At 30.9% G+C, this 115343-nt stretch carries 95 protein-coding genes and 2 tRNA genes (2 of these 97 only partly in view); 40 read left to right on the forward strand and 57 right to left on the reverse strand.

Annotated elements, in window-relative coordinates; all coding sequences use genetic code 11:
- The 6 genes from ACYU7A_RS13775 to ACYU7A_RS13800 form a co-directional block, all read right to left on the reverse strand.
- Window positions 1–705, reverse strand: the beginning of a protein-coding gene (locus ACYU7A_RS13775; RefSeq protein ID WP_460577443.1) for an alpha/beta fold hydrolase. 870 nt of this gene lie to the left of the window's left edge; the window shows 705 of its 1575 coding nt (coding positions 1–705); it begins with the start codon at window positions 703–705; its stop codon lies beyond the left edge, outside the window.
- A gap of 235 nt (window positions 706–940) precedes the next feature.
- A complete protein-coding gene (locus ACYU7A_RS13780) occupies window positions 941–1618 on the reverse strand; it encodes a hypothetical protein (protein ID WP_460577445.1) in 678 nt (225 codons plus the stop codon).
- Window positions 1619–1786: 168 nt separating this feature from the next.
- Window positions 1787–4084 (reverse strand): N-6 DNA methylase, encoded by a 2298-nt coding sequence (locus ACYU7A_RS13785; protein WP_460577447.1) that lies wholly within the window; start codon window positions 4082–4084, stop codon window positions 1787–1789.
- Window positions 4085–4341: 257 nt separating this feature from the next.
- Window positions 4342–5202, reverse strand: a complete 861-nt coding sequence (locus ACYU7A_RS13790; RefSeq protein WP_460577449.1) for a hypothetical protein — start codon at window positions 5200–5202, stop codon at window positions 4342–4344.
- The gene (locus ACYU7A_RS13795; protein ID WP_460577451.1) at window positions 5202–6593 is read right to left on the reverse strand and encodes a DUF3696 domain-containing protein; all 1392 of its coding nucleotides are present in this window, start codon (window positions 6591–6593) and stop codon (window positions 5202–5204) included. Before ACYU7A_RS13795 ends, ACYU7A_RS13790 begins: the two co-directional genes overlap by 1 nt.
- A gap of 138 nt (window positions 6594–6731) precedes the next feature.
- Window positions 6732–7775: a tyrosine-type recombinase/integrase gene (locus tag ACYU7A_RS13800; protein WP_460577453.1), complete on the reverse strand. Its 1044-nt coding sequence runs from the start codon at window positions 7773–7775 to the stop codon at window positions 6732–6734.
- 204 nt (window positions 7776–7979) lie between these two features.
- Here ACYU7A_RS13800 and ACYU7A_RS13805 point away from each other — a divergent pair, with 204 nt between their 5' ends.
- Window positions 7980–9170 (forward strand): C40 family peptidase, encoded by a 1191-nt coding sequence (locus ACYU7A_RS13805; RefSeq protein ID WP_460577455.1) that lies wholly within the window; start codon window positions 7980–7982, stop codon window positions 9168–9170.
- Here the strand turns inward: ACYU7A_RS13805 and ACYU7A_RS13810 are convergent, their stop codons facing one another.
- Window positions 9171–9854 carry a response regulator transcription factor gene (locus ACYU7A_RS13810; RefSeq protein WP_298303197.1) on the reverse strand — a complete coding sequence of 228 codons (684 nt, stop codon included), beginning with the start codon at window positions 9852–9854 and terminating at the stop codon, window positions 9171–9173.
- Between the two features lie 23 nt (window positions 9855–9877).
- Window positions 9878–11131, reverse strand: coding sequence for a sensor histidine kinase (locus ACYU7A_RS13815; RefSeq protein ID WP_460577458.1), 1254 nt, complete (start codon window positions 11129–11131; stop codon window positions 9878–9880).
- Between the two features lie 176 nt (window positions 11132–11307).
- Here ACYU7A_RS13815 and ACYU7A_RS13820 point away from each other — a divergent pair, with 176 nt between their 5' ends.
- Window positions 11308–11721, forward strand: a complete 414-nt coding sequence (locus ACYU7A_RS13820) for a DUF1573 domain-containing protein (protein WP_460577460.1) — start codon at window positions 11308–11310, stop codon at window positions 11719–11721.
- Between the two features lie 83 nt (window positions 11722–11804).
- On the opposite strand, the gene ACYU7A_RS13825 is transcribed toward ACYU7A_RS13820, so the two are convergent.
- From ACYU7A_RS13825 to ACYU7A_RS13840, 4 genes are all read right to left on the reverse strand, one after another.
- Window positions 11805–12293, reverse strand: coding sequence for a hypothetical protein (locus tag ACYU7A_RS13825; RefSeq protein WP_460577462.1), 489 nt, complete (start codon window positions 12291–12293; stop codon window positions 11805–11807).
- Between the two features lie 44 nt (window positions 12294–12337).
- A complete protein-coding gene (gene rimO / locus ACYU7A_RS13830) occupies window positions 12338–13639 on the reverse strand; it encodes a 30S ribosomal protein S12 methylthiotransferase RimO (protein ID WP_344816178.1) in 1302 nt (433 codons plus the stop codon).
- Window positions 13640–13776: 137 nt separating this feature from the next.
- On the reverse strand, window positions 13777–15294 hold the full coding sequence (locus ACYU7A_RS13835) for an OmpP1/FadL family transporter (RefSeq protein ID WP_460577464.1): 1518 nt from the start codon (window positions 15292–15294) through the stop codon (window positions 13777–13779).
- Window positions 15295–15317: 23 nt separating this feature from the next.
- The gene (locus ACYU7A_RS13840; RefSeq protein ID WP_460577465.1) at window positions 15318–16340 is read right to left on the reverse strand and encodes a hypothetical protein; all 1023 of its coding nucleotides are present in this window, start codon (window positions 16338–16340) and stop codon (window positions 15318–15320) included.
- Window positions 16341–16440: 100 nt separating this feature from the next.
- On the opposite strand from ACYU7A_RS13840, the gene proS reads away from it, so the two are divergent.
- The 4 genes from proS (at window position 16441) to rpsT (ending at window position 18599) form a co-directional block, all read left to right on the forward strand.
- Window positions 16441–17919: a proline--tRNA ligase gene (proS, locus tag ACYU7A_RS13845; RefSeq protein ID WP_460577467.1), complete on the forward strand. Its 1479-nt coding sequence runs from the start codon at window positions 16441–16443 to the stop codon at window positions 17917–17919.
- Window positions 17920–18003: 84 nt separating this feature from the next.
- Window positions 18004–18075 (forward strand) — tRNA-Glu (locus ACYU7A_RS13850).
- Window positions 18076–18119: 44 nt separating this feature from the next.
- Window positions 18120–18191 (forward strand) — tRNA-Glu (locus tag ACYU7A_RS13855).
- A 156-nt stretch (window positions 18192–18347) separates the two neighbouring features.
- Window positions 18348–18599 (forward strand): 30S ribosomal protein S20, encoded by a 252-nt coding sequence (rpsT, locus tag ACYU7A_RS13860; RefSeq protein ID WP_298303183.1) that lies wholly within the window; start codon window positions 18348–18350, stop codon window positions 18597–18599.
- Between the two features lie 49 nt (window positions 18600–18648).
- Here rpsT and ACYU7A_RS13865 read toward each other — a convergent pair whose 3' ends face one another.
- Together ACYU7A_RS13865 and ACYU7A_RS13870 are read right to left on the reverse strand one after the other, a co-directional pair.
- Entirely contained in the window at window positions 18649–19062 is a 414-nt protein-coding gene (locus tag ACYU7A_RS13865; RefSeq protein WP_460577469.1) for a response regulator, read from the reverse strand.
- Entirely contained in the window at window positions 19055–20614 is a 1560-nt protein-coding gene (locus tag ACYU7A_RS13870; RefSeq protein ID WP_460577471.1) for a PAS domain-containing protein, read from the reverse strand. Before ACYU7A_RS13870 ends, ACYU7A_RS13865 begins: the two co-directional genes overlap by 8 nt.
- A 324-nt stretch (window positions 20615–20938) precedes the next feature.
- Here ACYU7A_RS13870 and typA point away from each other — a divergent pair, with 324 nt between their 5' ends.
- The gene (typA, locus tag ACYU7A_RS13875) at window positions 20939–22735 is read left to right on the forward strand and encodes a translational GTPase TypA (protein ID WP_344816172.1); all 1797 of its coding nucleotides are present in this window, start codon (window positions 20939–20941) and stop codon (window positions 22733–22735) included.
- 71 nt (window positions 22736–22806) lie between these two features.
- Here typA and ACYU7A_RS13880 read toward each other — a convergent pair whose 3' ends face one another.
- From ACYU7A_RS13880 to ACYU7A_RS13910, 7 genes are all read right to left on the reverse strand, one after another.
- Complete coding sequence (locus ACYU7A_RS13880) at window positions 22807–27909, reverse strand: T9SS type B sorting domain-containing protein (RefSeq protein ID WP_460577473.1); 5103 nt, start codon at window positions 27907–27909, stop codon at window positions 22807–22809.
- A gap of 68 nt (window positions 27910–27977) precedes the next feature.
- Window positions 27978–28817: an ABC transporter permease gene (locus ACYU7A_RS13885; RefSeq protein ID WP_460577475.1), complete on the reverse strand. Its 840-nt coding sequence runs from the start codon at window positions 28815–28817 to the stop codon at window positions 27978–27980.
- Between the two features lie 11 nt (window positions 28818–28828).
- Window positions 28829–29722 carry an ABC transporter ATP-binding protein gene (locus ACYU7A_RS13890; RefSeq protein ID WP_460577477.1) on the reverse strand — a complete coding sequence of 298 codons (894 nt, stop codon included), beginning with the start codon at window positions 29720–29722 and terminating at the stop codon, window positions 28829–28831.
- 120 nt (window positions 29723–29842) lie between these two features.
- Window positions 29843–30598, reverse strand: a complete 756-nt coding sequence (gene tpiA, locus ACYU7A_RS13895) for a triose-phosphate isomerase (protein WP_460577479.1) — start codon at window positions 30596–30598, stop codon at window positions 29843–29845.
- Entirely contained in the window at window positions 30598–31101 is a 504-nt protein-coding gene (locus ACYU7A_RS13900) for a TlpA family protein disulfide reductase (protein ID WP_460577481.1), read from the reverse strand. The genes tpiA and ACYU7A_RS13900 overlap by 1 nt, the downstream gene beginning before the upstream one ends.
- An 18-nt stretch (window positions 31102–31119) precedes the next feature.
- Window positions 31120–32244 (reverse strand): MauE/DoxX family redox-associated membrane protein, encoded by a 1125-nt coding sequence (locus tag ACYU7A_RS13905; RefSeq protein WP_460577483.1) that lies wholly within the window; start codon window positions 32242–32244, stop codon window positions 31120–31122.
- A gap of 56 nt (window positions 32245–32300) precedes the next feature.
- Window positions 32301–32843 carry a DUF1599 domain-containing protein gene (locus ACYU7A_RS13910; protein WP_345095565.1) on the reverse strand — a complete coding sequence of 181 codons (543 nt, stop codon included), beginning with the start codon at window positions 32841–32843 and terminating at the stop codon, window positions 32301–32303.
- A gap of 97 nt (window positions 32844–32940) precedes the next feature.
- Between ACYU7A_RS13910 and folP the strand changes: the two genes are divergently transcribed.
- Both folP and ACYU7A_RS13920 read left to right on the forward strand, forming a co-directional pair.
- Window positions 32941–33765 (forward strand): dihydropteroate synthase, encoded by an 825-nt coding sequence (folP, locus tag ACYU7A_RS13915; protein WP_460577485.1) that lies wholly within the window; start codon window positions 32941–32943, stop codon window positions 33763–33765.
- A gap of 1 nt (window position 33766) precedes the next feature.
- On the forward strand, window positions 33767–34387 hold the full coding sequence (locus tag ACYU7A_RS13920; protein ID WP_460577487.1) for a hypothetical protein: 621 nt from the start codon (window positions 33767–33769) through the stop codon (window positions 34385–34387).
- A gap of 24 nt (window positions 34388–34411) precedes the next feature.
- Here ACYU7A_RS13920 and rlmH read toward each other — a convergent pair whose 3' ends face one another.
- Entirely contained in the window at window positions 34412–34885 is a 474-nt protein-coding gene (gene rlmH, locus ACYU7A_RS13925) for a 23S rRNA (pseudouridine(1915)-N(3))-methyltransferase RlmH (RefSeq protein ID WP_460577489.1), read from the reverse strand.
- Window positions 34886–34995: 110 nt separating this feature from the next.
- Between rlmH and ACYU7A_RS13930 the strand changes: the two genes are divergently transcribed.
- A complete protein-coding gene (locus tag ACYU7A_RS13930; protein WP_460577491.1) occupies window positions 34996–36018 on the forward strand; it encodes a quinone-dependent dihydroorotate dehydrogenase in 1023 nt (340 codons plus the stop codon).
- Here the strand turns inward: ACYU7A_RS13930 and ACYU7A_RS13935 are convergent.
- Both ACYU7A_RS13935 and ACYU7A_RS13940 read right to left on the reverse strand, forming a co-directional pair.
- Window positions 36001–36711, reverse strand: a complete 711-nt coding sequence (locus ACYU7A_RS13935; protein ID WP_460577493.1) for a DUF3307 domain-containing protein — start codon at window positions 36709–36711, stop codon at window positions 36001–36003. The two genes, ACYU7A_RS13930 and ACYU7A_RS13935, sit on opposite strands and share 18 nt — an antisense overlap.
- A complete protein-coding gene (locus ACYU7A_RS13940; protein WP_460577495.1) occupies window positions 36708–37319 on the reverse strand; it encodes a SatD family protein in 612 nt (203 codons plus the stop codon). The genes ACYU7A_RS13935 and ACYU7A_RS13940 overlap by 4 nt, the downstream gene beginning before the upstream one ends.
- A gap of 209 nt (window positions 37320–37528) precedes the next feature.
- Here ACYU7A_RS13940 and ACYU7A_RS13945 point away from each other — a divergent pair, with 209 nt between their 5' ends.
- Window positions 37529–38392 carry a hydroxymethylglutaryl-CoA lyase gene (locus ACYU7A_RS13945; protein WP_460577497.1) on the forward strand — a complete coding sequence of 288 codons (864 nt, stop codon included), beginning with the start codon at window positions 37529–37531 and terminating at the stop codon, window positions 38390–38392.
- Between the two features lie 102 nt (window positions 38393–38494).
- Here ACYU7A_RS13945 and ACYU7A_RS13950 read toward each other — a convergent pair whose 3' ends face one another.
- Window positions 38495–40987 carry a cation-translocating P-type ATPase gene (locus ACYU7A_RS13950; protein ID WP_460577499.1) on the reverse strand — a complete coding sequence of 831 codons (2493 nt, stop codon included), beginning with the start codon at window positions 40985–40987 and terminating at the stop codon, window positions 38495–38497.
- Window positions 40988–41143: 156 nt separating this feature from the next.
- On the opposite strand from ACYU7A_RS13950, the gene guaB reads away from it, so the two are divergent.
- Window positions 41144–42616 carry an IMP dehydrogenase gene (gene guaB / locus ACYU7A_RS13955; RefSeq protein WP_460577501.1) on the forward strand — a complete coding sequence of 491 codons (1473 nt, stop codon included), beginning with the start codon at window positions 41144–41146 and terminating at the stop codon, window positions 42614–42616.
- A gap of 125 nt (window positions 42617–42741) precedes the next feature.
- Here the strand turns inward: guaB and ACYU7A_RS13960 are convergent, their stop codons facing one another.
- The 3 genes from ACYU7A_RS13960 to ACYU7A_RS13970 all read right to left on the reverse strand — a co-directional run bounded on the left by ACYU7A_RS13960 (window position 42742) and on the right by ACYU7A_RS13970 (window position 45549).
- Window positions 42742–43359, reverse strand: a complete 618-nt coding sequence (locus ACYU7A_RS13960) for a hypothetical protein (RefSeq protein WP_460577503.1) — start codon at window positions 43357–43359, stop codon at window positions 42742–42744.
- Window positions 43360–43375: 16 nt separating this feature from the next.
- Window positions 43376–44719 (reverse strand): adenylosuccinate lyase, encoded by a 1344-nt coding sequence (gene purB / locus ACYU7A_RS13965; RefSeq protein ID WP_460577505.1) that lies wholly within the window; start codon window positions 44717–44719, stop codon window positions 43376–43378.
- Between the two features lie 140 nt (window positions 44720–44859).
- Complete coding sequence (locus tag ACYU7A_RS13970) at window positions 44860–45549, reverse strand: SIR2 family NAD-dependent protein deacylase (RefSeq protein ID WP_460577507.1); 690 nt, start codon at window positions 45547–45549, stop codon at window positions 44860–44862.
- A 62-nt stretch (window positions 45550–45611) separates the two neighbouring features.
- Here ACYU7A_RS13970 and ACYU7A_RS13975 point away from each other — a divergent pair, with 62 nt between their 5' ends.
- On the forward strand, window positions 45612–46274 hold the full coding sequence (locus ACYU7A_RS13975) for a TrmH family RNA methyltransferase (RefSeq protein WP_460577509.1): 663 nt from the start codon (window positions 45612–45614) through the stop codon (window positions 46272–46274).
- Window positions 46275–46372: 98 nt separating this feature from the next.
- On the opposite strand, the gene ACYU7A_RS13980 is transcribed toward ACYU7A_RS13975, so the two are convergent.
- From ACYU7A_RS13980 to ACYU7A_RS14010, 7 genes are all read right to left on the reverse strand, one after another.
- Window positions 46373–46816, reverse strand: coding sequence for a hypothetical protein (locus ACYU7A_RS13980; RefSeq protein ID WP_460577511.1), 444 nt, complete (start codon window positions 46814–46816; stop codon window positions 46373–46375).
- A 336-nt stretch (window positions 46817–47152) separates the two neighbouring features.
- On the reverse strand, window positions 47153–47560 hold the full coding sequence (locus tag ACYU7A_RS13985) for a hypothetical protein (RefSeq protein WP_344816151.1): 408 nt from the start codon (window positions 47558–47560) through the stop codon (window positions 47153–47155).
- A 151-nt stretch (window positions 47561–47711) separates the two neighbouring features.
- Complete coding sequence (locus tag ACYU7A_RS13990) at window positions 47712–49397, reverse strand: SBBP repeat-containing protein (RefSeq protein ID WP_460577514.1); 1686 nt, start codon at window positions 49395–49397, stop codon at window positions 47712–47714.
- 181 nt (window positions 49398–49578) lie between these two features.
- Window positions 49579–50343 carry a carboxypeptidase-like regulatory domain-containing protein gene (locus ACYU7A_RS13995; RefSeq protein ID WP_396146130.1) on the reverse strand — a complete coding sequence of 255 codons (765 nt, stop codon included), beginning with the start codon at window positions 50341–50343 and terminating at the stop codon, window positions 49579–49581.
- 164 nt (window positions 50344–50507) lie between these two features.
- Window positions 50508–52481: a DEAD/DEAH box helicase gene (locus ACYU7A_RS14000; protein ID WP_460577517.1), complete on the reverse strand. Its 1974-nt coding sequence runs from the start codon at window positions 52479–52481 to the stop codon at window positions 50508–50510.
- Between the two features lie 156 nt (window positions 52482–52637).
- Window positions 52638–54446, reverse strand: a complete 1809-nt coding sequence (locus tag ACYU7A_RS14005; RefSeq protein ID WP_460577519.1) for a tetratricopeptide repeat protein — start codon at window positions 54444–54446, stop codon at window positions 52638–52640.
- Window positions 54447–54498: 52 nt separating this feature from the next.
- Window positions 54499–55071 (reverse strand): non-canonical purine NTP diphosphatase, encoded by a 573-nt coding sequence (locus ACYU7A_RS14010; protein WP_460577521.1) that lies wholly within the window; start codon window positions 55069–55071, stop codon window positions 54499–54501.
- 407 nt (window positions 55072–55478) lie between these two features.
- On the opposite strand from ACYU7A_RS14010, the gene ACYU7A_RS14015 reads away from it, so the two are divergent.
- Window positions 55479–56738: an aminotransferase class I/II-fold pyridoxal phosphate-dependent enzyme gene (locus ACYU7A_RS14015; protein WP_344816146.1), complete on the forward strand. Its 1260-nt coding sequence runs from the start codon at window positions 55479–55481 to the stop codon at window positions 56736–56738.
- Between the two features lie 53 nt (window positions 56739–56791).
- Here ACYU7A_RS14015 and ACYU7A_RS14020 read toward each other — a convergent pair whose 3' ends face one another.
- On the reverse strand, window positions 56792–57910 hold the full coding sequence (locus ACYU7A_RS14020; protein ID WP_460577523.1) for a GTP cyclohydrolase: 1119 nt from the start codon (window positions 57908–57910) through the stop codon (window positions 56792–56794).
- A gap of 6 nt (window positions 57911–57916) precedes the next feature.
- Window positions 57917–58888 (reverse strand): transporter, encoded by a 972-nt coding sequence (locus tag ACYU7A_RS14025; RefSeq protein ID WP_460577525.1) that lies wholly within the window; start codon window positions 58886–58888, stop codon window positions 57917–57919.
- A gap of 121 nt (window positions 58889–59009) precedes the next feature.
- Here ACYU7A_RS14025 and ACYU7A_RS14030 point away from each other — a divergent pair, with 121 nt between their 5' ends.
- The 6 genes from ACYU7A_RS14030 (at window position 59010) to ACYU7A_RS14055 (ending at window position 65234) form a co-directional block, all read left to right on the forward strand.
- On the forward strand, window positions 59010–59270 hold the full coding sequence (locus ACYU7A_RS14030) for a DUF4834 domain-containing protein (RefSeq protein WP_460577527.1): 261 nt from the start codon (window positions 59010–59012) through the stop codon (window positions 59268–59270).
- Window positions 59271–59335: 65 nt separating this feature from the next.
- On the forward strand, window positions 59336–61795 hold the full coding sequence (locus tag ACYU7A_RS14035; protein WP_460577529.1) for a YfhO family protein: 2460 nt from the start codon (window positions 59336–59338) through the stop codon (window positions 61793–61795).
- 39 nt (window positions 61796–61834) lie between these two features.
- A complete protein-coding gene (locus ACYU7A_RS14040) occupies window positions 61835–61993 on the forward strand; it encodes a hypothetical protein (RefSeq protein ID WP_460577531.1) in 159 nt (52 codons plus the stop codon).
- Window positions 61994–61997: 4 nt separating this feature from the next.
- A complete protein-coding gene (locus tag ACYU7A_RS14045) occupies window positions 61998–62465 on the forward strand; it encodes a nucleotidyltransferase (RefSeq protein ID WP_460577533.1) in 468 nt (155 codons plus the stop codon).
- Window positions 62466–62467: 2 nt separating this feature from the next.
- Window positions 62468–63766 carry a glycosyltransferase family 4 protein gene (locus ACYU7A_RS14050; protein WP_460577535.1) on the forward strand — a complete coding sequence of 433 codons (1299 nt, stop codon included), beginning with the start codon at window positions 62468–62470 and terminating at the stop codon, window positions 63764–63766.
- A gap of 7 nt (window positions 63767–63773) precedes the next feature.
- The gene (locus ACYU7A_RS14055; RefSeq protein WP_460577537.1) at window positions 63774–65234 is read left to right on the forward strand and encodes a lipopolysaccharide biosynthesis protein; all 1461 of its coding nucleotides are present in this window, start codon (window positions 63774–63776) and stop codon (window positions 65232–65234) included.
- 89 nt (window positions 65235–65323) lie between these two features.
- Here ACYU7A_RS14055 and ACYU7A_RS14060 read toward each other — a convergent pair whose 3' ends face one another.
- Window positions 65324–65944: a hypothetical protein gene (locus ACYU7A_RS14060; RefSeq protein ID WP_460577539.1), complete on the reverse strand. Its 621-nt coding sequence runs from the start codon at window positions 65942–65944 to the stop codon at window positions 65324–65326.
- A 255-nt stretch (window positions 65945–66199) separates the two neighbouring features.
- Here ACYU7A_RS14060 and ACYU7A_RS14065 point away from each other — a divergent pair, with 255 nt between their 5' ends.
- Window positions 66200–67396, forward strand: a complete 1197-nt coding sequence (locus tag ACYU7A_RS14065; RefSeq protein ID WP_460577541.1) for a M28 family peptidase — start codon at window positions 66200–66202, stop codon at window positions 67394–67396.
- Between the two features lie 56 nt (window positions 67397–67452).
- Here ACYU7A_RS14065 and ACYU7A_RS14070 read toward each other — a convergent pair whose 3' ends face one another.
- Window positions 67453–68388, reverse strand: coding sequence for a T9SS type A sorting domain-containing protein (locus ACYU7A_RS14070; protein WP_460577543.1), 936 nt, complete (start codon window positions 68386–68388; stop codon window positions 67453–67455).
- 20 nt (window positions 68389–68408) lie between these two features.
- Complete coding sequence (gene uvrA, locus ACYU7A_RS14075; RefSeq protein WP_460577545.1) at window positions 68409–71198, reverse strand: excinuclease ABC subunit UvrA; 2790 nt, start codon at window positions 71196–71198, stop codon at window positions 68409–68411.
- A gap of 411 nt (window positions 71199–71609) precedes the next feature.
- Between uvrA and ACYU7A_RS14080 the strand changes: the two genes are divergently transcribed.
- The 14 genes from ACYU7A_RS14080 (at window position 71610) to ACYU7A_RS14145 (ending at window position 94847) form a co-directional block, all read left to right on the forward strand.
- Entirely contained in the window at window positions 71610–73358 is a 1749-nt protein-coding gene (locus ACYU7A_RS14080) for a T9SS type A sorting domain-containing protein (RefSeq protein ID WP_460577547.1), read from the forward strand.
- 91 nt (window positions 73359–73449) lie between these two features.
- Window positions 73450–76260, forward strand: a complete 2811-nt coding sequence (locus tag ACYU7A_RS14085) for a helix-turn-helix and ligand-binding sensor domain-containing protein (RefSeq protein ID WP_460577550.1) — start codon at window positions 73450–73452, stop codon at window positions 76258–76260.
- 269 nt (window positions 76261–76529) lie between these two features.
- Window positions 76530–79652, forward strand: coding sequence for a glycoside hydrolase 5 family protein (locus ACYU7A_RS14090; RefSeq protein WP_460577552.1), 3123 nt, complete (start codon window positions 76530–76532; stop codon window positions 79650–79652).
- Window positions 79653–79670: 18 nt separating this feature from the next.
- Window positions 79671–81086 carry an Ig-like domain-containing protein gene (locus ACYU7A_RS14095; RefSeq protein WP_460577554.1) on the forward strand — a complete coding sequence of 472 codons (1416 nt, stop codon included), beginning with the start codon at window positions 79671–79673 and terminating at the stop codon, window positions 81084–81086.
- An 11-nt stretch (window positions 81087–81097) separates the two neighbouring features.
- Window positions 81098–81910 carry a glycoside hydrolase family 16 protein gene (locus ACYU7A_RS14100; RefSeq protein WP_460577556.1) on the forward strand — a complete coding sequence of 271 codons (813 nt, stop codon included), beginning with the start codon at window positions 81098–81100 and terminating at the stop codon, window positions 81908–81910.
- A gap of 90 nt (window positions 81911–82000) precedes the next feature.
- Window positions 82001–85474, forward strand: coding sequence for a hypothetical protein (locus ACYU7A_RS14105; protein WP_460577558.1), 3474 nt, complete (start codon window positions 82001–82003; stop codon window positions 85472–85474).
- Window positions 85474–86724 carry a glycoside hydrolase family 17 protein gene (locus ACYU7A_RS14110; protein ID WP_460577560.1) on the forward strand — a complete coding sequence of 417 codons (1251 nt, stop codon included), beginning with the start codon at window positions 85474–85476 and terminating at the stop codon, window positions 86722–86724. Before ACYU7A_RS14105 ends, ACYU7A_RS14110 begins: the two co-directional genes overlap by 1 nt.
- Before the next feature lie 62 nt (window positions 86725–86786).
- Window positions 86787–88244 carry a glycoside hydrolase family 30 protein gene (locus ACYU7A_RS14115; protein WP_460577782.1) on the forward strand — a complete coding sequence of 486 codons (1458 nt, stop codon included), beginning with the start codon at window positions 86787–86789 and terminating at the stop codon, window positions 88242–88244.
- Window positions 88245–88267: 23 nt separating this feature from the next.
- Complete coding sequence (locus ACYU7A_RS14120; protein ID WP_460577562.1) at window positions 88268–90613, forward strand: MFS transporter; 2346 nt, start codon at window positions 88268–88270, stop codon at window positions 90611–90613.
- A 12-nt stretch (window positions 90614–90625) separates the two neighbouring features.
- Window positions 90626–91561: a glycoside hydrolase family 17 protein gene (locus ACYU7A_RS14125; protein ID WP_460577564.1), complete on the forward strand. Its 936-nt coding sequence runs from the start codon at window positions 90626–90628 to the stop codon at window positions 91559–91561.
- An 11-nt stretch (window positions 91562–91572) separates the two neighbouring features.
- A complete protein-coding gene (locus tag ACYU7A_RS14130; RefSeq protein WP_460577566.1) occupies window positions 91573–93261 on the forward strand; it encodes a family 16 glycosylhydrolase in 1689 nt (562 codons plus the stop codon).
- A gap of 266 nt (window positions 93262–93527) precedes the next feature.
- Window positions 93528–94112 (forward strand): RNA polymerase sigma factor, encoded by a 585-nt coding sequence (locus ACYU7A_RS14135; RefSeq protein ID WP_345092587.1) that lies wholly within the window; start codon window positions 93528–93530, stop codon window positions 94110–94112.
- 50 nt (window positions 94113–94162) lie between these two features.
- Window positions 94163–94306 (forward strand): hypothetical protein, encoded by a 144-nt coding sequence (locus tag ACYU7A_RS14140; RefSeq protein ID WP_345092584.1) that lies wholly within the window; start codon window positions 94163–94165, stop codon window positions 94304–94306.
- Window positions 94307–94364: 58 nt separating this feature from the next.
- Window positions 94365–94847, forward strand: coding sequence for a hypothetical protein (locus ACYU7A_RS14145; RefSeq protein ID WP_460577569.1), 483 nt, complete (start codon window positions 94365–94367; stop codon window positions 94845–94847).
- Between the two features lie 2 nt (window positions 94848–94849).
- Here the strand turns inward: ACYU7A_RS14145 and ACYU7A_RS14150 are convergent, their stop codons facing one another.
- Complete coding sequence (locus ACYU7A_RS14150; RefSeq protein ID WP_460577571.1) at window positions 94850–95494, reverse strand: endonuclease III domain-containing protein; 645 nt, start codon at window positions 95492–95494, stop codon at window positions 94850–94852.
- A 104-nt stretch (window positions 95495–95598) separates the two neighbouring features.
- Between ACYU7A_RS14150 and bcp the strand changes: the two genes are divergently transcribed.
- The gene (bcp, locus tag ACYU7A_RS14155) at window positions 95599–96051 is read left to right on the forward strand and encodes a thioredoxin-dependent thiol peroxidase (protein ID WP_460577573.1); all 453 of its coding nucleotides are present in this window, start codon (window positions 95599–95601) and stop codon (window positions 96049–96051) included.
- Between the two features lie 37 nt (window positions 96052–96088).
- On the opposite strand, the gene ACYU7A_RS14160 is transcribed toward bcp, so the two are convergent.
- From ACYU7A_RS14160 to ACYU7A_RS14175, 4 genes are all read right to left on the reverse strand, one after another.
- On the reverse strand, window positions 96089–96292 hold the full coding sequence (locus ACYU7A_RS14160) for a helix-turn-helix domain-containing protein (RefSeq protein WP_460577575.1): 204 nt from the start codon (window positions 96290–96292) through the stop codon (window positions 96089–96091).
- Between the two features lie 3 nt (window positions 96293–96295).
- Entirely contained in the window at window positions 96296–96850 is a 555-nt protein-coding gene (locus ACYU7A_RS14165; RefSeq protein ID WP_460577577.1) for a hypothetical protein, read from the reverse strand.
- A gap of 158 nt (window positions 96851–97008) precedes the next feature.
- Window positions 97009–98469 carry an NHL repeat-containing protein gene (locus ACYU7A_RS14170; protein ID WP_460577579.1) on the reverse strand — a complete coding sequence of 487 codons (1461 nt, stop codon included), beginning with the start codon at window positions 98467–98469 and terminating at the stop codon, window positions 97009–97011.
- Window positions 98470–98545: 76 nt separating this feature from the next.
- Entirely contained in the window at window positions 98546–100009 is a 1464-nt protein-coding gene (locus ACYU7A_RS14175) for a TonB-dependent receptor (protein ID WP_460577581.1), read from the reverse strand.
- A gap of 124 nt (window positions 100010–100133) precedes the next feature.
- Here ACYU7A_RS14175 and ACYU7A_RS14180 point away from each other — a divergent pair, with 124 nt between their 5' ends.
- Genes ACYU7A_RS14180 through ACYU7A_RS14190 form a run of 3 tightly spaced genes read left to right on the forward strand, consistent with a single transcriptional unit; the run spans window position 100134 to window position 101890 of the window.
- The gene (locus tag ACYU7A_RS14180) at window positions 100134–100898 is read left to right on the forward strand and encodes an MBL fold metallo-hydrolase (RefSeq protein ID WP_460577583.1); all 765 of its coding nucleotides are present in this window, start codon (window positions 100134–100136) and stop codon (window positions 100896–100898) included.
- Window position 100899: 1 nt separating this feature from the next.
- Window positions 100900–101391, forward strand: a complete 492-nt coding sequence (locus tag ACYU7A_RS14185) for a hypothetical protein (protein ID WP_298302252.1) — start codon at window positions 100900–100902, stop codon at window positions 101389–101391.
- A 10-nt stretch (window positions 101392–101401) separates the two neighbouring features.
- A complete protein-coding gene (locus ACYU7A_RS14190) occupies window positions 101402–101890 on the forward strand; it encodes a hypothetical protein (protein WP_460577585.1) in 489 nt (162 codons plus the stop codon).
- A gap of 53 nt (window positions 101891–101943) precedes the next feature.
- On the opposite strand, the gene ACYU7A_RS14195 is transcribed toward ACYU7A_RS14190, so the two are convergent.
- The 10 genes from ACYU7A_RS14195 to gloA2 form a co-directional block, all read right to left on the reverse strand.
- Window positions 101944–102585, reverse strand: a complete 642-nt coding sequence (locus ACYU7A_RS14195; RefSeq protein WP_460577587.1) for an alpha/beta hydrolase — start codon at window positions 102583–102585, stop codon at window positions 101944–101946.
- A 9-nt stretch (window positions 102586–102594) separates the two neighbouring features.
- Entirely contained in the window at window positions 102595–102921 is a 327-nt protein-coding gene (locus ACYU7A_RS14200) for a hypothetical protein (RefSeq protein ID WP_396143984.1), read from the reverse strand.
- The gene (locus ACYU7A_RS14205; RefSeq protein ID WP_460577590.1) at window positions 102921–104174 is read right to left on the reverse strand and encodes a dihydroorotase; all 1254 of its coding nucleotides are present in this window, start codon (window positions 104172–104174) and stop codon (window positions 102921–102923) included. The genes ACYU7A_RS14200 and ACYU7A_RS14205 overlap by 1 nt, the downstream gene beginning before the upstream one ends.
- Window positions 104171–106099 (reverse strand): BatA domain-containing protein, encoded by a 1929-nt coding sequence (locus ACYU7A_RS14210; RefSeq protein WP_460577592.1) that lies wholly within the window; start codon window positions 106097–106099, stop codon window positions 104171–104173. Before ACYU7A_RS14210 ends, ACYU7A_RS14205 begins: the two co-directional genes overlap by 4 nt.
- Before the next feature lie 149 nt (window positions 106100–106248).
- Window positions 106249–107592 carry a DEAD/DEAH box helicase gene (locus ACYU7A_RS14215; protein WP_460577594.1) on the reverse strand — a complete coding sequence of 448 codons (1344 nt, stop codon included), beginning with the start codon at window positions 107590–107592 and terminating at the stop codon, window positions 106249–106251.
- 67 nt (window positions 107593–107659) lie between these two features.
- On the reverse strand, window positions 107660–109417 hold the full coding sequence (locus ACYU7A_RS14220) for a WG repeat-containing protein (protein WP_460577596.1): 1758 nt from the start codon (window positions 109415–109417) through the stop codon (window positions 107660–107662).
- A 76-nt stretch (window positions 109418–109493) separates the two neighbouring features.
- Entirely contained in the window at window positions 109494–111275 is a 1782-nt protein-coding gene (locus ACYU7A_RS14225; protein WP_460577598.1) for a BamA/TamA family outer membrane protein, read from the reverse strand.
- A gap of 185 nt (window positions 111276–111460) precedes the next feature.
- A complete protein-coding gene (locus ACYU7A_RS14230; RefSeq protein WP_344816113.1) occupies window positions 111461–112519 on the reverse strand; it encodes a nucleoid-associated protein in 1059 nt (352 codons plus the stop codon).
- A 57-nt stretch (window positions 112520–112576) separates the two neighbouring features.
- The gene (locus ACYU7A_RS14235; protein ID WP_396143978.1) at window positions 112577–113122 is read right to left on the reverse strand and encodes an IS1096 element passenger TnpR family protein; all 546 of its coding nucleotides are present in this window, start codon (window positions 113120–113122) and stop codon (window positions 112577–112579) included.
- Window positions 113123–113205: 83 nt separating this feature from the next.
- Window positions 113206–113595 carry an SMU1112c/YaeR family gloxylase I-like metalloprotein gene (gene gloA2, locus ACYU7A_RS14240; protein WP_460577601.1) on the reverse strand — a complete coding sequence of 130 codons (390 nt, stop codon included), beginning with the start codon at window positions 113593–113595 and terminating at the stop codon, window positions 113206–113208.
- Between the two features lie 151 nt (window positions 113596–113746).
- Here gloA2 and yaaA point away from each other — a divergent pair, with 151 nt between their 5' ends.
- Window positions 113747–114508 carry a peroxide stress protein YaaA gene (yaaA, locus tag ACYU7A_RS14245; RefSeq protein WP_460577603.1) on the forward strand — a complete coding sequence of 254 codons (762 nt, stop codon included), beginning with the start codon at window positions 113747–113749 and terminating at the stop codon, window positions 114506–114508.
- On the opposite strand, the gene ACYU7A_RS14250 is transcribed toward yaaA, so the two are convergent.
- Together ACYU7A_RS14250 and ACYU7A_RS14255 are read right to left on the reverse strand one after the other, a co-directional pair.
- Window positions 114509–114856, reverse strand: coding sequence for a hypothetical protein (locus ACYU7A_RS14250; protein WP_298302209.1), 348 nt, complete (start codon window positions 114854–114856; stop codon window positions 114509–114511).
- A 248-nt stretch (window positions 114857–115104) separates the two neighbouring features.
- Window positions 115105–115343, reverse strand: partial view of an anthranilate synthase component II gene (locus ACYU7A_RS14255; protein WP_460577605.1) — the final stretch only. 331 nt of this gene lie beyond the right edge of the window; only the last 239 of its 570 coding nucleotides appear in the window; its start codon lies beyond the right edge, outside the window; its stop codon occupies window positions 115105–115107.

Raw genomic sequence — 115343 nt, forward strand, 5'->3', positions numbered from 1 at the left:
ATTGTTTGAACCATCATCCATAACACTATTTAATTCATTACCACCAAATAAAAAAACACCATTAAGTTGACTATCGTCATAAGTATTTTTTAAATCTCTCATTGCTTCGGAACGCAAGTCAACTCCGACTATTTGACCTCCAATAGCATTACTTCCTAAATGAGGTGTTCCTGTAGTAATTAATTTTGCTACGTGATGCATTCCATCTGGTTGCCAATTTGAAGGATTTTGAAGATATTCTCTTGCACAAAGTCCACCCATACTATGACCAAATAAAATCACTTTATCTCTATTTGTTTGATTTAATACCAATTGAATTGCAGTTTTTAATGCAAAACCCTGTTTAGTTATTGCTGCTTGATTACTTAAAACATCATTTGTTCCTGTCGGATACAATACTCCAAGATTATTTATGTCAAAATTGATTACATAAAAATCGCCTGTTGTAAATGTAGGACTTGTGTATAATTGAATATCAGCGCCCAAATTTGAAGTACTATTTAATCCATCTTGATTTAAACAAAAATTTATTCTGCCTCCATAAGTTAAATTGTAGTTGTTAGTTAATGAATTTTTCATGTTGTTCCAAATAGTGTCATCTGAAATTAATCCATGAATGAAAATTATTGGATAAGGAAGTTTTTGTGCATTGATTTTTGAAAAACTGATTGCAAGTAGTAACGTAATGAGTAATTTTTGTTTCATTTTTTTCTTTTTTTTAGTTGATTATTTACATAAATGTTCTATGGCTACGAATAGAATATCACATAACGTTTTGCTGCTTCTGGCAGTGGCGTAATTTGGTCACTGACAACAACAAATATACCGAATATTTGAAAACGAAAGTTGTATTGTAAGAAAAAAGATTTTCACAGAAGTTTTATAAATAAATCCCATGCCTAGCCATTGCTAGAAACAGCTGTTGTGTGACGTAATTGTATTAGTAACTAATTGTTTTTGTGATTGCGTATTCTTCAACAATTTTGTTTTCTTGCCAATCAATTTCTATAACAATATATTTTGTCTTAGATTTATTTGTTGGAAATTTAAAAACCCAGCATAAGGCATTGTGTTTTTCATTAAAGTGAAAATCAATTTCATAAAGTTCTGAAGTTGGAAAAGAATTTTGCTCAGACCATTTTAGAGCAGTTTTTTCGATTTCAATTCTATCTATAAAACGATTCGGTTCTCTGAACCATTCTCTAGGCCAATTGCACTTTAATATTTGACCATATTCATCCATATCAATTTTTATTAAATAAGATTTGATTCCAATTTCTGGCATTGAAATTCTATAAACAAATTGATATTTATAAACAATCCAACCTCTATCATAAGTTTTAGAGTTTTCTTTAAAATAATCTTCTAAATTAGAAACACATCCATCTTTAAATTCTGCTTTTGAATCTATGTTTTCTAAAATAATGTTTAAGTAGTTTTCTAAATTATATTTAATATTATTAGGTATTTGTTTTAAATCTGTAAAGTATTTATTGTAATCTTTATTGCCAGTTACTGTGTAAAATTCGCTATTCTGTTTATCGACAATCAACTTTTCTTGAGCAGATAAATTAAAATTATAGAATAAGAAAATGAGAATTGTAATTCGTTTATTCATAGCGTTTTTATATTATGTCACACAACGTTTCGCGGCTTCATGAAGTGGCGATGAACCAAGACCAAGCCTTCACAAATATAAACAAAACTTTTAATTAAAACCTTTCCAATTTCTGATAAATCCCGAGCCTCGCCATTTCTTGAAACCGCTGTTATGCCTCGTTGTTTTTTAGAATTCGCTTAATTCAAATAGTTTATTTCTAAACTCATCGATTCTTTCAAAAACTGAATTTCCAGAATCATTAATTGCTTTTTTTGGACAATCAATTTCTAATCTTTCCAATCTTGATTTAATAGCCATTCTGCCGTAAAAAAAGCGCCATTTTTGAATGTTTATTTGTGTAGCAAACCATAATAATTCATTAAATGACATTTTAAATTTTGGTAACAAAACTCTAACAGAACTACCACCATTACCACGAGCCATAAATCTCCAAGGCTGAACATATGCTTGACCAAAAGCAGTAACAGTTATCGCACCATCTTCAAAAATTTCAGGTTCATCGTCAGAAACTAATCTTATAATACTATTTGTTGAATCACCACTTGAAATATAAGGACAATTCCCTTCAGAATAATTTTTCTCTCCTGAAGATTTTCCATTTGCAACTACAAAAAAATCGGTCAAAACTCCTTTCTTTCCGTATGGAAGAATTTCAGAATCATTTATGTTTTCAGGAAAATCTTCTAAAACTTCATCTGCTAGTTCAGGTATTGAAGAAACTGCTTGAAACAATGATAAAATCAAAGTTTGCTCCTGTTTTTTTAGTTCTAATTCAGTAATTTTTGGTTGTGGTAACCATTGTTGAGGACTGAATTCTTGACCATCTATGATTTTTAACGCACTTATAGTCGTAGCTAAATCTGATTTAAATTTATTATTGTTTTTAAAACTTTCAAAAGAATTTAAAATTTCTTCAAGTTGCGAACCCTCACATTCAACTCTTTTTCCTTTAAGTTTTACGTATCCATCATTCCAAATTCTGCCCATAAATACTTTTTCACTTTCAGATTGAGGAATATGAGCTTTAGCGATAAAAATTGATGTCGGTGCAGCTGTAGGATAGAATAAATCTTCGGGTAAACTTATAACACCTAAAATTGAATGGTTTTTTACAAGCTTTTGTCTCCAAACTTTATTATCATCATCAGCAAAAATTCCTGCTTTGACAACAACTGCGATTAAGCCACCTGGTTCAAGTGCATCTAATGCAACATCTATAAAATCTCTTTCTGGCTCTTCTTCTTGTGAAAAAGGAGGATTTAAAAATGCTCTAGTAAATTTTCCTTCAATTTCTGTTTTGTTGTCAAAACAATTACTATTTTCGATATGACTTTTTCCATCGCCACGGAAAAACATATTTAGAGTTGCTAAAGCCCAAACAGTTGGGTTTGTATCAAATCCATAAAGTGATTGCTTTATTTTAGAGATTGCTTTTGGTCCTTTTGCTTTTGACATCATTTCATCAAATGCTGCAACTAAAAAGCCTCCAGTTCCACTTGCAATGTCTATAACTCTATCTCCTAATCTTGCTCCAATTAAATCAACACAAAACCTAGTCATATGTCTAGGAGTAAATACTATACCTAAAGCATTGTTATCATAACCGTATCTTAAAAATGCTTCGTAGAAAAGACCAAGAAAATCAGTATCAGTTTGTAAAACTGACCTAATATTTAATCGCTTTAAAATAGAAATTATTCTTTGAATTTTAGAACTTAATCTCGAGAAATCTCCACCGCTTAACTTTAAAGCTTCTTCAAGTCTTACTTTTGTATCTGGTCTTAAATCAACACTTTCTTCAATTGCATCCTTAATTAATTTGTTTAAAGAATCTAATTCTTTTCCACTTGTAGTATCAATTTCTCCTTGATACATACCAAGTGCAATCGCTCCTATAACTTTGGGTCTTAATGGAGCTTCAATTTTTGCATATCTTAAAATTTTAGATAACTCGATTGCGGCATCAATAAATTCTGCACTACTAGGAACAGAAACATTTGTTGTTCCATCATCAGCAGAAATTGCTAGTTCGATTTCTTTTTTTGATGGAATTGTTGAAATTTCATAACCATTAGATTTTAATTCTTTCCAAGTATTTCCTTGTAGATATTTTACTTTTACAAAAAAACCATTGTCTTCTTCACCAGCAACCCCAACAGCAATTTTGATATTAAATTTTTTTGTTGAATTTATTGTTTCGCAATAACCAATTGCTTGATTTATAGCGTCATCAATTTTTTTAGCTTCGTTTTTAGCTTCAATTACCATTACTGGTTCTCCTTTAAAACAAACTAAAAAGTCTGGTTTATCTAATCCTAGACCAATAGTCGGAAATGAGTTAATTATTTCTTGTTCTTCAACAAAATCGCCTCCTTTAGAAATATGTGAAACATTCCATCTTCTTTTTTCACTTTGAGTTCGGATAAAATATCTTGTTCTACTTTCGGCTCTTTTTTTTGACATTATTATTTGTAATTATTTTATTTTGTAAAAGTACATTTTTCAAATTTATTAGGAAAAAAATTGTTTGTTTTTAATTCTATGATTTCTTTTTTCCGCTCACTCATACAATGAGGCATAACGTTCCCGCGCTTTGCGTCTGTTGCGAGCTTCGGAACTGATTATTTTCTGTTAAAGATAATATTTCTTGCGAAAGAAAAACGTCCGGCTACCACAATTTTCGCAATAGCGCAAAACGCGTGTTGGCAGTAGCTTAAATTTTAGTTCAATCTTCTAAATTGTACGTTTTTTTTAATCCATTCATTAAGACATTTTTTTTTGTCAGATTCAATTGTTATAATCCAATTTGGTTCATTTTTTATTGTGTAATTAAATGAATTGTCCATTGTTAGTATTATATGATTAAAAAATAATTTTCTTTCATGAATTAAATTTGGATTATGTGTTGAAAATAAATTAACATTTCTGCCCAATTCATCTTTTAAGGCTTGTAAATTAGCGATGTATTCATTTATTCTCTGTCTATTATTTCCAGTTGATAGATTATAATAAAATATAGATTTATTTTTTAGAAATTGAAAATAATTTGTTTCAATATATCTGTTATAAATATTTATTCGACTAAGTCTATGTGGCAAATTAAATATTTTTTTAAATAAATTTTGAATATCATTATCATTGTTGAAATCATAATATTTAAAAATAATTTTATTGCATCTTAATAGTTCAAATAATAAAAATTCTTTGTTCTTACTATTTTCATCTATTGAGTCGTATTTGTAATGAAGAACATTTAAATTTTCTGTTTTACTAATTAGAAAAAGAGATTCAATATTATCAATATTTGCTACATATAATTTTTCACAAATATTTTGACTCGTAGCTTGTCCATCTGCTTCTATCGTATTGATTGCAATCCTATTATTATCACTTAATTCAACAAGTAAAGCACTAAAAACATCAATATCAACAATTTCATTTTCGAGCAATTCAATGTATTTACGTGTCAATAAAACGTCAACTTGATTATTAAAAAAAATACTATTAATATCACTAAAAGATTTATCTCTAGTATTTGATGAATATTTATTAAAAATATCAATTGATGGTAATACAGTCATTATAATAATTCTTTTACTAAGTTATAAGTATTGTCATAAAAGCCTGTCGGGAAATTCGGAGATAAACGACCATATTCATCAATATTGTGTTTAGTTATTTCAAACTTTGTTTCTGTTCGTTTAAAATAATGAATTGTAATATCAGATGGTTTTAAATCATATTTCTTCATTTTTATTAGAATCTGTAGTTTTCTAATAATGTGTTCGCTATGTGTTTCGATGAAATATTGGTTTTTTTTACCAATACTTAATAATGTTTCAATGAATCGTGCTTGCAATGAAGGATGTAAATGAACTTCTGGTTGTTCAATTAATAGAGTTTCTTTATTCTTTGTAAATTGTTCAGAAATAAGAGCTTGAAATAATATAGGTAACTGTAATGAAACACCATAACCAACATCAGTAATATTAGCCCAAAAATCTTTTGTTTTAACGTTTAATGCTAAAACAGGTAAATCTTTATTTTTAACAATGTCAATTTCTTCAGCAATACCTGAGCTTTTAATTATTTTATTAAGTTCTGTAATTCTATGTTTAAATTCTCTTTCTGTTAATGATGGATCTCCTAAAATATTTATAAATTTTTCAATATCAATTAATTTATAATTTGATTTTTTATCCTCCTGAAAGTATAATCTTTTTGGTGAATTACCTATTGGATTTACAAAACGGATTCCATCAATAAACTCCATGCAATAATTTTGATAAATTAAAAGGAAAATTACTTTATAATATATTTCTTCATGATTTTCAATTTCTTTAATTGCTAAAATTTTTTTTCTAATATCAGAATCAAATAAAGTAAAAAATCCTTCTTTATAGGTTAAACAATTTTTAAGTTCATATTCAAAATTTTTAAATTTTATAAATAGTGAAGTAGATAATTCTCTTTGAGAATCGTAAGTCTCTAATTTTTTGCTCTTTATAATAATTCTGCCAAATGATTCATTTTTTACAACTGTAGTTATGTTTTTATGATTATTAAGAATTGAAGTAATTGAGAAATTTACGCTAGTTTTAGAATTGTTTTTTGTAATATCATTTAATAAAGATACAATAATTGAGTTTTCTAATTTTTCATTTTCTTTTTCAAATCTATTAATGAAATCTAAAAAATATTTCAAATATTCTTCACCATTTGAAAAACCAAATTGAATTTTTTTTGATTTAATTTTATCTTTTACAACTTCTTGATAGTTTCCTAAATCTGTTAAATCACCTCTTAATTTTAAATTACTTTCTAAAGGAGAATCAATTGTTTGTTTTAGAGATAATAAAAACTTGAGTAATGAACTTTTACCACCACTATTTTCTCCGATTAAAATGTTTATTCGAGAAAAATCAAAATTCTGATTTTCAAAGCTTCTAAAGTTATTTATATTTATATCCATAATTTTTAAGTTCAGTTTTTCATAAGTTACTGCCAACTTGTATATAAGTCTGACGTTATCATCCTAATACACCCAAAAAGGGTTGTATTAGTCTGACAAAGTACAGACTAATCATATTGTAAAAATATGAAAAAAATATTACAAATCATCAAATGGACTTTTTATTTGCTGAATGTTTTTTGTGCTAACATGTGTGTATATTTCTGTTGTTTTACTACTACTGTGGCCTAATAATTCTTGAATATATCTTAAATCGGTTCCGCTTTCTAGTAAATGAGTTGCATAACTATGACGCAACCAATGTAGTGTAACTGGTTTTTTTATAGAAGCTTTTTTTATTGATTGTTTTATTATGCTTTGTAAGCTTTTTTCTGAATATTGTTCTCCAATAATATTTCCTTCAAATAAATATTTAACAGGTTTATACATTAGATAGTAGGATCTCAATAATTCTAATATTTTTGGACTCAATGGTGCGATTCGATCTTTCTTTCCTTTTGAATTTTTAAGTAAAACAATGTTTCGTTTTGAGTCAATATGTTTAGGTTCAAGTGCTAATAATTCTCCGCTGCGCAAACCACAGCTATATATTAAACTCAACATCATCTTGTGTTTTATATTGGTTGGCGCTTCAAGAATGGCTTTGACTTCTTCTTTACTTAAAACATTTGGAAGTGTTTTTGCTCTCTTTGGTCTATGTATTTTTTCAATATCAATTTTGGTCTCTCTAATTATTTTGAAATATAACTTTATTGCATTAACAATTTGATTTTGATATGATTCTGATAATTTATTTTTAATTATATATTCATTATTAAAAATTATAACATCTTCATTTGTAATTGATTGTATAGGCTTTTTATTGTAGAAAACTAAAAAGGATTTCAATCCGTCACAATAGGTTATTATAGTTTTTTCGCTATAACGTTTGGAGCGTAACCAAAGCGTAAACTTAGCAATTGCTTCAATTCCTTCTTCATTAATAAGTTTAGTTTCAGGAAATATAATTTGAAATTGATTTCTATATTTTTCAGTATCTGGCAAATGCCAAACCCTCAAACTTTGACTCCATCGTGAACCTTCAAGTTTTTTTATTCGTTCAATTAAATCTTTATTCTTTTCAAAATAAACAGCAATTCGTTTTTCGCCGTTATGGCTTATAATTTTTGCACTCCAATTCATGGCATATAATTTTATGATGTAAAAATAATTAAAATTTACTTAGGAGTTTATTAAGTTTCAATTATTGAAAAGTATTTAATTTTTGGTCGATAAATAGGTTGTTTTTTAAATTTAAGTTAAAAAACATCGATGAAATGCACATTTATTTGTAAATTGCAAAACTTTTTAATGGCACATTTTAGTGCTGAGAATTATACTTAACTCATGAAATTTTTCAAACTATTTATACTGTTCTTTCTGTTTTTATCTGCCCAAACTTTTGCTCAAAAAGTAATTAAACACAAGGTGAAATCAGGTGAATCTATTTATTCTATCGCCAAAAAATACGACGTAACCCAATCGGAAATCTTTGATTTGAATCCCAAATTGAAAGGCGCTGTTTTGGGTTTGAATGCTGAGGTTAAAATTCCGAATAAGAAGTTTAAAGAAAAAGAAAAAGCAACTAAGAAAGAAACGATTGTTGCTAAAAAAGAAGCTATAGAAAGTGAAGAGAATCTGAAACAAGTTCAGATTAAAGAAGTTCAAGGTGCTTCGAAAGCTACGCATAGTGTAAAATCAAAAGAAACTTTGTACAGTATTTCTAAAAAATATGGTGTTTCTATGGAAACGTTGTGCGAATTAAATCCGGTTTTAAAAACAAGTAATCTAAAAGCTGGAATGAAATTGCAATTACCTAATATGGAAGAAGCAACGCTTCCTGAAAAGGTGGTTCAAGAACAAAATCCAATAAAAGAAGTAGTTACAGAAACTAAAGTAGAACATCTTGTTTCTAATGTGGATGTGGTGCACAAAGTATTGCCTAAAGAAACCTTATACGGAATTTCTAAACAAACTGGAGTTTCTATAGAAGAATTGACAAAACTAAATCCAAGTGTAGCCAATGGCTTAAAAGTAGATCAGTTTTTAATCATCAGAAAAGGAACTGGCGAACCAGCGGTAAATAAATCGGAAGTGGTTGAGGTGCAAAAGGAAATTGAAACTGCTAAACCTTTATCGGCAGCCAACTTAACTAAGGCCGAATTTTTAATAGAAAAAGCTTCAGAACATATTGGAACTCGTTATAGAAGAGGAGGAACAACCAGTGCAGGATTTGATTGCTCAGGTTTAATGTTTCATACTTTTAAAAGCATAGATATGACTTTGCCACGTTCGTCTCATGAAATGGCAGGTGTTGGTGAGCGAATAAATAAATCGCAAGCCCAAAAAGGTGATTTAATCTTCTTTGCCACTTTTGGAGGTTCAAGAATAAGCCATGTTGGAATGATTACTGAAGTTTTGGAAGACGAAATTAAGTTCATTCACTCGTCAACTAGCGCTGGAGTAATGATTTCATCCACCAAAGAAGGCTACTATTCAAGAAGCTTTGTTCAAATCAATAGAGTGTTGAAAGAGTAATTATTCAACATTAAATTTGAAACCAATTCCGTGTAAATTTTCAATGGTAATTCCTTTTTCGTTTGCAAGAATTTTACGCAATCTAGAGATGAAAACATCCAAACTTCTTCCCATAAAATAATCGTCGTTGCCCCAAAGTGATTTGAGAATTTCTTCTCGTTTCATCACCACATTTTTGTTGTCTAGAAATAGTTTTAATAATTCGGCTTCACGTTGCGTCAAACTAATTTTTTCGGAATCGGTAAATACCAAATAGTTTTTGTGATCGAATTGGTATTTTCCAACAGTATAAATCACGTTTTCTACCGTAGTATTTTTCTGAGAACGCTTTAAGAAAATTTCGATTTTAAGCAACAATTCTTCGATGCTAAAGGGTTTTACTAAATAGTCATCTGCTCCAAGACGCAATCCTTTAATTCGGTCTTCTTTCAAGGTTTTTGCCGACAAAAAGATGATAGGCACATCAGCATTCAACTGACGAATTTTTTCAGCTAGTTCAAAACCATCCATTTTGGGCATCATAATATCAAAAATACAAATATCAAAAGCTTCACTTTTAAAAGCTTTAAGACACATTTCGCCATCAGTGCAATGGGTTACATCGTAGTGCATTTCTAAATTGTCTTTGGTTAGAAAGGCAAGCGTTTCGTCGTCTTCGGCGTAAAGAATTTTATATTTTGTCATTTTATGCTGAATTATTTACTTAGTTATTTAGGTATTTCAATTGAAATTGTGATTCCTTTATCGTCATTATTACTGGCGAAAATTTTCCAATTATGTTGGGTACAGATTTTCTTTACGTAGTACAAACCAAGTCCGAAACCATTCACTTCGTTGCTTTTTGTACTCGGAATTCTGTAAAATTTATCAAAGATAAAATTTAAATTTTTATTAGAAACGCCAATTCCATTATCTGAAAAATCCAATTTGATTTTGTTTTTATCTTCTAAAATATCAATCAAAATCGTTGGGTTTTCATCACAATATTTTATAGAATTATCTAAAAGATTGTAAACGATGTTGGTAAAATGAAATTCATCTGCATTGATTTTTGTAGTTTCATCTGCATTAATTTTTACGGATAAATTAGGATGTTTTAATTGCATGTTTTCAATTACATCTTTTATTATCGGTACCACTAGAATTTCTTTTTTATTCATCGTCATAGGAGCATTATCCGACTTGGCAATGTTTAAAATTTGCTCAATATGACTGTTTAGCTTTTTACTTTGATTGATGATAATCTCGGTGTATTTTTCGAGTTTAGTATCTTTTTGAATGACTTCTTGTTTATTCAAATAGGTTGAAGCGAGTAGGATGGAGGATAGCGGAGTCTTAAACTCGTGCGTCATATTATTGATAAAATCGCGTTGCAATTCAGAGTATTTCTTTTGTTGGATAATGGTGTAAATGGAATATACGTAAACCAATAAAATGATAATTAATGCAATGGAAAGCACAAACCAAAAACGCAAAGAGCTCAACAAATAACTAGTTTCGTCAGGAAAACGAATGGCGAAATAATAGACCAAGTTTTCGTGTTTAGGAAAATAAACCGATTTTTGAATCGCTTTTTTATCTCCAAAAGAAACGTAATTGCCATAAACCATTTCGTCACTTTGACAATTGTACATGGCATATTCAAAATCGGTGTTGATATTGAATTTAGTGAATTCCGATTTTAAATAATGTTCTAAAATATCGGGTTGAAAATCGTTTTCTACATTAACAATATAATAATCATTAGCAATTTTCTTAATCGGATTTTGTATTGGAAGCTCACTATTTGTTCCTTGGTAAAGTTTTTTAACTACTTCTAAAAGAGCAATATGAGTGCGTTGAGAGAATTTTTTTTCTTCTAAGTTGAAGGCTTCTTTTGTCCATAGTAATTGTGCTATCAATATTCCAATTGTAGCAACTAATCCGAGAACGATTATTATGTTGAGGTTTTTAGTTTTCAATATTGATGTGTTTCAAAAGGTAATATTACTAAAAAAAAGCACCAACTTTTTTCAGTTAACAAGTCATTAACAAACATTTGAAATCGATTAACAGAAGTAAAATAGTTGTTGACTTATCTTTGTATTGTTCATTTATAGTGGACTTTAAAACAAAACAAATTTAAACAAATAAAAATATGAAAATTTTAAAAATTTCAATGTTAGCTTTGACTTTAGGATTAATGTCATTTACAGTAATTTCTAAAGAAGAAACTCCAACAGTAAAAACTTCGGAAGCAGGTTCTATTGCTTGGAAAAGCGAAACTATCGACGTAGGACAAATTCCTCAAGGAACACCAAAATTGATTGAATTTCAATTTAAAAATACAAGTACTAAAGCAGTTATTATTACAAATGTAAAACCTGCATGTGGTTGTACTGCTGCAGATTATACTAAAGAATCTATTGCGCCAGGAAAAACAGGATATGTAAAAGCTACCTATAATGCTGCAGCTGCTGGTTCATTTACAAAAACTGTTACCGTTACAACAAGTGCTGATGTTAATCCGAAAGTTTTAACTTTTAAAGGTACTGTTGTAGCAAAATCATAATTGATTATAAGGTTGGTTAATAACGCGAAAAACTCCTAAACTTGATTGTTTAGGAGTTTTTTATTTGTTTTTTATTTGAGTTTTTATCTCAATCGTTTGTCTTTCAGTTTGTCTAATTTATCTCTTCGGTTTTCGATAAACTTTTTGTACTTTTCTTTTTGCTCAGCATTCAAAAAAGTATTTATTGTGGTATCTGTTTTTTCGGAGATTGCTTCAATTTCTTTGGCTTTATCTTCGTCAGATAGTTCTTCGTTTTTTACAACAGCAAATATTTTTTTTGTACTTGTTTCAATTTCTTTGCGGATGACTATAATTTGAAGTTCATCTAATTTTAACTCTGTTTTTAAAGCTTCAACAGATTTTTCAATGTTTTCTGCTCTTTCTTTTTCTATTTCTTCAGGACTTTTTTCATAGCGACCAAAATTATTGGTGTTTTGGATACTTTGTTGGTTTCTTGTACCCATTCCATTATTCATTCCGTTATTCATTCCATTCCCACCAAATTGAGCTGATGCTAATGTTATAGAACCTAATAGTAAACTTGTTGTAAAAACTGATTTTAATGTTTTCATTATCAAATTGTTTAGAAAATCAAATTTAGAAAAAATATTTCAAATTATACAGGTTCACCATATAAATCATATTCTGTCGCTTCAATGATTTTTACATTTACAAATTCTCCAGTTTTAACATAGAATTTTGCTGCATCAATAAGAACTTCATTATCTACATCTGGACTATCAAATTCGGTTCTGCCAACAAAATGTTCACCTTCTTTTCTGTCGATAATACATTTAAATGTTTGACCTACTTTTTCTTGATTCAAATCCCATGAAATTTGTGATTGTAAATCCATTATTTCTTGTGCACGAGCTTTTTTTACTTCTTCAGGAACATCATCTTCGAGAACAAACGCACCAGTATTTTCTTCGTGAGAGTAGGTAAAGCAACCCAAGCGTTCAAATTTCATTTCTTGAACCCAATCTCTCATGATTTCAAAATCCTCTTGAGTTTCTCCAGGATAACCAACAATTAAAGTAGTTCTAATCGTCATTCCAGGAACGGCTTCACGAAAATCTTTTAATAATTTGGTAGTCTTTTCTTTTGTTGTACCACGTTTCATAGATTTTAAAATCTTATCAGAAATATGCTGCAACGGAATATCAATATAATTACAGATTTTTGGTTCGCGTTTCATCAATTCCAATACATCCATCGGAAAACCAGTAGGGAAGGCATAATGCAAACGAATCCATTCAATTCCTTCTACTTTCACAAGGTTTTCAAGTAATTCGGCAAGATTACGTTTTTTGTATAAATCCAAACCATAATAGGTTAAATCTTGTGCAATTAGAATCAATTCTTTTACGCCATTTTTTGCTAAACCTTCAGCTTCTTTAACCAATTTTTCAATAGATTGTGAAACGTGTTTGCCTCGCATAATTGGAATGGCACAAAAACTACAAGGTCTATCACAACCTTCAGCAATTTTTAAATAGGCATAGTTTTTTGGTGTTGTTGTAAGTCGTTCACCAAGTAATTCGTGCTTGTAATCAGCACCAAGCGCTTTCAATAAAAGAGGTAATTCTGTAGTGCCAAAATATTGATCAACATTCGGGATTTCCTTTTCTAAATCAGGACGGTAGCGTTCAGACAAACATCCGGTAACGAATACTTTATCTACAATTCCGCGTTCTTTTTTATCGGCATATTCTAAGATGGTATTTACAGATTCTGCCTTAGCATTATCAATAAATCCACAGGTGTTTATTACTACAATATTTCCTTCTTGTTCATGCACAACATCTTTGCCACTAGCTTTCAATTGTCCCATTAAAACCTCACTATCGTAAGTGTTTTTAGAACATCCTAGTGTAATGACATTGATTTTATTTTTCTTTAACGATTTGGTTCTCATACCTTAATTTAATTGGAGTGCAAAATTACAATAATTAATTTGAAGTTGTTTCAGAAACTATGAATTTCCTTCTAAGCTTAATGCATAAAAAAAAACCATCCGAAAACGAATGGTTTCTTTAAATGTTTTTGATGAGATTACAACTCAAATATTAAAGTAAGAGTTACATTATCTGTTATATTTTCAATTCTTGCTGGATCAACAAGTCCTTGCGAGAAGAATTGTAAATTGTAATTTCTTTTAGTATGAGCGTAAGCTAAGTCTACTTTGGTTGAACCAAAATTATATCCTAATCCACCAGAGTAACCTGTTAAATCGCCAATGGCATTACCATTTTTGTAAGGACTTTGTTCCCAACGGTAACCACCTCTTAAACTCCATTTTTTGATTTTGTATTCTGTACCCAATCTAACTTCACTTGAGGTAGTTAACAAGTTTCTCATTGATCTGTTTTCATTAGGAAAATCGTTTTGAGGTCTATATTCCATGTTGCTATAATCTTTCATAGAATAATCAAGACTAATCAACCCTTTTTTTCCAAAGATATAAGCAAAACTTCCTGTCCATTTTCCTGGAGTTTGTAATTTATAAGGTTGAAAAATCATAGTAACGTTTGGATCTGTAACTTGAGTTGAATACAAAGTATTATCTTGAGCTGGATTCAATCCATAACCCGAAGTTACAACTTGTTGAGATAATTCATCGTTAAGTTTGTACCATGTTGGAGATTCATAAGCTAAACCTAATCTTACTTCTTTAGTTGGTTTGAAAATAGTTCCAATATTGAAAGAGAAACCAGTTCCGTAAGTATAAAGTTGGTTGTTAAAACGAACTCTATCTACTGTAGAACCAATAGTGTATTTTGGATTGTCATTGGCTTCAAAAAAACTTGTTGATTGTTTGTAATCAATAAAGTGGGAGTTTAAATTAATTCCAAATGAGAATTTATCTTTATACTGAGTAGAAGCATTGAAAGTAAGTTTTCCATTATATCCAGTACTTTCTATTGCGTTTTCTTGGTAATAGTTGCCACCTCCAGCGATGTTAGTATAATAGTCTACATTGTTTGGATCTGCACTATTGTTTGGATCAATTATGTATGAATTATAACCAAGGTAAGCTTGTTGTTCGTTAAAATACAATTCGTCAAAATAGAAGTTGTTTAAGTTTCCAAAAGGAACTCCGTTAGCGTAACTCAAAAAGTATTTATCAATAGAATTTACTCTATTTGTTCCAGAAGAAAATAAAGAATTATCTAAATTTCTAGCATTTTCATAATTTACAGCTACTGCAAATTTCTTCCAATCGCTTTTGGCACTTCCATTTTCAAATATAAAAACGGCTCCAGCTTGATTTAAATCGAACGAGTTGTTGTTTTCTGATGTTTTATTTCCAAAATAGTTTGAGTTATTTTTTATATTAAAATTACTTAATGTCAAACTCACTTGATTGTTAGCAAATATCACAGAACCTGCTGGGTTTACATTGAGTGATGAAAAATCACCACCTAGAGCTCCAAAAGCTCCACCCATTGCCCTAAAACGAGCTGTTCCGTTCAAATCAGTTTGACCATAACGCAAAGCATCATTAATATCTTGTGCTTGAATTGATGAGATAGCTAATGTTGCTATCGCAATTGCAAATATCTTTTTCATAAAATTTTTGTTTTGATTGATGATTATCTTCTACCTCCGCCAGACGATCTACCTCCACCGCCTCCACCACCGAAGCTACCACCTCCGCTGCTACTTGGACTTGGAGAATAAGATCTAGGACTATCATAACTTCTAGTGTTCGTGTTCGTTCTTACAGGAGTAGTCGTTGTAGGTCTAACGGTGTTGTTATCAGTTCTTGTAGGGCTACTAGTTGGTCTTACACCACCTGTTTGATAATCATTTCTAGTCGTATTTGGATTTCTAACAGTAGTATTAGTAGGTCTTATACCGCCAGTTTGATAATCACTTCTTGTAGTATTTGGATTTCTTACAGAAGAATTAGTAGGTCTAACTCCTCCAAAATTTGAATTTCTTGTATTTCCTAAATTAGAAACTCTTCTGTTTCCTAAAGGACTGTTCATATTGTTATTGTAATTTGAATTTCTTCTTCCGTTAGAATAGGCATAGTTATTTCCATTCCAACCATTGTTCCAACCCCAACCATTGCCATACCAACCGTTGCCATACCAACCATTATTCCATCCCCATCCTGGGCCATACCAATTGTTCCATCCCCAACCCCAGTTAGGTCCGTACCATGAGTTCCAACCCCAACCCCATCCATTTCCATACCATCCATTGTTCCATCCCCATCCGGTGTTCCATCCCCAATTATTCCATCCCCAACCATTGTCATAAACATTGATGGTGATATTTTCAGGATTGTTTGAACCCCAACTAGCATAGTTTACATTGGTTTGAGTATCATTTTTAGCAACTGTATCGTTGTAAGACGAATAAGTTTCTACATCCGTAAAAACTTCTTGACTTTCTTGATTTAATGAACTGAAGTACTCTTTATAATAAGCACTATTAGCTTTTGATTCCTCAGTTTGTTTAGGTTTGTTGTCTGTTGAACCATAAATACCATCATTATCGTAATAAGAGGTGTTTTGGTATGAGCCACAAGAAGTTGCAATCAATGCAAAAAGCCCAAATACAGAATAAATGGAGATTTTTTTGGTAAAAAAATAATTTGTTTTCATATCTATAGCATTTTTATTGTTGGACAATACAAAAATAGTTAGTTTTGCCGAACTATTTAGTTAAAATAAGTTAAACAATTTTTATGCCAAACTATTCATTATGAGTAAGAACTTAACAAAAAGAGAAGAGGATTATTCCAAATGGTATAACGAACTTGTGGTTAAAGCAGATTTAGCGGAGAACTCAGGTGTAAGAGGTTGTATGGTAATTAAGCCATACGGTTATGCAATATGGGAAAAAATGCAAGCAGAATTAGACAGAATGTTTAAAGAAACAGGACATAGTAATGCCTATTTTCCTTTATTTGTTCCCAAGAGTATGTTTGAAGCTGAAGAAAAAAATGCTGAAGGTTTTGCTAAAGAATGTGCCATTGTGACGCATTATCGTTTAAAAAATGATGAAACACGTCCAGGTAAATTAATGGTAGACCCAAATGCTAAATTGGAAGAAGAATTAATTGTTCGTCCCACAAGTGAAGCTATCATTTGGTCTACTTATAAAGGATGGGTTCAATCCTATAGAGATTTACCTTTGCTAATTAATCAATGGGCAAATGTGGTTCGTTGGGAGATGAGAACGCGTTTGTTTTTAAGAACTGCTGAGTTTTTGTGGCAAGAAGGTCACACAGCTCATGCTACCAAGGCAGAAGCTATTGAAGAGTCTGAAAAAATGATGAATGTTTATGCAGATTTTGCAGAAAATTTCATGGCTATTCCTGTAATTAAAGGATTAAAAACTGAGACAGAACGTTTTGCCGGTGCTGAAGAGACTTATTGTATTGAAGCACTTATGCAAGATGGTAAGGCACTTCAAGCAGGAACTTCACATTTCTTAGGGCAAAATTTCGCAAAAGCTTTTGATGTTAAATATGCTAATCAAGAAGGAAAGCAAGAATATGTTTGGGGAACATCTTGGGGTGTATCAACACGTTTAATGGGAGCATTAGTTATGACTCATTCTGACGATAATGGATTGGTTTTGCCTCCAAATTTAGCTCCTATACAAGTTGTTATTGTTCCAATCTTTAAAACTGATGAAGAGTTTGAAAAAATATCTGAAGTTGTAAATGGTTTGATGGCTCAATTCAAAAAATTGAATATTTCTATCAAATATGATAATAGAACTACTCAAAAACCAGGATTCAAATTTGCAGAATGGGAATTAAAAGGAGTTCCAGTAAGGATAGCGGTTGGACCGAAAGATCTTGAAAACGGAACTTTTGAGGTGGCAAGAAGAGATACACTAACTAAAGAAGTAGTTTCTAAAGAAGAAATTGTTGCTTATGTAAGTGATTTGTTAGATACAATTCAAAAAGATTTATTCCAAAAAGCAATAGATTACAGAACTGCTCATATAACAGAGGTGAATTCTTTCGAAGAATTTAAAGAAGTATTAGAAAATAAAGGAGGTTTTATTTCGGCTCATTGGGATGGAACACAAGAAACAGAAGAAAAAATTAAAGATTTGACTAAAGCTACCATCAGATGTATCCCATTAGATAGAGTAGAAGAGGATGGAAAATGTATTTTTTCTGGAGCTAAATCTACTGGTAGAGTGTTGTTTGCAAAAGCATATTAAAAAATAATTAAAAAAAGTGCTTACTACTATTGCGTGAATTAAAAATAGTTGTATTTTTGCACTCGCATTACAAAATAATGTAATGGCCCGTTCGTCTATCGGTTAGGACGCATGGTTTTCATCCATGTAAGAGGGGTTCGATTCCCCTACGGGCTACAAGTTCAGTTTACTGAAAATAAAGATTAACGAAGGATGATATTGGCCCGTTCGTCTATCGGTTAGGACGCATGGTTTTCATCCATGTAAGAGGGGTTCGATTCCCCTACGGGCTACAAAATTAGTTGTAAATAAGTTTTGTAAAATAATAATTGGTGTCTCTGTTATTATTTTATTAGTTAAAACCAAAGTGACTTTAAATTAAGTTGTGGGAGGTTTTTCTTTTTTAACTAGTAGTTTATAACAATTATTACAATTAAAAAAAGGAAAAAATGGCAAATCATAAGTCAGCTTTAAAAAGAATCAGAAGTAACGAAAAGAAAAGAGTGTTAAATAGATATCAGCACAAAACTACTCGTAATGCAATAAAAGCATTAAGATTAGCTACTGATAAATCTGACGCATCTTCAAAATTATCTAGTGTAATCTCTATGATTGATAGACTAGCTAAGAAAAACATTATTCATGACAACAAAGCGTCAAACTTAAAATCTAAGTTAACTAAACATGTTGCAAAACTGTAATGTTTTAATTACGATAAAATAAAAAAGCTTCCAATTTGGAAGCTTTTTTTTATTGTTTATTGTTACTAAAATAGTATAGCATTTCTTTGGTAATAGGTTTGGATAGAAAATCGATGACCATTGAGTAAGATTTTGATTTTTCTATATCTCTAGGGTCAATAGTAGAGGATAATACAATTACTTTTAGTTCAGGGAAAAAGTCGTGATACTTGTTTTCGGAGAATATATCAAGAAATTCCCATCCTCCCATAATAGGCATATTTAAATCTAAAAACATTAGTTGAGGTAAGATAATGTTGTTATCTTCTTCTAAATTGTTTTTTAAGTTGTCAAAATATCTAAGTGCATCTTCACCATTGTGTGCTGTATCTATTTGTTTAGAAAAATCAGATTTTTCAATTACTTTTTTACACAGCATAAGTGTTATGGGATCGTCATCAACACATAATATTTTATTATACATCTTTATTGTTTTTAAAAATTATTGTGAAAGTAGTTCCAACTCCAACTGTGCTATCAATACTAATAGTGCCTCCCATTGATTCTACTTGAGATTTTACTAAGTACAAGCCTAATCCTTTGCTATCTGGATAGTCATGAAATCTTTGGTATAATCCAAATACTTTATCTTTATTTCTTTCTAAATCAATTCCAATTCCGTTATCTTTGAATGTGATAATTGTTTCATTTCCCACTTTTTTTGAAGCGATTGAAATTTTTAATTGTCTAATTGGATCGCAATAACGTAACGAATTTGACATCAAATTTAATAAAATACTTTCAATGTAAGATTTGTTTAAGTAAACTATTTGATCCTTATTTAAATCCATTTTGATAATTGGTTTTTTCACTCCAATTAAAAAACTTAATTGATTAAAAACATTTTCAAATACATCCTTAATGACAATACCTTCTTTTTGAATTGATGGACTATCTTTGATGATAATCACATTTACTAAATCATTTATGGTTTCATTAAGTTGGTGTGTAGATTTAGAAAAACCACTAATGATTTCTTTTAATTCTTGATTTTCTATAGGAATATCCTCAACTAGATTTAATAGTCCAGTTAGATTAGATAGTGGAGCTCTAAGATTATGCGAAGTTATATATGAAAACTGTTTCAGATCTTTGTTGTTTTGTGTAAGTTCGCTAATAAGATGTTCACGTTCTTTTTCACGTTCTTTTTCGACTGAAATATCTCTTTGTATTGAAATCCAATGAGAATGTTGGTTGTCTTTGTTAGTAATAGGAATCATTGTAAGATTAACCCAATATTGCTCGCCGTTTTTTCTTTTATTTAATGCTTCAAAAGTAAATTCTTCTTTCTTTTTGATGACTTCGGCTAATTTTTTTATATCATTCCTAACACTAAATTTATTCATCAAAATAGTAGCATTTTTTCCAATTACTTCTTTTGATTTATATCCTGTCATTTTTGAAAATGCAGGATTGACAAAAACAATTTTTGGTAGTTCTTTTTCTGTATTGCTCGTTTCAGTAATAATTACGGTGTCTTTTGTTTGAGTAATAACAGTTTCTAATAGTTTTAATCTTTGTTCCTCTTCTTTTTGCTTGGTGATATCTTGAATAGCACCTATCATACGAATAACATTTCTGTCATCATCCATTACTAAAAAGCCTCTATCGAAAACGTATTTATAAGTTCCATCGGCACACATGAATCTATAATAATCTTGCCATTTTTCAGTTTTCTGTTCAATGAATGAATAAAGCTTTACCGACATTTTTAAGCTATCTTCGGGATGAATTTTCTCAAACCACCATTGAAGGTTTTCTCCTACGTCTTCTTTTTTGTATCCAAAAACGCCTTGTATTCCTTTGTTCCAAATAAATCCACCCGTTTTAATATCCCAATCCCAAATAGTATCACTAGTTGCTTTTGCAACTATATCATATCTTTCATTTGATTCATAAAGGTCTTTGTTGATTCTTTTTAAGTTGGTAATAGAATCATTAATTTTTTTATCATTTGTCTTAAAAATTATTATCAAAGCTATTGGTGAGCAAATAATAATAAATATAAAAATATAAAGACTGTAAAATAATTGATCATTAACAGAAATGAAGTTTACAATATAGTAGTGGCTTATTAAAGCCAAGATGAGGATGATTAGGAAATAAATTACTATACTTTTGTAAAAAAAACTTTTCATTACTCAAAAATAAAAAAAAAATAATGAAACCATCTTTTTTATTAAAAAAATAATCATTTTTTTAATGATTCAAGTAATAATAGTTATTAAAATGTAAACTCTTGTAAGCAAGGTTTTTTATATCAAAATAAAGTGTACCTTTGCACATTCTAAAAAAATCAGATGGAATCTATCAGAAACATTGCAATTATTGCCCACGTTGACCACGGTAAGACTACTTTGGTTGACAAAATTATGTATCATTGTCAACTTTTTCGCGAAAATGAAAACACAGGTGACTTAATTCTTGATAACAACGATTTAGAGCGTGAAAGAGGTATCACTATTACTTCTAAAAACGTTTCTGTTTCGTATAAAGGAACAAAAATCAACATTATTGATACTCCAGGTCACGCCGATTTTGGTGGTGAAGTAGAACGTGTATTGAATATGGCTGACGGAGTTTGTCTTTTAGTAGACGCATTTGAAGGTCCTATGCCTCAAACTCGTTTCGTGTTGCAAAAAGCTATTGACTTAGGATTAAAACCATGTGTGGTTATTAATAAAGTTGATAAAGAAAATTGTACACCTGAAGAAGTGCATGAAAAAGTTTTTGATTTAATGTTTGAATTGGGTGCAGAAGAATGGCAGTTGGATTTTCCTACGGTTTATGGTTCAGCTAAAAACAATTGGATGTCTGATCATTGGGAAAATATGACAGATAATATTGAGCCTTTATTAGATATGGTTGTAGAACATGTTCCTGCGCCAAAGGTTTCTGAAGGTACACCACAAATGTTAATTACTTCTTTAGATTTCTCTTCATTTACAGGTCGTATTGCGATTGGTAGATTAGAAAGAGGTGTATTGAAAGAAGGTATGCCAATTTCTTTAGTAAAAAGAGATGGTTCTGTAATGAAATCGAGAATTAAAGAACTACATACTTTTGAAGGTTTAGGTCGTAAAAAAGTACAAGAAGTTATAGCTGGTGATATTTGTGCAATTGTTGGTGTTGAAGGTTTTGAAATTGGTGATACTATTGCAGATTTTGAAAATCCAGAGGCTTTACAAACTATTGCCATTGATGAGCCAACAATGAGTATGTTGTTTACCATTAACGATTCGCCTTTCTTTGGTAAAGAAGGGAAGTTTGTTACTTCAAGACACATTAGAGATAGATTGACAAAAGAGTTAGAGAAAAACCTTGCAATGCGTATGGGTGAAACTGATTCTGCTGATAAATTTATGGTTTTTGGTCGTGGAGTTCTTCACTTATCGGTTCTTATTGAAACAATGAGAAGAGAAGGTTACGAATTACAAATAGGTCAACCACAAGTTATTATCAAAGAAATTGATGGTAAAAAATGTGAGCCTATTGAAGAATTAACAATCGATTTACCTGAAAATCTTTCAGGAAGAGCTGTTGAATTTGTTTCTATCCGTAAAGGTGAAATGCTTTCGATGGAAGGTAAAGGTGAGCGTATGATTGTTAAATTTAATATTCCATCACGTGGAATTATTGGTTTGAGAAATCAATTACTTACTGCAACTGCTGGTGAAGCAATTATGTCACATCGTTACATAGGTTATGAGCCATTCAAAGGAGAGATTCCAGGAAGAAACAATGGTTCGTTAATCTCTATGGAAAACGGAAAAGCAATTCCTTATTCTATCGATAAATTGCAAGATCGTGGTAAATTTTTCGTTAATCCAAATGATGAAATTTACGAAGGTCAAGTTATTGGAGAAAATTCTCGTAGTGATGATATGTGTATTAACGTAACAAAAGCTAAGAAACAATCTAACGTTCGTTCTTCTGGAAATGATGAAAAAGCTAGAATTATTCCACCAATTATTTTCTCATTAGAGGAAGCTTTAGAATACATTCAAAAAGATGAATATGTTGAGGTTACACCAAAAACTATTCGTTTGAGAAAAATTTATTTAACTGAAAATGATAGAAAAAGATTTAAAATCTAATTCGTCAAACTAAAATAAATGAAAAACCATCAGTGAAAGCTGATGGTTTTTTTATGGAGTTAATTTTATGATTATCTTTTAAGAGCGAAGTGTCCTTTTGTATTTCTACCATCATCAAAAGTAATATTATACCAATAATCATCAGATGGTGCTAAATTACCATTATAAGTTCCGTCCCAACCTTGACCAATTGCCGATATTTGTTTTACTAGTTTGCCATATCGATCATAAATGTGGATTATAGAGTTAGCATAGAATTGCTCATTTGCTCCTTTAATATTCCAGGTGTCGTTAAAACCATCTCCATTTGGAGTAAAATATTGAGGAACTCCTAAAACAGAAATTAATTGTTCTGAAATACCACAACCATTCAAATCTTTTACATAAATCGTATGGAATCCCATTGGTACATTGTTAAAAATATTTGAATCTTGATAAGGTCCATAAGGTTCTTGAATACTATATACATAATCCCCATTTCCAGAAACAATAACTTCTACAGAGTTGTTTTCTGCTAAATCAATAATATTAATATTGTCGATTGTTGCAATTACAGAAGTGGTAACTTCAATTGTTCTCGTTTTTGGACAACCTAATGAATTAGTAACAACAACTGAATAGGTACCACCAGTATTAACAGTTATTGAATAATTTGTCTCACCTGCAAGTAAATTCCCTTCTAAATACCATTGATATGTATAAGCGCTAATTGGTGTTGCATCTGTAATTCCAGCATCTAATGTTACTGTGAAAGTTGGAAGATTTGTACAGACAAGTTGGTTTGCCCAACCATTTTGATTGATATCAATATTTGGAGTTGGATTTACAATAAAATTTAAAATTGTTGAAACAGGACAACTAGGATTTAATGGATTTGTTAATGTTAAGGTTACATTTTGAGTTCCAGTTGTAAAAGTTGGCGGTAAATTATTCAGAATTACTGTACCATCTTGAAGTGTAAAAGATATATCAAAACCAGTTTGTCCTTGCAAAATTGTTGGAAGTATGTTTGTTGTGTCAAAATTTAATAACCCATCTTGGTCGGCAGGATCAGTTTCGTCATCACAAGAAGTTAATTGATTAGGTGATAGTGAAAATATTTGTGGTAAATCATCAACTATAAACTGAATTGTTTTTTCGTAATAACATGGACCATCTGTTGCTAATGAAGGATTATTAGTTAATCTTACTGTAATAGTTTGAGAAGTATTTACAGAAAAAGGATTTGTCATAGCAAATGGAACTCCTAAATTATCATAGTAGGTTACATCAATATTTGTCTGCCCTTGAAGAATATCGTTTTCAAGATTGGTGGTATCGAATCCGTAAATTCCATCATGGTCATCATCACAATGACGAATAACATTGTTTACCCCAACTGTATTGAAAACAGGAGTTGGTTCAACGATAACATTAAAAGTTTTGAAACCATAACATCCATTATTGATATTGCTGTCAACACGAACCCAAATGGTTTGTGAATTTGGATAGCCAATATTTCTATAATTTGAAATATTTGTTATAGCTAATGAATTACCATTACTATCATTTTCAGCATTAAAATCGGCTTGATTTTTATAAAATTTAATAGTGAAATCTGAAGTTGGAGTAGGTAGTTGAGCTAAAGTGTTATTGTAAATTTGCGTAAAGTCAAATGTTGCAATTCCATCGTATTCGTTATTTGTAGCATTAATATAATCATCACATTTTACTTGATTAGGAATAATAAAACTAGCTGGTAATTGTGGTGTAGACACTATCAAATCTAATCTTGCAACACTGAAACAGTTATTTGCATTTTGAACTCTTACCCACACGGATGTATTAGCTGTTGTAAATGCTGTAGGGCTTGAAATTAAAAATGCAGTATCATTGGTTTGACCAGCAGTTTGATTTGTGAAAAAAGTAAAAGTTTCAATGCCTGAATTAGTAGAAATAAACGTATTTTTTTCGGTTAAATTGAAGGTAGAAATACCGTCAGTATTATCATCACATTGAATTAATGATAATGGAGAAACCACAACAGGTAATGCATAAATTGATAACGAAGCGTCACCAGAAATCAGTCCGCAAGAGTTTCCTATTCTGTTTAGTATTACTCTATACTTGTATCCGGCCATTGACATTGTGATGTTATTTACAGCTAAAATATCAGTAGTAGCTCCAGCATAATTTGTATTGTTTGTAATATTTGTCCAAGTCAAACCATTATCTGATGATACTTGCCATTGATAAGTGGTTATTGACGTTGAAGTTGTTAACGTAAATGTTGTTCCTTGTAATTCACAAGAAAATTGATTGGCTGGTTGTGTTGTTATTACAATTGGGGCAGGTATGAAAAAATTAGAATTTGGGTTAACATAACCGGTTCCACTAGTTACAACACCATTGTTTGGATTTACAGTTGGAGGAGTTGTAGTTCCTAAAATTCCATCATTGTTTCCATCTAAATATCCAGCTTCAATTACATCATCACAACCATCTCCATCACTATCTAAATCTAAGTAATTGTTTAATAAATCAGTGTCAGTATTAGCGATACTATTTGCTATAATTCCACTATCTGGAGTGGTTTCTAAAGAGTTTAACCAACCGTTGATACCAAAATTTGCACCATCAATCATTCCATTAGAATTGGCATCGGTTAAAGTATATCCAGATTCATTTAAATCATAAATTCCATCATTGTCAGAATCTAGGTCAAGATAATCTACTATGCCATCATTATCAAAATCAACTGGTGTTAATCCGGTGTTGTAAGCATCATCAATTCCGTCATTATTAGCATCAATATTTGATACAGCAACAAAAGAAGCGCCTTGTACTTCTATATAATCAGGAATTCCATCATTATCACTATCATAATCAAATTGGTCATAAATGCCATCACCATCATAGTCTTTTGGTACGCAAGTTGCAATTATTTTGAATGTTGATTTATTAGGTAAAGCATCAGATAAATTTCTATGAGAAAAACTTATTGAAGTTACTTGACTGGCCATGAATTTAAATGTTCCAGTTCCTGCAGCTAATGGTGTTGTACTGTTTACTCTAAATCTAATTTCGAATGAAGAATACTCTGTAACACCGCTTTCAAAAATTCCATCATAGTTGGTATCAATTAATAATTGATTCGTTGGATTTAAAACGGTTATTGTTTTATTTATTGGCGAATTAATAATAAACTCAGCATTAGCATCTAATAAATCAGTTGAATTTGCTGTTGCAACATATTCTATGGCTAATGATATAGGTTGAGGAAATGTAAGTTGGTATTTAATGGTATTAGTTTTTCCTGGTGGAATATCTGTTACAAAACTTCCATCTGCATTTCCAACAAAAGGAGTTGGACTTGCTGTTGTTGAAGTTGAAATTGCTCCTGTAAATGAATTTGAATAAGTTCCTACCGCTACTGATCCTGCTATTGGATTTACTAACGAAACATTTTGATTTCCAAATGATTCGTTACAATTTGTAATTCCATCACCATCATAATCTTGATCAATGTTATCGTTAGAGCTATCACTATCTGAGTTAGTTGCGCATGTACTTACAGGTATTTCGTCTGAAAATAAATCGATTCCACATTCTGTTAATGTTGCTTTTACTTTATAATATCCAGGTTGAAGAGGAGTATATGAACTCGAAGTTGCACCAGTAATTGCAACACCATTGAAATACCATTGAAATACATCAAAACCACTTAATGAACTTATTTCTAAATTCACATTAGGAATACAATTGGAATTACTTCCTGCAACTGGTTGAAAAACCACTTCGGGTTTGAAAGTAAAGCCTGAGTAAAATCCACCATAGGTTGCAGCACCACTCGAACCATAATAAGATAAATAAACTTGTTCAGAGGAGAATACGGATACATTGCCATTTAATCCCTCAAAAGTATAAGTTACATAATTTGCATTTCCTGTTACTACAAATGGTCCATTAACATTAATACTTCCTGGTAAACTTGTTAGTGTATAACTTGTTCCATTAATTATAAAGTTTAATGTAGCGCCAGTTTTAGTTACCAAACAAACCGTTCCTGCAAAATTGGAAAGATTTCCAACTTCATTGATGAAAGGAATATTATTGATAGTTTTTGGAGTTTGACAACTCAATGGAGGTAAAAAGTGCATGTTTTGATTGGCTTGACTATTAGATCCACCAATCCCTTGATAGGCAAAAACATTCTTTGAAGTATTAACATATAAATTTCCATTAGCAGAAAACTGAGAACCATCTAGAGCTAAATATTCTCCAGCATTTAAGTTAGCAATTGGTAAATTTATTCCGTTTGTAAATACTTCTGTGTTGTCTTCATGAGCAACAATTAAAGGTCTTTCGGTTACATCAACACCAGAACCTTTGATGAAAATATATTCTTGTCCAGTTCTTTCAGCAGATACAATTTGGTCAAAACCTAAATCTAAATTACTTGTAGAACCATTACTTCCTGCAAAAGAACCACAATTTACCGCAATTGGTTTATTGGAATTTATCAGCATTCCAATTAAGCCATCTCTATTTGGATCAGATGGACCTTTTACTGCAATAACATAACTATCACCGGCATTAAGAGTAACATTTGCAGGTGTATTTCCTGCCGCAGCATTATTTAATAATGTTACACCAGTTTTAATATCATCAAATGTGATAATTGTATTATTTTCTGTTGCTAATATAGAAGCAAAAGTGAAGTAGTTTTCGGTTGAAGTTGGCGCTCCGGTATTTATGAAACCACCAATTCTAAAGTTAGTACCTAAAGCAGCACTTCCTTTGGCAACAAGTCCACCAGCATGAAGATTACTCTGTGCTGTTAACCTTACAGTCACATAGATTAAATCTTGTGCTTGAACGATAAAACCTTTATTGTTTTTAACAACACTTACATCAATTTCATTTGTTAGAAGTTGAGTATCTGTTCCAAATCCAATTGAATATACATATGGAGTGTCTCTACTTACAGTTCCATTTATTGTAGTACCACCAATTTCTTGAATTTGAAAGTTGATTGGAACTAAACTTGGACTAGAAATATATAGATATTGGTTCAATGGCTCTACAGAATCTGTATGAGACAATGGTGGAATGTAATGCGTTTTGCTAAACTGCGCAAAACAATTAGCTGATAATAAAATAGTTAGTAAGTATAGTAAAACTCTCTTTTTCATTTGATAAAAATAGCAAATAAATTAGAGTTATTCTAAAGAACTTATATTTTTTAACATTCGTCGATAGGCTATAAATCTCTTCTTTTTAAAAGGTAATATGAGGATGAAATAAAAATTGCAGTCCAAGCTAATACTATAAGAATGGAATACCAATGTACATCATAATCTTTTAAGTTTGCTGCACCACCAATAGTTGTCTCAATATTTTTGATAACGGATAGTTTTGTAAATGGTTCGACTATAAGATTACTCATTGATTCTAAAGGTAAAAATTGAGTAATGTTTTTATCAAAATCACTATCTGGGAAAATTTTGAAATTCAAAATTCCAATAATTATTCCTTCAATTATATTCCATACGAATAAGAATCCTAATGCAAAAGCAGAGCGTTTTATTAAAATTCCAATAAATAAACAAAAAGAGAAAAATCCTGTTAGTTTTACAAAATAAGCTATAAGATATTCCATTTCAGAAAAAATTATTCCAACCTCATTGTAAGAAGAAAATGATAATCCAAGAATAAGTGAAAGAATAAATATGAATAATGTTGATACTCCAGCAAATACCACAACAGTTAAGAATTTTGATGTTACAAATTCTTTTTTACTCATTCCATCGATTAAGTTTTGTTTTAAAGTACCATAACTATATTCGTTTGCCATCATCGATACAATGACAACAGCAAGGAAGAATTTTAAAATAGCTGCAATGTAGGTGTTAAAGTGCCAAATGTATGGAAAATTGAAGATTCCTTGTTCGGCAATATGAAGTTGAAAATTACCAATATTAATTTTTATAGAGGCAATTAAAGCTATAAAAGTTAGCAAAATAAAATAACTTAAAGTTAAAATTTTACTTGCTTTATTTTTCCAGATTTTTTGTAATTCTATTAAGAGTAATCGTTTCATTTTTGTGTAGATTATTTGGCTGTTAATTGTAAAAATTGTGCTTCTAAACTGTTTTTGCGTTTAGCCAAGTGGTTTAAGTAAATTGATTTTTCAACCAAAAATTTATTTAATTCTGAAGAATCAATATTGGTGTTAGAATAAATCAAAACTTTACCTTCTTCTTCCTCAATTTTAGTAATATTTGGATGATTTTGAAGCGCAGTAATCAATGCTTTATTGTCATTGGCTTGAAGTTCGATAAAACCATTATTAGTAGACATTCCTTCTACAGTTCCAGAGTAAAGAATTTCTCCTTTTCTCAAAACCAATACATGCGAACAAACTTTTTCTACTTCATCCAAGAGGTGAGAAGCCAATAAAATTGTAGTTCCTTGTGAAGCAATTAATCTTATAATATCTCTAATTTGATGAATACCTTGAGGATCTAAACCATTGGTTGGTTCATCTAAAATAAGAATTTCTGGATCGTTTAGTAAAGCTGAAGCAATAGCCAAACGCTGTTTCATTCCAAGTGAGAAAGTGTTGAACTTACTGTCTTTTCTATCATACAAACCTACAACTTCAAGTTTTTCTTGTACTTTGTTGTAACTGATTCCTTTTATTTTGCAAACCAATTCTAGGTTTTCTTTAGCCGTCATGTATGGGTAAAAATTTGGACGTTCAATGATGGCACCAACTTTTTTCAAAGCTTCGTGTGTTTGCATTGTGCCTCCAAACCAAGAATACTCTCCTGAGGTTTTATTGACAACATTCAATACTATACCAAGAGTGGTAGATTTTCCACTTCCGTTTGGACCTAGAATGCCATAGACATTTCCTTTTTGAATTTCTAATGAAACGTTTTTAACAGCTTGTAATTTGCCATAACGTTTGTGAAGATTTTTGATGCTTAGAATCGTTTCCACAATAATTTGTTGTTTGGTTTAAGAGTAAGACGATGAATGTAAGAATTTGTTACTAAGTAATAAAAAAAATCCTCAACTGATTGAATTACAGTTGAGGATTTAAATTATTTTGATAAATTATTATCTTAATCCATTTACAATTCCAACGAAATCGTCTGCTTTTAGTGCAGCACCACCAATTAATCCTCCATCAACATCTGGTTTACCAAAAATTTCTTTTGCATTATCAGGTTTTACACTTCCTCCATAAAGGATTGAAACGTCTTCAGCGATATCGCTTCCAAAACGTTTGCGGATTGTTTCTCTGATGAATTCGTGCATTTCTTGAGCTTGTTCAGGTGAAGCAGTTTCACCAGTTCCTATTGCCCAAACTGGTTCGTAAGCTAAGATGATATTTTCCCAAGATTCATTGCTAATATGAAATAAACCATCACGTAATTGATTCTCAACAATATTAAAATGTTGATTGTCTTGACGGTCTTTTAATTCTTCTCCAAAGCAAAAAATTACTGTCATATTGTGTTTTAATGCTGTATCGACTTTGTAAGCCAATTGAGAATCGGTTTCATTGAAGTAAGCTCTTCTTTCAGAATGACCTAGAATAACAGTGTTTACTCCAATGCTCTGTAGCATATCTGCAGAAATTTCTCCAGTATATGCTCCATTTTCTGCTTGATGCATATTTTGTGCAGCTACCACAATATTTGTAAATTCTAAATGATCAGAAGCAGATGCCAAATTTACAAATGTTGGAGCAACAATAATTTGTGCTTCAATATCGTTTGGTAATTTATCAATAAGTTCATTTAATAAATCTTCAGTTTCTTCGGCATTTTTGTTCATTTTCCAATTGCCAGCAACGATTTTCTTTCTCATTATTCTAGTGTTTTTAAAGTAGCGTTAATTTTTTCAAAGTCGGTTTCAATAGCACGATACAATTCAATTTGACCTTTTTTATTGATAATCATGTATCTCGGAATCCAATCTAAATCTACTGATTTTCCAAAAGTACCTTTCATACCTTTTTCGTCATTAACCCAATAGTGTTCTCCTGCTAATTCGTGTTTTTCTATTCCAGCTTTCCATTTATCAAAAGTTTTATCTAAAGAAATGAAAATGTAAACTACGTTTGGATTACTAGCTTGCATCTCTTTTACTTTAGGCATTGCTTTTACACAATCACTGCACCAAGAAGCCCAAAATTCAATCACAATGGTTTTGCCTTTATGTTTTTTCAAAATTTCTTTGAAAGTAACTTCTTTAGATTCTGTATCTGTTAGTTTTCCTTTAAGAGCATCTTTAGAAAATTCTTTTTTTTGTGCATTACCACATGATACTGAAGTCATTACTATTGCTAATATTAATATTACTTTTTTCATTTTCAATTAATTATAAGTTTATAATTTTGGATGCGTTTTCTTAAGTTCTTCATATGATTGGTTCAAATATTTTTTCAAATCTTCGCCAACAAACTTATCGTCAGTTATTCCCCAATAGTATTTTATTTCGTTTCCATTCCAAAGATATTTTACACCTGGTGTATCTTTACCACTTCCTAGAGTATTCCAAAACGGAATGATTTCAATAATTTTATAAGGATAAGTTGCACCTGCTTCTTTGAAAAAAGCAGGAATTAAATCGGCTTCTTCATTCATAAAAATAATAGAAAGTGGCGGTAAACTTGCATCTTTCTTTCTCATTTCTGTCAGCTCTTTGGCCGCATCTCTACAATGGTCACAACCAGGAACAAAATAGCAAAGTAATTTTTTACCTTTATCTATACTTGGAAAAAGAGCAGCATTTCCTGATTTTACCTTTTTAGGTTCATTCAAGTTTTGAACTTCTACTTTTTTAGCGGTATCTTTTTTAACTTCATTAGTTAATTTTTCATTTTCCAAAGGATTTTGAAGCGTCATAGTTGTTGAATCTATGGTAGGTATTGAATTGTCAAAACCTTCTGTAGGTTCTTCAGTTTCAGAAACAGGAAGAGCAGTTGCAACAGGTTGAATAGGAGCTACCATATATATTCCTAAAATAGTAGCAAAAAGAACTGTTGTTAAAATCCAAAAGTTATGATTTGAAGTTTCTTTCGGAAGAATATAATACAAGTATCCAAGTAATCCAATAGCTACAATATTTTTGATAATGGCTTCAATTGGTGTCATCGGAATTAACTCACCAAAACAACCACAATTACCAGAATCTCCACCGCTCAAAAAAGTTACATAAGTTAAATGTCCAACAAAAACGGCTAAAAGTAAAATTGTCATTGGTACAATGAAACGTTTCAGCCAATGGTTTTGCAACAATAAAAATCCCATTGCCAATTCGATTCCAATAAGAGTTCTTGAAAAATAAGGTGCAACATGCTCAGAAAAACCTAAGGTATAAAGCTGTTTAACTTCAAATGTTGATATTGCAAAATAAGGTGAAGGATACATTTTGGCAACAGCTGAAACAATAAATAGTAACGAAACTATAATTCTAATTGACCAAGCTATGTATGATTTTTTTGTTTCCATAAAATATGTTTTTACAAAGGTAAAAAGGCTTTTAATTGTAAGTTGTTAACGATATGTTATTGTCCAAATTTCATTAAAATCAATGCAAATACCGAATAATTAATCATGTCTTGATAATTAGCATCAATACCTTCAGAAACCAACGTTTTTCCTTTGTTGTCTTCAATTTGTTTTACACGAAGTAATTTTTGTAAAATTAAATCAGTAAGTGAACTTACGCGCATTTCTCTCCAAGCTTCACCATAATCGTGGTTTTTGTCTTCCATCAATTGTTTGGTTAAAGCAATCTTTTCGTTGTATAATTTTACTGCTTGCTCGGTATTCAAATCTGGTTGGTCAACAACACCTAATTCTAATTGAATCAAAGCCATAATGCAATAATTGATGATGCCAATGAATTCACCAGTTTCATCTTCGTCTACTTTTCTAACTTCGTTTTCTTGAAGACTTCTTATGCGTTGTGCTTTTATAAAAATTTGATCGGTTAATGATGGCAAACGTAAAATGCGCCACGCACTTCCATAATCAGTCATTTTTTTACTAAACAAATCTCGGCAAATGCCAATTACTTTGTCGTATTCTTGTGAAGTATTCTTCATTAATGGTATCTTTGTATAATAATTTTTACTACTTACGATTCGAACCAAAGTGGTCTCGGGTCAAAAGTAAAGAATTCAAATTGAAGTACAAAGTACAATGACGATTAACTGTAAAGGAAAACTTATCGATTTATCTACTCCCAAAGTGATGGGAATTCTCAATGTTACTCCCAATTCTTTTTATGATGGTGGAAAACATATAGATGAAAAATCAATTTTACTACAAGTCGAAAAAATGCTTTTAGAAGGTGCAACTTTTATCGATATTGGTGGATATTCAAGTAAACCAAATGCTGAGTTTGTTTCAGAAGAAGAGGAATTGCAAAGAATACTTCCTGTTGTACAAAAGGTACTTAATGAATTTCCAGAAACCATTATTTCAATTGATACTTTCAGAAGTAAAGTTGCAAAAGAGACTGTAGAAAGTGGCGCAGCGATTATAAATGATATTTCTGCTGGAAACTTGGATGATGCCATGCTTCAAACTATTGCAAACCTTCAAGTGCCTTACATTATGATGCACATGAGAGGAACACCTCAAACGATGCAAAAAATGACTCGTTATGAAAATATTATCAAAGAAATGATATTTTATTTTTCTGAAAGAGTGGCTAAGGCGAGAAGTATAGGAATCAATGATTTGATTATCGATCCAGGCTTTGGATTTGCAAAAACATTGGAACAAAATTTTGAAGTTTTAAATAAATTAGAATTGTTTCAAATGTTAGAATTGCCTCTACTTGCAGGAGTTTCAAGAAAGTCTATGATATATAAAACGTTGGATACAACTGCTGAATTTGCTTTAAATGGAACTACGTCATTGAATACGATATCTTTGATGAAAGGAGCAAAAATATTACGTGTTCATGATGTAAAAGAAGCCGTGGAATGTGTCAAATTATACAATCAATTAAATCATTAAAATGAAAAAATACTTAGTATTATTAATAGTTTTTGGAATAGTATCTTGCGAAGGAAAGAAAGAAATTCAATTACCAAAAGCAGATAGAACAATAATTGGAGATGTCAAAGAACATTCACCAATTTATATATTTTTTAAAGTTGAAGGAAAAGATACTATTGCCGATGTAAACAGAAAAAATGCCATAGTTTCAACCAATTGGATTTTTAATATCGACAAACGTTTACCTTTAAAATTAGTGATGCCAGAACTAATAAAATTGCAAGCTAAAAAAGATAAAAGCATTCATAAAAATGAAGCTGCCGAGAATTATTTTTCATATGCTAATGATAAGAAAAAAACATTAGCCTTCTTACCTTTTGCAAGTCTAAAATTTAAACTTGAAAGGCCAAAATCTGGAGTTGAGATTTATTTCACCAAAGACGATAAAGTTTTAGTTAATAAAACCATTGTTGAAAAATCTAATTTGATAAATTATTTAGATAGTTTAGAAAGTGATAAACCTTTGAAATACAACTTTTGTTTTGACAAAGAAGCTAACTACGATACTTTTATTAAAAATACAGTTTTTATCAATACATTAGAAATAGAAATGATTATTAGTGAAATCTATATTTTCTAAATCTATCGATAAACTTCTCACTTTCTATTGATGGTGATAAGGTTCGTTTCTTAAGATTGTAAACCCACGATAAATTTGCTCAATTACAAATAAACGAACCATTTGATGAGAAAAAGTCATTTCTGAAAGCGATACTTTTCCTTGTGCTTTTTTGTAAATCTCTTCACTAAATCCATACGGTCCGCCAATTACAAATACTAGGGTTTTTATTCCGGCATTCATTTTCTTTTGTAAATAATCAGAAAATCCTACACTTGAGAAAGTAGTTCCGTTTTCATCTAACAGTATTAATTGGTCAGTTGCGGAAAGTTTAGATAAAACTAGCTCGCCTTCTTTCTCTTTTTGTTGTGCTTCCGATAAGTTTTTTACATTTTTTATATCAGGAATCACTTCCAAATCAAATTTCACATAAAAAGACAACCTTTTTGTATAATCGTCAATTAAAGTTTGAAGAGATTTATTATCGGTTTTGCCAATGGCTAGAAGACGAATATTCATTGTTGAATTATTATAAGTCGCAAATTTACAAATAGATTTTTATTTTCTTTCAACTTCCAACTTTCAACTCCAAACAATTTTCTATTTTTGCAAAACACAACTACAACAAAATGTACAAACTACTAATTCGCCCAATTCTTTTTCAATTTGATCCTGAGAAAGTACACTATTTTACCTTTTCATTAATTCGTTTTTTGTCAAAAATTCCAGGTTTTTCGTCACTTTTTAAATCATTATATTTAGTAAATGATAAGCGATTAGAAACGGAAGTTTTCGGTTTGAAATTTCCAAATCCTGTTGGATTAGCAGCTGGTTTTGATAAAAATGCAGTTTTATATAAAGAACTTTCCAACTTTGGTTTTGGTTTCATAGAAATCGGAACATTAACACCAGTTGGTCAAGAAGGAAATCCTAAAAAAAGATTATTTCGATTGAAAGAAGATTCCGCAATCATTAACAGAATGGGCTTCAACAATGAAGGAGTTCAAATGGCTGTTGAACGTTTAAAGAAAAATAAAAACGTTTTAATAGGCGGAAACATTGGTAAAAATAAGCTTACGCCAAATGAAAATGCCACGCAAGATTATGAAATTTGCTTCGAAGCGCTTTTTGATTATGTAGATTATTTTGTAGTTAATGTTAGTTCGCCAAACACACCAAATCTTCGTGAATTGCAAGATAAAAAGCCGTTGACAGAATTGTTGCAAACGCTTCAAAATAAAAATTTAGCTAAGCCAAAACAAAAGCCAATTCTTCTAAAAATCGCACCAGATTTAACTGATTCTCAACTTTTAGATATTATTGATATAGTAAACGAAACCAAAATTGCTGGTGTAATTGCAACTAATACAACGCTTTCTAGAGAAGGTTTACATTCTGAAAATAAATCAGAAACAGGCGGATTATCTGGAAAACCATTGACAAAACGCTCAACTGAGGTGATTCGATTTTTATCTGAGAAAAGTAATAAATCGTTTCCAATTATTGGTGTTGGTGGAATCCATTCGGCTCAAGATGCTATCGAAAAATTAGATGCAGGAGCAAGTTTAATTCAACTTTACACAGGTTTTATTTATGAAGGTCCACAATTAGTTAAGGAAATAAATAAGGAGATTTTAAAGAGAAAATCCTAAACTTATTTGTACTAAAAGTCCAATTAATAAAGCAATTCCGAAACTTAATAACGTTCCAATTAGAACATATTCTGTAAGTTTTCTGTCTTTTGCCTCTTTCAAATCTCCAAATCGGAAGATTGATTTTGCGGCTAATAAAAATCCAATAGCTTCAAAATGACCTGTTAGAATAAAGCAGAACACAAAAAGACGCTCCAAAATTCCAATATAATTTCCGGCATTTTGTAGCGAATCGTCATTGGTTTTATTTTCGGGTGTCCAAATAGAAATGATATTTTTGATTATGAGTGAAGTTGGTTTTGTCAATAAGATAAAACCTGTAATTGTAATCCAAAATTGATTTCCAAAACTTGTAAAATCTATTGTAGTATTGTTGTAAATTAATGTAACTGCAATAATAACAAGTAAATGCAAAATTTGGTCTACAGAAAACCAAATGCGTTTCGTTTTTGATTTTTGATAATGTAACTTCAAAAAATCAATAAAACCGTGTAATGCTGCTAAAGCGAAGGCATACCAACCAAAATCAGTAGTTCCAACTAAAATCCAAGCCAAAGCAAAGTGAAGTAAGGTGTGTAAATACAAGTAGATGCTCTTGTGTTTTTTCTGCTCTTTATCTTTTACCCACGAAGTTGGTTGTAGTAAAAAATCGCCTAATAAGTGAGCCAAAAGTAATTTTATAAACACTATCATAGTTCAAGAGATTTTATTTTTTTTCTAAAATAACGATCAACTTGCATCATCAGTTCATAATTAGAACGCTTTTGTCTTCGACTCACTGCTGCTTGATTGATTCCTAATTTTACTCCAATTTCCTCTTGAGAAAGTGTTGGGTTTTGAATAGCAACTAACACAAATTCAGCCGATTGTTGTAGCCAATTATCCATAAAGGACAGACTTAAATTAAGCATTAAATTCAATTCTTCATCAAATTCAGCAGTTCCAGAATTGATGGCTAAATTTATTTTTTGCTTTTTTAAGGTTTCAAATGTTTCACCAGAACGGATAAAAGCACTGCCATTACTTTCTGTAATTTTTCTTGCTTTATGTGTTTTATCTCCAAATCCTAAACTCATTCTAACATCTAAATCTATAGATTTAAAAAATGCTTTAATTTGAAAAGCAATGGTCAAAGCGTCTTCTATGTTCTTAATTTCCAATTGAAATTCATCGCCACGATATATTTCCCAATCGTTTGGAGATTTCCCAATCGTTTGAAATAGTGCTTTTAAGTCATCCATCCATTTCTTGGAAGGAACCTTTCTTGAGTTGATAATATCGCCTGTAAGTATCACAATCATAAGTCAAAAGTACTAAATATTTTTAATAAAACAACAATTATTACCAAAATACGTAATAATTCAATTTATTACCGATTTACGTAATATTTGCAATTATTACCAAAATACGTAATATTTTAAGTTATTACCAAAAAGTGTAATAATTAAATTTTACTTCTTTATAAAAAACGATTTCGTAAAAACGATTTCTTTAGTATCTTTGACAACAAATGGAGAAAATCAAAATCATAGAATGTCCTCGTGATGCCATGCAAGGCATAAAACCTTTCATTCCTACCGAACGAAAAGTAGATTATATTCAAGCGCTACTTCGTGTAGGCTTTGATACTATTGATTTTGGAAGTTTTGTTTCGCCAAAAGCCATTCCACAAATGGTTGATACTGCTGAGGTTTTAGCTCAACTTGATTTGTCGCAAACCCAAAGTAAATTACTTGCAATTATTGCTAATACACAAGGTGCAGAATTGGCTTCGGTTCATAAAGAAATACAGTATTTAGGTTTTCCATTTTCGATTTCAGAGAATTTTCAAATGCGTAATACGCATAAAACTATCGCTGAAAGCCTTGTTACTTTACAAGAGATTTTAAACATTGCCGATAAGTCCAATAAAGAAGTTGTAACCTACATTTCTATGGGTTTTGGAAATCCTTACGGCGATCCGTGGAATGTAGAAATAGTAGGAGAGTGGACAGAGAAATTGGCCAATATGGGCGTGAAAATTTTATCACTTTCAGATACTATTGGAAGTTCTACTCCAGAAGTTATTGATTATTTGTTTTCCAATTTAATTCCAAAATATCCAAACATCGAATTTGGAGCGCATTTACACACAACTCCAGACAAATGGCACGAAAAAATTGATGCAGCATACAAAGCAGGTTGTCGTCGTTATGATGGCGCCATTCAAGGTTTTGGTGGTTGTCCAATGGCAAAAGACGATTTAACAGGTAACATGCCAACCGAAAAAATGTTATCTTATTTCACCCAACAAAAAGCAGATACCAATACTAGTCCAATGAGTTTTGAAAGTGCTTATAATGTTGCTTCACGTTTATTTGGAGAGTTTCATTAAAATTTTTAGTTGTCGGTTTTTAGTTGTCAGTTTCTAGTAATTCGTGTAATTTCAAAGCAAATTAATTCGTGCAAATTCGTGCAATTCGTGTTTGAAAATAACTTAACGTCTTTTAAAAATCTTATAAATTTCCATCCACATCACAGACACAAAAGCAATTACAATACTCAATCCTATTTGTTTGTAATCAACCATTTCAAACAGAAAGAATTTAGAGAAAACTGGTACAAAAAGTAGGAGCGAAGTGAGTGCTATTGTCAATCCAATAATTATCAAAACCAAATTATTTTTATATCGAATCGTAGTAAAAATGGAATAATAAAACGAACGATTTTCCAAAGTCAGAAAAATATTTGAAGCAATCAAGGTTAGAAAAATTGAAGTTCTCGTATAGGTTTCTGAAAACCCTTCTTGGATGCAATATTGATACATAAATAATAATCCCAAAGTAATAACCAATCCTTGAATAATACTAATAGTAATCTCTTTCAAGTTAAAAAAAGTTGTTGTTAAAGGTCTCGGTTTTTCTAGCATTAAATTGCGTTCCATGGGTTCGTTTTCATAAATTATAGAACAAGTTGGTCCCATAATTATTTCCAAGAAAATGATATGAACTGGTGTGAAAATATTCGGGTATATCCAACCTAATGCTAATGGTATAAACACAACCAAAATTATTGGAATATGGATTGAAATTATATATTGAATAGCTTTTTTTAAATTCAAATAAATCTTTCTTCCCATCGCAATAGCATCAGTCATTTTTGCGAAATCATCGTCAATCAAAATCAAATTGGCTGCTTGTTTAGCAATTTCAGTTCCTTTTTTACCCATAGCAATTCCAATATGTGCCGATTTCAACGCTGGACCATCGTTTACACCATCGCCAGTCATTGCTACAATTTGATTATTGTCTTTTAGGGCTTGAATAATTTTCAATTTTGCTTCAGGAAACATTCGTGTAAAAATGGCTGTTTCCATCACTTTTACTTTCAATGTAGCTTCGTCCATTTTCATTAATTCGTCGCCGTTTAGAACTTTATCGGCATCTTTAAAACCGACTTGTTTGGCTATGGTTGATGTAGTTTGAGCATTATCACCAGTAACTATTTTTAATTGAATTCCGGCTTTGTAAAACGTCTCAAAAACCGCTTGAATATTTGCTTTTGGTGGATCGTAAAAAGCAACTAATCCTTTAAAATTAAATTTAAATTCTTGTTGCGTTTTAGGATAATCAGTTCCGGAAAATTCGGCAACACCAACGCCAAGAACACGATAACCTTCGTTAGCCATTTTTTCAATAGCAACTAAAATTTGTTTTTTTTCACTTTCAGATAATTGACTAACAGCGATAATTGCTTCTGGCGCTCCTTTGGCTGCTATGACTTTTTTACCTTTTGAATCTTCAAAAATATGCGTCATCATTGGTGGTTTTCCGCCCAAGGGATATTCGTGAACTAATTTAAAATTTGGTCGTTCATCTACCGATTCTAATTTAGTGTACGCTTCATGAATGGCTATTTCCATAGCATCAAACGGAATTGGTTCGCTTGCCCACATCGAGTAGCTTAAAACTTCTTCAGCTTCAGGATTTAGTTTTTCATTAGTTTCAACAATAGCATCCGATTTGAAAACATACAATTGAGCCAAACTCATTTTATTCTCAGTAATTGTTCCTGTTTTATCGGTACATATTACTGTAGCACTTCCTAAAGTTTCAACGGTTTTTGTTTGTTTGGTTATGATTCCCATTTTCATCAATCGCCAAGCTCCGAGTGCCATAAATGAAGCAAAAGCAACTGGAATTTCTTCTGGAATAACACTCATTGCAATAGTCAATGCTTTGAGTAAGCTATCTAAAATACTTTTGGAATGATAATAATTTAAAGCCCAAACAATCCCAAAAATAAGTAATCCAATGATTGACATTTTCTTTACAAAATTGTTAATCTGAATTTGTAATGGTGTTTTTTCCTCTTGAATTTCTTCTAAACTTTTTCCAATTTTCCCCAAACTTGTTTGGTTTCCTATAGCAGTTACTTCGCAAATCGCCATGCCTGTTGCAACGATTGTTCCTTGAAAAACTTGTTTAATTTCTGATGCTTCATTTTTAAAAACCGATAAAGATTCACCAGTTAAAATTGCTTCATTAACCGAAAAATCATTTGATTGAATGATAATGGCATCGGCAGGAATAAAAGTTCCTTCTTCAATTTGAATAAAATCGCCAAGCACAATTTCTTCACTTGGAATTTCTATAACTTCACTATTTCTGATGACTTTACTTTTGGGTTGCGATAATTTTTTTAAAGCATCAATTGCATTTCTACTTCGAGCTTCTTGAAATAAAGAAATAGCCGCAACTAAAAATATAGCAACTGTCATAAAAATTCCATCACCATAATCGCCAGAAATGTAGTAAATACTTGCTGCTGCAACCAATAACAAAAACATAGGTTCTTTTACCATTTCTAACAATGACATCAAAAAATGATTTTTTTCTTGATGTTCTAAAGAATTGGTGCCATTTTTAGTTCTTGAGGAAGTAACTTCTTCATTTGAAAGCCCTGAAATTTTATCTTTGGAATCTATCATAAAACTGAATTAAGAAGTTACATTAAAGTTAATCATTTTTATTGGATTTTTAATCATTTTAATTTACTAAATGATAAAACTAATCACTATTCACTAATTACTATTTACTTTTTCACTATATTTGCACGCAATTTAACTACAACTACAAATTGCAACATGAAAGCACACACAACTAAAATCGTTGGAGAAGGTTTAACCTATGACGATGTACTGCTAATTCCAAATTATTCTGAAGTTTTACCGCGCGAAGTTAATATTCAATCGAAAATATCTAGAAATATTTCGTTGAATGTTCCTGTTGTTTCTGCAGCTATGGATACCGTTACTGAAAGTTCTATGGCAATTGCTATGGCTCAAGAAGGTGGAATTGGTGTTTTACACAAAAACATGACTATCGAACAACAAGCAGCTAAAGTTAGAAAAGTAAAACGTGCCGAAGCCGGAATGATTATTGATCCTGTGACTTTGCCTTTAAATTCAACGGTTGGTGATGCTAAAATGTTAATGAAAGAACATGGTATTGGAGGAATTCCTGTAGTTGATGAAAACGGAACTTTAAAAGGAATTGTTACTAATAGAGATTTGCGTTTTGAGAAAATCAATTCGCGTTCCATTCTAGAAGTTATGACTTCGGAACATCTAGTTACTGCAGCTGAAGGAACTACTTTACAAGAAGCAGAAGGAATTTTACAACAAAATAAAATTGAAAAACTACCAGTAGTTGATACCAATAACAAATTAGTTGGATTAATTACGTTTAGAGATATCACTAAATTGGCTCAAAAACCAGTTGCAAATAAAGACAAATTTGGACGTCTTCGTGTTGCAGCAGCATTAGGAGTTACTGCCGATGCTGTAGAAAGAGCTACCGCTTTAGTAAACGCAGGAGTTGATGCTGTAATTATTGATACGGCTCACGGACACACAAAAGGTGTGGTTGATGTATTGAAATTAGTTAAAGCTAAATTTCCAAATCTTGATGTCATTGTTGGAAATATTGCAACAGCAGAAGCTGCTTTGTATTTAGTAGAAAGTGGTGCTGATGGTGTAAAAGTCGGAATTGGTCCTGGTTCTATTTGTACTACAAGAGTTGTTGCTGGTGTTGGATTTCCTCAATTTTCTGCAGTTTTAGAAGTGTCAGCGGCTTTGAGAGGAACAGGAGTTCCAGTTATTGCTGATGGTGGAATTCGTTACACAGGAGATATTCCAAAAGCGATTGCTGCTGGAGCTGATTGCGTAATGCTTGGTTCTCTTTTAGCAGGAACAAAAGAATCACCTGGAGAAACTATCATTTTTGAAGGAAGAAAATTCAAATCATATCGCGGAATGGGTTCTGTGGAAGCCATGCAAGAAGGTTCAAAAGACAGATATTTCCAAGATGTTGAAGACGATATCAAAAAACTAGTTCCAGAAGGAATTGTAGGACGTGTTCCATACAAAGGTGAATTGAACGAAAGTATGCAACAATTTGTTGGAGGTTTAAGAGCCGGAATGGGTTATTGTGGTGCTAAAGATATTCCAACACTACAAGAAACAGGAAGATTTGTAAGAATCACAACTAGCGGAATTGGCGAAAGTCATCCTCATAATGTTACGATTACTAAGGAAGCTCCGAATTATTCTAGGTAAGTTTCTTAACCACGAAGTTCACTAAGAAAGCACAAAGCTCACAAAGTATTTAAAATCTTTGTGAGCTTTTTTTCTAAAATGTCTTTGAGGTTTGGTATCTATTTATGCCTTCTTTGTTTTAAAAATTAATTGCAGTTAAAAGGTTTGTCTTGATGCATAAAACCAGCAATGTATTCTTCAGTATAACCGTTTCCATTGGCAGTTGGTATTTTCTTTTCAAATTCAGCTAAGCTGTCCATCATTTCTTTACACTTTGAGAAATGTTTTTTGATAGTTGCAATTGCTGTATTTTGATCAACTAATTTTTTAGGCATTTTACTTTCGTTAAACCAACCAGAATCAATAATTGTATTTGTAGCTTTATCAACTATTTTATAGTTGTAATCAAGATAATATCCATCAGCAGAGAAAGGAGGAGTAAAGCTCAATAAAAGCATTTTGTCACTTGTTTCAGCAATGATTTTACTCAATACCATATACTTTTTCTTTTTCTCACTGTATTTAAAAGGTATGTAAGTAATATCACCAGCTACTAATTTATCTACTTTATCAATATCGATTCCTTTGATTGCTTCGAAACCTTCTTTGCTAGGAAGAGAATATCTAACTTTTTCAAAGGTTGAATAATAAAAATCTCTTTCGTCAATTTCCATTTTATTTCCATCTTTCAATAAAATGTAATTCTTTTGAGCAACTGAAAATAGTGAACTTAGTAGTACAATTGTAAATAATAATTTTTTCATTTTTTTTGTTTAGTTATTAGATTCCTAAATAATTACTTGGACTTATCTGCATCAATTCCACTTTAATTTCGTCTGAAACATTCAGTGTTTGAATGAAATTATGAATCGCTTCTTTATTGATAATAGTATTAGTTCTAGTTAAATCCTTCAAAGCTTCGTAAGGATTTGGATAACCTTCACGACGTAAAATCGTTTGAATTGCTTCAGCTACAACTGCCCAGTTTTTCTCCAAATCTTCTTCAAATTTAACTTCGTTTAAAACCAATTTATTCAACCCTTTCAAAGTAGCTTCAAATGCGATTAAAGTATGTCCCATTGGAACTCCTATGTTTCTTAAAACCGTACTATCAGTTAAATCACGCTGTAATCTTGAAATTGGTAATTTAGCAGAAAGATGTTCGAAAATAGCATTTGCAATTCCTAAATTTCCTTCTGAGTTTTCAAAATCAATTGGATTTACTTTATGTGGCATTGCTGACGAACCAATTTCTCCAGCTTTGATTTTTTGCTTGAAATAATCCATCGAAACATACGTCCAAATATCTCTATCTAAATCAATTAGAATAGTGTTAATTCGTTTTAAAGCATCGAAAAATGCTGCAAAATGATCGTAATGTTCTATTTGTGTAGTTGGAAATGAATGTTGCAATCCTAAAGTAGATTCCACGAAATCAGTTCCGAACTTTTTCCAATCGGTATTTGGATAAGCTACATGATGTGCGTTGTAATTACCTGTTGCTCCACCAAATTTTGCAGCAAATGGAACATTAAATAACAATCGCATTTGCTCTTCCAATCGTTCTACGAAAACCAAAATCTCTTTTCCCAATCGAGTAGGAGAAGCTGGTTGTCCATGCGTTCTTGCTAACATTGGAATGTCTTTCCATTCCATTGCTAATTCTTTTAATTTTGCAATTACAGCAATCAAACTTGGTAAATATACTTTTTCAAAAGCTTCTTTTGTTGATAAAGGAATCGCAGTATTATTGATGTCTTGTGAAGTCAATCCGAAGTGAATGAATTCTTTGAAAGGTTCTAATCCTAATGCATCAAATTTACTTTTGATAAAGTATTCAACAGCTTTTACATCGTGATTTGTCGTTTTTTCGGTTTCTTTTATCCAAAGTGCGTCTTCGGTTGAAAAGTTGGTATAAATTTTACGTAAGGCATCAAAAACAGATTTGTTTACACCTGAAAGTTGTGGCAAATCGGCTTCGCATAAAGCAATAAAATATTCCACTTCAATTAAAACTCGGTATTTTATTAGAGCTTCTTCCGAAAAAAATGGTGATAAGGAAACGGTTTTGCTTCTATATCTTCCGTCAATTGGTGAAATAGCGTTTAATTCTGATAGTTGCATTGTGTTGTGTTGTTTATTCTGAACTTGATTCAGAATCTAGTTATTTTTAAAGCGCAAATTTAGTTAAACGATTTTAGAATATAGAATATAGAACAAAGAAAATAGACTATCCATAGAATCTATTTTCTATTCTCTATTTTCTATTCTCTTCTTCGCAATTTTTCTCTCAAAAACGGAACACCTTCGGTTGCATTCATAGGAATTACTTCTAGCGGATTGGCTAATTCATAAATCGTCGCGGGTTTTGGGTCAATATAATAAATTGGTGTGTTTGGTTTTCCGTAATGAATCAATCCTGCTGCTGGATATACTTGTAATGAAGTACCAATAACGGCAATAATATCTGCAGTTTGAACAATTTGCAAAGCTTCTTCAAGCGCTGGAACATCTTCGCCAAACCAAACGATATGTGGTCGTAATTGATGTCCGTTTTTATCAACATCACCAGTTTTTAAATCGTGTGACCAATCTAAAATGTAGTTACGGTCTTTTACACTTCGCACTTTTAATAGTTCGCCATGAAGATGTAAAACTCTCGAGCTTCCGGCTTGTTCGTGTAAATTATCTACGTTTTGTGTGATGATATGAACGTCAAAATCGTTCTCTAAATCTGCTAAAGTTTGATGTCCTAAATTAGGTTTTACTTGATGTAATTGTCTTCGTCTTTGATTGTAAAAATCTAAAACCAATTCTTGATTATTGCGCCAGCCTTCAGGAGAAGCGACTTCCATAACATCGTGTCCTTCCCATAATCCATCGGCATCGCGAAAGGTTTTGATACCACTTTCTGCAGAAATTCCTGCACCTGTTAAAACTACTAATTTTTTCATCTTTTTCATTTGGACTTAAAACTAAGCATTTTTACTATTTTTGCCAAAATTAATTTTTTAAAATGGTCGATTTAGATTACTTAGCATATTTAGAAGATATCCTTACTGAAAACAGAAAAGAACGCTTTTTAGAGGTTTTAAAGAATAGAACCAATCATTTTACGATTGCAATGGAAGACGTTTTTCAGTTGCACAATACTAGCGCGGTGATGCGTAGTTGTGAAGTTTTTGGAATTCAACAATTGAATGTTATTGAAGAAAAATTTGGTAAAAGAATCGATGCCGAAATTGCCATGGGCGCACAAAAATGGGTTGATGTAAACCGATTTAACTCGGTGCAAAGTTGCATGGATGCTATGCGTGAAAAAGGTTATCAAATTATCGCCACAACGCCACACAATGATTCGTGCTTGATTCACGAATTTGATATTACAAAACGAAGCGCCATTTTCTTTGGAACAGAACGCGACGGACTTTCGCCAGAAGTTATAGAACAAGCCGATGGTTATATCAAAATACCAATGGTAGGTTTTACAGAAAGTTTAAATATCTCTGTTTCTGCGGCGATTATCATTCAAGATATTACTAACAGATTGCGTCAATCGAACTTAAATTGGCAACTAACCGAAGATGAAATTCTTGAAAAGAGATTGGATTGGGCTAGAAATTCTATTAAAGATATTAAAAGGATAGAGGAAAGGTATTATTCAAATCTTAGTAAATAACTTACTGCTATTTGTCTTTGTTGAATAAAAAAACTGCGCAAAGTCATGAGAGATTTGCGCAGTTTTTTATGAGAACTCTTTATCGATGGTTCTTATCTTTAGCAACCATTATTTTTACTAAGGTCACGTTTGTAAAGTACCTTATTGTCTTTTGCAATATAATCGCTCGATATAATCAAATAGGGATGATTAGGTGAACATCCTGCACTGCGGCTTTTTACAATTATTTTGTCGTTGACTTTTAGGCTTTTTAACTTTTCAAATTCTTCAGGAACAAATTGCATCATGTAATCTTCGTCACCAATCTTTACGATAAGCCATTTTGGACCTGTTGGTGACGCGTTTTCGCGCTGAAAAGTAACAGAGGTTACCACAGCTTCCATATCACTGAAAGCTTCTATATTCTTGCTTATTTTATCATAACTGGAACTCACTTTTTTGCCTTCAGGAGAATCTTCCCATTTTTTGTACATTATACCATCTGGTGAAGCTTCCCATTTTTTCTTTTCCGCTATTGGGTCTTTCTTTTTAACAACGGCCAACTGCTTTTGGGATGGCTTTGTTTTACTTTTTATTTCACAATTAGTAAATACTAGTCCGATTACCACAGCCAGCGGTAAGATCAGGAAAAAGTGGCTTTTTTTCATAGGTTCATTTTCTTTTAAAATTGATTAAGCGAATATAGTTTGATATTTTCCGGACGGAGTAATTTGGATTGTAAATAAAAATGTAAATTTTGTAAAATAAATAGTAAATATAGGTGTTGAGAGGATTCTTATGATTTTATTGTTGGTATTAGATTATCGATTACGTTTTATCAAATATAAAATGCTGCGCAAATTCAGGAGAGATTTGCGCAGCATTTTATGGGAAGTCTTTTATTTTAATTCGTTAAATTCTTCAATAAACTTGTTTAATTTTTCTATATTAAATTCAAAATTCTTTTCAATAACATTATTGTTTACAAGTCCAAAAATAATTCCATTTCGACCTATCATTTTTTTGTTACTAAATTGTTTGTTTATTCCAACAAAGGTTACAACACATTCAAATTCATCATTCGAATTTTTTTCAACCTTTCCAATTATCAATTCTTTTTGATTTAAGTCTAATATTTTAAATTCGTTTCCTTCCCTTATATAATTGTAACAATTTACATTGTTTAAAATAATTTTTTCTTTTTCAAAACTTACTGATGTTATTATTCTATTGTTTTCAGAATTTTGAGCGTTAATTTTAAATATTCCAATTGTAAATATTAATATGCAGATTATTATCTTTTTCATTTAGTATTAATTTTAATTGATTTCTTCATTTTTAGGCAAAATTACCTCTATCGTTTTGTTTTAGTTTGGATTATCAAATATAAAAAAAAATGGGCAAAGTCAGGAGAGATTTGCGCAGCATTTTATGGGAACACTTTTCGAATCTTGGTTACTAATCAATAACTAATTTTTTAATTTCTTTTTCATTTAGACTATTCGTTATTATGATAAAATATATTCCACTTTTCAATCCTGATTTTTCAATATTCATTCTTCTCCCACTAAAATTAATTTTTTTTATTTCTTTTCCAATCATATCAGTTATCTGAATTATAGTATTAATCTGTTCTTCTTCAAAATCTAAAAATGAATTTGAAATCATTGGATTTGGATATAATGTTATCTTATCTCTATTTAATTGTTCATTATTGGATAAACTATTAAATTGTAGTTTTGAAATGAAGATGTCTGATTTGTTGTAAATGGAATTGTTTGTAAGTGAATGACTACCGAAAGTTAATGTTGGACTATAATAACGACCAGTTAAAAATGCATCACCATTATTATTTACTCTAATTTTGTTTGTTTCTTCAATATAATTTCCACCTGCAGAATTTGCTTGTAACACATTTCCTTGCGAATCGTATTTTATTACATAAATATCTCCCCATCCGTTGGTTCCAACATTTATTAAATTAAAAGAACCAATATTTAATGCAACATAAAAATCTCCTGCCAAATAAGTATTTCCATCTATATCAACATCAACACTATGTCCATTACTATTATTATTTGCATAGCCAAAACTTCTACCCCAAATAATGTTGAAATTATTATCAAATTCTAAAACATATGTGTTTAAACAAGAATTATTTCCTTGTAGAATTGTACCATTGAAATTTATTGATGATTTATAAAAACTTCCAGTTACATGAATGTCTCCATTGCTGTCAACTTTTAAATCTCTTCCATAATCATATTGCTGCCCGCCAAATGAATATGCCCAAACTACATCTCCAGAATTGTTATATCTTGCTATATATATATCAGCAGTTGAACTATTAGATACAGAATTTGTTAGAGTTGTATTACCTATTGTAATTGTAGGAGAAAGAAAATCCCCAATTAAATAAACATTACCATTATTATCTGCTCCAATAGATTTTACGTTTTTTGTTGTAATTCCACTTATACTTTTCCCCCAAATAGCATTTGCATTACTATCTAATTTAAAAAGATAGACATCTTGATATCCTTGAACGCTATTTGTAACAATTTGATTATTAAAATTAAGTTGACTTCCTAAAGCACCTCCAAATACACCAGTAATATATATATAACCATTATTATCTACGAAAATTTTTTGGCCAACTGAATTTAAATAAGAATTACTGCTTTGCTTTACAAAAATTTGATTACCATTAGAATCGTATTTTATTATAAATATATCACTAATACCATTTGCGGTTAAAGTAACACCTTCAAAGTTTACGATTCCTTGAAATGTTCCAACTACATAAATATTTCCATTACTATCAGTACAAATATCTCCACATCCAACATTATTATTTGAAGTACCAGTTATACATTTTGCCCAAATTACATTTCCCAGTGTATCTTGTTTTAATATATAACCAGAATAGTAACTATTATTAGTTAATGTATAAGTACCAAAAGTTATGTTTGAACTAGCAAACGAACCTGTACTATAAACATTTCCGTTTGAATCAGTTGCAATTCCATTCCCTCTGTCATCTTCATTGTTACCAGCATTTAATGCCCATTGCCAAGTTGATGTTTGAGAAAATACATTTGTAAATTGGAAAATTAAAATCAGTATAAATATAATTTTTTTCATCCTTATTTTTTTAATTTATTGAATTTGCGGTCTTTTTTATTATGTCTGCCAACTTATGTATTACCTTCACAAACAAACATATATAAATACTTATAAATGTTTTTAAGCATCAGTAAATATAAAAAAATCCTCAATCGTTTTTACAATTAAGGATTTAAAGTTTTAGATTAAAAAAGCATTTTTATTTTTTTAAGACTTTGTATTGCTCATAGCATTGACTTATGGCATCCAAAATCTGTAAATCATTTGCTGTTTGTATAAATGCTTCTGAGTAGCTGCAATGTTGTAGAATTTCTGCAATTTCATTCTTGGTTACTCCTAATAAAATGCAAATGGTTTCTCTGTCGAATTTGGTTTCAAGAAGATTTTTTACCGTATCGTCTTTCTTCATTTCCTTTAACCTGCGGAGTTCTTTAGGTTTTTTTCCAAAGAAATTGTACAACATATCGGCAGGATTGAAAATAGAATTCATCACACGTGAAAAGGCATTTGGTGAACGTTCACCCATCTCATAAGCTGCAGGAAGTCCAGAAATGCTATAACGGAAATTTTCTTCTTCAGGAATAAGTTTTGAGTCAACTTCTAGATATCCGGTAAGGTTGTAGCGTTTTATTTTTACTTCTTCAAGTGCAATGGCTTTTTCTGTAAGTATTAATTTGGCTGTACCGTTTTTAATCCAGTCATTCGTTACTCTAACTCTCAAGGACTGAAAACCAATCATAGTGATGTGAAGCGTGTCATTAACATCGGCATCAATTTCAAAAGCACCTTTTGTATCGGTTGTAGAACCTTTTACTTTATTGATATTTATTATGTTAGCATTGGGTAATGCTAAAGAAGTTGTTCCGTTTATTACTGTTCCATACACTTTCTTCTTCGTCAAAAGCTCTTGCGAAAAAGCATTTGAGTTGAAAAGGAAGAGTAAAATTAGAGCAAAATATCTCATGTGTCTGTTTGAAAGTTTAAAAGTATAAAACTCTTAAAGAATTTCGATAGGTTTTGTAAATTATTATAAGAAAATTAACAATCCATTAAAATTACAAAAAAAAATCCAAATCCCAATAGTAATCATTGGAATTTGGAATTTAATATTTGTTATCTAAAAAAAGCTTAGCTTCTTCTTGGTCTTCTTACTTTAGCTGCGTCAAAAGAACGACTTGCTGGTCTGTCAGAACTTTCGTCAGAACGTCTTGGAGCTCTTTCTTCTCTTTGAGCAGAACCTGGTTCTCTTCTTGGAGCTGAACTTCTTTCACTTCTAAAACCGCCTTCTCTAGCTGGTCTGTCTGATGAAAATCCACCTTCACGTTTTGGAGCCGAACTTCTGTCTCCGCCACTTCTTGGACCGAAACTTCCAGAACCTCTTCTTTCGCCACCAGAATTTCTATCACCTCTAAAACCACCTGAGCTTCTTCCGCCACCGAAACCGCCGCCACTTCTTCCGTTATGGTCACGTCTTTCACGGCTTCCGCCATCGTTTTTAGAAATTTCAACGTTGATTCTTCTTCCGTTAAGGTCAAATCCGTTAAGGACAGACATAACTTTATCAGTATGTTCTCCGTCAGTATTAAAGAAAGAGAAACCTTCTTTTACATCTACTTTGAAAACGTCATCACGACCTAAATCTAATGTTTCTTTCAAGAAATCTTTCAATTGCATCCAATCGAAATCGTCTCTAGAACCAATGTTTACGAAATATCTAACTGGATCACCAGCTCTAATTTCTCTTGGCTCAGAACTTCTTTCGCTTCTTTCACTACCTTTTTCACCTGATAAATCACGTTTCTTTTTGTAGTAATTGATGAATCTGTTGAATTCTACAGAAACCATTTTCTTGATTAATTCTTCTTTAGTCAAACCATCAAGAACTTCGTTGATTGCAGGTAAATAGTTGTCTATTTCGTGGTCAACTTCCGTATCTTTAATTTTATTAGCTAAGTGCAACAATTGGATTTCACAAATTTCCATTCCAGAAGGAATCGTTTTTTCTTGAAATTTTTGTTGGATGATTCTTTCGATTGACGAAATTTTACGAATCTCACTTTTAGTGATGATTACGATAGAAGTTCCTAATTTACCAGCACGACCAGTTCTTCCTGAACGGTGGTTATAGGTTTCAATTTCGTCTGGTAATTGATAGTTTACTACGTGAGTAATGTTATCAACGTCAATTCCACGAGCAGCAACGTCAGTTGCAACAAGCATTTGAATTTGACGACCTCTAAAAGATTTCATTACACCATCACGTTGTGCTTGAGATAAATCTCCGTGCAATGCAGCAGCACTGTAACCATCTTCAATTAATTTTTCTGCAACAGCTTGTGTATCACGTTTTGTTCTACAAAAAACTACAGAAAAAATATCTGGATTAGCATCGGCTAAACGTTTTAAAGCTTCGTAACGATCACGAGCGTTCACACAATAAAATTCGTGAGAAACTGTCGCTGAACCTGAATTTTTGCTACCAACAGTAACTTCTGCTGGATCGTGCATAAATTTCTTTGCAATTCTTGCTACTTCTGCAGGCATTGTTGCAGAGAATAACCAAGTGTTTTTCTCATCTGGAGTATCCGATAAAATGGATACAATGTCTTCATAAAAACCCATGTTCAACATCTCATCTGCTTCGTCAAGAATACAGAAATTGATGTTTTTGATGTTTACAAGACCACGATTAATCATGTCTTGCATTCTACCTGGAGTTGCCACAATAATTTGTGCACCTCTTTTAATGTCTCGGGCTTGTTCTGTAATGCTTGCACCACCATAAACTGCCACTGTATTAATACCTTTTACGTATTTAGAGTATTGTTTAATTTCGTTGGTGATTTGTAAGCATAGTTCACGCGTTGGTGATAAAATTAACGCTTGTGTGCTTCTGTCTTCAGCATCTATTTTTTGGATTAGCGGAAAACCAAATGCTGCTGTTTTCCCTGTTCCTGTTTGTGCTAAAGCTACTAAGTCTGTGTTTTTTTCCAATAAGACTGGAATGGCTTTTTCTTGCACTTCTGACGGATTCTCAAATCCTAGATCTTTGATCGCCAGCAGTAACGACTCATTCAGACCTAATTGTTCAAATTTATTCATAAAGTATTTTAAATTGGGTGCAAAGGTAGGTTTTAAATACGATATAAACTAATTTGTTTTTATTTGAAAATCAAGTAGTTGAGGTTTTTGATAATTTGATTTAAAAATGATTTGGAATGCTAAGCAAGTTTTTGCGTGAAAAAAAATGTCTTTTTTTTAGTTATTACATTCAGACAAAACTTTTAATTTGGCTGGTATTGAACCCAAAGATTCTGCTCTTTTAAAGTTATAGCAAGCTTTTTCTTTATTGTTTATTAGCAAATAATTAATACCAAGTTGATAAAAGGCATTAGTATAATTTGCATCTTTTTGTACTGCGATTTCAAAATTTTCTATTGCTTTCAAATATTCCTTTTTCTCTGAGTAAATTATAGCTAAATTATGGTAAGGCATTGCATAGTTCTCATCTGCTTTAATTGCTTCCTTATTTGCGTTTATAGCCTCATCAAGTTTTAAAGTATAAGAGTAAGAAACTCCCATTGCAGTCCATGCTTCAACATTTTTTTTGTCATAAAAAACAGCTTTTTTATAATCAAGAATAGCTTCTTCATGTTTGTTCAATTCTCTTTTGATTTTTCCTCTATTGTAGTATAAAAACGAAGAATCAGGAACAATTTTCATCATTTCATTGTACTTTAAAATGACCAAATCAAGTTTGCCTACTTTGTATAGTTCACTCATTTCAAGATACAAATCTTCTATTTTGACATTTTTGGGGTTTAATGAATTTCGGCATTTTGTGTATAAAAAATTATGGGCCATACCAAATTCTTCGGATAACTTATTTTTAATGAGATAATATCCTTTTTTTACATTCTTGCAAGCTTCTTCGGTTTGGTTTAGATTATCTTCTTGAATACCTTTGTTGATGTAATGTTTATATTCTTTAGGTTCTAAAGCTATTAGTTTATTAAAGTCATCAATGGCACCATTAAAATCTCCTAATTTTGTTTTGCATCCAGCTCTATATTCTAAACTTGAGGTTGAGTTTGGATTTATTAGCAGTATTCTATTAAATACCTCAAGTGCTTTTGAAAATTGATTTTTTAAAAAATATACTTTTCCTAATTCATTATAAGTAAATTCTACATTAGGTCTAATACTTATAGCTTTTTCATAATCTAAAATTGATTTAGATTCTTCTCCAAAAGTATCATAAACATCTCCTCGCATGAGATAGGCTTCATAATAATTTTTGTCTAAAGAAATTGCTCTATTACAATTTTCGATAACATTTTCATATTTCTTTAAATCGTAATAACTACTGCTTCTTCCATAGTAATATTTTGCTGAATTTGGATTTATTTCAATGAGTTTAGTATAATCAGAAATAGCTCCTTTTTCATCATTCAAATCATCTTTTAATCGAGCTCTTTCTAATAAAATTTTTTCGTTTTTGCTGTCCAAAGAGACTCCGATGTTTAATTCATTTATTGCTGCGGCATAATCATTAATCAATGTATAGTAAACATAGGTTACAATACAAAATTCTGGATTTTTCGTAATTTCTTTTTTTAAATTTTCAATTGTTTTCGTGGCTTCATCTTGCTTTTTTAATAGAAGTAAAGCTCTTAATTTATTGATGTAAGCTTCATGATAATTTTTGTCAAGGTTGATAGCTTTGTCATAATTTACGATGGCTTCTGTGAATTTATTTTGAAATTTTAGAATTAAACCTTTGTTATTGTATGGTATTGAATTGTTCGAATCTAATTTTATAGCTAAATCAATATCAATCAACGCTTTTTCATATTCTTTTTGCTCAAAATAAGTATTGCTTCTATTTACATAAGCCGCACTAAAATTGGAATCAATTTGTAACGCTTTATTGAAGTTATTGATTGCTTCTTGATAATTTAAGTTACGATGTTCAACCAATCCTAAATTTACAAGTTCTTCTTTAGTTTGTTGGCTGTAAATATTGGCTGTTAATAGTAGTAGAAATAGAGTTATAGTTTTCTTCATTCTAAAAAAAAAATAGATTAAAAAGTTCAATGTAAATGTAATAGAAAAGAAACTATTGCGATAAAAATTCTATCAATTGTTTTACTGCAATTCCGCGGTGACTAATATTGGATTTTTCTTCGATAGAAAGTTCTGCAAAGGTCTTTGAGTAGTCGTTTGCCACAAAAATTGGATCGTAACCAAAACCATTGTCTCCAATTTTTTCATCAATGATTTTTCCGTTAATAATTCCTGTGAAAAGATGTTGTTTGCCTTTATAATTCAAACAAATAACGGTTTTGAAATTGGCTTTTCTGTTGGTTTTATCTTTAAGATTTGATAATAATTTATTCATATTATTATCGTCGTTTTTTGGTTCACCAGCATATCTAGCAGAAAATACTCCTGGTTCACCATTAAGTGCATCAACCTCCAAACCCGAATCGTCTGCAAAACAATCATATCCATATTTCTCTGTAACATAATTGGCTTTCAAAATCGCATTTCCTTCAATAGTGTCAGCAGTTTCTGGAATTTCTTCTGTGCAACCAATTTCATCAAGACTTAAAATTTGAATAGAATTTGGAACAAGAAGTTGGATTTCTTTAATTTTATTTTTGTTGTTGGAGGCAAAAACTAGTTTCATGTGTAAATGATTAAAATACAAATTTAGATTTCTTATTTGAAAAAACACGTAAAACTACGCTATTCTATTTCAAAAATGGAACTTAAATTTGTCCCAAGTAGTTAGGTTAATTTTTGTTATACAGAGGATTTTTAAAATTCTACAAGTTTTAGCAAAAAAAATAATAATTCCTTGATGCCACATTCTTCGTTTAGATTTTTTCTAAGGTATAAATTGATTTGGGGTCTTTTTTATTCACAAGGTATTAAAGGAGTTATTAGAATTAAATGTGAGAAAAAGCAGCTTTTTATAGCTGCTTTTTTGATTATTATGTAATTTTTAATGTCATTTAAAATTGATATAAATATTTCTAAACCAATAAAAAAATAATCACTACTTTTGCATCGTTTTTTAACAACTTATTTATCATGGTAAAAGATTTATTTGAAAGAATACAAAATAATAAAGGACCATTAGGAAAATGGGCTTCACAAGCAGAAGGATACTTTGTGTTTCCTAAACTAGAAGGAGAATTAGGTCCAAGAATGCAATTTCAAGGAAAAGATATTTTAAACTGGAGTTTGAATGACTATTTAGGTCTAGCTAATCATCCAGAAGTAAGAAAAGCAGATGCTGATGCAGCCATTCAATATGGTGCAGCTTACCCAATGGGAGCAAGGATGATGAGTGGACACACTAATGCTCACGAACAATTAGAGAATGAATTGGCGGCTTTTGTTATGAAAGAATCTGCTTATTTATTGAATTTTGGTTACCAAGGAATTATGTCATGTATTGATGCATTGGTTACTAAAAATGACGTTATTGTTTATGATGTTGATGCACATGCATGTATTATTGATGGTGTACGTTTACATATGGGAAAACGTTTTACTTACCGTCACAATGACATTGAAAGCATGGAGAAAAATCTTCAACGTGCTACAAAATTAGCTGAAGAAACTGGTGGTGGTATTTTATTTATCACTGAAGGAGTTTTCGGAATGCGAGGTCAACAAGGAAAGTTGAAAGAAATTGTAGAGATGAAAAAGAAATACAATTTCCGTTTATTAGTTGATGATGCTCATGGTTTTGGTACTTTAGGTAAAACTGGTGCTGGAGCAGGAGAAGAGCAAGGTTGTCAAGATGGAATTGATGTTTATTTTTCGACTTTTGCAAAATCAATGGCGAGTATTGGTGCTTTCTTAGCTGCTGATAAAGATATTATTGATTATTTAAAATATAATTTACGTTCACAAATGTTTGCTAAAGCATTGCCAATGATACAAACAGTTGGTGCTTTAAAACGTTTAGAATTGTTACGTAAATCATCAGAATTGAAAGATAAACTTTGGGAAAACGTAAATGCTTTACAAGGTGGATTAAAAGCCAAAGGATTTAATATTGGTGATACAAATACATGTGTAACTCCTGTTTACCTTGAAGGTTCAATTCCGGAAGCAATGATTATGGTAAATGACTTGAGAGAAAACTATGGTATCTTCTTATCAATTGTAGTTTATCCTGTAATTCCAAAAGGAATAATTTTACTTAGAATGATTCCTACAGCTTCTCACACTTTGGCTGATATTGATGAAACGTTAGCAGCATTTGAAGCTATTCGTGAGAAATTAGTAAACGGAACGTATGCTAAAATTGCAGAAGCAAGTGTTGAAAATGTAGAATAATTTTTTACAATATATTTCATAAAAAATCCATCAGCAATGATGGATTTTTTGTTTTATAAATCAATTTTATAAGTTCTACGTCTTCTGAAAATCACAGGATCAAAATGTTTCCATATTTGATGGATTGCTGTATTGTCTTCTAATTCAGGAGTTCTTATGCAGTTTTTAATTCCTTTTTCGGTAAATGTATTGTAACATTCATTAAAAATTATTGCAGTTACACCTTTGTTTTGATATTCTGGTAAAACTCCAATTAAGTAGAATAAAACGTCTTTACTTTCTCTTTTAGCTTTTAATAAATGATAAAATCCAAAAGGAAATAATTTACCATTTGCTTTTTTCAATGCTTCCGAAAAACTCGGCATTACAATACTAAAAGCTACCATTTTATCGTCTTTGTCTAAAACAAACTTGATGTACTCTGGATTAATAAAACTGATGTATTTCTTTTTAAAATACTCCTTTTGAACTTCTGTAATTGCTACAAATGAAGATAAACTTGCATACGATTCATTAAAAACATCAAACATCTCATCAACATAAGGCATGATGTCTTTTGTTTTAGTAAAATTAACTGGTTTAAGTTGATAGCGTTTCTTAATTAGCTCTTGAATTTTAAAGAAAAACTCTGGTTTTACATTTTCAAAAGGAAATTTATTTTCGAGATATTCTTTCTCTTTAACATATCCTAATTGTTCCAAATGCTCTTTATAATAAGGATAATTGTACCAAGTTATCATGGAACCCATTTCGTCAAAACCTTCGGTTAGAACGCCAACTTTATCCAAATTTGAAAATCCCATTGGACCTTCAACATATTCCAAATTGTTTTTTCTACCTAATTCATATACTTTTTCAAGTAATGCCTTTGTTACTTCAATATCATCAATAACATCCCACCAACCAAAACGAACTTTCTTTTTTTGTTGGTCGTTTACTTCATCCCAATTAATGATTGCTGCAATTCTTCCTACTATTTTATTGTCTTTGTAAGCCAAATAAAAATAAGCTTCGGCACTATGAAATGCTGGATTTTTAGTTTTATCAAATGTTTCTAAATCATCTTGTATTAATGGCGGAACCCAGTAAGGATGATTCTTGTATAATGAAAACGGAAACTTTACATAGTCTTTTAATAACGCCTTAGTATTGGCTTCAATTATTGTAATCATTTTTGATTATGGTTTTTCAACTTGAACTTCGTCTAGACGCTTTTTCTTTTTATCTTTTTCTTTATCTTTTTTACTCTTGTCTTTCTTTTTGTCACCTTTTGGAGCTCTAATCATAACGTCTTTGTAGTTAGTAGTAGAACGCCAAGAAAGTCCAAATCCAACAAATAAAAAATCAGGAGTTGTTTTGAAGTTTTTACTTACATAAGCATCAACTTGAAGGTTTTCATTTACTAAATAAGCTGCTCCAGTTGAGAAAAAGCCATCTGCATAATAATCTCCTTGAAGCCCTTTATTTTCAAGATAAGCTGACCATTTATCATTAAATCCTTTAGTCAATGTTGCAATATAACCAAGGGTTTGATTGTTAGTTCCAACTTTATCAATAAATACATTGGTAACAAAAACCCAAGCTCCAGGAAAAATTTGCTGAGTAATCAACATACCTTTCGGACTAATTCTACTAATCTCTTCACCACCAAATAAAAATGGATTGGAACTGAAATTCAAATTAGCACCTGCATAAACAGAAACGGCAGGAATCAATTGACGCCATTTAAACTTATGATTGGCTTTCCAACTGTATAAATTTACTTTCTCTTCATAATTTTTAAACGGATCATAAACCAAATATTTTAATCCAAGTGTTGACGATTTCAGTCCTTTTCTATTGTATTCTGTATAATCATCAGTGTATGTATCATTTTGATAATTCAATTCTAAAATTGTTTCCAATTGTTCTTTAAAAAAGCCATATCTTACATTAAAATCTCCACTGAATCCAGTAGCACTATAATCTAAAATACTATGCTTTTCATTAACATAACTCAAACCAGATTCAATTTGAATGACAGTTTTTCCAACAGCAAATGCCGACATAGACTCTCCAGGACGATTAGAATTTATAACATCTGTGTGTTGTGCATTAATTTTCGTAATCGTTGTAAGTACAATAAAAAGAGCAAAAAGATTTATTTTCATTTTATGTGAGTTTGCTATTTTGATTTAGAAATTCAAATGTACTATTAATTTATTATTTATTTAAGAGCTAATGCTAATTTTGAATGTGGGAATTTAGTATTTTTGACAAAATTTTTATTTTATGCAAGAAGCAGATTTTCGAGGTGTTGTAAAAATGTTATTTTATTTAATAGCTATTTATTACATTATTAAGTTTTTAGCACGTTTATTTTTACCAGTGATTGCTAAAAAAGTGGTTGAAAAAGCAACACAGCAATTTCAAGAACAAGCTCAACAACAAAGTCAACAATATCAAGATAATTATAATACATCAACTAAAAGCGATAAACCTCGTGAAACAAAAAAAGTTGGTGAATATATTGATTATGAAGAAGTTGATTAACTAAAATTGTTTAAAGTTAGAATGTTTAAAATCTAACATCTAATATCAAAAATCTAATATTTAAAATGAAGCAACTTCAAAAATTATATCCTCATATACTTGCCATTGGTGGTTTTATTCTAATTGCGTTAATTTATTTTTATCCTGTATTGCAAGGAAAAAAGATATCTCAATCAGATATTGTGCAATATACGGCTATGGCTAAAGAGCAAAATGACTTTAGAGCATCTGAAAACACTGAACCCTATTGGACCAATTCCGCTTTTGGAGGAATGCCAACATATCAGTTGGGAGCAAAATATCCAAATGATTTTATTGGTCATATAGATGATGCATTACGTTTTTTACCACGCCCAGCCGATTATTTGTTTCTATATTTCTTAGGATTTTATGGTTTAATGTTGGTCTTAAAAATCGATCCATTAAAAGCTTTTTTCGGAGCTTTGGCTTTCGGATTTTCTACTTATTTGATAATTATTCTTGGCGTTGGACATAATGCTAAAGCGCATGCAATAGCCTATATGCCATTGGTTGTTGCAGGTGTAATCATGGTTTTTCAGAAAAGATTTTTCTATGGAGGAATGCTGACCATGTTTGCTGTTGCCTTAGAAATCAATGCCAATCACTTTCAAATGACGTATTATTTGTTGATTGTTCTTATTGGTTTAGGAATTTACTACTCTTATAAGTTTATTAAAAATAAAGATTTTAAAGGTTTATTAAATGTTGCAGGAACTTTTGCAGTTGCTCTAATTTTTGCAATTGGTTCGAATGCAACAAGTTTATTGGCAACAAAAGAATATGCCGATTTTAGTACTAGAGGAAAAAGCGACTTAAAATTACAACCAGACGGAACTAAAAAAGTAAGTACTTCTACATTAGATAAGGAATACATAAATGAATACAGTTACGGAATTGCAGAAAGTTTTAATTTAATTGCACCAAGACTTTTTGGAGGAGGAAGTGCAGAAGAGCTTGATGAAAACTCCGCAGTATACGATTACATGTTAAAATATGGTGCTTCAGAAGGAGAAGCTAAACAGTTTACTTCCTATTATGCAAGAACTTATTGGGGTGAACAACCAAGTGTTGCAGCACCAGCCTACATTGGAGCTATAGTTTTCTTTTTGTTTGTTTTGGCAATGTTTCACGATAAGAGAAAACTTAAATATGTTTTTCTAGTAGGAGCAATCGTTTCATTGATGTTATCTTGGGGAAAAAACTTCTCAATTATTACCGATTTATTTATCGATTACATGCCGATGTATGATAAATTTAGAGCGGTTTCATCTATTCAAGTTATTTTGGAATTGTGTATTCCTATTTTGGCTGTTATGGGACTTCATTCGTTTTTTACAACAAATAAAGATAAGCAATGGAATAGTTTGTTGAAAGCTGCGGCAACTTCATTAGGTTTAATAATAGTTTTATTTGTATGTAAAGGAGCATTTGATTTTGTTGGAACTATGGATGGCGATTTACGACAAATGTTGAGTCAAAGTCAAGATAAATCGTTTGGAATTGGTTTTATAGATGCTGTAAGAGCCGATAGAAGAACGATGTATTCTGCTGATTTGCTTCGTTCAGGATTCTTTATTGTTTTGGCTGCTTTAGTACTTTGGATGTATACTAAAAATAAAATGGCTCAATCTACAGCAATTATTCTTGTTGGAATTCTTATGGTTTCCGATTTGTTTTTTGTGGATAAAAAATACGTTAGTAGTAGAGATTTTGTAAGTGCAAGAGAAGTGGATGTTCCATTTGAAGCAACAACTTCAGATATGCAAATTCTTCAAGATACAACACATTATAGAGTTTTAGAAGTTGAAGGAAATTTATCAAGTGCTCGTGCGTCTTATTTTCACAAATCAATTGGTGGCTATAGTGCTGTAAAACCAAGAGCAATGCAAGAATTATTTGACTATCAAATTGCCAAAAACAACAAAGAGGTAATTGATATGTTGAATGTAAAATACATCATCCAAACCAACGAAAAAGGAGAAGAATTCCCAACATTAAATCCAGATGCTAATGGAAACGCTTGGTTTGTATCTGAAATAAAAATGGTAAAAGATGCAGATGCTGAAATGAAAGCTTTAGATAAACTGGATACTAAAAATATAGCCCTAATAGATTTATTCAATGAAGGGACAAAAATTAAAGGCAGTAATTTCGTTAAGTCCTTTTCTGTTGATTCTTTAGCACAAATTAAACTAACATCATACAAACCAAATCATCTGAAATACGTTTCAAATAATAAAAACAATGGTTTTGCTGTGTTTTCTGAAATGTATTATAAGAATGGTTGGATTGCAACTATTGACGGAAAAGAATCACCGATTTTAAAAGTAAATTACGCTTTAAGAGGATTAAATATTCCGGCTGGAAATCATAAAATTGAATTCAAGTTTGAGCCTCAAGTTGTAAAAACTGGAAGTACAATAGCCTTGGTTAGTTTTATTGGAATGATGTTGCTTTTGGTTGGTGGAATATATTTAGATACAAAGAAGAAAAAACAATTGTAAGTCTAAATTTTTGTAAATTTGATTATTAGTTTCAATAAAATGGAAGCAAAAAAATTAAATCATGCTCATCCTTCTAAAATGGAAGAACGTTATCTAGATGAGATTAGAAAAATGACGCCTCAACAACGTTTTGAAAAATTGATGGCTATTATTGAGCTATCTTATCTTTTAAAAACAGCCAAAAAAATATCAAAGTAAATAAATGAATAGTCAAATAATTGAAATTTGGAAGTATTTTTCTTTGAACAAAGTCAAATATTTGACCATTGGTGGTTTTGCCGTAAATATTTATGGTTACGGAAGAAATACAGGTGATATTGATATCTTTATTGAAGATTCAATTGAAAATCGTGAGAATTTGCGAGAAGCTTTAAAACAATCAGGAATTGGAGATTTTGAAAATATAAAGACTATGCAATTTATTCCAGGTTGGACCGATATATCCTTAAATTTTAATCTGCGATTAGATATCATGACTTCTGTTAAAGGTTTAGAGAATCACGATTTTCAAGAATTACTTGATAAAGCTTATGTTACTGAAATTAGTGGAATTCCTGTCTACTTTTTAGATTACGAAAACCTTATTAAAGCCAAAAAAGCTACCAATCGTCCAAAAGATATTGTAGATATTGAAGAGTTAGAAAAAATTAATAAAAATTCTAATTTATAATTTTGGAAGCGGAACAAAAAAAACTTTTAATCATAACTTACTATTGGCCTCCAGCAGGTGGACCAGGCGTACAACGTTGGTTAAAATTTGTAAAATATTTGCCCGATTTTAATGTTCAACCTATAGTTTATATTCCTGAAAATCCAACATATCCTATTGTTGATGAAGGTTTGATGAGTGAAGTTTCTGAAAAAGCAATTATTCTTAAAAATAAAATATTTGAACCTTATCAATTAGCCGGATTTTTATCTAAAAAGGAAACTAAAAAGATAAGTTCAGGGATTATTCCTGCAGCTAAAAAGCAAAGTTTTGTTGAAAAAATGATGCTTTGGATTCGAGGCAATTTATTTATTCCTGATGCACGTAAATTTTGGGTAAATCCTTCAGTACAATATCTAATAAAATACATTCAAGAAAATAATATTGATACTATTGTAACTTCTGGACCACCACATTCATTACATTTAATTGGTTTGAAATTAAAACAAGAACTAGGAGTGAAGTGGTTTGCTGATTTTCGTGATCCTTGGACAACCATTGGTTATCATAAAGCATTAAAATTATCATCTTATTCAGATAAAAAGCATAAAGCATTAGAACATCAAGTTTTAAACACTGCTGACACTATTATTGTTACAAGTAAAACGACAAAAACAGAATTTCAAGCTATTACTAATAAACCAATTGAAGTTATTACAAATGGTTATGATGTTGAAAACGTTCCAAAACAAACTTTAGATGAAAAGTTTACGTTGGCACACATTGGTTCGTTTTTATCGGACAGAAATCCGAAGATTTTGTGGGAATCTTTACAAGAATTAATTTCAGAAAATGAATTGTTTAAAACTCATTTTCAATTGAAACTTATTGGTAAAGTAAGTCAAGAAATTTTAGATTCAATTTCAGAATTTAAATTAGATTCTTATCTCAATAATTTAGGATATGTTTCTCATTCAGAAGCGATAAAACATCAGAAAGCTTCACAAGTTTTGTTATTAATCGAAATTGATTCTGAAGAAACCAAAAGTATTATTCCTGGAAAATTATTTGAATACATGGTTTCTGAACGACCAATAATCGCCATCGGACCAAAAGATTCTGATTTTGCAGAAATCATTACGTCAACTAATACTGGTGTTTTCTTTACTTACAATGAAAAAGAGCGTTTGAAAAAGACTATTTTTTCTAATTTTGAGTTGTATTTAGATAATAAATTACAAGTTTACCCAGTTGGTTTACAACAATATTCTCGAAAGAGTTTGACCGAAAAACTCGCAAAACTCATAACTTATAACTCATAACTCCTCCATGGGAATAGTAATCAACCAATCCATAAAAAATACTATCATTACTTATATTGGTTTTGGTATTGGTGCAGCTAATGCCTTGTTCATGTATCCCATTTTTCTTGGAGAAACTTATTATGGTTTAACAGGTTATTTATTGTCTTCAGCTAATGTTATTTTTCCTCTTTTGGCGTTTGGTGTACACAATACTTTGATTAAGTTTTTCTCTCATTACAAAACTGATGACGAAAAAAGTTCCTTTCTAACATTTGTTTTGGTATTGCCACTTTTGTTAATAATTCCTGTTCTATTAATTGGATTTTTTGAATACGATTGGATAGCGACATCATTATCAAAAATGAACCCAATTGTCTATGATTATGTATGGCAAATTCCAATAATTGGACTTTGTATGGGTTATTTTGAAATCTTTTATGCATGGGTAAAAGTGCACATGCAGTCTGTTTTTGGTAGTTTTATAAAGGAAATACTATTACGTGTTTTTATTTCTTTTTTTCTATTTGCCGTTTATTTTAAATGGATTTCACCTCTTGAATTTATTAATTCTTTAATGGGAATATATTTGATAACTACTTTGGTAATGCTTTTTTATGCAATGAAAGTAAGGCCAATTACATACAATTTCAAAATACCTCACAATAGTAGAGAAGTTTTTATTTATTCCTTGTTTATAATTTTGTCGGGAAGTATTGCAAACATGCTTTTGGATATTGATAAAACGATGATAAATCAATATATTAAAATTGAGAATATAGCTTATTATTCTGTAGCAATTTTTATCGCAACTGTAATTGCAGTTCCAAGTAGAGCAATGCATCAAATTACCTATCCAATTACAGCAAAGTTGATGGCAGAAGATAAGCATGATGAGTTAAATGAACTTTACAAAAAGACTTCTATAACGTTACAAATAATAGGAGGATTGGTTTTAGTTGGTATTTTAGTCAATATCAATCAAATGTATTTGCTATTGCCTAAAAATTATAGTACAGGAATTTTTGTTGTTTTTACCATTGGAATATCAAAATATTTCGATTTGATATTAGGTAATAATAATGCTATCATTTTTAATTCTAAATATTATAAAGCAGTTCTTTTTTTGGGATTATTACTAGCTTTTTTAGCGATTTCACTAAACATGATTTTTATTCCAATTTACGGAATTAATGGAGCTGCAATAGCAACTTTAATTTCGATCACACTATATAGTATTGCAAAACTACTTTTTGTGGTTTTGAAGATGAAATTATATCCATTTTCCAATCAAACTTTATATTGTTTAGGGGTTTTGATAGCAACATTCTTTCTCTTTTACTTTTGGGATTTTTCTTTTAATCCTATTGTAAATATTGTTTTGAAATCTATTATAGTTTCGGTTTTTTATATTTTTATGAATTACAAATTGAAGCTATCTTCAGATTTTAATAATGTTATGAATTCAATTTTGAAGAAAGTAAGATAGATTCTGAATCAAGTTCAGAATAAAAAAATCCTGCTTCATCTTCCCAGAATCCACAGGATTTAAACAAACCTAACCAACCAATCAATCTTTTATTCTTTATCTTCTTTAGCAGCATCATCTTCTACTAAAGCTTTTGTTCCGTCTGTTCTGTAATAGTAGTAACCGTTTCCGCTTCCGTTATTACCGTTTCCATAAGTTGTTGCAGTAGCGTTATTGTTGTAAATAAAGCCACTATTTCTTTTCACTTGACCAATCATGTCGATTACTTCTCCACGACGGTTGTAAACAATTCTCATTCCACCAACTTGTGTAAGAGCAAATCTGTTGTATCTCATATATACTGAACCAATTCTACTAACTCTATCTCGGCTATCGTAGTTGATGAAAGTATTTCCAACTCTACGAACTCTACCAAAACTATCATGTTCAATTAAGACACCAAAGTTCACTGGATTGGTTCTATTTACTTCAGAAGTTCTCTTTCCTGCTAATCTATAGTGATGGTCTCCTTGAGAGTCATCTGGACGTGTATTAAAATCAAAGTCTCCATTGGTAAAAACGAAAAACTCAATGCCTCGTTCTGTAAATGAAATTGGTTCATCAAAATTACAACTTGCAGTTGCGTTGTGATTGAAACTTCTTGTTTCTTGTGCAATTGTTACACTTGTTGTTAACAAAATGCTTGCTACTAATAAAGTAATTGTTCTCATAATAAATCGTTTTAAAGCTTTTGCTTACTCGTTCGATTTTCAGCTTCTTCGATCAGATAATCTTTCTGATGTTTAGTACATTCCAAGATGTGTGCCAAAGCCATTATAATGATTTGTCAACGATTTGTTAATGATTTTTAAGCTATTGAAAAACAATTTGTTATTTAATGATAATTGCCTAAAAAATTAATTTAGGAAGTATATAAAATTTTATTACTTTTGATGCCATTATCCAAATAACTATCATTTTTTGTTATGAATTTCACAAAAAGAAACCTACTATTATTCGTTTTTGCATTAGTATTTACTACCAATTTGTTTGGTCAAACGTTTGAGCAAGCTTATGCTAATGTTGTAAATCAATGTTCTCAAAGTAACATTACTAACAATTTAACCCAATATGAAGCTTTAGGCGTTAAGAGAAGAGGAACCCCAGCTTTACAAAATACTTTAGATTGGTTGAAAAATAAATATTTAAGCTATGGCTACACTGCTAGTCAACTTCAAGAGTATTCCTATACTTATGCTGGTTCTACTGCTGTTTGTAAAAATTTAGTGGTTACCAAAATTGGTACAGTTTATCCAAATACATTTCTAATAGTTTGCGGACATTATGATTCAATTGTAGGAACAGGAACCAATGATAATGGAAGTGGAGTAGTTTCAATTCTTGAAACAGCACGATTGTTGCAAAATGTACCAACAGAATATTCTATAAAATTCATCAATTTCAGCGGTGAAGAAGACGGATTGAAAGGAAGCCAGAATTATGTTTCTGCAGTGGTAAACTCTACTACACCAAAAATGGATATTCGTTTGGTTTTTAATCTAGACGAAGTTGGAGGAGTAGCCGGAATGGTAAACAATACTATCACTTGTGAACGTGATACTTCATCACCAACAGTAAATAATGCAGCATCAAATACTTTTACTAATCAACTAATAACTTGTGTTGGATTATATTCACCATTAAATACCTTTTTAGCATCGGCTTACGCTTCAGATTACATGTCGTTTCAAAGTAATAGCGATATTATAACTGGTTTTTTTGAGAAAAACGAGACTACACACAAGCATACAGCAACCGATTTATTAGTAAATATGGATCCTGTTTACAATTATAATGTTGCAAAAGCTACAATTGGAGCAACAATGCATTTTGCCAAAGCAAGTACAACAGTTTTATCATTGGATGCTAATAGTTCTGATTTTAATGTAAGTTTCTTTCCAAATCCAACAAAGGATACTTTAAACATCAATTTAGGGTCGATTACAGAGACTAATTATACTTTTTCTTTAATAGATATCAACGGAAAAGAAATTTTAAATATTCCTGTTCAAAATGCAAAATTGATTGAATCTATTCCAGTTTCCAATTTGTCTAAAGGAATTTATTTAGGTGTTTTGAATGTAGGTGATAAGAGAATTACTAAAAAAGTAGTTATAGATTAAAAAAAAGGCTTCTAAATTTAGAAGCCTTTTTTTTATAATTTATAAAAATTATCAAATTACATTTTGATTATTTTCTTTACTATAGATTCGTTTTCAGAAACAATTTTCAGAATATAAATTCCTGATTCAAATGATTTTGTGTCAATTACAGTTCCAGAAGTAGCATCTTGATTACTTTGTATTAATTTTCCGCTAACATTATAAATATCATAGCTAAAATTTGATTTCAAACCTTCTATTACAACATAACCATTAAAAGGATTTGGATACAAAGTCACCAATGATGAATTGATTTCAGAATTATTTAAAGAAGTTGGTGTAAAACGATAAATTGTATTTGGTGCTGGTGTTCCAGTAACATTAACAAATGTATTACTAGTTGAAAGAGTAGGATTAGAAGCAAGACCAGTTAAAAGATGAGTGTTAGATAAGTTATCATCAATATCTGAACCTGCAAATCCAATTATTGCACCAGTATCTGTGCCGTAAAAAATAAAATCGTCGGTTACAGAACTAGGACCATAACGTAATTCAATAATATTTGAACCTTCATAAAGCCAAATTTGAAAATTCACAAACATAGTGAGAGTATCGTCGTCAAAAGAACCACAATTTTGAAATTCTATTTTTGCAATTCTACTACCAACGGCACCATCAATTTTATAACTTATTGGTGATAATGAAGTTGTTCCACCATCGCCACGATCAATTAAATCATTTCCTAGTGGCGCAATCACTTGATAAATTGGTCCACCAGTTTGTAAAACTATAGTACTATCATAAACTTTGAAGTTTGAGTTAGAAACACCATTTATTATAAATTGAAAAGGTAATACTAAATCATATTCTGGATCATCCCAAATTTCACCATTACTTATAGAGGTTGTTCCTGTTAAGTTGGAGTAAGTCCCTGTAAGATTACTAAAAGTGTAATTTTGAGCTTGAATTGATAAACTCAAAAGTAATAATAGAATAAGTGTAGTTTTTTTCATGTTTTATTTTTTTTGCAATATTATAACTTCTCTTTCAGATATTTCCCAGTAATTGATGCTTTATTTTTAACTACATCTTCAGGAGTTCCAACTGCCAGTAGCAAACCTCCATTTTCGCCACCTTCTGGACCTAAATCAATTATCCAATCGGCACATTTTATTAAATCTAAGTTATGTTCAACAACAATAATAGAATGTCCTTTATCAATTAAAGCTTCAAACGATGTCAATAATTTCTGAATATCATGAAAATGCAATCCAGTTGTAGGCTCATCAAAAACAAATAAAGCTTTGTCTTTAGTGTTTCCTTTTACAAGAAATGAAGCTAATTTAATACGCTGTGCTTCACCACCAGAAAGAGTAGAAGAAGATTGTCCTAATTGAACATAACCTAATCCAACGTCTTGCAAAGGTTGTAATTTTTGCATAATCTTAGCCTGTTTGTGCTCACTAAAGAAGGAAATAGCATCATCAATAGTCATGGTAAGAATATCATCAATGTTTTTTCCTTCAAATGTTACTTCTAGAATTTCTTTTTTAAATCGTTTTCCGTTACAAGTTTCACATGGTAATTCTACATCGGCCATAAAAACCATTTCTACATTAATCGAACCATCACCTTTACAAGTTTCACATCTACCACCATCAACATTAAACGAAAAATGTTTAGGTTGATAGCCACGAATTTTAGATAATTTAGTTTTAGAAAACAAATCGCGAATATCGTCGTAAGCTTTGATATATGTCACAGGATTAGAACGCGAACTTCTTCCAATTGGATTTTGATCTACATATTCTATATGATGAATTCTGTGATAATGTCCTTGCATATCTGAAAATTGACCAGCTTTTTCACCTAAGCCTTCCAATCTTTTTTGAATCGCAGGAAATAATATTTTTTTAACCAAAGTACTTTTTCCGCTTCCAGAAACTCCAGTTACAACAGTCAAACATTCTAATGGAAAACGAACATCAAGATTCTGTAAATTGTTTTCTCTTGCTCCAAGAATATCTATATAAGTGTTCCATTTTCTTCGTGTTCTTGGAACTTTTATTTCTAATTCTCCATTAAGATATTTTGCCGTTAAGGAATCTGATTTTAAAATTTCATCAAATGTTCCTTGTGCTACTAAATTTCCACCATGAGTTCCAGCTTCTGGACCAATATCAATAATCATATCGGCTTGTTTCATGATATCTTCATCGTGTTCAACAACGATTACAGTATTTCCTAAGTCACGAAGATTTTTTAAAACGCCTATCAACAATTCAGTGTCTTTTGGATGCAATCCAATGCTTGGTTCGTCCAAAATATACATCGAACCTACCAAACTGCTTCCTAACGAAGTGGCTAGGTTAATTCGCTGTGATTCTCCTCCAGAAAGCGTTGCTGAATTTCTATTTAAAGTCAAATATTCTAATCCAACGTTACTCAAGAAAGCCAATCGGCTATTGATTTCTATCAAAAGTCGTTTGGCAACCGTTTTATCATAATCCGACAATTGCAAATCAGCAAAAAATGGAATTAATCTCTTGATTGATAAATCTACTAAATCTGAAATGGTTTTTCCACCAACTTGAATATAATTGGCTTCAATTCGTAAACGTTTTCCTTTGCAAACATTACATTTGGTTTTCCCACGATAACGAGAAAGCATCACACGATTCTGAATTTTATAATTTTTTTCCTCTAATTCCTTAAAGAAATCGTTTAATCCTTGAAAATATTGATTTCCTTTCCAAACCAAGTCTTTTTGTTGTTCAGAAAGCTCAAAATAAGGTTTATGAATAGGAAAATCAAACTTGTAAGCTTTGTTTACCAATTCATCTCGATACCAACCCATACTTTCGCCACGCCAAGGATAAATAGCGTTTTCAAAAACTGAAAGTGCTGTATTTGGAATTACTAAATCTTCATCAATTCCAATTATATTTCCATAACCTTCACAAGTTGGGCAAGCACCATAAGGATTATTAAAACTGAATAAATGAACGTTGGGTTCTAAAAAAGTCATGCCATCCAATTCAAAATTAGAACTGAATTCTAAACGATTATTATTTGATAAATCTTGCAGATAGAATTCTCCTTTTCCTTCAAAAAAAGCTGTTTGAATAGCATCAGAAAGACGATTAAAGAACTCTTCTTCCTCTTTAACAATGATTCTATCAATAATTAATAAAACGTCTTTATTATCTAGTGAATGTTGATCAATTTCATCTAAACGAACCATTTCGTTATTAACCAAAATCCTCGCAAATCCTTGTTGAAGAAGTACTTTAAGTTTGTCTTCTAGTTTTCTTCCTTGTTCTAAATGTATAGGAGCAAGAAGTAGCCATCGACTTTCTAATTCAAATGTTTTCACTTTATTGATTACATCAGAAACAGTATCTTTTCTAACTTCGTTTCCAGAAACAGGAGAAATTGTTTTACCAATTCTAGCGAAAAGCAATTTTAAATAATCATAAATTTCTGTAGAAGTTCCAACTGTTGAACGAGCATTTGTAGTATTTACTTTTTGTTCAATAGCAATTGCAGGTGCGATTCCTTTTATATATTCAACTTTAGGTTTGTCTAAACGTCCTAAAAATTGCCTTGCATAGGAAGATAAACTTTCTACATATCTACGTTGACCTTCTGCATACAAAGTATCAAATGCTAAAGAAGATTTTCCCGAGCCTGAAAGTCCTGTAATTACAACCAATTTATTTCTTGGAATTGCAACATCAAGAGACTTTAAGTTGTGAATTTCAGCACCTTTTATTAAGATGTTCTTTTTAGGTTCAAGTTTAGAAAAATCTTTTGTAATCATAGCAAGATTATGAATTTTTGCAAAGATAATGATTTATGAAATGAGATATAGTATTATGCGGTCAGTAATAATGATGAAATGTTAATTTGAGAATAATGTATATGTTATTATTTTATGAATGATTTTATGATATTGACAAAATTGTGTATAAAATTTAATGTATCATTAATTCTTTAAATCATAATTTTATGCTTGTATGTTAAAATTACCTATACATTAACTCAACATTGTTATTATTTTTTAAATTTTGATTATGATTGTTAAATACTACAAAATCAAGGATGTGCTGTTAATTTCAAACGATTTAGTGTTTTTTTATTTTGTATAGTTTTTATATAGTTAAACAAAAAATGTTCGTTTATAATTAATGGTATATTTGAAATATTAAAAAAATCAATTAAAATTCATATTATGAAAAAAATTACTTTACTTATTGCATTAGTAACATGCGCATTTGGTTTTTCACAAAATTTAATTACTAATGGTAATTTTGAAAGTGGAACTACTGGATGGTCTGGTAACCAAGCAACAGCTCCAAACATTGTTACTGTTTCTGGTAACAGTTATTTTTCACACAACGTAGTAGCTGCTGGAAATCCATGGGATGCTAACTTAAGTTATGTATTAAACATTCCAACTGCGGGTGTAAATTACAAGCTTACTTTCACTGCTTGGTCAACTGCTAATCGAGTTTTAACAGCAGGTATTGGTTTAAACCAAGATCCATGGACGAACGTTAATCAGAATGTAAATTTAACTTCTACTCAACAAACGTTCATTTTAAATTTTACTTCTAATTTTGCAAGTCCAACAAGTAGAATCATTTTTGATATGGGACAAGCTACTGGCTTTGTTAATATCGATAATGTTATTTTAGAGATTGTTGCTACACCGCCACCAACATTACCATTAATTCAAAATTTTGAAGCTCCAATTAGTTATGTTGATGTTGTTGGATTTGAAGGTGCTTCTGCTGCAATTACTACAGATCCTGCACCTGGTGCAGCAAACGGAAATGTTTTACAAGGTACTCAAGTAGTTGGAGGAAATCCATGGCAAGGTGTTGAATTTAAACAAACTCTGAAAAAAGCAAAACTTACAACAAATAAAACGATGCAAGTTGATGTTTATGCTTCACAAGCTTTTAATATGCTAGCTAAAGTTGAAGTTGGCGCTCCAGCATCAGCTACTTCTCAAGCATACACAACGCCAGGACAATGGCAAACTTTAACTTTTAACTTTGCTGTTCCAATGGACAATACAGGTGCTGCAAATGGAGAATATGAAAAAATTATCTTTTTTGGTAACTGGAATGCTACAAATACAGGATTTATTACTCCACCTACAAACTTAGTATTTTATGTAGACAATATAAGAGCTGAAGAAGCTGCAATAACTCCACCTCCAGCGGATCCAACAGTAGCTGCACCAACTCCTCCATTTAGAGCACCTGCAGATGTTATTTCTTTGTTTAGTGAAGCTTATTCTAATATTGCAATTACAGAATGGTCAACTTCTTGGGATGATTCAAATGTTGCAGACCTTTCTATTGCAGGAAATGCTACTAAAAAAATCACTTTTGGAAACTTTTTAGGAGTGCAATTAGCTGCATATCAAAATGCAACTGATTTTACTCATTTCCATATGGATTATTATATCAATCCTGGAACAGATTTAATTGGAAAAGTAATCAACCCAAAATTGTCAAATCATGCTGCTCAAGCTGGTGAGACTTCAGCATTGTTATTAACTCATCTTCCTACAACTACTGGTTCTTGGGTTTCTATAGATGTACCTTTAACAGCTTTTGGTGGAGATCAAACTAGAGGTTCTATTTATCAATTTTTAATTACATCTAATCTTGGTATTCTTTATGTTGACAACATTTACCTTCATAAAAATACGGTTTTATCTAATGCAAATTTTGAAGTATCTACTTCTAAAATGTATCCAAATCCTACAAAAGATTCATTTACTATTGAAGCAAAAGGAATTATACAAAACGTAGCTGTTTTTAATATGTTAGGTCAAGAAGTGTTATCTATTAATCCAAATGATTTATCAGCAACTATCGATTTATCAGGTTTCCAAAATTCTATTTACTTGGTAAAAACAAATATTGATGGAAATGTAACTACTTCTAAAATAATTAAAGAATAAGTTTTATAATTAGTCAGTTTTAAAGCACGTCTATTGGCGTGCTTTTTTTATAAAAAAATTTATATATTTAACAACATATAATTTTTATCTAATGAATTTGAGAAATAGTTTTTTTATTTATACATTGTTTTTAAGTTTCTTCTGTTTTTCACAGGAGTTACCACCAATAATTAAATATAATTCTTCATTGTATAACGCAGGAAATCAAAATTGGATGATTTCTCAAGACAGTAAACACTTTGTTTATTTTGCAAATAATGAAGGTTTACTTGAGTTTAATGGCTCAACTTGGAGTTTGTATAAATCACCAAACGAAACAATTATTCGTTCTGTAAAAGTTATCGGAAACAGAATATATACTGGTTGCTATATGGAATTTGGTTTTTGGACTAGAAAAAATAACGGTCATTTAAATTATACTTCATTAAGTAATAAAATTAAATCAAAAGTTCTTGACGATGAGCAATTCTGGAATATAATTAGCTACGATCAATGGGTTGTTTTTCAATCATTAAACAGGATTTATATTTATGATACAAAAGCAAATACTTTTAAAATAGTAATGCCCAAAAATGGGGTTTTAAAATCATTCAAAACCTCAAATTCAATTTATTATCAAACCACAGATTATTCTTTATTTGAAATTGAGAATGGAAGTAGTAAGTTGATTTCGAATAATTCAGTTTTAAAAGGAAATAAAATTGTTAATATTTTTTCTATAGATGAAGGACTTCTAATTCATACTCAATTTAATGGTTTTTATAAGTTAATTAATGGAAATTTATTAAAATTTAATGCCGAGGCAGATTCAGAAATTGCTGCAAGTAGTATCTACAGTAGTCAAATTCTTTCAGATGGAAGTTTTGCAGTGGGTACCATATCAAATGGTGTTTTTATTGTAACTAAAGATGGAAAAGTAAAATACCATATTACTCAAAGTAAAGGTTTGTGTAACAACACGGTTTTGTCTTTAATGGAAGATGCAGAAAAAAATCTTTGGATTGGCTTAGATAACGGAATCAATTGTATCAATCTGCAGTCACCAATAAAGAGTTTTACAGATGAAACTGGAATTTTAGGAACAGTTTATACTTCTATAGTACACAATCAAAAGTTATATATCGGAACCAATCAAGGTCTTTTTTGTAAAGATTATTTAAATGAGGAACAATTCAGATTTATTAAAGGTACTAAAGGTCAAGTATGGTCTCTTTTTGTTCATGACAACACTCTTTTTTGTGGTCATGATTCTGGAACTTTTGTGATTGAAAATGAAAATTCAAAATCAATTTTTGCTCAATCCGGTACATGGAAATTTGAGAGTGTACCAAGTAATAAAAATAGGATAATCCAAGGAAATTATTATGGACTCTCGGTTTTAGAGAAAGTAAACAATCAATGGGTTTTTAAGAATAAGATAGAAGGTTTCAATTATTCATCTAAATATTTTGAAATTACTAATCATAACGAAGTTTATGTTAGTCATGAATATAAGGGAGTTTTTCGTTTTCAAGTTGATAATAGCTTCAAGAAATGTTTTAAATTATTTACTTACACCAATCCTCCAAAAGGAAAAAATGCAGGATTAGCCAAATTTAATAATTCAATATACTATGCTTATAAAGATGGAATTTATAAACTAAATGAAAAGACTAAATTATTTGCAAAAGATAATTCTTTAAGTAGTGTTTTTGATAATGATGAATATAATTCAGGGAAATTAATTTTAGATAATTCTAATAAATTATGGCTTTTTTCTAAAAATTACATCAATTATTTTACATTAAATAAGTTAAACACTAGCTTAAAAAAGAATGTCATTTCAATTCCTTCTACACTAACAAATTCAATGTTAGGCTATGAAAATATTTCGCAATTATCAAATTATCAATATCTAATAGGTACTACAGATGGTTATTATGTAATCAATATTAATGATTTAAGTACTAAAAGTCATAATGTATCAATTACTGATTTAAGTATCAATAAGTTAAATGATAAACAAACAAGTTTTGCTTTGTCTGAAGAAGGAATCTTCGATTATGACGAAAATAATGTAACTTTTAGTTATACAGTGCCAGAATATAATAAATACATTTATGCAGAATACCAATATCTTTTAGAAGGTTTTCAAGAAGAATGGAGTGAATGGAGTGCCAAACCAATGGTAAATTTTAAAAATCTTCCACCTGGTGATTATGTTTTTAAAGTTAGATCCAGGGTTTCAAATGCTGCTAATGATAATTTGGCAACTTACTCATTTACTATAAAAAAGCCATGGTACGCTACTAATTTTGCTATTCTAATTTATGGCTTATTAATAATTTCATCATTAATTTACGTTAATAAGCTTTACAAAAATTATTATAATACGCAACGTGAAAAACTAATTGAAGAAAATAATTTATTGTTAGAAATAAAAGAACTCGAAAACGAACAGCAATTAATGAAAATTAAAAACGAGCAGTTAGCACAAGAGTATGATGCCAAAAACAAAGAATTAGCTGTTTCTACAATGAGTTTAATTAAAAAAGACGAATTATTATCATTAATTAAAGAAGATTTGAAGAAATCTTCAGAAGAAAGTAATAATAGAAGTATCAAATCTGTAATTTCAACCATTACTAAAAATATTTCTCAAGAGGATACTTGGAATGTGTTTAAAGAAGCTTTTGATACCGCCGATAAAGACTTTTTAAAGAAGATTAAGCAAGCGCATCCTTCACTTACTCCAAACGATTTACGTCTTTGTGCTTACTTAAGGTTAAACCTTTCATCCAAAGAAATTGCTCCATTACTCAACATTTCTGTGCGAAGTATTGAGATAAAGCGATATCGTTTGCGTAAAAAAATGGATTTGCCTCATGAAAAAGGACTTGTTGAATACATTTTATCAATTTAAACAATAAAATTTCCGTCAAAATACCTATACATTTCCTCAACAATAATGTTTGATATAGATTTTTTTACTTCAATAATGTTCAAATAATATTAATGTTTTCGAATGTTTTCAATGATAAATTAATAACTATACAATTATTTTTTTTGAGTGTATGTTTTTTGTTGTGGTTGTTTTTGCCAATTGTATAACAAATCATTAGTATTTTTATGAAATCATTAAAACTTAACAAGAGATTTATATTTAACTATTAACCTAATCTAGTACTTCAAATGAAAAAAATTATTTTTCTACTAATTTTTTGCAGTTCTATCAACTCTTTTTCACAAACAGAAAAAGTAACAATTCAAAAAAATAATTCCGATCAAAAACTTACAGTTGATGGAAGAGATTTTATTGTAAACGGAATGAACTGGGATTATTTTCCAATTGGAACAAATTACACATATAGCCTTTGGAAACAGCCTGATGTATTTATCCAACAAGCTCTTGATGATGAAATGGGATTGCTAAAAAATATGGGAGTAAATACCATTCGTGTTTATTCGGGAATGCCAAAAAAATGGATTGAATACATTCATACAAACTATGGAATTTACACAATGTTAAATCACTCTTTTGGTAGATATGGTTTGACAATTGATGGTGTTTGGAAGCCAAATACAGAATATTCAGATGCTAAAACTCGTGAACTTTTACTTAAGGAAGTAACTGAAATGGCTAGTGAATATAAAAATACTAAAGGTTTGTTATTATTCCTATTAGGAAATGAAAATAACTATGGTTTGTTTTGGGATGGAGCAGAAACAGAAAATATTCCAGTAAAAGATAGAAAGTCTACTGCTCGTGCACGTTCAATGTACAAATTATTTAATGAAGCTGTTGTTAAAATGAAAGCAATAGATTCAAATCACCCAATGGCAATTTGTAATGGAGATTTACTTTTCTTAGACATAGTTGCAGAAGAATGTAAGGATGTTGATATATATGGTACAAATGTTTACCGTGGAGTTTCTTTCGGTGATTTGTTTGATAGAGTAAAAAAAGAATATGGTAAACCTGTTTTATTTACAGAATTTGGTTCAGATGCTTTTAATGTTATAACAAATCAAGAAGATCAAAATGCACAAGCTTTCTACTTAAAAGGAAATTGGAAAGAAATTTATGATAACGCTGCAGGAATGGGAAAAACAGGAAACTGTTTGGGAGGTTTCACTTTTCAATTTAGCGACGGTTGGTGGAAATATGGACAAACAAAAAATTTAGATCAACATGATAGTAATGCTTCATGGTCTAATGGTGGTTATCAAAAAGATTTTACTGAAGGACAAAACAACATGAATGAAGAGTGGTTTGGTATTTGTGCCAAAGGACCAACAAACGAAAAAGGGTTTTACCAATTGTATCCAAGATCTGCTTATTACGTTTTAAAAGATATTCATAAGTTTAATCCATATGCAGAAACAGCAAACAAAGCTAAAATGAACACTCACTTTGATGAAGCAAATCTTACGGACGCTTCATTAAGAGCTAGAGCAGATAAAGCTGCATTAGCAAGTAATGATGGTGGAATTTTAAAAGTTAGTAATCTTAGAGCAGAATTTACAACCTTTAATACTGGTGGTAGTTTAATTACAACACCTAAAAGTGATGATCCTGCTACAACTAATTACCCTAATAAGTTAGGTTTTGATCACATGCAGTCATATTTTGTTGGTTTTGAAGGTAATCCATCTTCTAATATGAAAGCAAATGTAAATTTTAATATTTTAGGAAGAGTTGCTGAAAATCCTATAAACGAAATCTTTTATGAAAATAGAGGTAGAGCTCAAACTTTTAATACACCAAATGGTCCTCAAGTTGTAAGTGATTTTAATAGAGTTCAAGTGTATAATGCATCTTACTCATGGAATGCAAAAGATTTTGATTTGAGAGGATTTTACAGAACCGGTCATTATCACTGGGGTTATGAAGGTGACTTCTTTGCATTATATTCTGAAGCTAATTATGGTCCAAATTTAGATATTTATAACGGAGAAACTTTAGGTTTTGAAATTGATGGTAAAAGAAGTTTAAAAGGTTTAAAAGCCGCTTTTGGTCCACAACTATGGTGGGGAGCAAATCCAGCTTACCTTTTAAAATATGGGACTAAATTAGGTAAAGTAGATGCTACAGCAGTATACCACGAAGATATAAATCAAGTTGAAATTTCAGAAACAGTTTCTTCAATTGCATTTCCAGTTCCTAAAACAAGAAGAGCAACTATTCATTTTAAAACAAAGTTAGGCAATCTTGGTGTTGAAGCAGGTGGTATTTGGGCAGGACAACCTTTAAATGGTAGAGAGTTTCAAATGATGGATGGCAATATTGTTAAGGTAGACAAGATTAATAATAAAGATAATTGGGGAGGAAAAGCAAAGTTAACATTTTCTAAAGGCAGATTTAATGCCTATACTCAAGGTGCAGTTCAAGGACTTGTTGCCAATGGAGGAGCAGATAATGTTCAAACCTTTACTGGATGGAGATTAAAAGACACAGGAAGTGGAAACCAAATGAATTTTTTAGCTGGTTTTACTTATAATGTTAATTCAAATTTACAAATAGCACCTAACTTCTTGTGGCAAAAGCCTTTAGTTGAAGCAATGCCAAATGGTGTTGATGCTCCAGGAAGACTAAGAAACGTATTAGACGATCCGTTTTTTGTTAGAGCAAATAGAGAAACAGTAGGTGGAGAGCTATTAATTACTTTCGACCCAACTCCAGCAACTTGGATGTATGAGTGGAATAATGATATGGTTGAAGATGCAAAATTTGCTTTTAGTACAGGTTTTGTATATAGAAAATTACCTACTACAATGGATGCTGCTATCGGATTTTTAGCAAATCGTACAGCGTTTGCATTTGCTAAATCTGCACCAGCTCAAAATTTATGGGAATCTAATACAAGAATAGTTTCAAAACTTAGCCCAGATCTAGGTATGATTGCTAACATATACTTTGGTAATGGGCAAGCAAATGGTGACTCAGAGAGAATAATCAATAGAATGGGTGGTGATTTAAGAGTGATTTACAAAAAAGTGAAAGTCGTTTCTTCTTTAAAAATAAATGATTGGGGTCCTTTTGATTATCACCGTGACTTTAACTTAACCTATCCTGTACAAAGTTCTATAGACATTTCAACTTCTGTTGGAAAACCAAATTGGTTTATTTTACCTGATACTAAAATAGGTATTATGGGTATTTGGCGTTCATTAGACCAATATTCTCCAAGGTATTCTCCAACTTTTGTTCCAGCAAATACTTTTCCACCAGTACCTGTTTTAACTCCAGTAGGATTTGGAAATGGATCTGAATGGGAAATCAGAACATACATTCATATAAATATTGGTAAATAATTTAAAAAAAATTGAAAAATGAAAAATAGAAAAATTAATTATTTAAGAAATTCGCTTTTATTTGGATTGATTATTTTAATCAATATTAGCTGCGAAAGAGATTTGTCAGATGAAGCTACAAACGCAACATTTCCCAAAACTGCAGAGGTGTTTATTGATGCACCTGTTGCAATGGGTAGTGACTTTTATTTTCCTTATGGCGGTTCTAAGCCTACTGCATGGTCAGTAGACAGTCAAGTAAGTTACAGAGGAACAGCATCAATGCGTTTTGATGTTCCTAATGCAAATGATCCTGGAGGAAATTATGCAGGCGCTATTTTTAGAACAGAAGGAGCAGGTCGCGATTTAACAGGTTATGACGCTTTGACTTTTTATGTTAAAGCTAGTCAAGGAGTTAATATTGCTGAATTTGGTTTTGGCGAAGATTTTTTCCCTAATAAATATATTACAACCATAACTAATGTTAGTGTTGGTACAAACTGGCAAAAAGTAATTATTCCTATTCCAGATGCTTCTAAATTAGTTAAAGAGAGAGGGATGTTTAGATATGCTGCTGGTAGTCAAGGAACAAACAGTCTAGGATATACTTTTTGGATTGATGATTTAAAATTTGAAAAATTAGGTACAATTCTTCCACTAAATGCTTCAATTATGAATGGTACAAATGTAACTAGAACAACTTTTGTAGGTGTAACTTCTACAGTTACTGGTGTTATCTCTACGTTTAATATGCCAAATGGGATAAATCAATCGGTTTCAATCGCTCCAGCATATTTAAATTTTGTTTCTTCAAATCCATCTGTCGCTACAGTAAGTGATGCAGGTGTTGTAACTCCTTTAAGTGCTGGGACTGCTGTTATTACAGCAACTTTTAATGGGCAACCTGCAACAGGAAGCTTAATAATAAATTGTACAGGAAACTATATTAATGCTCCAACTCCAACTTTAAACCCATCAAATGTAATTTCCATATTTTCAGATGAATACACTAATGTACCTGTAAATTATTATAATGGATATTGGCAACCATGGCAAACAACAGTTTCAAATGATTTTTCTGTTTTAGGTGACAATGTATTGAATTATACAAACTTTAACTTTGTTGGTATTGAGTTTAGTAGTCCAACTGTGAACGCTACTTCAATGACTCATATTCATTTAGATGCATTTATTCCTGGTCCAATTGCTCCTGGAAGACAATTACGTGTTATTGTAGTAGATTTTGGTGCTGATGGAGTTTTCGGTGGAGGTAATGATACAAGACATTCTACAACATTTACTGCGCCTACTTTAGTTTCTCAAAATTGGATTTCAATTGAAATTCCATTTTCTGCAATGCCTGGTCTTTTAAGTAGAACCAATCTAGCGCAAATTATTCTTGAAGGTGGCGATAATTCTATATTATACGTCGATAATGTATATTTTCATAACTAAAAAAAGTAAAAATGATTTCAATTAAAAATAAGAATAGTTTAATTCTTTCATTATCGATAGTTTTATTATTTAATAGCTGTTCTACAGATGAAAAGCAAACAGTTGTTACTAAAAATCAATTAGTAATGAGTGATGAATTTAGTGTTAACGGAGCTCCAGATTCTAATCTGTGGTCTTACAATATTGGAACTGGTACAGATGGTTGGGGTAATAACGAACTTCAATATTACACAGATAGACCTGTAAATATTAAAGTTGAAAACGGTTTGCTTAAAATTACTGCACGTAGAGAACAGTATATGGGTGAAGCTTTTACTTCTGCTCGAATTTTATCAAAAGGTAAATTTGAAACCAAGTATGGTAGATTAGAAGCTAGAATAAAATTGCCTAGAGGAAAAGGTCTATGGCCAGCATTTTGGATGCTTGGAAGCAATTCTGATACTGCAATATGGCCACAATGCGGAGAAATCGATATTATGGAATACCTTGGAAATAGTCCTACTAAAGTTTTTGGAACTGTTCATGGTCCAGGATATTCTGCAGGAAACGCAATAACTAAAACATTTACATTACCAAACAGCAGATTTGATACAGATTTCCACGTTTTTGGAATTGAATGGGGAGAAAATTATATTAATTTTTATGTTGATGATGTTCTTTACAATCAAATAACTCCATTTGATGTTACTGGTGATTGGGTATTTAACCAACCGTTTTACATAATACTTAATATGGCAGTTGGTGGAAACTATCCAGGAGCACCAAATAGTGAAACTCCATTTCCACAAGAAATGTTAGTCGATTATATAAGAGTTTATCAATAAGTTTTTTTTTTCAAATAATAATCTAATAGACTTTTTAAGTTTAGTCTATTAGATTATTTAATTTTTTTAAATTTCAATTAAAGAGTGTTTATGAGCCTATCCCAAAATAGTATTGAAAAAGCAAACAATAATGTAACGACAAAATCTGTTGAAATGAATATTATTTCAATAGAAGGAGAAGTTTTCTATAAAATATCCAATAACGATGCAATGCGACCATTTTTCATGAGTATCGTTAGCGATTCCAATCATTGGATGTTTATTTCCAGTAATGGCGGATTAACAACTGGAAGAAAAAATGCAGAATTTGCTCTTTTTCCTTATTATACAGATGATAAAATAACCGAATTTGCTGATATTACAGGAAGTAAATCAATTTTTCAAATTGAAAGCAATAACAAAAAGTATATTTGGGAACCTTTTTCAGAACGATTTAATGATAAGTATTCTATAACTCGAAATTTATACAAAAACGAATTTGGTAATAAAATCATTTTTGAAGAAATTCATAATGATTTTCAACTTACGTTCAGATACCAATGGAATTCTAGCAATTTATTCGGTTTTGTAAAAAAATCAGAATTAATTAATAACTCTGAAAATGATTATAAAATAACACTTCTTGATGGAATCCAAAATGTTTTACCTCAAGGAGTTAATAGTGATTTGCAAGCCACAACAAGTAATTTAGTTGATGCTTACAAAAGAAACGAACTTCAATCAGAAAGTGGTTTAGGAATTTTTGCGTTAAGTGCCATTATTGTTGATAAAGCCGAACCAAGTGAAGCGCTAAAAGCAAATATTGTTTGGTCTTTAGGCTTGGATAATCCAACTTATTTGCTTTCATCTTTACAACTTAATGCCTTTAGAAAATTTCAAAAAGTGCATCAAGAAACAGATGTAAAAGGCGAAAAAGGTGGCTATTTTGTTTCAACGGATCTGTTTTTAACAAAGAATTCTTCTAAGTCTTGGAAGATTATTGCTAATGTAAATCAAAATCAAGCGCAAGTTATTCAATTAGCAGATGCTATTTGCAATGATAAAACGTTAGATAATCAAATAATTCAAGATATAGATTTAGGTACTCAAAATCTTATCGCTCTAAATGCAACTGCAGACGGATTGCAATTCACAGCAGATAAACGCAAAGATACACGTCATTTTTCAAATGTTTTATTCAACATCATGCGTGGTGGAATTTTTGATAATAATTATACTATCGAGAAAAATGATTTTGTAAATTATATAGCTAAAGCAAATAAAACTTTATTTCAAGAAGAGAGTAAGTTTTTAAGTGATTTACCTGAAACTTTTGACTATTCACATCTTCAAGAATTAATTTCAAATTCCGAAAATGCCGATTTAATTCGTCTTTGTACTGAATATCTTCCTCTTAAATTTAGTAGAAGACACGGTGATCCAAGTCGTCCATGGAACAAATTTTCTATCAATACAAGAAGTGAAATTGATGGTTCCAAAATATTAGATTACGAAGGAAACTGGCGCGATATTTTTCAAAACTGGGAGTCGTTAGCGAATGCTTATCCTGAGTTTATCGACGGAATGATTCACAAGTTTTTGAACGCCTCAACTTTTGATGGATACAATCCTTATCGTGTTACTAAAGATGGTTTTGATTGGGAAACTATCGAACCAGATAATCCATGGTCTTACATTGGTTATTGGGGTGACCATCAAATTATCTATTTGTTGAAGTTTTTAGAATTTATAGAAAAGTACCAACCTGGAAAACTAAACGCGTATTTTGATAAGGAGTGTTTCGTCTATGCAGCGGTTCCTTATATTATTAAACCGTATCAAGATATATTAAAAAATCCAAAAGATACCATCGAGTTTGACCATGAATGGGATGCTAAAATTCAAAAACGTAGAATTGAAAATGGTGCAGATGGTGCTTTACTAAGAGATAATACTGATGAAATTTATCATGTAAATCTAATCGAGAAAATATTAGCTACTGTTCTGGCAAAAATGTCCAATTTTATTCCAGAAGCAGGTATTTGGATGAATACCCAACGACCAGAATGGAATGACGCTAATAATGCTTTAGTAGGTAACGGTGTTTCAATGGTTACGCTTTATTATTTGAGAAGATTTTTGAAGTTTTTCCAACAATTATTAGATAATTCTAATCAGGAAACCATCAAAATATCTAATGAAATGGTAGAATTTTATCATGCCATAAGACAAATTTTATTAGATAATCAACATTTATTATCAGGTTCAATCTCTAATGAAGAAAGACAAAAAATACTCAATGCTTTAGGTCAAGTTGCTTCCGAATATCGTTTTCAAGTTTACAACAGCGGTTTTTGGGGTAAAAAGAGAACGCATTCTATGCAAGGTTTGAAGAATTTTGCTCAAGTTAGCATTGATTTTATCGAACATTCTATAAAAGCCAATCAAAGAGAAGATAAATTGTATCATGCTTACAATTTGATGTCTATCGAAAATAATGGCGTTTCAATTTCCTATTTACCAGAAATGCTTGAAGGTCAAGTAGCTATTTTAAGCTCAGGCTTTTTATCAGGAAAACAATCTTTAGAAGTATTGGATGCTTTAAGAAAAAGTGCTTTGTACAGAAAAGATCAAAACAGCTATATTTTATATCCAAATAAAGAACTTCCTAAGTTTTTAGAAAAGAATACAATTCCAGCAGCGAAAGTAGAAAAATCCCTTTTGTTAAAACAACTTTTAGATAATAACAATTACCAATTAATCAATAAAGACATCAAAGGAAACTATCATTTTAATGGTAATTTTCATAATGCTAGCGATTTAAAGAATGCTTTAGACCTATTGTCATCCAATAATGATTATAAAGAACTAGTTTCAAAAGATTCTGATGCTGTACTTCAAATCTTTGAAGACGTATTCAATCACAAAGCTTTTACAGGTCGTTCAGGAACTTTTTATGGTTATGAAGGTTTAGGTTCTATTTATTGGCATATGGTTTCCAAATTATATTTGGCAGTAATGGAAGTTATCAATAAAGCTATTGAAAATAAGGAAGATGAAGCTGTAATTGATGCTTTAGTAAATCATTTTGATGAAATCGGAGCAGGAATAGGAATTCATAAATCACCTGAAGTTTATGGTGCTTTCCCAACAGATCCCTATTCGCACACACCTTTTGGTAAAGGCGCACAACAACCTGGAATGACTGGTCAAGTGAAAGAAGATATCTTAACTAGAATTGGAGAATTAGGTGTGAAAATGAACGACGGAAAATTACAATTCCAACCAAGCTTCCTCAAAAAAGAAGAGTTTTTATCAAAAGATACTGAAGTAACTTTCATGATGGTTGATGGTTCACAAAAAGTAATGAATCTCGAAAAAGACTCTTTAGCATTTACAACCTGTCAAGTGCCAGTTATTTATAAAATTAATACAACAAGTAAAATTGTTTTGAACTATAAAAATGGAGTAACTAAAACTTTTGAAACATTAGAATTAAACAAAGAAGAAAGCAAAAAAATATTCGATAGAACTAATGAAATTACATTGGTTGAAGTCTATTTAAACGCATCTATTTTAAGATAATGAAAAATCTGATTTACATAATATTTCTATTGTTTATATCATGTAAACCAACCAATACAAGAAATTTAGTTTCAAAAGAAATGACGGCAGAAAAATTATTAGGAAATACAAAATACCAAGCCATTTGTTATGGTGGATACAGAGAAAATTCTAGAGAAATTCAACCAACAATAACAGAAATTAAAGAAGATTTAAAAATTCTTTCTGCATTGAATATTAAAGTTTTACGAACTTATAATGTGCATTATGAAGAAGTAATAAATTTATTAAAAGCCATTACAGAATTAAAAAAAGCGGATGAAAATTTTGAAATGTACGTGATGCTTGGTGCTTGGATTGATTGTAAAAACGCTTGGACAAATCTGCAACCAATTCATAATGAAGAAAGTGAGAGAAATGCGATTGAAATTGAAGAAGCAGTAAGATTAACAAATAAATATCCAGAGATAATTAAAATTATTGCCGTTGGAAATGAAGCGATGGTGAAATGGGCAACTAGTTATTATGTCACGCCAAATATCATTTTGAAATGGGTAAATCATTTACAGAATTTAAAGAAAGAGAATAAATTACCTAAACAAGTTTGGATAACAAGTTCAGATAATTTTGCTTCTTGGGGCGGACATACTGCCGATTATCATGTGGAGGATTTGAATAAATTAATAAAAGCAGTTGATTATATTTCTATGCATACTTATCCAATGCACGACACGCATTATCACCCAGTTTTTTGGGGAATAAAAGAAAATGAATTGCAGTTGTCTGAAATAGAAAAAGTTGATGCTGCAATGTTAAGAGCTAGAAATTATGCCATCAATCAATACAATAGTGTTGTAAGTTATATGAAGTCAATTGGTGTGAATAAACCAGTTCATATTGGTGAAACAGGTTGGGCAACAAAGTCAAATGAGCATTATGGAAACGATGGTTCTAAAGCAACAGATGAATATAAATCAGCTTTGTATTATGACTTAATGAGAGAGTGGAGCAACAAAAATAATATTTCGTGTTTCTATTTTGAAGCTTTTGATGAAAACTGGAAAGATGCAGCCAATCCGTTAGGTTCAGAAAATCATTTTGGCTTAATTAATTTGCAATCACAAGCCAAATATGTGCTTTGGAAAAATGTAGATAGTGGAACTTTTAAAGGTTTAACTAGAGATGGAAAACCAATAACAAAAACCTATAATGGCGATGAAAAAGCCATGTGGTTGGATGTTAAAACACCTAATTCTGTTTTAAAGAATTAAAAGAAATGGTAAAAAATAAAGGTAAAATAGTTGGTACTAAATTTTTGATAATAGCTTGTATTATGGCATTCTCATTGCATAGTTGTAAAGTTACGGATAAATTAAATGTTCAAGTTTATGAAACTTCCGAACGTGGCAATTCATTGACAAAAATTACCCAATTTTCTAACGAAGGAACTCCAGTTGTTGTTACCATTAATCCTGATGAAAAATTTCAAACTATTATAGGTTTCGGAGGTTCTTTCACCGAATCTTCGGCTTATTTACTCAATCGATTGAGTAAGGAAAATCGTAAGAAAATTTTAGAGGCTTACTTCAGTGAATCAGGAGCCAATTATTCGCTTACTCGAACACACATTGCGTCTTGCGATTTTTCGTTAAGCAATTACACTTACGCCAAAGTCGAAAACGACATGACTTTGGAACATTTTTCCATAGAAGACGATAAATCCGATTTAATTCCGATGATTTTAGAGGCGAAAGCCATTTCTAAAGAAGGTTTTAAAATAATTTCTTCACCTTGGTCGTGTCCGCCATGGATGAAAGACAATAAAAAATATGTAGGTGGAAAATTATTGCCAGAATTCAATGATACTTTCGCTTTATATTTTTCAAAATATTTGAATGCATACAAAAAAGAAGGTATTGATATTTGGGGTTTAACAGTGATTAATGAACCTCACGGAAACGGAAACAATTGGGAAAGTACTCTTTTTTCACCAAAAGAAATGACCGATTTTGTAATGAATCACATGGGTCCAAAATTAGAAAAAGACGGTTGGGGAAATGTGAAGATTCTTGGATATGACCAAAATCGTGCAGGTATCAAAGAATGGGCAAACGAAATGTATAAAGATGAAAACACCTCTAAATATTTTGACGGAATGGCCATCCATTGGTATGAAAGTACGTACGAAGTTTTCCCAGAAGATTTACAATACGCATACCAAAAAGCACCAAACAAATATTTAATAGAAACCGAAGGTTGTGTAGATTCTGAAATTCCGCATTGGCAAGATGATGCTTGGTATTGGAAAAAAGAAGCCACCGATTGGGGTTGGGATTGGGCAAGCGAAAAAGAAAAATATTTGCATCCAAAATACGCTCCAGTAAACCGTTATGCAAATGATATAATAGGATGCATAAATAATAGAGTAGATGGCTGGATTGATTGGAACATGGTTCTTGACAGACAAGGTGGACCAAATTGGTTCAAAAATTGGTGTGTAGCTCCAGTAATTGTTGATGATAAAAATGATGAAATTTACCTTACACCTTTATATTATGTGATGGCTCATTTCAGTAAGTTCATGCGACCTGGTGCTGTGAAAATTGGTTGTGAGATAAATTCTAAAGAATTGGTTTCAACTGCTGTCCAAAATCCAGATGGCTCTATTGCAATAGCCGTTTTTAATCCAACAGAATCTATACAAACAATTGATATCAAATTAAATAATAAAAATGCTTTAATCTCAATTGATTCAAAAGCATTACAAACTATAATAATCAAACCAAACTAACCAATAATTAAAAAAAACTCTATATGTCAAATACTAATTCAACTTCATCAGGAAAAGTTCCAATGGGTCAAAAAATTGCCTTTGGATTGGGTATGCTTGCTAACCAAATGTTTCCAGCTGCTTTAGGAATTTTTACAGTTGTATTAGTCGAACAATTGGGGTTTAGTGGATTATTGTTAGGCTTAACGTATTTTATTCCAAAGTTTTATGATGCTTTGTTTGATTTGATAATGGGTTATGTGAGTGATAATACCAAATCAAAATGGGGAAGAAGAAGACAATATGTATTAGCTGGAGCAATTATTTTAGGAATTTCATTTGCATTAATGTGGCAATTGTATGCTGAAAACGGTGTAACATACAATTTTTGGTACTTTTTAATGATTTCATTGATTTTTTATTCAGGTTTGACCATATTCAGTATTCCCTATGTTGCAATGGGTTACGAAATGAGTGATGATTTTCACGAACGAACCAATATTATGGCTACTTCGCAACTTATAGGTCAGTTGGCTTGGGTTGTTGCACCATGGTTTTGGGTTATAATGGCAGATAAATCATTGTTTCCATCAGGTGATGTGGCTGTAAGAACCTTAGCTGTATATGTTGCAATAGGTTGCGCCATTTTAGCAGCAATTCCAGCATTTTTTATTCCAAGTAAATCTACACTCAACGAAGATTACAGTCCAATTGATTTAAAAGGAATCCTCGGAAGTTTTGGCGAAATCAAAGAAGGATTGAAAGCTTCGATCGAAATTAAACCGTTCCGAAAAATTTGTATCGCTACTTTTTTAATTTTTAATGCTTTTCAAACTACAGCAGCGTTTTCGTATTTTATCATCAAGTATTATTTGTTTAAAGGAAATGAAGATGGTTTCGGATTATGGCCTACTTTATTTGGATGTGTAGGAGCAATTATCACTACCGTTGTGGTTATTCCTATCGTTGCAAGAATGTCAAAAACAATGGGAAAAAAGAAAGCTTTCTTATTATCTCAAGGGATTTCTGTTATCGGTTACATTTTGCTTTTTGTATTATTTGTTCCAGGAAAACCATATCTATTTTTGTTTGCATTGCCATTTTTCTCCTTCGGAATTGGAAGCTTGTTTACCTTAATGATGTCGATGACTTCGGATGTTATAGATATTGATGAACTCAACACAGGAAAAAGAAGAGAAGGAAGTTTAGGCGCTATTTATTGGTGGATGGTAAAATTTGGAACTGCTGTCGCAGGATTGTTAAGTGGATTAATTCTTTCTTTAGTTGCATTTCAGTCCAATGCTGCTACACAAACCGATGAAACCATGTTTTGGCTGCGAATATTCTTTGTAGGAGTTCCAATTCTTGGTACATTGAGTGCAATTTGGGTAATGAGAAATTATGATATTGACGAAGCCAAAGCCAGAGAAGTGAGAGACCTTTTAGATAAACGAAAAGGAAAAACAAATAATCAATCATCTGCTTATCTTTCAGGAAAACTAGTTTCATTATTAAAAAATGGTTCGATTAATTCTTCAATTGATAACGAATTAAATACTAAAAGCGAGACTGAATTAAAAGCTATTTATTCTGAAGTACTAAAAAATGGCTTACACGGATTATGTTTCAGTCCATATGTAGAAAACCAAAAAGCTGGTGATATTCTTTCTGCTGATCAAATAAAAAGAAGATTAGATATTATTACACCTCATACGAGTTGGATTCGTTCTTTTTCATGTACAGAAGGTAACGAGTTAATTCCAGAAATTGCTCATCAAAAAGGATTGAAAACTGTTGTTGGAGCATGGATTAGTAATGACAAAGCTAGAAATGAAAAAGAAATTGAAGCACTTATAAAGTTAGCTAAATCAGGTTTGGTAGATATAGCTGCAGTAGGAAATGAAGTATTACATCGTAATGAAATTTCTGAACAAGAACTTATTGGTTATATCAATAGAGTGAAAGAAGCAGTACCAAATATCTCTGTTAGTTATGTTGATGCTTATTATCAGTTTTTAGATAAACCAAATTTGATTTCTAGTTGCGATTTATTATTGGTAAACTTCTATCCATTTTGGGAAGGAGCAAATGTAGATTTTACAACTTCTTATTTACAAAATATGATGGAAGTAACTAAAAACGTGGCTCAAGGAAAGAAAATCATAATTTCAGAAACTGGTTGGCCAAGTAAAGGAGAAACGATTGAGGAAGCAATTCCATCAGAAATTAATGCTATGAAATATTTTGTTTCTTCTCAAAAATGGGCAAAAAACTACAATATTGAGCTATTCCATTTCTCTTCTTTTGACGAATCTTGGAAAGCCTTGCAAGAAGGAACCGTTGGAACAGCATGGGGAATTTGGGATAAAAATGAGAAGCTTAAATTTTAAAAATTACAAATCATGTCATTTAGAGAAGGTCACTATTTTTCATTAGAAAATAATCTTAATAACAGCAATAGCAATAACACTAACAAAAGTGATTATCAGAGTTTTGATTTTTCCGAAATACCTGCAAAGAAATTAGCAGAACTTTGGAGAGAAACTTTAGAAAACGGCATGCATGGAATTTGCTTTAGCTTATACGAAGACGGACAAAAACCAGGCGATATTATTACTGCCGAACAAGTAAATCGTCGTATTCAAATTTTAAAGCCATATTCTAAATGGGTTCGTTCTTTTTCATGTATCGAAGGTAACGAACATATTCCAAGAATTGCCAAAGAAAACGGAATGCAAACTTTAGTTGGCGCTTGGCTTGGAGATGATTTAGAATTAAATGAAAAAGAAATAGAGAGTTTAATCACTTTAGCTAAAGAAGGTTGTGTAGATATAGCAGCAGTAGGAAACGAAGTAATGTACAGAGGTGATTTGACAGAAGATCAATTGTTAGAATACATTAATCGAGTAAAAGAAGCTTTACCAAATATTCCAGTAGGATACGTTGATGCTTATTACGAGTTTTCACACCGACCAAGAATTACCGAGGTTTGTGATGTTATTTTGACAAATTGTTATCCTTATTGGGAAGGTTGCCCTATCGAACATTCTTTGAATCATATGATTAGTATGTTTAATTCGGCTAAAGATGCTGGTCAAGGTAAACGAGTTATCATTACAGAAACTGGTTGGCCAAGCGAAGGAGGTTCATTAAAAGGTGCTGTAGCAACCAATGAAAACGCTATAAAATATTTTATCGAAACGCAATCGTGGTCGAAATTTAATGATATAGAAATTTTCTATTTTTCTTCGTTTGACGAATCTTGGAAAGTAGGACCAGAAGGTGCAGTTGGAGCTTATTGGGGTTTGTGGGACAAAAATGAAAAACTTAAATTTTAATAAAAATGTATATGAGAAATAAATTACAAATACTTTTACTATTGATTTTTTTTACATCAAGTTATTCTCAAGTAGATGTAGTTTATACTAATCTAGTTTGGTCGGATGAATTTGATACTAATGGTGCAGTAAATTCAACTAAATGGCATCATCAAACACAGTTGCCAGCCGGTGGAAATTGGTTTAATGGAGAAGTACAACATTACACTGATCAACTTACAAATTCCTCTGTTAATGCTGGATTTCTTAGTATTGTTGCCAAAAAAGAACCTTATACTAATCAAGGTATTACTAAGCAATACACATCGGCTCGTTTAAATTCAAAATTTGCTTTTCTTTACGGTCGAGTTGATATACGTGCCAAAGTTCCAACCAATCAAGGTACTTGGCCAGCTCTGTGGATGTTAGGCAAAAATGTAAATGAAGATGGAGCCTATTTCGATTCGCAATTTGGCACAACAGATTGGCCAGCTTGTGGTGAAATTGATATTATGGAACATGGTATTACACCATCTCAACCTACAAATTATGTTCAAAGCGCACTTCATACACCTTCTTCTTTTGGAAATACTATGAATATTGGTGGAACAATTGCAAATAATTTAGGAAATAGTTTCCATGTATATTCAATGAATTGGTCGCCTTATCAAATTACATTTTTGTTAGATGGCGTAGCTTATTATACCTACAATCCTGCAGTGAAAACACCAAGTAATTGGCCTTTTAATGCAGAACAATATTTGTTATTAAATATTGCAATGGGTGGAATTGCAGGAACAATACCTTCTAATTTTACACAAACTGCGATGGAGGTAGATTATGTTAGAGTTTATCAAAATACTTTAGTTGATACACAAGCACCAACTAATTTTACAGCTACAGTTGGAACTGTTACAAGTTCAACGATTCAATTATTATTGAATGCAAATGACAATTCAGGAAATGTTTCTTATAGTATTAATTATAGTGGTGGAACTATCAATACAGCCAATCCAGCTGGAGTTCAAAAATCGGTAATTGTTCCAAATTTGTCTCCAAATACAAATTATAGTTTTTCAATAACTGCAAGTGATTTGGCAGGAAACAACTATGTTTCAAATCCGATAGTTTTGAATGCAACAACTACAGGAGTTATTGGTTGCTCTGGAACGAGTTCAGCGGCTCAAACAAATTCTTTTTCAACCGGATATAATTATGCTTTCGAAACTTTAGGAACAGATGTAAAAATAACTTTTGAAATGTTAGACACTGACAAAGTAGGAGTAGTGGCTTTTCTTTGGAAACAAAGTCCGTTTACAGAAACTCAAATGACTAATGTTTCAGGAAATATTTTTACTAAAACAATTACAAACCAAACAATAGGTTCAACGATTACTTATGCTGTTAAGTTTGCTTATGCAAATGGTTTTTCAGTTACAACTTATTACAATTATGTGGTTGGAAGCAATTGCGCTTTAGAAGTAGCCTCAATTCAAGATACTGTTGATTTTTCTTTCTTAAATCCTGTTAAAGAATACGTCAACATAAATTCTGAATCTAAAATTGATAAAGTAGAAATTTATAATATGGTTGGAACTTTAGTCTTAGAAACAAAAGAGGATACTAATAAAGTTGATATAAAAAATCTTTCTCAAGGAATCTATTTAATCGCAGTTTATTCAGACGATAAAAAGAGCGTTAAAAAAATGATTGTGAAATAGATCAATAATCAATTAGATACATTTTTTTAGTTTGTTAAGACCTTACAAGAAATTCTCTTTTTGTAAGGTCTTTTTGTCGTTTTTATGCTACTTTTTCAATTTTATTGCATTTGAAATGTTAAAATTTTAAATTTTATTTGCATATTAAGAAAAGTTTATGTTACATTTGGCTATAATTTAATCAAATTTTAACAGTCGCCTATCGCAAAAAATTACTTTTAGAAAAAACATTACGATTTTTTAACCCAAAACTAAAAGGTAATTTTATGGCTACTATTCAAATCCCAGACGCTTTATTGGTAAAGAATTATATAGCCGGCGACGAGAACGCTTTGGCTGTATTAATCAACAGACATCAGTCTAAAATTTATGGATTTATTTATTCCAAAATGGCCGACCGTGATGTAGCTGACGACGTATTTCAAGATACTTTTATCAAAGTAATCAAGACTTTAAAATCTAATTCGTACAACGAAGAAGGTAAATTTTTACCTTGGGTAATGCGTATTTCACATAATCTTATTGTGGATCATTATCGTAAGAACAAAAAAATGCCAATGCTTCGCGAAACCGAAGAGTTTTCAATTTTTTCTGTTTTAACGGATACTTCAATGAATGCTGAAGGTAGAATTATTACAGAAGTTATTGAAAAAGATTTGCAAAAAATAATAAAACAACTTCCTGATGATCAGAGAGAAGTGTTGACTATGCGAATCTATCAAGACTTAAGTTTTAATGAAATTGCTGAATTAACAGGTGTTAGTATCAATACTGCTTTAGGTAGAATGCGATATGCACTAATGAACTTGAGAAAATTAATTGAAAAAAATCAAATTATTTTGACCAATTAAACAATATATGTAAAGTTATAACGTTATAGTAGTATAATTTAAATCACTCTATGGCAAAACTTTACTCTAAAAAAGCATTAGCAAACACTAAAATGTTACCAAAAAAAGAAACAATTAATTTCATACTTAATTATTCAAAAGCTTTGAAAATGGTCAAAGTTGGCAACATGAACTTCGAACTCCTTGCTAATTAACATATCGCGTCTAGTTTTATTTAATTGGACGCGATATTTTTTTAAACCAATTTTTTAAATGATTTTATCAATTAAATCTGAAAATTTTAATGGGATTTTACTTTTTTGTCTGATTCTAATCAGTAGTGTTTCCTTTTCTCAAACTAATGTCATTACATTAGAAAAAATAAAATCTCAAAGACAAATTCACATTAAAGAAAATAAACGAATTAAAGTAGTTACTACAGATGGAACAAAATATGTGGGTAAATTTTCTGTAGTTGATGAAAGAACTATAAAAATTCGAGAAACTTTAATTGATTTAGATTCTATTGCAACAATCCAAAAAAAGTCTATTTTTTACACTATTATTAGACCACTTCTTATTACTGAAGGTTCTGCATTAGTTTTTATAGGTGTAGTTGGAGCTGCAGCTGGAGGTTATGGATTTGCTTTTGCACTTACGCTTTTACCTATTGGAACTCCTATGGTTCTATTACCATTATTAGAATCAAAACATAAGAATAAAGAATGGAGTTACAAAATTGAAAAGATTGATTAAGCCTACTTTAATGCTTTCAAAACTTCTTTTCTTCCAATAGTTTTAGTAATTATATCTTTTTCAATATCCCAACCTCTTGCAGGTGAATATTCTCTTCCGTACCAAATGATTTGTAAGTGTAAATCATTCCATAAATCTTTAGGAAAAATGGCTTTGGCATCTTTTTCAGTTTGAACAACATTTTTGCCCGAAGTTAAATTCCATCGATACATTAACCTATGAATATGAGTATCCACAGGAAATGCAGGAACTCCAAATGCCTGACTCATAACAACACTAGCTGTTTTGTGTCCAACTGCAGGAAGTGCTTCTAATGCCTCAAAACTCTGCGGAACTTCTCCATTATATTTGTCAATTAATATGTGCGACAAACCATGAATTCCTTTCGATTTCATCGGCGACAAGCCACATGGACGAATAATTTCCTTAATTTCTTCCACACTCATTTTTATCATATCGTAGGGATTGTCTGCTTTCGCAAATAACAATGGCGTAATTTGATTCACACGAACATCAGTACATTGTGCAGAAAGCAGTACAGCAACTAACAAAGTATAAGGATCTTTATGGTCTAATGGAATCGGAATGGTTGGATAAAGTTCTTTTAACGTATTTATAACAAACGTTGCACGCTCTTTCTTGGTCATTTTTAACTAAATTTGATTTGTAAAATAAGTCAATTTCAAGGACAATTCAAATATAAAAATGTGTTGGCTGAGGTACTCGAAGTCAACTTTTAAAGAAAAAAACAATGACAACACTTAAAAAAGGAGACAAAGCTCCAAGTTTTTCAGGTAAAGACCAAGATGGAAACCTACATTCATTAGCAGATTATAGAGGAAAAAAATTAGTAGTTTTCTTTTATCCAAAAGCCAATACGCCAGGATGTACTGCAGAAGCTTGTGATTTAAGAGATAATTTTGAACGTTTTCAAGCAAATAATTATGCCTTATTGGGAGTAAGTGCTGATAGTGAAAAAGCACAATTAAAATTCAAAGAAAAATTTGATTTTCCATTTCCATTACTTGCTGATGAGGACAAATCGGTGATTGAAGCGTTTGGCGTTTGGGGTCCAAAAAAGTTTATGGGAAAAGAATACGATGGAATTCACAGAACGACTTTCGTAATAGACGAAAATGGAGTAATCGATGAGGTTATTACTGACGTAAAAACTAAAGTTCACGCTTCACAGATTCTGAAATAAAACAAAAAACCTCGTTAGTTAGTAACGAGGTTTTTTTCTAATCTTTATATTCTAGCAAATCGGCTGGTTGACAGTCTAATGCTTTACAAATGGCTTCTAGCGTACTAAAACGAACCGCTTTGGCTTTTCCAGTTTTGAGTATTGATAGATTGGCTAAGGTCAAATCAACTTTTTCTGAAAGTTCATTTAATGACATTTTTCTTTTAGCCATCATTACGTCGAGGTTTACAATTATTGGCATAGCTTATACAGTTAGTTCGTTTTCTTCTTGAATTTCGATTCCTCTTTTAAAAATTTGAGCAATTATAAATAAGACAACGCTCATAAATAACCATACTCCAGCGCCATCTATTTTAAGTAAATTACTATCTGGCATAATAACACCTTTACTTTCAAACCATTCTGCATAGTTCACAGCCCAACTTGAGAATAACCCAATTCCAAAAGTCAAAAAAGCCAAAGTGAAAATGAATTTTCTAACTTCATTACTAAAAGGTTGTAAAAGATTTAATTTTTTGTCGTGTATTAATTTTATAATTAGATAAAACATAATTGCTTTCATAATGCCTACAATAGACATTAGAAAAGTTTCTACTAAAAAATAGCCAGGATCAAATTGAAAGAGCGAAGACAAATCTAAGCCACTCCAAAAGTTTTGAGCAATAACTGGATTAAAGAAGAATGCATATATCGCATTAGATAAAACACCTCCAGTGTCTATGCAAATTCCAACAAAGATAAGCCAAGATAAAATGTATAAAACATTTAGTATTTGCTTAGTAGTAATTTTGATTTCCATAATTGTTTGTTTTAAAATTATGGTACAAATATAATAAATAATTATTGATAAACAATAAATATTTATTTTTTAACATTTTATTTTTGTTGTTTTGTAAATGTTGTAAAATGGAAATTAATTCCAAGCTAGTCATTTATTGACAAATTAGCTTTTTAGAGCTATTGTTTTATGATTTTAGTTGTAAATTTTTTTATTTCGTTTTTGAATTCTACTACTAAAATGTATATACCTTTTGAAATTTTTGAAGTATTTATATTCTTTTCTTTTGTTTCAATAATTATTTTTCCATCTGTTCCAATGATTAAAACATTTTTTATTTCTTTATCAGTAGTTATGTTTAAGATTTCATTAATTGGATTATTTATCTTCAGTTTAGTATTTTCAAAATCTACAGTTGATAAATTTTGGTCTACATATCGCATTAAATAAAGTCTTTTTGTTGTCCCGTTTAAATATTCACCTGATACTAATATTTTTCCATCTGATTGAATATTTATACTTTCACAAACTTCTTGAATACTATTAGTATTTTCTATTTTATATCCATTTCCATTGAAGTTAGTATCTAAAGTACCATTTTCATTATACTTTAGCATAATTAAGTTGTCGAGAGCATTTGAAACTATAGTTGTGCCTCCAAAATAATATTTGTTATTATTATAGGTTGTTGGTACTATTAATGTTTGGAAATTATTGAAACTAATAAATCCATTTGAACCAAAACTTGTATCTATTTGTCCGTTAGTATCTAATCTAAAAGCATCAAATAAAAAGGCTGGATTGCTATTGAAGTTAAGTTTCTCAATCAAAAATCTTCCAACATTATCTTGTTCGATATATTTACTTTCAAAATTAGAATAAGGTAAATTAATAACCATATTGCCATTAGTTCCAAAAGTATTATCCAATGTTCCATTTAGGTTAAATTTTTCTATAGTATAACTATTTGAACTGAATTTAAATCCGATTATTTTGTTATCATTACTAATGAAAATATATTTAGAAATTATATTTGAAACAATTCCATTAATACCAAAAGTATTATCTGTTGTTCCATTTGGTAATAATTTTTTTAGAAAAGAATTTGGATTTTGAAAGTATCTAACAATAACACTTCCATCACTTAAAAGTATTAAATTATTATTTGAAAAACTTGTATCACTTTCCCACGGAAAAATGTTAGTTCCAATTTCAACTTCACCATTTATTCCGTAAGTATTGTCAATAATTCCATTTTCTGAATACTTAATTACTTTAACTGGATTATATCCTCCATAAACTAAAATAGAATTATCATTTAATATTTTTGTTGAAATCTGATAATTACCTTGCATATTTGGTAAAACAAATCCATTTACACCAAAACTTGTATCAATAGTTCCGTTGGAGTTTATCCGAGTAATAAATACTTCATTGTTGTTTGTTCCGTTAATTTTTGTACTAATAAAAATAATTTTCCCATTTGTTAGTAAAATACTTTTTGAAATATCATTTCCTGAACTATTAAAAGGCATTTCTGTTATTCCATTTGTACCAAATGAGGTATCAATTATAACATTTTGAGCTTTTGAAGGAGCAAAAAATAATAAGAAGACTAGACATAAATTAATTTTTTTCATAAAACCTATTAATATTTTTTTCAAATGAATGCCAAATATAAAAAAAATCCCCAATTAAGTATTGAGGATTTCTATATTAAGCTTCTTCAAGCACGCGATTTGGGTCGTAACCAAATAGCTTATGTTGTTTTATTAATTCGGCTGTACCTTCTGGTAACATTCTTTCCCAACCAGGAATTCCGGTGCTTATCATTCTTAAAACTTCTCTCGAGAATATTTTTAGATTTTCAGCATCGTTAACTGGTACATCAACAACTTTTCCGTTGTAAGCGAAGAATTTGTACAATTCTTTCATTCTAGGATGTACTTTCAAGTTTTGTGAAGTAATGATTTCGCCATTTTCTTCCATTGGATATAAGTACACTTTTAAATCTCTGTAGAATAATTTTCCAAAAGCTTCTAGGATTCCACCACTCAAATGTCTGTAGTATTTCTCGTCAAAAATATCAACCAAATTGTTTACTCCCATAACCAATCCCATACGAGCTTTGGTATAACTAGAGAAATATTCAACCACTTTATAATATTCTTGGAAGTTAGAAATCATTACGGTTTGACCTAAAGAGCAAAGCAATTCGGCTCTGTCCATAAAGTCACGTTCGTCAATTTCTCCTTCAGAACGTAAGTTGGAAAGAGTAATTTCAAAAATCACAAATGTATTTTCTTTTTCAACTTTATTTTCTTCAACAAACATTTCAAGAGATTTCTCATACATGTCCATATTTACCTTAGTAACCGGACGGAAACTTCCTCTTAATGCTAAAATATTTTTCTTGTAAAGAACCGCAGCCGGAAGTATGTTTTTTCCATCTGGACCAAACATCACGGCATCTGTCATTCCATTTTTAACCAATTGTAAACTCATCAAACGATTATCTACATTAGCAAAACGTGGTCCTGAGAAGTTGATAGTATCAATTTCTAATTGGTCTTTGTCTAAGTGGTCATACAAATAACGCAATAATTTTTTAGGATCATTGTATTTGTAAAAAGCACCATATATTAAATTCACACCAAGAATACCAAGGGTTTCTTGTTGCAAACGAGCATCAGTTTCTTTAAAACGAATGTGAAGTATAATTTCGTTGTATTCTTCGTCTGGTTCGATTTGGTATTTTATTCCAACCCAACCATGACCTTTAAACTGCTTAGCAAAATCAATAGTTGCCACTGTATTGGCATAACTAAAGAACATTTTGTTAGGATGTTTTTCTCTATCCAAACGTTTTTCAATTAAGTCAACTTCATGCGTAAGCATTTTTTTAAGCCTACTTTCTGTTACATAACGACCATCACCTTCAATACCATAAATGGCATCACTAAAGTCTTTATCGTAAGCCGACATTGCCTTTGCAATAGTTCCAGAAGAACCTCCAGATCTAAAAAAGTGACGAACAGTTTCTTGTCCAGCGCCAATTTCAGCGAATGTTCCATAAATATTTTCGTTCAAATTAATTCTAAGCGCTTTGTCTTTTATAGACGGAATTTGCTCAATTACTTTGTCTCCTTTTAACTTAATATCTAATCCGTTATTTCCCATAATCATTATTATACATTGCAAAGTTACTAAAACGATTGCGGTATTAAAAGATAAATAGTTCTATTTTTGTAGAAAATTAACATCTAATACTTTTTTATAAAAAGTATAACAAAAATCGTGCTAAATGAAGGTTTATTTTTTAGGAACAGGAACTTCGCAAGGTATTCCAGTAATTGGAAGTCATCATTCGGTATGTTTGAGTGACGATTTGAAAGACAAACGTTTACGTGTTTCTGTTTGGGTTCATGACGACGAAAACTCTGTAGTTATTGATTGTGGTCCCGATTTTAGACAACAAATGTTAACTTCTAAATGCACAAAAATTGATGCTATTTTATTCACGCACGAACATTCTGATCACACTGCCGGAATTGATGATATTCGTCCGTTTAATTTCCGACAAGGAGAGATTCCAATTTATGCGCATGAACGTGTAATTAAAAATCTGGAAAAAAGATTTGATTATGTATTTGAAACGGAGAATAAATATCCAGGAGCTCCATCTGTAAAAGCTATTGAGGTTTCTAATAATAAAGATTTTGTTATAGGTAATTTTAAAGTTTCACCAATCGATGCAATGCATGGAAATTTACAAGTTTTTGGTTTCAGGATAAATGATTTTGCTTATTTAACCGATGTAAAAACTATAGCTTCGGAAGAAGTTGAAAAAATAAAAGGTGTGAAAGTGTTGGTTATTAATGCCTTGCGAGAAGAACCACACCATTCACATTTTAGTTTGCAAGATGCGTTAGATTTTGTAACTTTGGTACAACCTGAAAAAACCTATTTGACGCACATAAGTCATTTATTAGGTTTTCATGAAGAGGTACAAAAAAGGTTGCCAAAGAATGTTTTTTTGGCTTATGATAATTTAGAAATTTCTATATAGTATGAAAAGACAATTGTATTTGTATTTATTTATTTGTTCGGCTTTAATTGCTGCATTTACTTATATGTATTACAACAAACAAATGGCTCACGAAAAGAGCATTAGTTTATCAAATGAAAAAAGTGCGAAAGATACTATCAATCTTTTAATCAATCAGTTGAGTGATGCAGATAGTTTTTCACTTGAGAAGAATGAATACGCACAAAACTATTTTGAAGGTAAAGATGTAACTAAATTAGTTCCTCAAATTAGAGAGGCATTGTTAGCTTATAATGATAAACCTGAAGGCAATATCTATACTGGTCAAGAAAAATTAGGAGCACAAAAATTTATCATCAATAAAATAAAAATATTAAATCATCGTTGGATAATAGCCAACTATAGTGATGGAACCTATTGGGGCGATGTAATGTTGAAGTATTTCATAGATGAAACCGGAAAGGTAACTTTTCAAGTTATGGATAGCTTTATTTATCCAAAAGAAGAATATTAAATAATATCATATGATTAAAAATATAACCACTTTAGTTCTTTTGTTGATTGTTTTAGTTTCTTGCAAACAGCAAGATGATACTATTCAAGATGAGACAAAAACTCAACCAAAAGATTCAACAATAGTAGGAGCAGATCAAGATGAAAATGGATGTTTGGCATCTGCTGGATATACTTGGTCTAAATTGAATAAAGAATGTGTTAGAGCATTCACAGGAATTCAATTAAATCCTTCGGATGATATTGCTACAGAAGATGTAACGCTTTGTGCTTATGTGCTTTTTAATGATAATGGAGATAAAGCTGAAGTATTTATGCCAGACGAAAAGTCATTCATTTTAACAAGAAGTGCTGAGGGAAAACCATGGATTTTTGAAGATTATCAATTGGTTCCATGGAAAGGTTATGTTCTTAAAAAAGCAGGTGTAACTATTTATTCTGGTGATGGTGAAATTGGAAATAAAGTTACCGGAAGCGATAATCCAGAAGAAGGTGAATAAATATTACTATAGATTTAAATAAAAAATGGCTCGTTATTAATGAGCCATTTTTTTTATCTGTTTTGTAACCAATTTTTAAAATCGAAGAAATTTTGTGGTGCAACACCATGTCCAACAGGATATTCTTTATACACAATATCAATTCCAAGTTCTTTAAGTTTTGGAATTGAATTTCTTGCCCAATCCACAGGAACTACCTGATCTACTGAACCATGAGAAGCAAATATTTTTAACTTAGATAAATCATTTTCTTTGAAATTTTCAATAGCAATTTCTTCATTAAAATAACCACTCATTGCAACGACACGTTGTACTTTTTGAGGATAAGAAACAGCGATGGAATAACTCAAAATGCAACCTTGACTAAATCCAATAAGTGTTACATCATTGGCATCAATAGCATAATTTGCAACTAATTCATCTATAAATGTTGCTATCAAATCTCTAGATTGTTGTGCCTGACCGATGTCTGAAAATTTGTTTTCATCGGCATCAAAGTTAATAGCATACCAAGCATAACTTCCATACATCATATCGTAAGGAGCACGAGCAGAAACTATATAGTATTCCTCTGGTAATTCTGATGCAAAAGAGAATAAATCTTCCTCGTTACTTCCATATCCATGAAGTAAAAGCAGTAATGGATTTTTGTCTTTTTTTATTTTGGGTTCACGAACTAAGTGATGTAATGTCATTATATAAAATTAAATATTTTTAAACCATTTTTGAAACAATCCACCCAGTAATGGTAATTTGATGGTTTCACCGCGAGCAGCTGTAAAAATTCCATAAATCGTTAATACAGAAATAAAAATCCACATTGGTGCTGCAACCATAATGCTTTCAAAATGACTTATTGAAATACCTAAAACTACAAATGTTAAGGTCAACCCTAATCCTTGTCTAATATGAAACGAAGCAAACGGATTTTTGTTTTCCGAATTCATTGACAGTGCAATTAAAACACCAATTATCAGAATGTAACTAGTGATTGCAGTTGATTTTCCTTCATCAATTGTTTTCTTGTCCATTAAGCTAAAACTAATTTATTGTTGTTGTAAATTCCAATTACTTTTCCTTTCATTTTTGTTCCAAGAAAAGCACTGTTTTTTGATTTTGATAAAATATGCTCTTTAGTAAAAATCCATTCAGTATCTGTAGTGAATAAAGTGATATTGGCTTTGTTTCCTTCAGCAATTTCTGTTTGATTTAGATTAAAAATAGTACTACTTGAAGTAAGTTTTTCTACTATTTTTTCTAATGGTAAAACGGTTAACAATGCTCCAAAAGCACTTTCTAAACCAATAGTTCCGTTTTTAGCCAAATCAAATTCCATCTTTTTGTGTTCAATATCCATCGGATTGTGGTCGGATGTTATCGTATCTATGGTATTATCTAAAATTCCAGAAATTAAAGCGATTCTATCATTGTCTGTTCGCAATGGTGGTGCAACTTTAAATCGAGTATCAAATCCTTCCAATTTTTCATCAGTTAAAACCAAATTATGAACGGCAACACTACAGGTAACTTTTAGTCCTTTTGCTTTAGCATTTCGAATAAGTTCTACCGATTTTGCAGTTGAAATGGTTGGAATATGTAATTTTCCACCGGTATATTCAAGTAAAAACAAGTTTCGAGCAACTATCAATTCTTCTGCAAGATTTGGAATTCCTTTTAAACCTAATCTAGTTGATACAATTCCTTCGTTTACAACGCCACTTCCTTTTATTTTTTCATCTTGACAAAAAGCGATTACCAAGCTGTCAAAATCTTGAACGTATTGCAATCCAATTTTAAGCAAATTGGCATTAGACAAACTTTTCCCATAATCACCAAAGGCAATCGCTCCAGCATTTTTCATGTCATAAAGTTCGGCTAAATCGGTTCCTTCGCTATTTTTTGTTAAAGCACCAATCGGAAATAAATCTGTCGCAGTATCGTTAGCTTTTTGTTTTACAAATAAAATCTGAGATTGATTGTCAAGAATTGGAGCAGAATTTGGTTGAAGCGCTACAGCAGTAAAACCACTTTTTGCTGCTACATTCAATCCGTTAGCAATAGTTTCTCTATCTTCAAAACCTGGTTCTCCAAAAGAAACACTACTATCAAACCATCCTTGAGAAAGATGTAAATTAGATTGTTTTATTTCTTGATAATCATCTGAAGGCGAGAGGTTGGTTCCTATTTTTTCTAGGATTCCATCATTGATTTTTACATCAACTACCTGATTGTGAAACGGACTTTTTGAGTCGATAATCTTGGCTTCTCTGATTATGATTTTCATTTTACAAATTTTTGAATTAAAACTTCCAACGTGATGAATAGCAAAGCTAAAATAACAAACCATTTCCAAAGCTGATTATCGGCTCGATTGGCTTGTAGCGTATCAAATATTGCATCTACATTGCTTATCTCCTTGTAATCACTTACAGCATCTGGATTAGCGTTAGCTAAATTACTTTCGGTTCTATTATAATTAAAACTTAAATTTTCTATGGATTTGGCGGAATTATAAATCTCAAAGTTTCCAGCTTCTTTCGGATTATCATTGAAAGTCAACTTTACTTTGTCATTTAATATTTGTTGCACCGGAATAAAACTTTCTGTACCGTTTTTAATGTTAACGATTTCGTCTTTGCTTAATGAAGTCTGAGCAATAAATGGTTTGTTATCTCCAATTACTATAGCATTAATTCCAGCTTTCTGAGGGTTTTGTCCCATGTTATAAAATGTTGGAACAATAATAGGAGAATTCTGAAAATTACTATTGATTTTGTTAATTGGAGCAGCAAAAACATAAACAGAAGAAATACTATTTTGAATAGCACTCAAAAAGGAAGTTTGATCACTATAGCCCAAAACAATAGGAGCAGAATTGCTTATTTCAAAAGAGTTTTTTGTATTTGGATATTGAAAGTTGTCAACTTTTTTCTCAAAAACACTACTGAATAAGGGATGACTAAAATTAATTTTTGTAACCATTTTTTCCTTATTAGACAAAGCTTTAAACTGAACGCCACCAAAATTGGATAAAAAACCATTTAAGTTGGTTGTGCTGCTTTCTTCATTTGGAATTAAAACTACATTGCCGCCTTTTTCTACAAATGATTTTAATGTGGTTTGAAGTGCTTGTGGAATATCTTTCAGTTCGTTTAAAACAATGGCATCTTGTTTGTCAAGTAAATTATAATCTAATGATTGAAGTGAATAATTGATATAGTTGAATTCTTCAGGAGTATAAATTCTTGATAAAAAACTACTTTTTTCAGGTTCACCAATACTAATCACATTGCTTTTTTCAGGTTTTGAGATACTGAAGTAGTAATTGTTGTCATATTCCAAACTGTTATCAACTATAGCAACATAACCATGAAAATCTTCTTTTGGAATGGTGAAATTGATGGTTTTTGTTTTGGATTCAAAATTGACTAAAGTCTTGGCAGCCAATTTCTTTTTGTTGTACAAGGCAATTGGAATATCTTTGAAATCGTCTCCATAAGCATCTAATTTTACACCGATTTCATAAAAATTATCCATCGTTTGATTGATGTAAACACTATCAATAGCGATGTTGTCGGTTTTTTCAGCTTCTGGAATTATGAAATATAAATTTTCGTCGTCTTTGATATTTTTAACTTGATTAGGTTGTAAACCAACACCATCAGTGATTACAACAATGTCTTTGTTGAAAGCCGATTTGTGGGCTTTTATTTTGGACAAAAGATTATCCAATTGAAATGGAGAAGCACTGTATTTCAGGTTCTGAAGTTCTTTCTGAATAGATTTTATATCAGTATTCCAAAAGTTGTCAGAGCATGTTATTAAGGAGAAATTTGCATTTTCTGGTGTATGTTCTAGTAAATCTTGAACGGCACGTTTTAGCAATTCGCCTTTTTGACCTTTTGCTTGCATACTGAAAGAATTGTCAAGAACGATGTACAATTCATTAGTAGCATTTTTACTGTCTTTGGCTTTAAAAAAAGGTTGTGCAAAGGCAATTATCAAGAACGTTAATAATAACAATCTTGTAGCTAAAAGTAAATATTTTTTGATTTTAGAACTTTTTCTTGTTTGAACAACAAGTTCTTTTAAGAATTTTACGTTGGTAAAATATTCTGTTTTGAATTTTCGCAACTGAAAAAGATGCACCAGAATCGGAATGACCAATAAGAATAGGAAATAGAGAATTTCTGGATGTTTAAACTGCATTTCTATTTAGAATTTACTTCACTAAGTATAATTTTGTAGCGGAGTTCAGTGATTTCTTAATTGTCAAAAGTAACAAAAAGTTAATAGGTTTAAAAGTTTAATGGTTTAAAAGTTTCATAAAACTATCAACTATTACAGCTTGCTGAAAGTTATTTCTTCTTCTTAGCAGCTCTCTTACGTTCTACGCCACGATTTCTTGGTTCTGTTTTTCTAGGTTTTGTTTTTGCTGGTCCGCCAAGATTTACTTTTTGATTTTTCTTAGATTTTTCGTGAAAAGCATCGCCACCTTCAATTTTGGGTTTCTTTAAAAGTTGTTTTACTTTTTTTCTATCTTTTTCAAATTCTAATAATCTAACTGCAACTTCAACTACTTCTGGAAAATCTAAAAATTTGATTTCTTTTTCCATCAAGATTTCCGCTTGAATTTGAATTTCTTCTTCACTCGGACTTATAAAACTGATTGCAATTCCCGATTTATCAGCACGACCAGTTCTACCAATTCTGTGAATGTATTGTTCAGGAATTTCAGTAAATTCAAAGTTGATAACATGGGTTACATCAGATATATCTAAACCACGAGCCATTACATCGGTAGTAATAATTCCTCTTAATTCGCCAGCTTGAAACGAAGCCATGGTATTCAAACGATAATTTTGTGATTTATTAGAGTGAATTACACCAAATTGCTCAGGATGACTTTCTTCAATACTATTGGCAATTAAGTCAACAGTCTTTTTATTGTTGGCAAAAATTAAAACTCTTGAAGTACTTTCGTCAGTATCTAAAAGATGATTTAATAGATTTAGTTTGGTTAAAAAATTAGGTGCATAGTAACCCAGTTGTTCGATTTTTTCTAATGGAGTTCCTGAAGCTGCAAGTGAAACTTCTTCTGGTAATTCAAAATATTCGTCAAGCATGGCATCTACTTCATCAGTCATGGTTGCAGAAAACAAGATGTTTTGACGTTTGTTTTTCATCATCGTTAATAATGAAGTCACTTGGGTTCTAAAACCTAAATTTAAGATTTCATCAAATTCATCAATGACTAATTTTTGCAATGAATCAAAACGGATTACGTTGTCTAGACCCAAATCCATAGTTCTTCCTGGAGTTCCAACAAGAATATCGATTCCTTCGTAAACGGCTTTTTTCTGTGTGTTGATGTTAACGCCACCATAAATACCAAGCGTTCGCACGGACATGTATTTGGTTAAACTTTCAATAACTTCAACAATTTGAACCACCAATTCACGCGTAGGAACCAAAATCACTACACGAGCCGAATCAGTATTAACAAATTTCCATTGTTTTAAAAGAGGTAATAAATAGGCTAAGGTTTTACCTGTACCAGTTTGTGCAATTCCCATTACATCGCGTCCCGACATAATAACAGAAAACGATTTTTCTTGAATTGGAGTAGGAGTAGTCAACCCCATTTCGTCAATTGCTTTTTGTAAAGATTTAGGAAGATTAAATTGCTCAAAAGTATTCATTACGTCTAATTTTTTGCAAAGGTAGGGAATTCTTTTTTGGGAAGGAAAAGGGCTTGATATTCATTTCCTACTTTACAACCTTTCCATATTCATCAATAATAACTTCTTTTCCTCTTATATAAGCTTTTGCTGTTAGTTTTTTCTCGGCGTTGTAGTTGAAATCGGTTGGTTTTTCATAATAGAAATGGGTTATTTCTTTTCCAGAAGTATTTATATAGCCGTATCCAAAATCGAGTTTGGCAATGCAAAAACCATTTCTATAGCGGTAAATTTCATCATATTTTACAGGAGTAATTTCCTTTCCTTCTTTGTTGAGAACGCCATATTTTGTATCGATTCTAACACGATAAAATCCGTAATCAATCGTTTCAATTTCATCATATATAAAAGACGTCATAAGTTTACCATTGGCATCCAACAAACCTACTTTTCTGTTTCTATTGGTTTTATCATTGGCATCAATAAGAGTGGCTACAATGGTATTATCAACTGTAAAGTATAAATCATCATATTTACAAGGAATTACTACAATTCCTTTACTAGTAATGACTCCGTATTTTTTGTTTTTTATTAGTGTACCCAATTCGTTTCTGGATTCTTCCCAAAAAGAATCATATTCGCAAGGTAAAACTACTTTATTATTTAAATCTATCAAGCCATATTTAGTGCCTTTTTTTACAGTGAAGAGTTGATTTTTCCAATCATAAATTACATCATAATTTTTTCCAATTTCTTCAAAATCCAAATTCAAAATGTAGTGTTTGTTGCTGTCTCTATAGCCAGTAGTTCGATAATATTTGTTGTATGGATTTTGAGGCATCGAACCATATTTAAACTTCGAAATTTCATTTCCGTTTTTGTCTATGGCACCACAACCATCAGTTTTACAGGTCCAATATTTTCCAGAAGGATAGTAATTTTCAATAATGTCTTCGAGATTGCTATAAATAGGATGTGTTTTTATTTTAAAATTCGAATCAATGATTCCGTAAAGTGTTGTATACTTATCTATATTTTCAATAGCATCTTTGGTATAAAGATAAAAATCATTTTTGTATATTAAGTCCGTGTAAATGGGTTCAATTAGACTTTCTTCTTTATAATTTATCAAACCATATTTATCAGTTTTTTTAATCTTAAAAACATTCTTTTTTAGAGGAATCAACTCTTCATATTTTGGCTCTATTGCTAGTTTATCATTTTTAAACCCCCATTTTCCGTTGCGTTTTATCGTGTAGAAACAAGTTTCATCTTCTCTATCGTTTCTAGTATCAAACATTACATAAGAATTAAGGTTGTAGTTATCACCATAGCTAAGAATGGCATCATAATCAACTTCCAAAATTGGAGTACCTAAAGTATCAATTATACCAGCTTTGTTGTTTTCAGTAACATAAAAACTGTATTTCCCATAGAAAGGATAATTGGTTTTGGCTATATAGTTTGCATCTAATCTTGAGGCGTGTGATACAGTAATGCATTTTTCAGAAGGAAGGAAATCGGTTGATTTAAAAGTTTTTCCTCTCAAGTTGTATTGGTGTAAAAGTTCACCATTTTTATTTCTTAAAATAATAGTATTGTGTCCGTAATTTCTTGGTCGGATACTGCTTATTGGTTTTATCATATCTAGATGATCAATTCGAGCTTTTTCATAATTATTATAGTCGATTTCAATCATTTGAATTCCATTATAAAAATTATAATAAATGGTGTTAGGCCCTTTTTTATCTTTGTCAAATTCGAGGGAAGAAATCGTAATTTGACCATTTGAAATGTCAAAAATTAGCAACGATAAAATTGTAAATATGTAGCTTTTTAGATTCATTGAAATACTATTGATGTTGTGAAACTATAAATAATATTCAATAAATTGATTGATTTTAACAAGATATTAAAGGTGTTTATTCATAAGGTAAAACATAAGGTTGCCCAATTTGGAAGTTATTCAAGTTGATATCGGTATTTTGGAAAGTATTGGTTTTAATGATATTGCTTCCATCAATAGGAAGTGAAGGATAATAGGAAAAAGAAAATTGAAAGCTATTGAAAACCAAATAATTGTTATTGATTAAGACGCCAAGTCCTATTTGAGAATACATTTTATTGCTGAAAAATTTATGATTTCCGTTGTCTAGAAATCCGATAGTGAAATTCATAAACGGACTCAAATTGAAACCATACCAATTTCTTGGATTGTAAGATTGCGTTTGGAATGTAGTTAGAAATTTTTTCGTTCCCAAAAGTGGTGAGCTATTAAAACCCGGAATTCCGTTGACATCAATTAAGTTCAATCGGTCTTTTGGAGTATTTAATCGATTATTTCCTAAAATTAAAACTGGTCTAACAAATTGTCTGAATTTCCAACTTCCAATCGAAAATAAGTTGGTAAAGTAATTGGTTTCAATTTTGATAGTGGTTTGTTCCGTTTTTCCGTTATTAAAGAAGGAACCATATTCTATATTAGCACTAATATAACCAAAATCAAGGTAGTCACCGTAGGAAAATCTTCCACCAAAATAGGCTCTGTTTAAGTTGTTTTTATTTTCAAAACCACCAGTGAAGGAGAATACTTTTCCGTAAGGAATATCTTCAATCACACCAAAACGGAACAAGTATTTGTCTTGATAAAACTGCTGACTAGAAATTCCAATAGTTGCTAGATAGCGTTTTGATGAATTGGCGAAACGAATAGGGTCGTAGCTAAGTTCGGGTTGTTTCAAGTAAGTGGTGTTTGTAAAACCTAAAGAAGTAATCAGATTAGTAGCTCTAGAGAAATCTGAATTTCCTGCAAATATTTTACTTGAATGTGCCGCCCAAAACTCATAAGTTTTTATCTTATAATTTTGATAGGAAGTAACTAAACTAGCATTGGTCAAGAATTCGGAATAATTTTTATAATCATAATAAAAACCACCAGCCAAATGTGTTAAAGCAGAATAAAAAGGTCTTTCAATTCTAGCAGTTTTATAAGTATTGTTTAGCAAATCTGTTCTTGAGGAAACAGTTGCATTTACAAACGAATTTTTAAAATTACGAATCGTATATCTCGAGTCGTAAGCAAATGTATTATTTGTAAAACTTCGAATATAATCTAAGCTAACTTCATGTCCTAAACCAAAAAAATTACGTTCTGTAAGTTCTAGATTGGCTTTAGAATTTGAAAAAGCACCAGTTGGAATCAAACTCCAAGTATCTAAAACTCTTACAGAAATATCTATAGAATCTTGACAATTTTCTATTGCGATTGGTTTAATAACAACACTTATAACAAATCGTTGGCTCCTTATTAAACGTTCAGATTCTTTTACAAGTAAGGAATCTAATTCTTGATTTTTTTTAAAAAGCAATAAATTTCTAATGGTCCATTTTTTACTTTTGATGTGTAAAGAGTTTCCAAAACGTTCTAATTTTTTTTCTGGAAGCTCCTTTTCATTTTCAGCAGAATATCCAAAAGGATCTGTGGTTTCAATAGTAATATTTCGGATGATTCTACAATTGTATTTTTCAAATGATTTCTGAATAGGAGAGGCACCTTTTTTCTTTTGTTTTTTTGCAGCTTCTGTTTTTTTGGGTCTAAACATCAACTTATGCATCAGTTTGAAGAATTTTCTTTCTTTAGAAAAATCATCAATTTTTTTGTAAACACTATCCGATTTAGTAGGAATAGTATTTTGAGCTGACAAAATTTGACAACTAAATAGCAATATCATTAAATAAAGATAATAGCGCATTTTTCTAGGTTATTATTAAATATAACGATTTAAAACTTAAAAACTGAATGTTTAACATTTTAGTATAAAAAAATCCTCAATTGCTTTACAATTGAGGATGAATTTTTTATTTTTCACTGAACACTGAACACTGAACACTAACTCTTCTGTTCTTTATTAAAGTAAACTAAGTAGTAATACATTTGTTTTTCTTCATCCCAACCTTTTTCTACAAATTTTTCGGCACTTTCTGGATTGATAAAATCTAATTTGATCTGAATGTTAGTATCAAGATTAATAACATTTTTAATCGATTTTCTGGCATCAGAAACAGCTGCATTGGCTATTGGAAATGAAGTTACATCTTCAATACTATATTTTTCGCCTCTATCTGCTTTGTAATTTTTGAATTCTGGAATCAAATCTGGGTTGTCCATTACTTCATTTAAGAAAGCTGTTTCTTCAAAATTATCGTTTTTAGCAAAATGATTTACCGCACGATTCATAAACATAACTTCTTGTTTTTTATCTTCGGCAGGAAAAACCACTTCTTTTGCAAACTCTTGACAGAATTTTAAATACTTTTTAGTCATGAAATTTTCATCTTGAAAAGCATCCACAGCAAGGAAATGTTCTAACCAGTAGCGAGCATCATAACGATTGCTATCAACAGTCAAAATTTTATATCCTTCTTCTTTTTTGTGATTGAAGATTAAGCAACCTTTATCTAATTTGTTTAAATTAATTCCTTCTTGAAGAACCATTTCTAAATTACTATCTTTTTCTTCAAATTGAAGGAAATCAGTGCGTAACTCACTTTTAAAAACACCAATAGCATCTACAACGTTATTATCGATAGAAACATTGGTTAAATAAGTCACATAAACTTCTCCGTTTTTGATGTGCGGATGATTGGATTGTTCAAAAAGGTGATTGGTTATTTTTTTAGAAACTTCATGCACCGAACTTGGATTTGTAAAAATCTCAGTAGCTAAATTGAACATGTCGTTGTATTCCAAATCTACTTCATGTGCAAATTGAAAGTAGTTTTCTTCTTTTTCACGAAATGATTTAAAGAAATATTCCTTCAATAAAGGAACAATTTCATCGTTTAATCCGTATTGGTTTTCTGAAAGAAAAATGGCTTCGTTACGGCTTTTATTTCCAACTCTATGGATGGATAAAGATTCTATGTGGGTATTAAAAAGGTTGATCATTTATTTTTATAATTTTTGAAGTCTATTTTCTATTCTCTTTTTTCTATACTCTCAAATTTAATTCCAATTCTCCTCAAATCCATAGTCTTCAAAGCTGTCGTCACTTCCAAAAGCATCTAAATCGTCTTCATCTAAATCGTCTTCAAATTCGTTGTAGCTTTCTTCTTCCTCAAAATCAGCTTGAAAATGTTTTTCCATAGCTTCTGCAGGCATTTCACCATGAGAAAATAAAAGGTTAGGATAAACCATTCCAACTTCAACTGAATCTTCAACTGCGGCAAGTTCAACTAAGAATGTCCACATATTGATGAAATCATAAACATAAATGATTTTAGTGTTTTCAGTATCTAAAATATCATTCAGCTGATAATCACTCATAATTTTGTTCTCACCAGGAACATCGCCAGAGTCAAACATTGGGATTTCATCTTCTTGATTCCAAGTGTCGTCACAAGTGTAGAAAGATGCGACTTCTAAACCGTCAAATCCAAAAGCATTTACGATTGCATTGTGCAAATCTTCTAAAGTGTCGTTTTCAAGTATAGCAATATCTCTGAAAATATCTTCTTCTGCATCGAGAATTACTCTAAATTTATAAACCATGATTCTATTTTTTTGAAAGGTCAAAGGTAAAATATAAATTAGAAAAACGAATTACGAAATGCGAATTGTTGATAAGATTTTAGTCAAACTTCATAAAACTCTATCGGTAAATCATCTGGATCATTAGTAAAGAAAAAACGTTTGTTGGTGTATTCATCCATGCGAATTTCTTCAGCAAAAAGATTGTTTTCTAAAATATACTTTCTAGTAATCTCAATGTCATTAACTTCAAATGCTAAATGTCGTAAGCCAGAAGCTTCTGGTTGTGATACACGCTTTGGAGGATTTGGAAACGAGAATAATTCGATGCAATAATTATCATTTAATGCCAAATCTAGTTTATAGGATTCGCGTTCTTTTCGGTAAATTTCTTGAATAATTTTTAAATCTAAAATTTCAGTGTAGAAATGTTTAGAAATTTCATAATTTGAGCAAATAATGGCGATATGGTGGATTTTATTGAGCGATAGCATATAATCTTGTGAAAAGGTAAAAATAATAAATTCTGTTGATAGTTAAATCGAAACTAATCATTTTAACGTATTTAATTTCAAATTGGAATTTGTATTTTTGACTCGAGCCATTTTGAAGGCGAACAGACGAAGAAAACATTAAAAATAAGTCATGAAAATCGTAATATCACCAGCCAAATCATTGGATTTTGAAAGTCAATTACCAACAAAATTGTATTCAGAATATAGTTTTGTAAAACAATCATTAGCTATTGATAAAGTTTTGAAAAAGCAAATGCCAAAACAATTGATAGAATTAATGGATATTTCAGATAAGTTGGCGGATTTAAATTGGCAAAGAAATCAAGAACGAAATCTTGCTGAAATGACTGTTGAAAACGCTAGACCAGCTGTTTTTGCTTTTAGTGGTGATGTTTATATTGGATTAGACGCTTATTCGCTTTCAGAAGATAAAATAAACGTTTTGCAAGACAAGCTTAGAATTTTGTCAGGATTGTATGGATTATTGAAACCACTTGATTTAATGCAACCTTATCGTCTCGAAATGGGAACTAAACTTCCGGTAGGAAAAAATAAAAATCTATACGAATTTTGGAAACCCATAATTGCGAAACAATTAAATGCTGAACTTCAAAAAGAGGAATTGTTTGTCAATCTGGCAAGTAATGAATACTTTGATGCCGTTGATGTAAAGATATTAAAAGTCCCAGTGATTACTCCTGAATTTAAAGATTACAAAGACGGAAAACTAAAAATGATAAGTTTCTTTGCAAAGAAGGCGAGAGGTATGATGGTGCGCTACATTATTGATACTAATGCAGAAACAATTGATGATTTAAAAGGGTTTAATTACGAAGGATACGCTTTTGATGCTAATTTAAGCAAAGGTAATAAGTTGGTCTTTACTCGCTAATTAAACATACAAATATTCTTGATATTCTCTAATGGTTTCTCTTGTGGCTTTTCTTTGGTCACGAGCTAATTCTCTCATAGATTCAACTCCTTTCTTTGCACATCGTTTTACTTTAGTTAATCTTGAAGAGAATTCTAAAAGTTTGTTTGCATCTTCTGGTGCTAGTTTAGTTTTGAGTTCATTTACAAAATCATGAAATTCATTGACTACTTTACTATTTTCATCATACTCAGTTTTTAGTTCAACTAGTAGTTCATCAATTTCATTTGTGATGTCTTTGCTAATGTCTTCACTTTTTTTGCAAAGCTCTTTAATGATTCTCTTCTCATTATTGTTAAAAAGTCCCATAACTATTTGAATTAAAATTGATTAAAAACTAAATGTACTATCTCAAATTTAATTAATTATCTTCTTCATTTCATATTCTGTTGATAACTAGTTGTTTTAGTTAATAAGAATTGAAATTTGAAAGTTTTTTCTAACAAATATCAAGTATTTTGATTTTTTGGAGTTATAGTAAAAATCTATAGTAATTCTTTAAATAATTATAATTCAGAATTATATATCAATTTATATAAAGTAAAAATTTATATTAATTAATTTGATAACCAATTTTCCAAAATGGTTTTTCCGTGTGGTGTTAAGATGCTTTCAGGATGAAATTGAACACCTTTTACATTGAAGTGTTTGTGTCGGATTGACATAATCTCGCCATTTTCTGCAACAGATGTTATCTCTAAGTCTTGAGGAAAATCAACCGGATTGATAACCCATGAGTGATAACGGCCTACTTCGAGTTCTTGCGGTAAGTTTTTAAACAAGATTTCATCAGTAA

The organism is Flavobacterium koreense, assembly GCF_054776075.1.

What these genes read in the sequence shown, in the direction of transcription:
- ACYU7A_RS13780 (WP_460577445.1), bottom strand. Translation starts at nt 1,618, where the DNA reads ATGAATAAACGAATTACAATTCTCATTTTCTTATTCTATAATTTTAAT.
- ACYU7A_RS13785 (WP_460577447.1), bottom strand. Translation starts at nt 4,084, where the DNA reads ATGTCAAAAAAAAGAGCCGAAAGTAGAACAAGATATTTTATCCGAACT.
- ACYU7A_RS13790 (WP_460577449.1), bottom strand. Translation starts at nt 5,202, where the DNA reads ATGACTGTATTACCATCAATTGATATTTTTAATAAATATTCATCAAAT.
- ACYU7A_RS13795 (WP_460577451.1), bottom strand. Translation starts at nt 6,593, where the DNA reads ATGGATATAAATATAAATAACTTTAGAAGCTTTGAAAATCAGAATTTT.
- ACYU7A_RS13800 (WP_460577453.1), bottom strand. Translation starts at nt 7,775, where the DNA reads ATGAATTGGAGTGCAAAAATTATAAGCCATAACGGCGAAAAACGAATT.
- ACYU7A_RS13805 (WP_460577455.1), top strand. Translation starts at nt 7,980, where the DNA reads ATGAAATTTTTCAAACTATTTATACTGTTCTTTCTGTTTTTATCTGCC.
- ACYU7A_RS13810 (WP_298303197.1), bottom strand. Translation starts at nt 9,854, where the DNA reads ATGACAAAATATAAAATTCTTTACGCCGAAGACGACGAAACGCTTGCC.
- ACYU7A_RS13820 (WP_460577460.1), top strand. Translation starts at nt 11,308, where the DNA reads ATGAAAATTTTAAAAATTTCAATGTTAGCTTTGACTTTAGGATTAATG.
- ACYU7A_RS13825 (WP_460577462.1), bottom strand. Translation starts at nt 12,293, where the DNA reads ATGAAAACATTAAAATCAGTTTTTACAACAAGTTTACTATTAGGTTCT.
- rimO (WP_344816178.1), bottom strand. Translation starts at nt 13,639, where the DNA reads ATGAGAACCAAATCGTTAAAGAAAAATAAAATCAATGTCATTACACTA.
- ACYU7A_RS13835 (WP_460577464.1), bottom strand. Translation starts at nt 15,294, where the DNA reads ATGAAAAAGATATTTGCAATTGCGATAGCAACATTAGCTATCTCATCA.
- ACYU7A_RS13840 (WP_460577465.1), bottom strand. Translation starts at nt 16,340, where the DNA reads ATGAAAACAAATTATTTTTTTACCAAAAAAATCTCCATTTATTCTGTA.
- proS (WP_460577467.1), top strand. Translation starts at nt 16,441, where the DNA reads ATGAGTAAGAACTTAACAAAAAGAGAAGAGGATTATTCCAAATGGTAT.
- rpsT (WP_298303183.1), top strand. Translation starts at nt 18,348, where the DNA reads ATGGCAAATCATAAGTCAGCTTTAAAAAGAATCAGAAGTAACGAAAAG.
- ACYU7A_RS13865 (WP_460577469.1), bottom strand. Translation starts at nt 19,062, where the DNA reads ATGTATAATAAAATATTATGTGTTGATGACGATCCCATAACACTTATG.
- typA (WP_344816172.1), top strand. Translation starts at nt 20,939, where the DNA reads ATGGAATCTATCAGAAACATTGCAATTATTGCCCACGTTGACCACGGT.
- ACYU7A_RS13880 (WP_460577473.1), bottom strand. Translation starts at nt 27,909, where the DNA reads ATGAAAAAGAGAGTTTTACTATACTTACTAACTATTTTATTATCAGCT.
- ACYU7A_RS13885 (WP_460577475.1), bottom strand. Translation starts at nt 28,817, where the DNA reads ATGAAACGATTACTCTTAATAGAATTACAAAAAATCTGGAAAAATAAA.
- tpiA (WP_460577479.1), bottom strand. Translation starts at nt 30,598, where the DNA reads ATGAGAAAGAAAATCGTTGCTGGCAATTGGAAAATGAACAAAAATGCC.
- ACYU7A_RS13900 (WP_460577481.1), bottom strand. Translation starts at nt 31,101, where the DNA reads ATGAAAAAAGTAATATTAATATTAGCAATAGTAATGACTTCAGTATCA.
- ACYU7A_RS13905 (WP_460577483.1), bottom strand. Translation starts at nt 32,244, where the DNA reads ATGGAAACAAAAAAATCATACATAGCTTGGTCAATTAGAATTATAGTT.
- ACYU7A_RS13910 (WP_345095565.1), bottom strand. Translation starts at nt 32,843, where the DNA reads ATGAAGAATACTTCACAAGAATACGACAAAGTAATTGGCATTTGCCGA.
- folP (WP_460577485.1), top strand. Translation starts at nt 32,941, where the DNA reads ATGACGATTAACTGTAAAGGAAAACTTATCGATTTATCTACTCCCAAA.
- ACYU7A_RS13920 (WP_460577487.1), top strand. Translation starts at nt 33,767, where the DNA reads ATGAAAAAATACTTAGTATTATTAATAGTTTTTGGAATAGTATCTTGC.
- rlmH (WP_460577489.1), bottom strand. Translation starts at nt 34,885, where the DNA reads ATGAATATTCGTCTTCTAGCCATTGGCAAAACCGATAATAAATCTCTT.
- ACYU7A_RS13930 (WP_460577491.1), top strand. Translation starts at nt 34,996, where the DNA reads ATGTACAAACTACTAATTCGCCCAATTCTTTTTCAATTTGATCCTGAG.
- ACYU7A_RS13935 (WP_460577493.1), bottom strand. Translation starts at nt 36,711, where the DNA reads ATGATAGTGTTTATAAAATTACTTTTGGCTCACTTATTAGGCGATTTT.
- ACYU7A_RS13940 (WP_460577495.1), bottom strand. Translation starts at nt 37,319, where the DNA reads ATGATTGTGATACTTACAGGCGATATTATCAACTCAAGAAAGGTTCCT.
- ACYU7A_RS13945 (WP_460577497.1), top strand. Translation starts at nt 37,529, where the DNA reads ATGGAGAAAATCAAAATCATAGAATGTCCTCGTGATGCCATGCAAGGC.
- ACYU7A_RS13950 (WP_460577499.1), bottom strand. Translation starts at nt 40,987, where the DNA reads ATGATAGATTCCAAAGATAAAATTTCAGGGCTTTCAAATGAAGAAGTT.
- guaB (WP_460577501.1), top strand. Translation starts at nt 41,144, where the DNA reads ATGAAAGCACACACAACTAAAATCGTTGGAGAAGGTTTAACCTATGAC.
- ACYU7A_RS13960 (WP_460577503.1), bottom strand. Translation starts at nt 43,359, where the DNA reads ATGAAAAAATTATTATTTACAATTGTACTACTAAGTTCACTATTTTCA.
- purB (WP_460577505.1), bottom strand. Translation starts at nt 44,719, where the DNA reads ATGCAACTATCAGAATTAAACGCTATTTCACCAATTGACGGAAGATAT.
- ACYU7A_RS13970 (WP_460577507.1), bottom strand. Translation starts at nt 45,549, where the DNA reads ATGAAAAAATTAGTAGTTTTAACAGGTGCAGGAATTTCTGCAGAAAGT.
- ACYU7A_RS13975 (WP_460577509.1), top strand. Translation starts at nt 45,612, where the DNA reads ATGGTCGATTTAGATTACTTAGCATATTTAGAAGATATCCTTACTGAA.
- ACYU7A_RS13985 (WP_344816151.1), bottom strand. Translation starts at nt 47,560, where the DNA reads ATGAAAAAGATAATAATCTGCATATTAATATTTACAATTGGAATATTT.
- ACYU7A_RS13990 (WP_460577514.1), bottom strand. Translation starts at nt 49,397, where the DNA reads ATGAAAAAAATTATATTTATACTGATTTTAATTTTCCAATTTACAAAT.
- ACYU7A_RS13995 (WP_396146130.1), bottom strand. Translation starts at nt 50,343, where the DNA reads ATGAGATATTTTGCTCTAATTTTACTCTTCCTTTTCAACTCAAATGCT.
- ACYU7A_RS14000 (WP_460577517.1), bottom strand. Translation starts at nt 52,481, where the DNA reads ATGAATAAATTTGAACAATTAGGTCTGAATGAGTCGTTACTGCTGGCG.
- ACYU7A_RS14005 (WP_460577519.1), bottom strand. Translation starts at nt 54,446, where the DNA reads ATGAAGAAAACTATAACTCTATTTCTACTACTATTAACAGCCAATATT.
- ACYU7A_RS14010 (WP_460577521.1), bottom strand. Translation starts at nt 55,071, where the DNA reads ATGAAACTAGTTTTTGCCTCCAACAACAAAAATAAAATTAAAGAAATC.
- ACYU7A_RS14015 (WP_344816146.1), top strand. Translation starts at nt 55,479, where the DNA reads ATGGTAAAAGATTTATTTGAAAGAATACAAAATAATAAAGGACCATTA.
- ACYU7A_RS14020 (WP_460577523.1), bottom strand. Translation starts at nt 57,910, where the DNA reads ATGATTACAATAATTGAAGCCAATACTAAGGCGTTATTAAAAGACTAT.
- ACYU7A_RS14025 (WP_460577525.1), bottom strand. Translation starts at nt 58,888, where the DNA reads ATGAAAATAAATCTTTTTGCTCTTTTTATTGTACTTACAACGATTACG.
- ACYU7A_RS14030 (WP_460577527.1), top strand. Translation starts at nt 59,010, where the DNA reads ATGCAAGAAGCAGATTTTCGAGGTGTTGTAAAAATGTTATTTTATTTA.
- ACYU7A_RS14035 (WP_460577529.1), top strand. Translation starts at nt 59,336, where the DNA reads ATGAAGCAACTTCAAAAATTATATCCTCATATACTTGCCATTGGTGGT.
- ACYU7A_RS14040 (WP_460577531.1), top strand. Translation starts at nt 61,835, where the DNA reads ATGGAAGCAAAAAAATTAAATCATGCTCATCCTTCTAAAATGGAAGAA.
- ACYU7A_RS14045 (WP_460577533.1), top strand. Translation starts at nt 61,998, where the DNA reads ATGAATAGTCAAATAATTGAAATTTGGAAGTATTTTTCTTTGAACAAA.
- ACYU7A_RS14055 (WP_460577537.1), top strand. Translation starts at nt 63,774, where the DNA reads ATGGGAATAGTAATCAACCAATCCATAAAAAATACTATCATTACTTAT.
- ACYU7A_RS14060 (WP_460577539.1), bottom strand. Translation starts at nt 65,944, where the DNA reads ATGAGAACAATTACTTTATTAGTAGCAAGCATTTTGTTAACAACAAGT.
- ACYU7A_RS14065 (WP_460577541.1), top strand. Translation starts at nt 66,200, where the DNA reads ATGAATTTCACAAAAAGAAACCTACTATTATTCGTTTTTGCATTAGTA.
- ACYU7A_RS14070 (WP_460577543.1), bottom strand. Translation starts at nt 68,388, where the DNA reads ATGAAAAAAACTACACTTATTCTATTATTACTTTTGAGTTTATCAATT.
- uvrA (WP_460577545.1), bottom strand. Translation starts at nt 71,198, where the DNA reads ATGATTACAAAAGATTTTTCTAAACTTGAACCTAAAAAGAACATCTTA.
- ACYU7A_RS14080 (WP_460577547.1), top strand. Translation starts at nt 71,610, where the DNA reads ATGAAAAAAATTACTTTACTTATTGCATTAGTAACATGCGCATTTGGT.
- ACYU7A_RS14085 (WP_460577550.1), top strand. Translation starts at nt 73,450, where the DNA reads ATGAATTTGAGAAATAGTTTTTTTATTTATACATTGTTTTTAAGTTTC.
- ACYU7A_RS14090 (WP_460577552.1), top strand. Translation starts at nt 76,530, where the DNA reads ATGAAAAAAATTATTTTTCTACTAATTTTTTGCAGTTCTATCAACTCT.
- ACYU7A_RS14095 (WP_460577554.1), top strand. Translation starts at nt 79,671, where the DNA reads ATGAAAAATAGAAAAATTAATTATTTAAGAAATTCGCTTTTATTTGGA.
- ACYU7A_RS14100 (WP_460577556.1), top strand. Translation starts at nt 81,098, where the DNA reads ATGATTTCAATTAAAAATAAGAATAGTTTAATTCTTTCATTATCGATA.
- ACYU7A_RS14105 (WP_460577558.1), top strand. Translation starts at nt 82,001, where the DNA reads ATGAGCCTATCCCAAAATAGTATTGAAAAAGCAAACAATAATGTAACG.
- ACYU7A_RS14110 (WP_460577560.1), top strand. Translation starts at nt 85,474, where the DNA reads ATGAAAAATCTGATTTACATAATATTTCTATTGTTTATATCATGTAAA.
- ACYU7A_RS14115 (WP_460577782.1), top strand. Translation starts at nt 86,787, where the DNA reads ATGGCATTCTCATTGCATAGTTGTAAAGTTACGGATAAATTAAATGTT.
- ACYU7A_RS14120 (WP_460577562.1), top strand. Translation starts at nt 88,268, where the DNA reads ATGTCAAATACTAATTCAACTTCATCAGGAAAAGTTCCAATGGGTCAA.
- ACYU7A_RS14125 (WP_460577564.1), top strand. Translation starts at nt 90,626, where the DNA reads ATGTCATTTAGAGAAGGTCACTATTTTTCATTAGAAAATAATCTTAAT.
- ACYU7A_RS14130 (WP_460577566.1), top strand. Translation starts at nt 91,573, where the DNA reads ATGAGAAATAAATTACAAATACTTTTACTATTGATTTTTTTTACATCA.
- ACYU7A_RS14135 (WP_345092587.1), top strand. Translation starts at nt 93,528, where the DNA reads ATGGCTACTATTCAAATCCCAGACGCTTTATTGGTAAAGAATTATATA.
- ACYU7A_RS14140 (WP_345092584.1), top strand. Translation starts at nt 94,163, where the DNA reads ATGGCAAAACTTTACTCTAAAAAAGCATTAGCAAACACTAAAATGTTA.
- ACYU7A_RS14145 (WP_460577569.1), top strand. Translation starts at nt 94,365, where the DNA reads ATGATTTTATCAATTAAATCTGAAAATTTTAATGGGATTTTACTTTTT.
- ACYU7A_RS14150 (WP_460577571.1), bottom strand. Translation starts at nt 95,494, where the DNA reads ATGACCAAGAAAGAGCGTGCAACGTTTGTTATAAATACGTTAAAAGAA.
- bcp (WP_460577573.1), top strand. Translation starts at nt 95,599, where the DNA reads ATGACAACACTTAAAAAAGGAGACAAAGCTCCAAGTTTTTCAGGTAAA.
- ACYU7A_RS14160 (WP_460577575.1), bottom strand. Translation starts at nt 96,292, where the DNA reads ATGCCAATAATTGTAAACCTCGACGTAATGATGGCTAAAAGAAAAATG.
- ACYU7A_RS14165 (WP_460577577.1), bottom strand. Translation starts at nt 96,850, where the DNA reads ATGGAAATCAAAATTACTACTAAGCAAATACTAAATGTTTTATACATT.
- ACYU7A_RS14170 (WP_460577579.1), bottom strand. Translation starts at nt 98,469, where the DNA reads ATGAAAAAAATTAATTTATGTCTAGTCTTCTTATTATTTTTTGCTCCT.
- ACYU7A_RS14175 (WP_460577581.1), bottom strand. Translation starts at nt 100,009, where the DNA reads ATGGGAAATAACGGATTAGATATTAAGTTAAAAGGAGACAAAGTAATT.
- ACYU7A_RS14180 (WP_460577583.1), top strand. Translation starts at nt 100,134, where the DNA reads ATGAAGGTTTATTTTTTAGGAACAGGAACTTCGCAAGGTATTCCAGTA.
- ACYU7A_RS14185 (WP_298302252.1), top strand. Translation starts at nt 100,900, where the DNA reads ATGAAAAGACAATTGTATTTGTATTTATTTATTTGTTCGGCTTTAATT.
- ACYU7A_RS14190 (WP_460577585.1), top strand. Translation starts at nt 101,402, where the DNA reads ATGATTAAAAATATAACCACTTTAGTTCTTTTGTTGATTGTTTTAGTT.
- ACYU7A_RS14195 (WP_460577587.1), bottom strand. Translation starts at nt 102,585, where the DNA reads ATGACATTACATCACTTAGTTCGTGAACCCAAAATAAAAAAAGACAAA.
- ACYU7A_RS14200 (WP_396143984.1), bottom strand. Translation starts at nt 102,921, where the DNA reads ATGGACAAGAAAACAATTGATGAAGGAAAATCAACTGCAATCACTAGT.
- ACYU7A_RS14205 (WP_460577590.1), bottom strand. Translation starts at nt 104,174, where the DNA reads ATGAAAATCATAATCAGAGAAGCCAAGATTATCGACTCAAAAAGTCCG.
- ACYU7A_RS14210 (WP_460577592.1), bottom strand. Translation starts at nt 106,099, where the DNA reads ATGCAGTTTAAACATCCAGAAATTCTCTATTTCCTATTCTTATTGGTC.
- ACYU7A_RS14215 (WP_460577594.1), bottom strand. Translation starts at nt 107,592, where the DNA reads ATGAATACTTTTGAGCAATTTAATCTTCCTAAATCTTTACAAAAAGCA.
- ACYU7A_RS14220 (WP_460577596.1), bottom strand. Translation starts at nt 109,417, where the DNA reads ATGAATCTAAAAAGCTACATATTTACAATTTTATCGTTGCTAATTTTT.
- ACYU7A_RS14230 (WP_344816113.1), bottom strand. Translation starts at nt 112,519, where the DNA reads ATGATCAACCTTTTTAATACCCACATAGAATCTTTATCCATCCATAGA.
- ACYU7A_RS14235 (WP_396143978.1), bottom strand. Translation starts at nt 113,122, where the DNA reads ATGGTTTATAAATTTAGAGTAATTCTCGATGCAGAAGAAGATATTTTC.
- gloA2 (WP_460577601.1), bottom strand. Translation starts at nt 113,595, where the DNA reads ATGCTATCGCTCAATAAAATCCACCATATCGCCATTATTTGCTCAAAT.
- yaaA (WP_460577603.1), top strand. Translation starts at nt 113,747, where the DNA reads ATGAAAATCGTAATATCACCAGCCAAATCATTGGATTTTGAAAGTCAA.
- ACYU7A_RS14250 (WP_298302209.1), bottom strand. Translation starts at nt 114,856, where the DNA reads ATGGGACTTTTTAACAATAATGAGAAGAGAATCATTAAAGAGCTTTGC.